General features: G+C 66.4%; 93 protein-coding genes (1 of these 93 only partly in view). 59 read left to right on the top strand and 34 right to left on the bottom strand.

Going from position 1 to position 115,343, the window contains the following annotated elements; all coding sequences use genetic code 11:
• The 3 genes in view from fabG1 to H7J73_RS12535 are tightly spaced (at most 30 nt apart) and all read left to right on the top strand, a layout consistent with a single transcriptional unit that may run on beyond the window.
• On the top strand, positions 1 to 94 hold the final stretch of the coding sequence (gene fabG1, locus H7J73_RS12545) for a 3-oxoacyl-ACP reductase FabG1 (RefSeq protein WP_264067702.1). 671 nt of this gene lie to the left of the window's left edge; 94 of the gene's 765 nt are visible here — the last part of the coding sequence; its start codon lies beyond the left edge, outside the window; it ends in the stop codon at positions 92 to 94.
• A 30-nt stretch (positions 95 to 124) separates the two neighbouring features.
• A complete protein-coding gene (gene inhA / locus H7J73_RS12540) occupies positions 125 to 934 on the top strand; it encodes an NADH-dependent enoyl-ACP reductase InhA (RefSeq protein ID WP_264067701.1) in 810 nt (269 codons plus the stop codon).
• A complete protein-coding gene (locus tag H7J73_RS12535; RefSeq protein WP_264067700.1) occupies positions 934 to 2,001 on the top strand; it encodes a ferrochelatase in 1,068 nt (355 codons plus the stop codon). Before inhA ends, H7J73_RS12535 begins: the two co-directional genes overlap by 1 nt.
• Here H7J73_RS12535 and H7J73_RS12530 read toward each other — a convergent pair.
• Positions 1,967 to 2,830 carry an Rv1486c family protein gene (locus H7J73_RS12530; RefSeq protein ID WP_264067699.1) on the bottom strand — a complete coding sequence of 288 codons (864 nt, stop codon included), beginning with the start codon at positions 2,828 to 2,830 and terminating at the stop codon, positions 1,967 to 1,969. The genes H7J73_RS12535 and H7J73_RS12530 overlap by 35 nt on opposite strands.
• A 73-nt stretch (positions 2,831 to 2,903) precedes the next feature.
• On the opposite strand from H7J73_RS12530, the gene H7J73_RS12525 reads away from it, so the two are divergent.
• Together H7J73_RS12525 and H7J73_RS12520 are read left to right on the top strand one after the other, a co-directional pair.
• Complete coding sequence (locus H7J73_RS12525; protein ID WP_264067698.1) at positions 2,904 to 3,338, top strand: NfeD family protein; 435 nt, start codon at positions 2,904 to 2,906, stop codon at positions 3,336 to 3,338.
• A gap of 18 nt (positions 3,339 to 3,356) precedes the next feature.
• Positions 3,357 to 4,565: an SPFH domain-containing protein gene (locus H7J73_RS12520; RefSeq protein ID WP_264067697.1), complete on the top strand. Its 1,209-nt coding sequence runs from the start codon at positions 3,357 to 3,359 to the stop codon at positions 4,563 to 4,565.
• A gap of 18 nt (positions 4,566 to 4,583) precedes the next feature.
• On the opposite strand, the gene H7J73_RS12515 is transcribed toward H7J73_RS12520, so the two are convergent.
• On the bottom strand, positions 4,584 to 5,318 hold the full coding sequence (locus H7J73_RS12515; protein WP_264067696.1) for a TVP38/TMEM64 family protein: 735 nt from the start codon (positions 5,316 to 5,318) through the stop codon (positions 4,584 to 4,586).
• A 160-nt stretch (positions 5,319 to 5,478) separates the two neighbouring features.
• Between H7J73_RS12515 and mutA the strand changes: the two genes are divergently transcribed.
• From mutA to H7J73_RS12470, 9 genes are all read left to right on the top strand, one after another.
• Positions 5,479 to 7,380 (top strand): methylmalonyl-CoA mutase small subunit, encoded by a 1,902-nt coding sequence (gene mutA / locus H7J73_RS12510; RefSeq protein ID WP_435405475.1) that lies wholly within the window; start codon positions 5,479 to 5,481, stop codon positions 7,378 to 7,380.
• Between the two features lie 5 nt (positions 7,381 to 7,385).
• Positions 7,386 to 9,665, top strand: a complete 2,280-nt coding sequence (gene scpA / locus H7J73_RS12505) for a methylmalonyl-CoA mutase (protein WP_264067693.1) — start codon at positions 7,386 to 7,388, stop codon at positions 9,663 to 9,665.
• On the top strand, positions 9,665 to 10,675 hold the full coding sequence (meaB, locus tag H7J73_RS12500) for a methylmalonyl Co-A mutase-associated GTPase MeaB (RefSeq protein ID WP_264067692.1): 1,011 nt from the start codon (positions 9,665 to 9,667) through the stop codon (positions 10,673 to 10,675). Before scpA ends, meaB begins: the two co-directional genes overlap by 1 nt.
• Positions 10,676 to 10,738: 63 nt before the next feature.
• Positions 10,739 to 12,055, top strand: coding sequence for an esterase/beta-lactamase LipL (gene lipL / locus H7J73_RS12495; protein ID WP_435405474.1), 1,317 nt, complete (start codon positions 10,739 to 10,741; stop codon positions 12,053 to 12,055).
• 500 nt (positions 12,056 to 12,555) lie between these two features.
• A complete protein-coding gene (gene pks2, locus H7J73_RS12490) occupies positions 12,556 to 18,840 on the top strand; it encodes a sulfolipid-1 biosynthesis phthioceranic/hydroxyphthioceranic acid synthase (RefSeq protein ID WP_276031164.1) in 6,285 nt (2,094 codons plus the stop codon).
• 23 nt (positions 18,841 to 18,863) lie between these two features.
• Positions 18,864 to 20,306, top strand: coding sequence for a condensation domain-containing protein (locus tag H7J73_RS12485; protein WP_264067691.1), 1,443 nt, complete (start codon positions 18,864 to 18,866; stop codon positions 20,304 to 20,306).
• 12 nt (positions 20,307 to 20,318) lie between these two features.
• A complete protein-coding gene (locus H7J73_RS12480) occupies positions 20,319 to 21,725 on the top strand; it encodes a hypothetical protein (protein WP_264067690.1) in 1,407 nt (468 codons plus the stop codon).
• A 2-nt stretch (positions 21,726 to 21,727) separates the two neighbouring features.
• Positions 21,728 to 23,101: a condensation domain-containing protein gene (locus H7J73_RS12475; RefSeq protein ID WP_264067689.1), complete on the top strand. Its 1,374-nt coding sequence runs from the start codon at positions 21,728 to 21,730 to the stop codon at positions 23,099 to 23,101.
• Positions 23,102 to 23,141: 40 nt separating this feature from the next.
• Positions 23,142 to 24,455: a hypothetical protein gene (locus H7J73_RS12470; protein ID WP_264067688.1), complete on the top strand. Its 1,314-nt coding sequence runs from the start codon at positions 23,142 to 23,144 to the stop codon at positions 24,453 to 24,455.
• Positions 24,456 to 24,460: 5 nt separating this feature from the next.
• On the opposite strand, the gene H7J73_RS12465 is transcribed toward H7J73_RS12470, so the two are convergent.
• Together H7J73_RS12465 and H7J73_RS12460 are read right to left on the bottom strand one after the other, a co-directional pair.
• Positions 24,461 to 25,186: a GAP family protein gene (locus H7J73_RS12465; protein WP_264067687.1), complete on the bottom strand. Its 726-nt coding sequence runs from the start codon at positions 25,184 to 25,186 to the stop codon at positions 24,461 to 24,463.
• 44 nt (positions 25,187 to 25,230) lie between these two features.
• A complete protein-coding gene (locus H7J73_RS12460; RefSeq protein ID WP_264067686.1) occupies positions 25,231 to 26,478 on the bottom strand; it encodes a glycosyltransferase in 1,248 nt (415 codons plus the stop codon).
• Between the two features lie 451 nt (positions 26,479 to 26,929).
• Here H7J73_RS12460 and H7J73_RS12455 point away from each other — a divergent pair, with 451 nt between their 5' ends.
• The gene (locus tag H7J73_RS12455; protein WP_264067918.1) at positions 26,930 to 29,941 is read left to right on the top strand and encodes an MMPL/RND family transporter; all 3,012 of its coding nucleotides are present in this window, start codon (positions 26,930 to 26,932) and stop codon (positions 29,939 to 29,941) included.
• 32 nt (positions 29,942 to 29,973) lie between these two features.
• On the opposite strand, the gene H7J73_RS12450 is transcribed toward H7J73_RS12455, so the two are convergent.
• Both H7J73_RS12450 and H7J73_RS12445 read right to left on the bottom strand, forming a co-directional pair.
• Positions 29,974 to 30,708 carry a hypothetical protein gene (locus H7J73_RS12450; protein WP_264067684.1) on the bottom strand — a complete coding sequence of 245 codons (735 nt, stop codon included), beginning with the start codon at positions 30,706 to 30,708 and terminating at the stop codon, positions 29,974 to 29,976.
• Between the two features lie 45 nt (positions 30,709 to 30,753).
• On the bottom strand, positions 30,754 to 31,119 hold the full coding sequence (locus tag H7J73_RS12445) for an XRE family transcriptional regulator (protein WP_264067683.1): 366 nt from the start codon (positions 31,117 to 31,119) through the stop codon (positions 30,754 to 30,756).
• A 136-nt stretch (positions 31,120 to 31,255) separates the two neighbouring features.
• On the opposite strand from H7J73_RS12445, the gene H7J73_RS12440 reads away from it, so the two are divergent.
• The gene (locus H7J73_RS12440) at positions 31,256 to 31,888 is read left to right on the top strand and encodes a hypothetical protein (RefSeq protein ID WP_264067682.1); all 633 of its coding nucleotides are present in this window, start codon (positions 31,256 to 31,258) and stop codon (positions 31,886 to 31,888) included.
• A 259-nt stretch (positions 31,889 to 32,147) separates the two neighbouring features.
• A complete protein-coding gene (ileS, locus tag H7J73_RS12435; RefSeq protein WP_264067681.1) occupies positions 32,148 to 35,315 on the top strand; it encodes an isoleucine--tRNA ligase in 3,168 nt (1,055 codons plus the stop codon).
• 77 nt (positions 35,316 to 35,392) lie between these two features.
• On the opposite strand, the gene H7J73_RS12430 is transcribed toward ileS, so the two are convergent.
• On the bottom strand, positions 35,393 to 35,611 hold the full coding sequence (locus tag H7J73_RS12430; RefSeq protein ID WP_264067679.1) for an RNA-binding S4 domain-containing protein: 219 nt from the start codon (positions 35,609 to 35,611) through the stop codon (positions 35,393 to 35,395).
• A gap of 108 nt (positions 35,612 to 35,719) precedes the next feature.
• Between H7J73_RS12430 and H7J73_RS12425 the strand changes: the two genes are divergently transcribed.
• A complete protein-coding gene (locus H7J73_RS12425; RefSeq protein WP_435405488.1) occupies positions 35,720 to 37,066 on the top strand; it encodes a DNA polymerase IV in 1,347 nt (448 codons plus the stop codon).
• Here H7J73_RS12425 and H7J73_RS12420 read toward each other — a convergent pair.
• Positions 37,031 to 37,975: an asparaginase gene (locus H7J73_RS12420; protein ID WP_264067676.1), complete on the bottom strand. Its 945-nt coding sequence runs from the start codon at positions 37,973 to 37,975 to the stop codon at positions 37,031 to 37,033. The genes H7J73_RS12425 and H7J73_RS12420 overlap by 36 nt on opposite strands.
• Before the next feature lie 42 nt (positions 37,976 to 38,017).
• Here H7J73_RS12420 and lspA point away from each other — a divergent pair, with 42 nt between their 5' ends.
• The 3 genes from lspA to rarD are packed head-to-tail and all read left to right on the top strand — an operon-like array spanning position 38,018 to position 40,481.
• On the top strand, positions 38,018 to 38,650 hold the full coding sequence (gene lspA / locus H7J73_RS12415) for a signal peptidase II (protein ID WP_264067675.1): 633 nt from the start codon (positions 38,018 to 38,020) through the stop codon (positions 38,648 to 38,650).
• Entirely contained in the window at positions 38,650 to 39,576 is a 927-nt protein-coding gene (locus H7J73_RS12410; RefSeq protein ID WP_264067674.1) for an RluA family pseudouridine synthase, read from the top strand. The genes lspA and H7J73_RS12410 overlap by 1 nt, the downstream gene beginning before the upstream one ends.
• A complete protein-coding gene (gene rarD, locus H7J73_RS12405; RefSeq protein ID WP_435405473.1) occupies positions 39,573 to 40,481 on the top strand; it encodes an EamA family transporter RarD in 909 nt (302 codons plus the stop codon). Before H7J73_RS12410 ends, rarD begins: the two co-directional genes overlap by 4 nt.
• Here rarD and H7J73_RS12400 read toward each other — a convergent pair.
• Positions 40,478 to 41,155 carry an MliC family protein gene (locus H7J73_RS12400; protein WP_264067673.1) on the bottom strand — a complete coding sequence of 226 codons (678 nt, stop codon included), beginning with the start codon at positions 41,153 to 41,155 and terminating at the stop codon, positions 40,478 to 40,480. The genes rarD and H7J73_RS12400 overlap by 4 nt on opposite strands.
• A 127-nt stretch (positions 41,156 to 41,282) precedes the next feature.
• Between H7J73_RS12400 and dnaE the strand changes: the two genes are divergently transcribed.
• Entirely contained in the window at positions 41,283 to 44,840 is a 3,558-nt protein-coding gene (dnaE, locus tag H7J73_RS12395; protein ID WP_264067672.1) for a DNA polymerase III subunit alpha, read from the top strand.
• A 4-nt stretch (positions 44,841 to 44,844) separates the two neighbouring features.
• Here dnaE and H7J73_RS12390 read toward each other — a convergent pair whose 3' ends face one another.
• The 3 genes from H7J73_RS12390 to H7J73_RS12380 form a co-directional block, all read right to left on the bottom strand.
• Entirely contained in the window at positions 44,845 to 45,876 is a 1,032-nt protein-coding gene (locus H7J73_RS12390) for a GGDEF domain-containing protein (RefSeq protein ID WP_264067671.1), read from the bottom strand.
• A gap of 33 nt (positions 45,877 to 45,909) precedes the next feature.
• Positions 45,910 to 46,620 (bottom strand): hypothetical protein, encoded by a 711-nt coding sequence (locus H7J73_RS12385; RefSeq protein WP_264067916.1) that lies wholly within the window; start codon positions 46,618 to 46,620, stop codon positions 45,910 to 45,912.
• A gap of 210 nt (positions 46,621 to 46,830) precedes the next feature.
• The gene (locus tag H7J73_RS12380) at positions 46,831 to 47,064 is read right to left on the bottom strand and encodes a hypothetical protein (protein ID WP_264067670.1); all 234 of its coding nucleotides are present in this window, start codon (positions 47,062 to 47,064) and stop codon (positions 46,831 to 46,833) included.
• A 90-nt stretch (positions 47,065 to 47,154) separates the two neighbouring features.
• Here H7J73_RS12380 and H7J73_RS12375 point away from each other — a divergent pair, with 90 nt between their 5' ends.
• The gene (locus tag H7J73_RS12375; protein WP_264067668.1) at positions 47,155 to 47,592 is read left to right on the top strand and encodes a nitroreductase family deazaflavin-dependent oxidoreductase; all 438 of its coding nucleotides are present in this window, start codon (positions 47,155 to 47,157) and stop codon (positions 47,590 to 47,592) included.
• A gap of 54 nt (positions 47,593 to 47,646) precedes the next feature.
• Positions 47,647 to 48,930 (top strand): threonine ammonia-lyase IlvA, encoded by a 1,284-nt coding sequence (gene ilvA / locus H7J73_RS12370; RefSeq protein ID WP_264067667.1) that lies wholly within the window; start codon positions 47,647 to 47,649, stop codon positions 48,928 to 48,930.
• Positions 48,931 to 48,988: 58 nt separating this feature from the next.
• Here ilvA and H7J73_RS12365 read toward each other — a convergent pair whose 3' ends face one another.
• The 7 genes from H7J73_RS12365 to sucT form a co-directional block, all read right to left on the bottom strand.
• Complete coding sequence (locus tag H7J73_RS12365; RefSeq protein WP_264067665.1) at positions 48,989 to 50,272, bottom strand: Dyp-type peroxidase; 1,284 nt, start codon at positions 50,270 to 50,272, stop codon at positions 48,989 to 48,991.
• On the bottom strand, positions 50,272 to 51,531 hold the full coding sequence (gene efeO, locus H7J73_RS12360) for an iron uptake system protein EfeO (protein ID WP_264067664.1): 1,260 nt from the start codon (positions 51,529 to 51,531) through the stop codon (positions 50,272 to 50,274). The genes H7J73_RS12365 and efeO overlap by 1 nt, the downstream gene beginning before the upstream one ends.
• The gene (efeU, locus tag H7J73_RS12355; RefSeq protein ID WP_264067663.1) at positions 51,485 to 53,122 is read right to left on the bottom strand and encodes an iron uptake transporter permease EfeU; all 1,638 of its coding nucleotides are present in this window, start codon (positions 53,120 to 53,122) and stop codon (positions 51,485 to 51,487) included. Before efeU ends, efeO begins: the two co-directional genes overlap by 47 nt.
• Before the next feature lie 128 nt (positions 53,123 to 53,250).
• On the bottom strand, positions 53,251 to 54,978 hold the full coding sequence (gene treZ, locus H7J73_RS12350) for a malto-oligosyltrehalose trehalohydrolase (protein WP_264067662.1): 1,728 nt from the start codon (positions 54,976 to 54,978) through the stop codon (positions 53,251 to 53,253).
• Positions 54,971 to 57,271 carry a malto-oligosyltrehalose synthase gene (gene treY / locus H7J73_RS12345; protein WP_264067661.1) on the bottom strand — a complete coding sequence of 767 codons (2,301 nt, stop codon included), beginning with the start codon at positions 57,269 to 57,271 and terminating at the stop codon, positions 54,971 to 54,973. The genes treZ and treY overlap by 8 nt, the downstream gene beginning before the upstream one ends.
• Before the next feature lie 5 nt (positions 57,272 to 57,276).
• Positions 57,277 to 59,478, bottom strand: a complete 2,202-nt coding sequence (glgX, locus tag H7J73_RS12340) for a glycogen debranching protein GlgX (protein ID WP_264067660.1) — start codon at positions 59,476 to 59,478, stop codon at positions 57,277 to 57,279.
• 63 nt (positions 59,479 to 59,541) lie between these two features.
• Complete coding sequence (gene sucT / locus H7J73_RS12335; RefSeq protein ID WP_264067659.1) at positions 59,542 to 61,713, bottom strand: acetyltransferase SucT; 2,172 nt, start codon at positions 61,711 to 61,713, stop codon at positions 59,542 to 59,544.
• Between the two features lie 88 nt (positions 61,714 to 61,801).
• Between sucT and H7J73_RS12330 the strand changes: the two genes are divergently transcribed.
• Genes H7J73_RS12330 through H7J73_RS12315 form a run of 4 tightly spaced genes read left to right on the top strand, consistent with a single transcriptional unit; the run spans position 61,802 to position 65,554 of the window.
• A complete protein-coding gene (locus tag H7J73_RS12330; protein WP_264067658.1) occupies positions 61,802 to 63,151 on the top strand; it encodes an adenosylmethionine--8-amino-7-oxononanoate transaminase in 1,350 nt (449 codons plus the stop codon).
• A 54-nt stretch (positions 63,152 to 63,205) separates the two neighbouring features.
• The gene (locus H7J73_RS12325; RefSeq protein ID WP_264067657.1) at positions 63,206 to 64,354 is read left to right on the top strand and encodes an 8-amino-7-oxononanoate synthase; all 1,149 of its coding nucleotides are present in this window, start codon (positions 63,206 to 63,208) and stop codon (positions 64,352 to 64,354) included.
• Entirely contained in the window at positions 64,351 to 65,031 is a 681-nt protein-coding gene (bioD, locus tag H7J73_RS12320; protein WP_264067656.1) for a dethiobiotin synthase, read from the top strand. The genes H7J73_RS12325 and bioD overlap by 4 nt, the downstream gene beginning before the upstream one ends.
• A gap of 1 nt (position 65,032) precedes the next feature.
• Positions 65,033 to 65,554: a 2'-5' RNA ligase family protein gene (locus H7J73_RS12315; RefSeq protein WP_264067655.1), complete on the top strand. Its 522-nt coding sequence runs from the start codon at positions 65,033 to 65,035 to the stop codon at positions 65,552 to 65,554.
• Here the strand turns inward: H7J73_RS12315 and H7J73_RS12310 are convergent.
• Positions 65,547 to 66,167, bottom strand: a complete 621-nt coding sequence (locus H7J73_RS12310) for a TetR/AcrR family transcriptional regulator C-terminal domain-containing protein (RefSeq protein WP_308207409.1) — start codon at positions 66,165 to 66,167, stop codon at positions 65,547 to 65,549. The two genes, H7J73_RS12315 and H7J73_RS12310, sit on opposite strands and share 8 nt — an antisense overlap.
• Positions 66,168 to 66,250: 83 nt before the next feature.
• Between H7J73_RS12310 and bioB the strand changes: the two genes are divergently transcribed.
• From bioB to H7J73_RS12295, 3 genes are read left to right on the top strand one after another with little or no spacing between them, the layout of a single operon-like run.
• Entirely contained in the window at positions 66,251 to 67,252 is a 1,002-nt protein-coding gene (gene bioB, locus H7J73_RS12305) for a biotin synthase BioB (RefSeq protein ID WP_264067914.1), read from the top strand.
• A gap of 22 nt (positions 67,253 to 67,274) precedes the next feature.
• Positions 67,275 to 67,502, top strand: a complete 228-nt coding sequence (bsaP, locus tag H7J73_RS12300) for a biotin synthase auxiliary protein BsaP (protein ID WP_264067654.1) — start codon at positions 67,275 to 67,277, stop codon at positions 67,500 to 67,502.
• Positions 67,499 to 68,161: a DUF2567 domain-containing protein gene (locus H7J73_RS12295; protein WP_264067653.1), complete on the top strand. Its 663-nt coding sequence runs from the start codon at positions 67,499 to 67,501 to the stop codon at positions 68,159 to 68,161. The genes bsaP and H7J73_RS12295 overlap by 4 nt, the downstream gene beginning before the upstream one ends.
• Before the next feature lie 14 nt (positions 68,162 to 68,175).
• Here H7J73_RS12295 and H7J73_RS12290 read toward each other — a convergent pair whose 3' ends face one another.
• Positions 68,176 to 69,528 carry a lipase family protein gene (locus H7J73_RS12290; RefSeq protein WP_264067913.1) on the bottom strand — a complete coding sequence of 451 codons (1,353 nt, stop codon included), beginning with the start codon at positions 69,526 to 69,528 and terminating at the stop codon, positions 68,176 to 68,178.
• 61 nt (positions 69,529 to 69,589) lie between these two features.
• Complete coding sequence (locus H7J73_RS12285; RefSeq protein WP_264067652.1) at positions 69,590 to 70,282, bottom strand: NUDIX hydrolase; 693 nt, start codon at positions 70,280 to 70,282, stop codon at positions 69,590 to 69,592.
• Positions 70,283 to 70,351: 69 nt separating this feature from the next.
• Between H7J73_RS12285 and nadA the strand changes: the two genes are divergently transcribed.
• From nadA to H7J73_RS12265, 4 genes are all read left to right on the top strand, one after another.
• Positions 70,352 to 71,374 (top strand): quinolinate synthase NadA, encoded by a 1,023-nt coding sequence (gene nadA / locus H7J73_RS12280; protein WP_264067912.1) that lies wholly within the window; start codon positions 70,352 to 70,354, stop codon positions 71,372 to 71,374.
• Positions 71,371 to 72,957 (top strand): L-aspartate oxidase, encoded by a 1,587-nt coding sequence (locus tag H7J73_RS12275; protein WP_264067651.1) that lies wholly within the window; start codon positions 71,371 to 71,373, stop codon positions 72,955 to 72,957. The genes nadA and H7J73_RS12275 overlap by 4 nt, the downstream gene beginning before the upstream one ends.
• The gene (gene nadC / locus H7J73_RS12270) at positions 72,957 to 73,814 is read left to right on the top strand and encodes a carboxylating nicotinate-nucleotide diphosphorylase (RefSeq protein WP_264067650.1); all 858 of its coding nucleotides are present in this window, start codon (positions 72,957 to 72,959) and stop codon (positions 73,812 to 73,814) included. Before H7J73_RS12275 ends, nadC begins: the two co-directional genes overlap by 1 nt.
• 194 nt (positions 73,815 to 74,008) lie before the next feature.
• On the top strand, positions 74,009 to 74,557 hold the full coding sequence (locus H7J73_RS12265) for a hypothetical protein (protein WP_264067649.1): 549 nt from the start codon (positions 74,009 to 74,011) through the stop codon (positions 74,555 to 74,557).
• 50 nt (positions 74,558 to 74,607) lie between these two features.
• Here H7J73_RS12265 and H7J73_RS12260 read toward each other — a convergent pair whose 3' ends face one another.
• From H7J73_RS12260 to H7J73_RS12250, 3 genes are all read right to left on the bottom strand, one after another.
• A complete protein-coding gene (locus H7J73_RS12260) occupies positions 74,608 to 75,699 on the bottom strand; it encodes a PrsW family intramembrane metalloprotease (protein ID WP_264067647.1) in 1,092 nt (363 codons plus the stop codon).
• Complete coding sequence (locus H7J73_RS12255) at positions 75,696 to 76,274, bottom strand: hypothetical protein (protein WP_264067646.1); 579 nt, start codon at positions 76,272 to 76,274, stop codon at positions 75,696 to 75,698. Before H7J73_RS12255 ends, H7J73_RS12260 begins: the two co-directional genes overlap by 4 nt.
• A gap of 93 nt (positions 76,275 to 76,367) precedes the next feature.
• The gene (locus tag H7J73_RS12250; RefSeq protein ID WP_264067645.1) at positions 76,368 to 77,000 is read right to left on the bottom strand and encodes a LysE family transporter; all 633 of its coding nucleotides are present in this window, start codon (positions 76,998 to 77,000) and stop codon (positions 76,368 to 76,370) included.
• Positions 77,001 to 77,078: 78 nt separating this feature from the next.
• Between H7J73_RS12250 and hisD the strand changes: the two genes are divergently transcribed.
• Genes hisD through H7J73_RS12200 form a run of 10 tightly spaced genes read left to right on the top strand, consistent with a single transcriptional unit; the run spans position 77,079 to position 86,134 of the window.
• Positions 77,079 to 78,407 carry a histidinol dehydrogenase gene (gene hisD / locus H7J73_RS12245; protein WP_264067644.1) on the top strand — a complete coding sequence of 443 codons (1,329 nt, stop codon included), beginning with the start codon at positions 77,079 to 77,081 and terminating at the stop codon, positions 78,405 to 78,407.
• The gene (locus tag H7J73_RS12240; RefSeq protein ID WP_264067643.1) at positions 78,404 to 79,534 is read left to right on the top strand and encodes a histidinol-phosphate transaminase; all 1,131 of its coding nucleotides are present in this window, start codon (positions 78,404 to 78,406) and stop codon (positions 79,532 to 79,534) included. The genes hisD and H7J73_RS12240 overlap by 4 nt, the downstream gene beginning before the upstream one ends.
• Positions 79,531 to 80,142, top strand: coding sequence for an imidazoleglycerol-phosphate dehydratase HisB (gene hisB, locus H7J73_RS12235; protein ID WP_264067642.1), 612 nt, complete (start codon positions 79,531 to 79,533; stop codon positions 80,140 to 80,142). The genes H7J73_RS12240 and hisB overlap by 4 nt, the downstream gene beginning before the upstream one ends.
• The gene (hisH, locus tag H7J73_RS12230) at positions 80,139 to 80,765 is read left to right on the top strand and encodes an imidazole glycerol phosphate synthase subunit HisH (protein ID WP_264067640.1); all 627 of its coding nucleotides are present in this window, start codon (positions 80,139 to 80,141) and stop codon (positions 80,763 to 80,765) included. Before hisB ends, hisH begins: the two co-directional genes overlap by 4 nt.
• Positions 80,766 to 80,767: 2 nt before the next feature.
• Positions 80,768 to 81,523 carry a bifunctional 1-(5-phosphoribosyl)-5-((5-phosphoribosylamino)methylideneamino)imidazole-4-carboxamide isomerase/phosphoribosylanthranilate isomerase PriA gene (gene priA, locus H7J73_RS12225; RefSeq protein WP_264067639.1) on the top strand — a complete coding sequence of 252 codons (756 nt, stop codon included), beginning with the start codon at positions 80,768 to 80,770 and terminating at the stop codon, positions 81,521 to 81,523.
• 7 nt (positions 81,524 to 81,530) lie between these two features.
• Positions 81,531 to 82,349 carry an inositol monophosphatase family protein gene (locus tag H7J73_RS12220; protein WP_264067638.1) on the top strand — a complete coding sequence of 273 codons (819 nt, stop codon included), beginning with the start codon at positions 81,531 to 81,533 and terminating at the stop codon, positions 82,347 to 82,349.
• Positions 82,346 to 83,134, top strand: a complete 789-nt coding sequence (hisF, locus tag H7J73_RS12215) for an imidazole glycerol phosphate synthase subunit HisF (protein WP_264067637.1) — start codon at positions 82,346 to 82,348, stop codon at positions 83,132 to 83,134. Before H7J73_RS12220 ends, hisF begins: the two co-directional genes overlap by 4 nt.
• Positions 83,131 to 83,478, top strand: coding sequence for a phosphoribosyl-AMP cyclohydrolase (gene hisI, locus H7J73_RS12210; protein ID WP_264067636.1), 348 nt, complete (start codon positions 83,131 to 83,133; stop codon positions 83,476 to 83,478). Before hisF ends, hisI begins: the two co-directional genes overlap by 4 nt.
• 54 nt (positions 83,479 to 83,532) lie before the next feature.
• Positions 83,533 to 85,149: an HsdM family class I SAM-dependent methyltransferase gene (locus H7J73_RS12205; RefSeq protein ID WP_264067635.1), complete on the top strand. Its 1,617-nt coding sequence runs from the start codon at positions 83,533 to 83,535 to the stop codon at positions 85,147 to 85,149.
• Positions 85,139 to 86,134 carry a hypothetical protein gene (locus tag H7J73_RS12200; protein WP_264067634.1) on the top strand — a complete coding sequence of 332 codons (996 nt, stop codon included), beginning with the start codon at positions 85,139 to 85,141 and terminating at the stop codon, positions 86,132 to 86,134. The genes H7J73_RS12205 and H7J73_RS12200 overlap by 11 nt, the downstream gene beginning before the upstream one ends.
• On the opposite strand, the gene H7J73_RS12195 is transcribed toward H7J73_RS12200, so the two are convergent.
• Positions 86,131 to 86,928, bottom strand: coding sequence for an ABC transporter ATP-binding protein (locus tag H7J73_RS12195; RefSeq protein ID WP_264067632.1), 798 nt, complete (start codon positions 86,926 to 86,928; stop codon positions 86,131 to 86,133). The two genes, H7J73_RS12200 and H7J73_RS12195, sit on opposite strands and share 4 nt — an antisense overlap.
• Positions 86,925 to 87,596 carry a FadR/GntR family transcriptional regulator gene (locus tag H7J73_RS12190; protein WP_264067631.1) on the bottom strand — a complete coding sequence of 224 codons (672 nt, stop codon included), beginning with the start codon at positions 87,594 to 87,596 and terminating at the stop codon, positions 86,925 to 86,927. Before H7J73_RS12190 ends, H7J73_RS12195 begins: the two co-directional genes overlap by 4 nt.
• A 189-nt stretch (positions 87,597 to 87,785) precedes the next feature.
• Between H7J73_RS12190 and H7J73_RS12185 the strand changes: the two genes are divergently transcribed.
• Positions 87,786 to 89,435, top strand: coding sequence for a 2-isopropylmalate synthase (locus tag H7J73_RS12185; RefSeq protein WP_435405487.1), 1,650 nt, complete (start codon positions 87,786 to 87,788; stop codon positions 89,433 to 89,435).
• On the opposite strand, the gene H7J73_RS12180 is transcribed toward H7J73_RS12185, so the two are convergent.
• Positions 89,422 to 89,877: a peroxiredoxin gene (locus H7J73_RS12180; RefSeq protein WP_264067629.1), complete on the bottom strand. Its 456-nt coding sequence runs from the start codon at positions 89,875 to 89,877 to the stop codon at positions 89,422 to 89,424. The genes H7J73_RS12185 and H7J73_RS12180 overlap by 14 nt on opposite strands.
• 51 nt (positions 89,878 to 89,928) lie before the next feature.
• On the opposite strand from H7J73_RS12180, the gene H7J73_RS12175 reads away from it, so the two are divergent.
• The 6 genes from H7J73_RS12175 (at position 89,929) to lgt (ending at position 97,059) form a co-directional block, all read left to right on the top strand.
• On the top strand, positions 89,929 to 91,473 hold the full coding sequence (locus H7J73_RS12175; protein ID WP_264067628.1) for an anthranilate synthase component I: 1,545 nt from the start codon (positions 89,929 to 89,931) through the stop codon (positions 91,471 to 91,473).
• Positions 91,474 to 91,501: 28 nt separating this feature from the next.
• Positions 91,502 to 92,155 carry a TIGR02234 family membrane protein gene (locus tag H7J73_RS12170; protein ID WP_264067911.1) on the top strand — a complete coding sequence of 218 codons (654 nt, stop codon included), beginning with the start codon at positions 91,502 to 91,504 and terminating at the stop codon, positions 92,153 to 92,155.
• A 121-nt stretch (positions 92,156 to 92,276) separates the two neighbouring features.
• On the top strand, positions 92,277 to 93,095 hold the full coding sequence (gene trpC, locus H7J73_RS12165) for an indole-3-glycerol phosphate synthase TrpC (protein WP_264067627.1): 819 nt from the start codon (positions 92,277 to 92,279) through the stop codon (positions 93,093 to 93,095).
• A 24-nt stretch (positions 93,096 to 93,119) separates the two neighbouring features.
• Entirely contained in the window at positions 93,120 to 94,388 is a 1,269-nt protein-coding gene (gene trpB, locus H7J73_RS12160; RefSeq protein WP_264067626.1) for a tryptophan synthase subunit beta, read from the top strand.
• Entirely contained in the window at positions 94,382 to 95,212 is an 831-nt protein-coding gene (gene trpA / locus H7J73_RS12155; RefSeq protein WP_435405486.1) for a tryptophan synthase subunit alpha, read from the top strand. The genes trpB and trpA overlap by 7 nt, the downstream gene beginning before the upstream one ends.
• Complete coding sequence (gene lgt / locus H7J73_RS12150) at positions 95,209 to 97,059, top strand: prolipoprotein diacylglyceryl transferase (protein WP_264067623.1); 1,851 nt, start codon at positions 95,209 to 95,211, stop codon at positions 97,057 to 97,059. Before trpA ends, lgt begins: the two co-directional genes overlap by 4 nt.
• A gap of 3 nt (positions 97,060 to 97,062) precedes the next feature.
• On the opposite strand, the gene H7J73_RS12145 is transcribed toward lgt, so the two are convergent.
• Positions 97,063 to 97,563 (bottom strand): DUF427 domain-containing protein, encoded by a 501-nt coding sequence (locus H7J73_RS12145; RefSeq protein ID WP_264067622.1) that lies wholly within the window; start codon positions 97,561 to 97,563, stop codon positions 97,063 to 97,065.
• 68 nt (positions 97,564 to 97,631) lie between these two features.
• Between H7J73_RS12145 and H7J73_RS12140 the strand changes: the two genes are divergently transcribed.
• The 7 genes from H7J73_RS12140 (at position 97,632) to H7J73_RS12110 (ending at position 108,737) form a co-directional block, all read left to right on the top strand.
• Positions 97,632 to 98,135: a TM2 domain-containing protein gene (locus tag H7J73_RS12140; protein WP_264067621.1), complete on the top strand. Its 504-nt coding sequence runs from the start codon at positions 97,632 to 97,634 to the stop codon at positions 98,133 to 98,135.
• The gene (locus H7J73_RS12135) at positions 98,125 to 98,541 is read left to right on the top strand and encodes a DUF2752 domain-containing protein (RefSeq protein WP_264067910.1); all 417 of its coding nucleotides are present in this window, start codon (positions 98,125 to 98,127) and stop codon (positions 98,539 to 98,541) included. Before H7J73_RS12140 ends, H7J73_RS12135 begins: the two co-directional genes overlap by 11 nt.
• A gap of 185 nt (positions 98,542 to 98,726) precedes the next feature.
• The gene (gltB, locus tag H7J73_RS12130) at positions 98,727 to 103,310 is read left to right on the top strand and encodes a glutamate synthase large subunit (protein WP_264067620.1); all 4,584 of its coding nucleotides are present in this window, start codon (positions 98,727 to 98,729) and stop codon (positions 103,308 to 103,310) included.
• Positions 103,303 to 104,805: a glutamate synthase subunit beta gene (locus H7J73_RS12125; RefSeq protein ID WP_264067618.1), complete on the top strand. Its 1,503-nt coding sequence runs from the start codon at positions 103,303 to 103,305 to the stop codon at positions 104,803 to 104,805. Before gltB ends, H7J73_RS12125 begins: the two co-directional genes overlap by 8 nt.
• Before the next feature lie 80 nt (positions 104,806 to 104,885).
• A complete protein-coding gene (gene pyk, locus H7J73_RS12120) occupies positions 104,886 to 106,304 on the top strand; it encodes a pyruvate kinase (RefSeq protein ID WP_264067617.1) in 1,419 nt (472 codons plus the stop codon).
• A gap of 40 nt (positions 106,305 to 106,344) precedes the next feature.
• Entirely contained in the window at positions 106,345 to 107,208 is an 864-nt protein-coding gene (locus H7J73_RS12115; protein WP_264067616.1) for an acyl-CoA thioesterase II, read from the top strand.
• Between the two features lie 131 nt (positions 107,209 to 107,339).
• Positions 107,340 to 108,737: an MprF family protein gene (locus H7J73_RS12110; RefSeq protein WP_264067615.1), complete on the top strand. Its 1,398-nt coding sequence runs from the start codon at positions 107,340 to 107,342 to the stop codon at positions 108,735 to 108,737.
• Positions 108,738 to 108,749: 12 nt separating this feature from the next.
• Here the strand turns inward: H7J73_RS12110 and H7J73_RS12105 are convergent, their stop codons facing one another.
• From H7J73_RS12105 to H7J73_RS12085, 5 genes are all read right to left on the bottom strand, one after another.
• The gene (locus H7J73_RS12105) at positions 108,750 to 109,358 is read right to left on the bottom strand and encodes a DUF4190 domain-containing protein (RefSeq protein WP_264067614.1); all 609 of its coding nucleotides are present in this window, start codon (positions 109,356 to 109,358) and stop codon (positions 108,750 to 108,752) included.
• Positions 109,355 to 111,055: a thiol reductant ABC exporter subunit CydC gene (gene cydC, locus H7J73_RS12100; RefSeq protein ID WP_264067613.1), complete on the bottom strand. Its 1,701-nt coding sequence runs from the start codon at positions 111,053 to 111,055 to the stop codon at positions 109,355 to 109,357. The genes H7J73_RS12105 and cydC overlap by 4 nt, the downstream gene beginning before the upstream one ends.
• Positions 111,042 to 112,616, bottom strand: a complete 1,575-nt coding sequence (gene cydD, locus H7J73_RS12095) for a thiol reductant ABC exporter subunit CydD (RefSeq protein ID WP_435405485.1) — start codon at positions 112,614 to 112,616, stop codon at positions 111,042 to 111,044. Before cydD ends, cydC begins: the two co-directional genes overlap by 14 nt.
• A 137-nt stretch (positions 112,617 to 112,753) precedes the next feature.
• Positions 112,754 to 113,806 (bottom strand): cytochrome d ubiquinol oxidase subunit II, encoded by a 1,053-nt coding sequence (gene cydB, locus H7J73_RS12090; protein WP_264067611.1) that lies wholly within the window; start codon positions 113,804 to 113,806, stop codon positions 112,754 to 112,756.
• Positions 113,807 to 113,827: 21 nt separating this feature from the next.
• A complete protein-coding gene (locus H7J73_RS12085; protein ID WP_264067610.1) occupies positions 113,828 to 115,288 on the bottom strand; it encodes a cytochrome ubiquinol oxidase subunit I in 1,461 nt (486 codons plus the stop codon).
• Positions 115,289 to 115,343 lie beyond the last annotated feature (55 nt).

Here is a 115,343-nt window from a genome sequence, read left to right as displayed (position 1 = left end):
CGCCGGGGCCGTCAGCTTCCTGGCGTCCGAGGATGCCAGCTATATCGCCGGTGCGGTGATCCCGGTCGACGGCGGCATGGGCATGGGCCACTAGAACTTTCTTTACAACGAGTTAAGGACTGATATGGCAGGGTTTCTCGAAGGCAAGCGCATCCTCGTCACGGGGATCATCACCGACTCCTCGATCGCGTTCCACATCGCGAAGGTTGCGCAGGAGGCGGGCGCCGAGCTGGTGCTGACTGGGTTCGACCGGATGAAGCTGATTCAGCGCATCGCCGACAGACTTCCGAATCCGGCTCCGTTGTTGGAGCTCGACGTGCAGAACTCCGAGCATCTCGACAGCCTGGCTGGTCGCGTCGCCGAGGTGATCGGTGAGGGCAACAGGCTCGACGGCGTGGTCCACTCGATCGGCTTCATGCCGCAGACCGGGATGGGCGTCAACCCCTTCTTCGACGCCCCGTACGAGGACGTCGCCAAGGGTATCCACATCTCGGCCTATTCGTATGCGTCCCTGGCCAAGGCCGTGCTGCCGATCATGAACCCCGGCGGCGGCATCGTGGGCATGGACTTCGATCCGACCCGCGCCATGCCTGCCTACAACTGGATGACGGTGGCCAAGAGCGCGCTGGAATCGGTCAACCGGTTCGTCGCGCGTGAGGCCGGCCAGGTCGGCGTTCGGTCGAATCTCGTTGCCGCAGGCCCGATCCGGACGTTGGCGATGAGCGCCATCGTGGGTGGCGCGCTCGGCGCCGAGGCCGGCGATCAGATGAAGCTGCTCGAAGATGGCTGGGATCAGCGGGCGCCGCTCGGCTGGAACATGAAGGACCCAACCCCGGTGGCAAAGACGGTGTGTGCCTTGATGTCCGATTGGCTACCCGCCACCACCGGCACGATCATCTACGCCGACGGTGGCGCCAGCACCCAGCTGCTCTGATGGACTTCGATGCAGTCCTGCTCCTGTCCTTCGGTGGTCCGGAAGGGCCCGAGCAGGTGCGGCCGTTTTTGGAGAATGTCACCCGCGGGCGCAATATCCCGCCGGAGCGGCTCGACGAAGTGGCCCAGCACTACCTGCATTTCGGTGGGGTGTCACCGATCAACGGGATCAACCGCGCACTGATCGAACAGATCGGCGTGGAGATGGCTGCGCGCGGCACGGTTCTTCCGGTGTACTTCGGCAACCGCAACTGGGACCCCTACGTCGAGGACACAGTCGCGCAGATGCGCGCCGACGGTATCCGCCGGGCCGCGGTGTTCTCGACATCAGCCTGGGGCGGCTACTCGGGATGCGCGCAGTACCAGGAGGACATCACCCGGGCCCGTCGTTCGGTCATCGAAAAGCATGGTGCTGCACCGGAGTTGGTTAAGCTGCGGCAGTACTTCGATCACCCGCTGCTGGTCTCGATGTTCGCTGATGCGATCGCCGACGCGGCGCTTACTCTGCCCGAGGATCTGCGCGCGGGCGCCCGGTTGGTATTCACCGCGCATTCGATCCCGCTGCGGGCAGCGTCGCGGTGCGGTCCAGATCTGTACGAACGCCAGGTGGGCTACTCCTCGGCCCTGATCGCGGCGGCCGCGGGGTATCCCGACTACGACCAGGTATGGCAATCCCGATCGGGTCCTCCGCAGGTGCCGTGGTTGGAACCCGATGTGGCCGACCACCTCGCGTTGCTGACCGAGCGCGGCACCAAGGCCGTCATCGTGTGCCCGGTGGGATTCGTCGCCGACCACATCGAGGTGGTATGGGACCTCGATGACGAGCTGGCGGTGCAGGCGCAAGCCGCCGGTGTCGCCTTCGCGCGGGCGTCAACTCCGAATGCCCAACCGCGGTTCGCGCAACTGGTTCTCGACCTGATCGGCGAGCTGGCGGAAGGAAGTTCTCCGGCCAGAGTCATTGGAACCGAACCGGTTCCGGGCTACGGCAACAGCATCGACGGGGCATACTGCACTCCCGCGTGCACGCCGCCGGCTACCGCCGCCAGGCCGAGTGCAGGATCGCACTGACGGCAGCCAAGCGCGCCGAACGCACGACGCCCGACAGCGGCCTTAGCGCGTCACTGGCGATCTGCATCTCCGACGAGGACTGATGGCCGATCGGCATCAGTCCGGCGCTGACGGTGATGATGGCGTCCACATGCGCGGCGTTCTCCAGGACCCGAAGCGCTCGTTCCGGGGAATGCTCGGGGGCCTGGTGCAGTCGGGCGGATTCCAGCACCTGCTCCACCATTCCGCGCGGGTCGTCGACGTCGATACCCGAACCACCCGCCCGCAGCGCGGTCAGCGCGTCGGCCGCCGACCGGACCGCCGACCGCAGCGCGTATTCGGCTTCACCCAGATCGGCGTGCTCCGGGACTGGCGCGTGGGAGAGCGAGTAAGCGGTCCACGACAGCCCGAACAGCTCCGGCGACATATCGAAGTCCGGATCGTCGTCCTCACCGTCTTCGTACTGGAATTCGGGCACGATGCCGATCGGTGTGCCGCGCTCCGGAACGACGACCAGGGCTTCGCCGGCGGCGATGGCGTCGCGCTGGAACGCGGTACCCGCAGGCAACCCGCGCACGTCACCGGGGATCGGCAGCGCGATCCTGATGGTCGGTTCGGACATCGACCGGGAACCGGTTGCGGTGCGGAGCGTCTGGAGCAGCGACACGGCTCCGGCATCGGTCACATCAGGCCACGGCAGCCCCGTGCAATCGGCCGCGACCGAGTCATAAGCGGTCACCGAATGCCTTGGCGCCCATTGAGATAACGCGTCAAGGACGTCGTCGGGCGCGGCCTGACCAGCGAGCCAGGCGTTGGCCCACACCGACAGCGAAACACTTGGGCACCACATGATGTGAGGAAGTGTAATAGTTCGCGACCGATAGAGCGGGCCGCGCAGGCTGCGCGGCGCGATACCCTGGTTTATGCCCGCGGCTCTGATCTGGTTCATCGTCGCCGTTGGGCTGGCGGGTGCCGAGGCCCTGACCGGCGACATGTTTCTGCTCATGCTCGGTGGCGGTGCGCTGGCCGCGGCGGGCAGCAGCGCCATTTTCGACGGTCCGCTGTGGGTCGACGGCGCGGTCTTTCTCGTGGTGTCGCTACTTCTACTCGCGTTGGTCCGGCCATCGCTGCGCCGCCGGCTGACATCGGCCACAGCGCTCGAAACCGGCATCGAGGCACTCGAAGGCAAAAAAGCGCTGGTGCTCGACCAGGTCACCCAGCACCACGGCCAGGTGAAGCTCGAGGGCGAAGTCTGGACGGCGAGGCCGTTGAACGACCACGATGTCTACCAGCCCGGAGATCAGGTGACCGTCATGCACATCGACGGGGCGACCGCCGTCGTCTGGAAAGACGCATAACAGGGGAGGAAACCCGAGATGGATGGAGCAGTCGCCGGTTTAGTTCTACTGGCAGTGCTGGTGATTTTCGCCGTGATCGTGGTGGCCAAGTCGGTGGCGCTGATCCCGCAGGCCGAGGCCGCGGTCGTGGAGCGGCTCGGTCGCTACAGCAAGACGGTGTCGGGGCAGCTGACGCTGCTGATCCCGTTCATCGACAAGATCCGGGCCAGGGTGGACCTGCGCGAGCGGGTGGTGTCGTTTCCTCCGCAGCCGGTCATCACCGAGGACAACCTGACGCTCAACATCGACACCGTCGTGTATTTCCAGGTGACCAACCCCCAGGCCGCGGTGTATCAGATCAGCAACTACATCGTCGGCGTCGAGCAGCTGACCACCACCACTCTGCGCAACGTGGTCGGCGGCATGACCCTGGAGCAGACGTTGACCTCGCGTGACCAGATCAACGGCCAGTTGCGCGGTGTCCTCGACGAAGCCACCGGCCGGTGGGGTCTGCGGGTGGCGCGGGTCGAGCTGCGGTCGATCGATCCGCCGCCGTCGGTGCAGGAGTCGATGGAAAAGCAGATGAAGGCCGACCGTGAAAAGCGCGCGATGATCCTGACTGCCGAGGGTGTGCGCCAGTCGTCGATCACCCAGGCCGAGGGCCAGAAGCAGGCCCAGATCCTCGCCGCCGAGGGCGCCAAGCAGGCTGCGATCCTGGCCGCCGAGGCCGACCGGCAGTCTCGGATCTTGCGCGCCCGTGGCGAGCGGGCCTCGGCCTACCTGAACGCACAGGGCACCGCCAAGGCCATCGAGAAGACGTTCGCGGCGATCAAGGCGGGTCGGCCGACTCCGGAGCTGCTCGCCTACCAGTACCTGCAGACCTTGCCGTTGATGGCCAAGGGTGAGGCCAACAAGGTCTGGGTGGTCCCGAGCGATTTCGGTTCGGCTCTGCAGGGTTTCACGAAGATGCTGGGCGCCCCGGGTGAGGACGGCGTGTTCCGCTATACGCCGTCGCCGATCGACACCGACCTGCCCAAACCGGAGGATGACAGCGACGAGGTCGCCGAGTGGTTCTCGACGGCCACCGATCCGGAGATCGTCCAGGCCGTGGCCAAGGCCGAGGCGGACGCGCGGGAACCGGTACCGCCGCTGGCCGTCAATCCATCCCGCGAGTACCCGCCGTTGACTCAGCAGCAGGTGCCGCCCTCGGATTACCCGGAAGGCCCAGGGCGGCACAGCGGCTCGTGAATGTCGCCGGCCGTCGGGTCAGCTGGTGACAGCCGGTTCCGGAGCGGTGCTGGCCTGCTGGAGACGTCGGTGGGTGCGCACCTCGTAGAGGAGTCCCACGACGCCGACGCTGGCGGTGCACAGCGACACCAGGACCAGCATCGGGCTGACATTGCCGGTGAACGCGTCGCCGAGGATGACCACCGCCGCGGTGCCGGGCAGCAACCCGACCAGCGTCGAGGCGGTGTACGGCAGTACGCGCACCGACGAGGCGCCGGCTGCGTAATTGATCGCGGAGAACGGCACCGCCGGGATCAGCCGCATCGACACGATCGCCAGCCAGCCCCGCTGACGCAGCCGGGCGTCCAGGGAGTCGATCGCCGGGTGGTGCACCAGCTTGGACAACTGCCACCCGGCGGCGCGTACCAGCAGCAGGGCGGCGACGGCGCTCAGCGTGCTGGCAGTCACCGCGATCAGCACTCCGTTGACGCTGCCGAACAGCAGCCCGGCGGCCAGCGTGAACGCGGTCCGCGGGAAGGGGAACACGGTGACGACGACGTGAGCCGCCAGGAACGCCAGCGGGAACCACGGGCCCAGTGAGGTGGCCCAGTCGCGCAGTTGGACGGCGGTCGGCAACGGCACCAGAAGGGCCACTGCGACGAGGATCACAGTCGCGGTCGAAGCGACGATGATGCGCCATCGCGGTATCTGCCGCGCGCTTGCGGCAACGACAGCACCCGCCGTGCGCAGACTGCGGGTAAAAGTCCTAGCCACGGCCGATAACACTACGTGTTCACCGTGAACAACTCCGTGCACCGCCGCGTCCGGCCGCCGTGCCGCGCCGACGATGGGCGACGGTCGCCTCATCGCGGGTGATCCCCATCATTTAGCCTGATGGACGAGTGGGGGGCCACATCGCGAAGCGCGTCCCCGAATGCCGCGAAAACAGGAGCTGCCGGTGTCCCCAGAGGCCTCGATCGTGCCCGCTGATTCAGTCGATCTGCAGTCGGCGCTCGCCCGATGGCGCGAGGGTGTGGCCGGGGTGTTGGCCAAGAGCATGCGACGCGAGGTCTCCGAGCTGCCTGCCGAACCAGAGCGGCTGCTCGACACCGCCACCTATGAGGGTTTTCCGGTGCGTCCCCTCTACACGAGGCTGGATACCCGGCCCGAGGCACCGTTGCCCGGCACCTGGCCGTTCACCCGCGGTGGGGACGCGACCAGGGATGTGTTGGCGGGCTGGAAGGTGGCCGAGGCGTTCCCGTTGCCGGGTCAGGGGGCGGGCGAGGGTAACGCCAGCGTGCTCTCGGCACTCGCGGACGGGGTGAGCGCGCTGGTGTTGCGGGTCGGTAACCCGGAAGTCGAGGGCGGCGTGCCGGTCGGTGAGGTGGACCGCCTCCTCGAAGGCGTGTTCGTGGAGTTGGTCCCGGTGATCGTCGATGCGGGCGCGGATTTCGTCGCGGCCGCGGACGCTGTCACCGCGGTGATCGCCGGCCTGGACGGCGACCGACGGGCGACGTTGTCGATCGATCTCGGTGGCGACCCGCTGACCGCCGCGCTCAGCGGTGCGCCGGCGCCGTCGGTGGCGGATGTGCTCAGCGTGGCGGCTGGGCTCACGGAATACCAGGGCGGGATACGGGCGATCACGGTCGACGGTCCCGCGCTGCACAACCTCGGCGCCAACGCGTCGTGGGAGCTGGCCGGAGCTGTCGCGGCCGGCGTCGATTATGTGCGCACACTCGCCTCCGCCGGCATCGGAACAGCGGATAGCTTGCGGCAGATCAGTTTTCGTTTCGCCGTCGACGACGACCAGTTCATGACGATCGCGAAACTGCGGGCCGCGCGCCAACTGTGGGCGCGCGTCGCCGAGGTGCTCGGGGTACCCGAGGCCGGTGCGGCACCGGTGCACGCGGTCAGCTCGCTGGCGATGATGGCACAGCGCGATCCCTGGGTGAACATGCTGCGCTGCACGCTGGCGGCGTTCGGTGCCGGCGTCGGTGGCGCCGACACGGTGCTGGTCCATCCGTTCGACATCGCGATCCCCGGGGGTGCACCCGGTGTCGCGGCCACGTTCTCCCGCCGGATCGCCCGAAACACCCAGCTGCTGCTGCTGGAGGAATCCCACCTGGGCCGGGTTCGGGATCCGGGTGCCGGCTCGTGGTTCGTCGAAGACCTGACCGCGCAGCTCGCGGAGCAGGCGTGGGCGCATTTCCAGGAGATCGAGGGACGCGGCGGATTCTCGGCGGCCGGCGGTTTCGTCACCGACCGGATCGCCGATGTCGCCGGGGCGCGGCGCAGTGACATCGCGCATCGGCGCACCGCGGTCACTGGCGTCAACGAATATCCGAATCTCGCCGAAGCTCCACTGCCGCAGACTGATTCGTTGCCTGCAGTGGCCCGCTACGCGGCCGGTTTCGAGGAGCTTCGTAATCGTTCGGATGCTTTTCTGGCGCTGACCGGCGCTCGGCCCCGGGTGCTGCTGTTGCCGTTGGGGCCGCTCGCCGAGCACAACATCCGCACCACGTTCGCCGCCAACCTGATGGCCTCCGGTGGTATCGAGACCGTCAACCCCGGCCCGCTGGACGCCGACGGTGTCGCCGCCGCCGTCACGGACGCAGGCTCGCCGTCTGTCGCGGTGATCTGCGGCACCGACGCTCGCTACGGGACCGAAGCCTCGGCCGTCGTGGAGGCTGCGCATATCGCGATGGTGGAGCATGTGTACCTGGCCGGACCCGAGAAGGCGGTCACCGGGGCAGCTCATCGCCCAGACGATTTCCTGACCGCGAAAATCGATGCGGTCGAAGTCCTTTCGACCCTGCTCACCAGATTGGGGGCCTGAGCACAATGACGGTTCATGAGGTCACCGGCCAGTCGGCGGGGGAGATCGGCAGTTTCGCCGAGATCCCGTTGTACGGCGAGACGTCGCCCGCTCCGGCCACCGCCGAGGCGGTCGCGGCGCAGGTCGCCGAGGCGGCGTCGAAACACGGCTACGCAGCCGAGCAATTCGACTGGGCGACACCGGAAGGTATCGACGTCAAGCCCGTATACATCGCGGCTGACCGGGACGCCGCCGTCGCCGACGGCTACCCGCTGGACAGCTTCCCGGGTGAGCCTCCGTTCATCCGCGGGCCCTATCCGACGATGTACGTCAACCAGCCGTGGACCATCCGGCAGTACGCCGGGTTCTCCACCGCCGCGGAATCGAATGCGTTCTACCGCCGAAATCTGGCCGCCGGCCAGAAGGGCCTGTCGGTCGCCTTCGACCTGGCCACCCACCGCGGCTACGACTCGGATCACCCGCGGGTGGCCGGCGATGTCGGGATGGCCGGTGTCGCCATCGATTCCATCCTCGACATGCGGCAGCTGTTCGACGGTATCGACCTGTCGACGGTATCGGTGTCGATGACGATGAATGGCGCGGTGCTACCCGTGCTGGCGCTCTATGTGGTGGCGGCCGAGGAGCAGGGTGTGCCCCCGGAGAAGCTGATGGGGACCATCCAGAACGACATCCTCAAAGAGTTCATGGTCCGAAACACCTACATCTATCCACCGAAACCGTCGATGCGGATCATCTCGGACATCTTCGGTTACACCAGCACGAAGATGCCGAAGTTCAACTCCATCTCGATCTCCGGCTACCACATCCAGGAAGCCGGTGCGACAGCCGATCTGGAGCTCGCTTACACCTTGGCCGACGGTGTCGAGTACATCAAGGCCGGTCTGGCCGCCGGGCTGTCGATCGACAAATTCGCCCCGCGGTTGTCGTTCTTCTGGGGTATCGGCATGAATTTTTTCATGGAGGTCGCCAAGCTGCGGGCCGGCCGGTTGCTGTGGAGCGAACTGGTGGCGCAGTTCGATCCGAAGAGTTCGAAATCGTTGTCCTTGCGCACCCATTCGCAGACCTCCGGCTGGTCACTGACCGCGCAGGACCCGTTCAACAACGTCGCCCGCACCTGTATCGAGGCGATGGCAGCGACTCAAGGGCATACCCAGTCGTTGCACACCAACGCTCTGGACGAGGCTCTGGCGCTGCCCACCGATTTCTCCGCGCGCATCGCCCGCAACACCCAGCTGCTGTTGCAGCAGGAATCCGGCACCACGCGGCCGATCGACCCATGGGGTGGTTCGTATTACGTGGAGTGGCTCACCCACCAACTGGCCGCGCGGGCGCGGGCGCACATCACGGAGGTGGCCGAACACGGGGGAATGGCCCAGGCCATCGACGCGGGCATCCCGAAACTGCGCATCGAAGAAGCGGCGGCCCGCACCCAGGCCAGGATTGACTCCGGTGCCCAGCCGGTGATCGGCGTCAACAAGTACCAGGTCGCCGAGGACCACGAGATAGAGGTCCTCAAGGTCGAGAACAGTCGGGTGCGGTCCGAGCAGCTCGCCAAGCTGGCCCAGTTGAGAGCCGATCGCGACGAGTCCGCCGTCCAGGCTGCATTGGCCGAATTGTCCAGGGCCGCAGGTGAACACGGTGTGGCCGGCGACGACGGGCTGGCTAACAACCTGCTGGCTCTGGCGATCAACGCAGCCCGAGCCAGCGCCACCGTGGGCGAGATCTCGGATGCTCTTGAGCGGGTGTACGGACGTCACCAGGCCGAGATCCGGACCATCTCCGGCGTCTACCGAGACGAGGTGGGGGCGGGCAAAAACGTGGAGAAAATAGAAGCGGCAACGGAATTGGTCGAGAAGTTCGCGGAGGCCGACGGGCGCCGGCCCCGCATCCTGGTCGCCAAGATGGGCCAGGACGGGCACGATCGCGGCCAGAAGGTGATCGCCACGGCCTTCGCCGACATCGGGTTCGACGTCGATGTCGGTTCGCTGTTCTCGACGCCTGACGAGGTGGCTAGACAAGCCGCTGACAACGACGTGCACGTCGTCGGGGTGTCCTCGTTGGCGGCCGGACATCTGACATTGGTGCCGGCGCTGCGCGACGCGCTGGCCGAGGTGGGCCGGCCAGACATCATGGTGGTGGTCGGTGGCGTCATACCTCCGGGTGACTTCGACGAGCTCTACGCAGCGGGAGCGGCTGCGATCTTCCCGCCGGGAACCGTCATCGCCGACGCCGCGATCGGTCTGCTGAACGAGCTCGCCGCGCGGTTAGGGTACGACCTCGGCTGATGGCCGACCCGGGCAAAGACACACAGCGATCCGTCACCGAACTGGCCGCGGCCATCCGCCGCGGTGACCGTTCGGCGTTGGCCCGCGCCATCACGCTGGTCGAGTCGACCCGGGCCGACCATCGGGAGAAGGCCCAGGAGCTGCTGCTCGAGTTGATGTCCCAGTCCGATTCCAAGGTGGGCAGCGCCATGCACGTCGGTATCACCGGGGTGCCGGGGGTGGGTAAGTCGACCTCGATCGAGGCACTCGGGATGCACCTGATCGAGCAGGGGCACCGGGTGGCGGTCGTCGCGGTGGATCCGTCCTCGACCCGCACCGGCGGATCGATACTGGGGGACAAGACGCGGATGGCCCGACTGGCGGTCCACCCGGACGCCTACATCCGTCCGGCGCCGACGTCAGGCACCCTCGGAGGGGTGGCGCGGGCGACGCGCGAGACGATGGTGCTGCTCGAGGCCGCCGGCTTCGATGTGATCCTCGTCGAGACAGTCGGTGTCGGGCAGTCCGAGGTGACCGTGGCCAACATGGTGGACACATTCGTGTTCCTCACCTTGGCCAGGACCGGCGATCAGTTACAGGGCATAAAGAAGGGCGTCCTGGAGCTGGCGGATGTCATCGTCGTCAACAAGGCCGACGGCGCGCATACGACCGAGGCCGCGAAAGCCGCACGTGAACTGTCCGGGGCGATTCGGTTGATCTATCCGCGCGAAGTGCTGTGGCGGCCGCCTGTACTCACCATGAGCGCGCTTGAGGGCGTCGGTGTGACGGAGGTATGGGACACCGTGCTGGAGCACCGGCGCGTGTTGACCGAGGCCGGCGAGTTCGTCGCCCGTCGGCGCGCGCAGCAGGTGGACTGGACGTGGTCGATGGTCCGTGACAGCGTCCTCGATCGGGTGTTGACACACCCCGACGTGAAAAAAATTCGTAGCGATGTCGAACGCCGGGTCCGCGACGGCGAACTGACCCCGGCGCTCGCAGCTCAGCAAATACTCGATGCGGCCTCTCACTAGGTCTCTTAACAAATCGGTAACAGTTGCTGTGTTTGCGGCTGGACGCGGTAGGTTCAAATATTTGTGACCCAAGCAACTGCTCAGCAACCCGTGGCGGAGGCCGTGGACAGTGGCTCGGACCGCCTGCACGGGGATTTCGATCCTGCATTCGCGTGTGCGGTTCGCAGTTTCGCCGCCCTGTTCCCGCATCGCCGCCTCGGCGGTGGGGCGCTGGCCGTCTACCTGCACGGTGAGCCCGTCGTCGACGTCTGGACCGGCTGGGCCGACCGCCGGGGCGCGGTGCCCTGGACGGCGGATACGGGCGCGATGGTGTTCTCCGCGACCAAGGGGATGGCCTCGACGGTGATCCACCGCTTGGCCGATCGAGGTCTGATCGACTACGACGCACCGATCGCGGAGTACTGGCCGGAGTTCGGCGCCAACGGCAAGGCCGATATCACTGTGCGGGAGATGATGCGGCACCGTGCCGGGTTGTCCCAGCTCAACGGCATCAAGCGGGCGGAGCTGATGGACCATCGGTTGATGGAAGAACGGATGGCGGCCGCGCCGGCGTCACGGTTGCGCGGGAAGCCGGCCTACCATGCGCTGACCTACGGGTGGTTGGTGTCGGGCCTGGCCAGAGCGGTCACCGGCAAGGGAATGCGGGATCTGATCAGGGAGGAGCTGGCCGACCCGCTCGACACGGACGGGTTGTATCTCGGCCGGCCACCGGTGGGCGCGCCCACCCAGCCGGCGCAGATCATCTCTCCGCAGCTGAACATCCCGAATCCGTTCTTCGACCTCGCGGCACCGAGACTGGCGGCGCTGCCCCTGTCGGCGATTTTCGGCGCCATGTACTTCCGGGGTATGAAATCCATGGTCCAGGGCACAACGCCGCTGTTGGACGGGGAGCTCCCGGCCGCCAACGGGGTGGCGACCGCACGCGGCCTGGCGCGGATGTACGGCGCTATCGCCAATGGCGGTGAGGTCGACGGTCGGCGTTTTCTGTCACGTGACCTAACGGCCGGTTTGGTCGGCCGGCCGAGTCTGCGCCTCGACCGCAGCATGGTCATGCCGATGTCCTTTCACCTGGGGTATCACGCCTTGCCGCTGCCCGGAGTGCTGCCCGGGTTCGGGCATGTCGGACTCGGCGGCTCGTTGGGCTGGGCGATCCCTGAAACGGGCCTGGCCATTGGTTTTGTACACAATCGGCTGCTTACCCCGCTACTGGTGGGGGATCAGGCCGGTTTCGTCGCGACCGCCGCCCTGGTTCGGCGTGGTGCGGCGGTTGCGGATAGCCGCGGGTATCGCACTGTCACCGAGGCCGGGGCCCATTTTGCGGGTGCCGGAGGTTCGCTGACGGCCACCGTCGGCTATCCGGAAAGGACGGTCGGTATTTAGGCCCCGGCGCGTCGGTCCGCGAACTATCGGCCGCTCCAAAAAATTGAATACGGGCGTAGTCAAAATGAAACCTTAATTTTTCCTGAGTTTGCGGCGTTGCTGATCTTCCAGGTTTTGATCTTTGACGCTTCCACTGGCCGGATTGTGGCAACAACACTGTGAAGGGGGAGCCGGCGACCTCGGCTCAGGGTTCGCGAACTCCTGGTCGGCCTTCGCTCAGTTTGCGAGAGCAACAAGACCGGTTTGCACGGTGTAATCTCTCGGAGGGTCACTGAGCTGCAACGATGCAACCAGGCGCTTTATCGGATAAAAGTTGAGCCGCGCGGGGTTTTTTTACCTCGCCGTTAGCGGGCAGCCGCTACGCTACCGGTTCACATTGGTAACAATTGTTCGATGCAGGGCATGTCTTAAGATGACGAAACCGTGCGGGGATGATTTGCCTGCATCTGAGATCGTCCGGGAACTACCGTGTATCGCGTGCGCAGAAGAGGTGAGCAGACTTGGGGAATGCACCGGTCACCCCCGTTGCAGTCATCGGGATGGCGTGCCGTCTTCCGGGTGGAATTAATTCCCCCCAGCAGCTGTGGGATGCGTTGCTGCAGGGCAGAGATCTGGTTACCGAAGTGCCGTCGGACCGCTGGGATGCGGACGACTACTACGACCCCGAGCCCGGAGTGCCGGGGCGGTCCGTCAGCAAGTGGGGCGCTTTCCTCGACGACGTAGCGGGTTTTGATCCTGAGTTCTTCGGGATCAACGAGCGCGAGGCCACCGCGATGGACCCGCAGCACCGGCTCCTGATGGAAACGTCGTGGGAGGCGGCCGAGCACGCGGGTCTGACCCCCGCGTCGCTGGCCGGCACTTCCACGGGAGTGTTCTTCGGCCTCTCGCACGACGACTACGCGGCAATCACCAGTGACGCCGGGATGTTCGACCAGGCCTACGCATTCACCGGGACACCGTTCTCCATGGCCTCCGGTCGGGTCTCGCATTCGATGGGTTTGCGTGGACCGGCGATGACGCTGGACACGGCGTGCTCCTCGAGTATGTTCGCGATCCACTCCGCGTGCCGCAGCCTGCACGAGGGGGAGAGTGATCTCGCGCTGGCCGGCGGCGTGATGTTGATGCTGGATCCACGGCTCTATGTGTCGTCCTCGGGCCAAGGGATGCTCTCACCGACCGGGCGGTGCCACTCGTTCGACGTGGCGGCCGACGGCTTCGTGCGGTCCGAGGGCTGTGGTGTCGTGCTGCTCAAGCGCCTGTCGGACGCGGAGCGCGACGGCGACCGGATCCTGGCGGTCGTGCGCGGGACGGCCTCCAACCAGGACGGCCGCACCGACAACATCCTGACGCCGTCCAAGGACGCGCAGATCGACGTGTTCCGGTCGGCGTTGGCCGTGTCCGGGGTCGAGCCGGGCACCGTGGGAATGGTCGAGGCGCACGGCACCGGCACCCCGGTGGGCGACGGCATCGAGTTCAGCAGCGTCTCCACTGTCTACGCCGCCGACGGACCCGTCGCGCTCACCTCGGCGAAGAGCAACTTCGGCCATGCTGAATCCGCCGCGGGTGTTCTCGGCCTGATGAAGGCTGTCCTGGCCGTCGAGCACGGTGTGATTCCGAAGAACCTGCATTTCCACCGTCTTCCCGATGAGATGGCCAAGATCAAGACCGGCCTGTTCATCCCGGAGGAGACCACCCCGTGGCCCGCCGAATACACCGGTCCGCGTCGCGCCGCCGTGTCCTCGTACGGGATGTCGGGCACAAACGTGCACGCCATCGTCGAGCAGGCGCCGGCGTCGACGTCTGTGCAGCACCCGGCAGCCGGCTCCGCCCCAGCAGAACCGCTCGTCTTCCCGGTGTCCTCGAGCTCGGCCGAGGAGCTGCGCCGGACAGCGCAACATCTGGCCGAGTGGGTCGAAACCGCCGGTGCCGACGTGGCGCTGCCCGATCTCGCCTACACCTTGGCCCGCCGTCGCGGACACCGGTCGGTCCGCACCGCGGTGATCGCCCAGAGCCCCGCGGAACTCGTCGAACGCCTGCATGAGGTCACCAACGGCGACGACCCCTTCCAGCCGGCGGTGGGCCGGGACGACCGGGGACCCGTCTGGGTCTTCTCCGGACAGGGCTCTCAGTGGGCGGAAATGGGCGCCGGTCTGCTGGCGACCGAGCCCGTGTTCGCGGCCACCATCGCCGAGATCGAACCGCTCATCGCCGCGGAATCGGACTTCTCTGTCACCGAGGCGCTGCTGGCTCCCGAGACCGTCACCGGCATCCACCGCGTGCAGCCGACCATCTTCGCGATGCAGGTCGCGATGGCGGCCACCATGAAGACCTACGGCGTGCGGCCAGGTGCCGTCATCGGTCATTCGCTCGGTGAAGTGGGTGCCGCCGTCGTCGCCGGCGCGCTGTCGCTCGAAGACGGTGTGAAAGTCATCTGCCGCCGATCGCGGTTGTGCCTGGAACTCGCCGGCGGCGGTGCGATGGCGTCGGTCGAAATGCCCGCGCAGCGTGTCCGTGAAGAGCTCGAGCAGCAGGGCATCGAGGACGTCGTGGTGGCCGTCGTCGCCTCACCGATGTCCACGGTCATCGGCGGCGCGACGCAGACCGTGCGCGACATCGTCGCGGCGTGGGAACTGCGCGAGGTGATGGCGCGCGAAGTGGCAGTCGACGTGGCGTCCCATTCGCCGCAGGTCGACCCCATCCTGGACCGGCTGGCCGAGGAGCTGGCCGACATCACCCCGCTGGCCCCGGAGGTCAAGTACTACTCGGCGACGTCGTTCGACCCCCGCGAAGAGCCGTACTGCGACGCCGACTACTGGGTCGACAACCTGCGCCACACCGTCCGGTTCTCGGCTGCAGTCCAGTCGGCTCTTGAGGATGGCTTCCGGGTCTTCGGTGAACTGTCGCCCCACCCGCTGCTGGTCCGCGCCGTCGACCAGACCTCGGCCGCCGCGGATATCGCGACGGCAGCTCTGCCCGCGATGCGGCGCGGCCAGGAGATGCCGAGCGGCCTGCGGGGATTCCTGGCCAACCTGTTCGCCGCAGGAGCCGAGATCGACTTCTCGGCCGTCTTTCCCGAAGGCAACCTGGTCGATGCGCCGCTGCCCACCTGGACTCAGCGGCATCTGCTGCTGGGCACCGATGGCGCGGACCATCAGGTGCGCGGCGCCCACCTGGTTGCTGCTCACCCGCTCCTGGGTGCGCACGTGCGACTACTCGAAGAACCGGCCAGGCATGTCTGGGCGGCCGAAGTCGGCACCGCGGCCTTGCCCTGGCTCGTCGATCACCAGGTCAACAACGTGGCGGCGCTCCCGGGCGCCGCCTACTGCGAGATGGCCCTTGCTGCTGCCCGGGCCACGTTCGGTGACGCCTCCGAGGTTCGGGACGTCAAGTTCGAGGCGATGCTCCTCCTCGAGGACGAGACCCCCGTCAGCGCGGATGCCTCGGTCGATGCCGCGGGCGCCTTCGAATTCGTGGTCGAGACCGACCGGGACGGTGAGCGCGAGCGCCGGGCCAGTGCGGTACTGCACGCGGCCGATCCCGACGAGACGAGCACCACCTACAACCTGGTCGAGCTGCTCGCCGCGCACCCGCTGCGGATGGCGGGCGAGGATGTCCGGCAGTGGTTCGACAGTCGGGGCGTCCAGTTCGGCCCCGCGTTCACCGGACTCGCCGCGGTCAACGCGAGCGACGGCGATGCCGACACGCTCGTGGCGGAGATCGGCCTGCCCATCTCGATTCGCAGCCAACAGACCGCCTTCGACGTGCACCCGGCCCTGCTCGACGCCTGCTTCCAATCTGTCGCGGCGCATCCCGGAGTCCAGACGACCGGTACCGGCGGCCTGTTGCTGCCGCTGGGCGTGCGGCGACTGCGGGTGCACGCACCGACCAGGAATGCGCGCTACTGCCTCACCACGGTCACCTCGCTGGACGGCAGCGGCGTGGAGGCCGACATCGTGCTGCTCGACGAGTTCGGGACGGCACTGCTCTCGGTCGACGGTCTGTCGATGGGCAGCGGCATGTCGGAGGGCAACGAGGGCGCGCGGGTGCTCAACGAGCGCCTGCTGGCCGTCGAGTGGCGCCAACAGGAGCTGCACGAGGTGACCCAGGCCAACCCCGGCACCTTCCTGATCGTCAGCACCTCGGACGGCGCGGATCTGCTGACTTCGCAGCTGGCCGACGCACTGAAGCTGCGCGACGCGGACGTGACCACCATGTCGTGGTCCGAGCACGCCGACCATGCGGGCCACGCCACCCGACTGGGTTCGTACTTCACCGCCAAGGCGTTCAGCGGCGTCGTGGTGGTCGCCACACCGCACAACAGCGTCCCGGAGGAACAGCTCGCTCGCCGCGGCGGAGAGCATGTCCGCCACCTGGTGCGGATTGCCCGTGAGCTGCCGGAGGCGCCTGGTCGCCCGCGCCTGTACGTGGTGACCAGAGGTGCTCAGGCGGTGCTCGGTGACGATCGGCCGAATCTGGAGCAGGCCGGCGTCCGCGGCCTCCTGCGCGTCATCGGTGCGGAACACCCGAGCCTGCGACCCACTCAAATCGACGTCGACGACACCTCCGATGCCAAATCGGTTGCCATGCAACTGTTGTCGGGGTCCGAGGAGGACGAGACCGCCTTCCGCCGTGGTCAGTGGTACACCGCACATCTGTACCCGAGTCCGTTGCGGCCCGACGAGCGTCACACCACGGTCGTCGACAACCAGCGCGACGGCATGCGGCTGGAGATCCGCACGCCCGGTGACATCGAGACCCTGGAGCTGGCGGCATTCGATCGGGTGCCGCCGGGGCCCGGACAGATCGAGGTGGCCGTCGCCGCATCCAGCCTGAACTTCGCCGATGTGCTGGTCGCGTTCGGTCGGTACCCGAGCTTCGACGGGCGCCGCCCCCAGCTGGGCCTGGATTTCGCCGGTCTGGTCACCGCGGTCGGCCCCGATGTCACGTCGCATCGGGTCGGCGACCACGTGGGCGGCATGTCGTCCAATGGCTGCTGGGGCACCTTCCTGACGTGTGACGCCAACGTCGCGGTGACACTGCCTCGCGGACTTCGGGCCGACCAGGCAGCCGCGATCACCACTGCGTCGGCCACCGCCTGGTACGGCCTGCACGACCTGGCCAGGATCAAGGCCGGCGACAAGGTGCTGATCCATTCCGCAACCGGCGGCGTCGGCAAGGCGGCCATCGCCATCGCCCGTGCCGCAGGTGCGGAGATCTTCGCCACGGCCGGCACTGAAGAGCGTCGGGAACTGTTGCGAGACATGGGTATTGCCCATTGCTACGACTCCCGTAGCGCAGCGTTCGCCGATCAGATCCGAGTCGACACCGATGGCTACGGCGTCGATATCGTGCTGAACTCGCTAACCGGCGCATCGCAGCGGGCCGGCGTGGAACTGCTGGCCTTCGGCGGCAGGTTCATCGAGATCGGCAAGAAGGACATCTACGACGACACCCGGATGGGACTGTTCCCCTTCCGTCGCAACCTGTCTTTCTACGGCGTGGATCTGGCTCTGATGTGTGCCACCCACCCTGAGCAGATCCGCGAGTTGCTCGACACTGTCTATCGGCTCACCGCCGAGGGTGTGTTGCCGCAACCGGAGACCACGCACTATCCGCTCGCGGAAGCCGCGACGGCGATCCGCGTGATGGGCGCGGCCGAGCACACCGGCAAGCTGCTGCTGTCGATGCCGCGGGTCGGGCACACCAGCGTCGTCGTGCCCCAGACCGAGGCGCACGTGTTCCGCGGAGACGGCTCCTACATCATCTCGGGTGGTCTCGGCGGTCTCGGTTTGTTCCTCGCGTCGAAGATGGCTGCGGCCGGTTGCGGCCGGATCGTGCTGAACTCGCGGTCACAGCCGAAGCCGGAGGCGCTGGAGGCGATCGAGCGGATGCGCGCCGGGGGTACCGACGTCGAAGTGGTGACGGGTGATATCGCCGAATCCGACACAGTGGACGCCCTCGTCGCGACGGCGACCGCGACCGGTCTCCCGGTTCGGGGTGTCCTGCATGCGGCGGCGGTGGTCGAGGACGCGATCCTCACCAACATCACCGACGATCTTGTCGAGCGGGATTGGGACCCCAAGGTCTACGGCGCGTGGCACCTGCACCGCGCCACCATTTCCGAGCCCCTGGACTGGTTCTGCTCGTTCTCGTCCGCAGCTGCTCTGCTCGGGTCACCCGGCCAGGGTGCCTATGCGGCCGCCAACAGCTGGTTGGACGGGTTCACGCACTGGCGCCGCGCACAGGGTCTGCCCGCCACGGCGATCGCCTGGGCGGCCTGGGACGAGATCGGCCGGGGCTCCCACCTGGCCGCCGACGGCGAGACCACGATGATCCGCCCGGAGGAAGGGGCGTACGCGTTCGAGGCCATGCTGCGGCACAACCGGGCCTACAGCGGATATGCGCCTGCCATCGGCACGCCGTGGCTGACCGATCTGGCCGAGCGCAGCTCGTTCGCCGAGGCTTTCCGCTCGAGCACCTCGGGTTCGGCCGGCGTCAGCGGCTTCCGTGCCGAGCTGCACGAGCTGCCGCGTGACGAGTGGCCGGCCCAGGTGCGACGGTTGGTGTCCGAGCAGGTCAGCCTGATCCTGCGCCGTTCCGTCGATCCCGATCGACCGGTGTCGGAGTATGGTCTGGACTCGCTGGGCAACCTTGAACTCCGTACCCGGATCGAGACGGTAACGGGAATCCGCGTCCGGTCGATTGACATCACGACGGTACGGGCGCTGTCCGAGAATCTGTGCGAGATGCTGACTGGCGTCGTGACGTCCGCCGAGTCTCGGTAGTGCGGTCAGGTTAGGGGAAACGAATGGTTCAGTTGACCGCGATCCAACACTGGGTGGATGCACCCGGGTCGGTTGTGTCGTGGGGTCCTTCGCCGGCGTCGGTGAAGAAGTTGAGCGCCGCCCCGGTGAGCGACGTACCCGCCAGCTACCAGCAGGATCAGCACATCCGCAGCTTCCGCGAGCACACCGCCAACGGACTCGAGATGGCCCGGCTGCTGATCCCGGCCTGGAATGTGCCCGGTCGGTGCGATATCCGCGCCATGACCTACGTCATCAACGCCTACCTGCGCCGCCACGACACCTACCGCAGCTGGTTCGAATTCGCCGACGACGACAGCATCGTCCGCCACACCGCCACCAACCCCGATGACATTCAGTTCGTCGCCACCAGGCACGGCGAGATGACGTCGGGGCAGTGGCGCGACCACATCCTGGCCACCCCGACTCCTCTGGAGTGGGACTGCTTCCGCTTCGGGGTCATCCAACGGGCCGACCACTTCACCCTGTACGTCAGTGTCGACCATCTACACGGTGATGCGATGCTGATGGTGCCCCTGTTCGTCGAACTGCACATGAACTACACCGCGCTGGTCGAAGGCGGGGCCCCGATCCGGTTGACGGAGACGGCCTCCTACCACGACTACTGCGTCCGCCAGCGGGAGTACACCTCCGGGCTGACCCTGCAGTCGCCCGAAGTGCGCGGGTGGATCGACTTCTTCGAGAACAATGCGGGCTCGCTGCCGAAGTTCCCGCTACCGCTGGGCGACCCGTCGGTGCACTGCCTGGGTGACCTACTCACGGTCGAGCTGATGGACGCCCACGAGACCGACAGGTTCGAGCTGGCCTGCACCGCGGTCGGTGCCCGGTTCATCGGCGGTGTGTTCGCCTGCGCTGCCATCGCCGAATGTGAACTCTCGGGAACCGCCGACTATCACGTGATCACGCCCACCACGACCCGCACGACGCAGGAAGAATTCGCGACGACGGGTTGGTACACCGGCCTGGTCCCGATTTCCGTTCCGGTCGTCGGGCGATCCTTCGGTGAGGTCGCGCGTGCCGCGCAGGCCTCCTTCGACAGCGGCATGGACATGTCCAACGTCCCGTTCGAGCGGGTCTTCGAGCTGGCCGAATCGCTGCCCCATATAAAGAAGCCCGGCTCGGGTGTGCCCATGCTGTCGTATCTGGACATCGGCCTGCCGCCGCTGAATCCGGTGGTGATGTCGTACTGGCAGCGGCTGAACGGCCGAATCTACTGCGACCTGGGGGCGGCCAAGCAGATCGGTATCTGGGTGAACCGGCGCGAAGCCGGCACCACCGTGACGGTGGCGTACCCGGACAACCCGATCGCGCGGGAATCCACCTCCCGGTTCGTCGACGCGATGAAGGCTGTGTTCCTGGAAATCGCCGACGGGCGCTACGCGCCGGCAGTCCTGGCCGGGGCCGGCGCGGCAGGCTACGGGCAGTAGGACGTCTCACCTGTGCCGACGCAGAACCGTCCCGCCCGTTCACCTTTCAGGGGACGGGCGCCCAAACATCCACCGCAGCAAGATAATCGGCTCACCTTCACCGATCAGGCGCTTTTCCTCGCGCTGCGTGCCACCGGCGAAGAGGCCGTCATGCAGTGCGCGTGGCTCTACGAGCATCCGGTGGACCTCGAGGGGTTGAGGCGCTTTCACCGGAATTTCGGTTATGGGCTGGCCGGCCGACGCATCGAGCCGTCGCCGCTGCCCTTCGGACGCCATCGATGGGTGTCGTCGCTCGGTCCGCCCGTAGGTATCGACTTCGTCGAACACCCCCGTCCGCGTGAGGAACTCAGCGATTGGCTCGACGAGCGGGCTCAGCTCCCGATCGATCCGCAGTGGGGCCCGGCGTGGCATCTGGGCGTGCTGCCGCTCACCGACGGTTCGACGGCGGTCACGATGGTGGGGTCGCACTGCATCGGTGATGGCGGCGGCGCGTTTCTCACCGTCTTCGAGGCTGTCAACGGAGTCAACCGCGATCTCGGCTACCCGCCGCCGTTGTCCCGCACCCGCTCGCGCGCCATCCTCACCGACGCCAGGGAGACGGTCCAAGGGCTACCGGAGGTGGCCCGCACGGTCGCCGAAGCGGTTCGGCAGGCCCGAAAGCGCAAGCGCGACAGTGCGAGTTCAGGTGCACCGGCACCCCGCGATGTCGCCGGTCGTCACGACGACGAGCTCGTGGTTGCGCCCGCCATCACGGTTTTCGTCGACGCCGCCGAGTGGGATGCCCGTGCCGCTGCCCTCGGTGGAAACAGCTATGCGCTGAGCGCCGGGTTCGCCGCGAAGCTGGCTCAGCGGATCGGGCGGGTGCGCGCAGTAGACGGCATGGTCACCCTCAACGTCCCGATCAATGATCGAACTCTGGAAGACACCAGGGCGAACGCGGTGACACTCGGCGATATCACCGTCGATCCGACGAATGTGACCTCGGATCTGACCGCCCTGCGCCTTGCCATCCGGGAGAGTCTGAAGGCCCGCAAGGATTCGCCCGACGAGGCGTTGAAACTCCTGCCGCTCATCCCGTTCCTGCCCAAGCGTGCCGTGCGCAAAACCGCCGATGCGATGTTCAACTTTGCGGACCTGCCCGTGTCGTGTTCCAACCTGGGGGAGTTGCCCGCAGATATCGGCCGCGCAGATGGCACCGACGCCGAGTTCGTCTACGTCCGCGGGGTCGACGGTGCCGTCACCAGAGGTTTCCTCGAAGCGCGTCGCGGCCTGCTCACCGTGATCTCGGCACGGGTGAACGGTCGGCTCAGCCTGGCCATCATCGCGTATCGCCCCGGCGCCGAGAACACCAAACCCGAATTGCGTGAGCTGGCGGCGAAGGTACTGGCCGAGTTCGAGCTGACCGGTATCATCGACTGAGCATGACGTTCTCAGTACCGGCCAGAAGTGTTGGGCCACAGGATAATCAACTGGAGCTGATCGACCAGGCCACTTTGCTGTCGATGCGTGCCACGGGCCGCGGGCAACTCATGCAGATGTCTTGGCTCTACGAGCATCCGGTTGACTTCGACGGGCTGAAGCGGTTCTACCACGACCTCGGGTACGGGCTCTACGGCCGGCGGATCGAGCGGTCGCCGCTGCCGTTCGGCAGGCACCGGTGGGTCTCCTCGTTGGGGCCGGCATCCGATATCGATTTCGCCCCGCATCCGCGTCCCCGCGCTGAACTCACCGACTGGATCGACGAGCGGGCGCAGCTGCCGATCGACCCGGAAACAGGTCCGGCCTGGCGCTTGTCCGTGCTTCCTCTGACGGACGGGTCGACGGCGATCTCGATTATCGGCTCGCACTGCATCTCCGACGGCGGCGGGGCGCTGTTCACCATGGCGTGCGCGGCCAACGGGGTGACCAGCGACTTCGGTTATCCGGCACCGGGTTCTCGGTCCCGGCTGCGTGGGCTGATCACCGATTTCGGGGAGATCGTGCGGGATCTGCCCAAGATCGCGAAGGCGGCCGTCGCTGTCACGAAACTCGTGTCGGCAAGTCGCAGGCAGAGCCGGGAATCCGCACCGGCGAAAGCCGAGGTTGCGCTGGGGCCGGAGTATGACGAGGAATTCATCGTGCCTGCCATCACGATCTTCGTCGATACCGCCGAGTGGGATGCCAGAGCGAACGCGCTTGGCGGAAACAGCTATTCGCTACTCGCCGGGTTGGCTGCGAAGTTCGCCGAGCGGATCGACCGCCGAGAGGCCGACGGTAGCGTCACGTTGCTGGCGGCAGTGAGTCAGCGGACGATGGAGGACACTCGAGCAAACGCGATGTCCTTGGCGAAGGCCAGCGTCGACCCCGAGCCGGTGACGACAGATCTCTCCGCTGCCCGGGCTGCCCTCAAGACGGCCGTCACCGCGGTCCGCGAGTCGAACGACGACCTGGGGCTGCTGCTGCCGCTGATACCGCTGATCCCGAAACGGCTGATGAAGCGTGCGGCCGGCGCGTTGTTCGGCTTCGGCAATCTTCCGGTGGCGTGTTCCAACATGGGCGATCTCGACGCGTCGATCGGCCGTCCCGACGGCACCCAGGCCGAATACGTCTATCTGCGGGGTGTGGATCGCCAGATGACCCGACGTGAGCACGAACGGGCCAACGGGGAGCTCGTCCTGGTGTCGGGACGGATCGCCGGGAAGGTGTCCATCGGCGTCATCGCCTACCGGCCCGGCGGCGAGAATTCGAAGGCCGCCCTGCGTGAGCTGGCGGCTAAAACCCTGGCGGAGTTCGAGCTCACCGGTGTCATCGATTAGCCATCCATCGGCAGACAAGCCCGACAACACACTGGCCCTGATGGACCAGGCATCGTTTCACTGGGTGCGCGCCAGCGGGCATGTTCACTGTGTACAAGCCACCTGGGTGTATGCGCGCGAGATCGACGTCGACGGGCTCAACCGGATGGTCGACAACCTCGCGCACGGACTGATCGGCCGGCGGATCGAACGGTCCCCGCTGCCGTTCGGCCGCGATCGCTGGATCAGGTGGGAGCCGTCGACCCCCATTGATGTTGCGGCACCGATCCGATCGCAGTCCGATGTCGCCGTCTGGGCCGACCAACGTGCGGCGGTGCCCATCGATCCCGAGGCGGGGCCGTCCTGGCATGTCGGCATCGTCCCGATCGAAAACTACGGAACCGCCGTCAGCATTGTCGCCTCGCACACCGTCATCGATGGCCTGGGCTTCGCCATCGTGCTGGCCGACGCCGCCAAGGGCATCACCCGTGATCTCGGATATCCGCCGCCGCGGGCCCGTCGGCGCCTTGCCGCCGTCGCTGACGATGCCCGCGGGGCGGCGCTGGGTGTGCCGGACATGGTTCGCGCGGTCGCTGCGGCGCCGAAGCTCGCCAAGAAGGCCAGCCGCGGTAAGGCGAGCCCGAACCCGAGCCGTACACGCTCCACGCAGATCTCGGATGCCGATCGGCGGATCGAGCTGCCGACGGCCACCGCCTACGTCGATATCGCCGACTGGGATGCTCGCGCCAAAGCCCTTGGTGGCACCAGCAATTCGCTTTTCGCCGGCTTCGCCGCGAAGCTTGCGGAACGGACCGGCCGGGTGCGCGACGACGGGCTGGTGACGCTGGCCTACCCGGTCAGCGACCGCACCGAGGGCGACACCCGCGCGAATGCGCTCAAATCGGTGGAGCTGACGGCCGACCCGGCACCTGTCACCGGCGAGCTTCGCACCCTGCGCGCAGGCATCAAGCAGGCATTGACCGATGGGCTGGGAGATTTCGCCGATCAGGAGGCTTTGCTGCCGCTGATCCCGTTCATTCCGCTCGCGGTGGCCAGAAACGTGCCGCCGGAAGCTGGGGGTTTTGCGGATCTTCCGGTGGGATGTTCGTACCTGGGTGATCTCGATCCGGCGGTGGCACTCGCGGACGGGACCGCGGCCGATTACTTCTCCATCAGACTGGTCGAGCAGAACCTCACCACCCACAGTCATGAGCTCAGTTACGGCGAACTGCACATCACGTCGGGGCGTAGCTGCGGCAAAGTGTTCATGGCGGCAAGGGCGTATCAACCCTGGACGCCGAACTCGCGCGAGCATCTGCGCGGACTGCTGGCGGCCGTCCTGGCGGATTTCGATCTGAGCGGCACGATCAACTAGCGCGGCTACAGCCCGTGGAAACCGACCGCGATCATGATGCCGCCGATCACGGCCAGGACGATCGCCAGATCGCGACGGGTCCGCGCCCGAATCCAGTTGCGCAGCGTGACCAGGACGGCACGGGTCCGGTCGGGCGCGACCAGACAGCACAGCAGGGGAATCCCCACCACGACGTCGCCGATGACGACGAAGGTCAGCAGCGCGCCGAGCTGCACCAGGGGGGCGCTGTCCGATGTGGCGATGAGGACCAGCAGCGCCATGTAGTCCACCGACGGCACCGCGACTCCGAGGCCCATCACGCCGGACAGCCACGGTGAGTCGCGTTGCACGAGCCCGCGGGCATGTGTCGTCAGCCTGGCCAGGGCGCGCGGCGGAACCGGTTCGAACGGGGCCTCCGCTGCGGTATCGCGGGGGATCGTCGCAGCGGAGGGGGATCTACGTGAAAAGCGGGCACCGAGGACGCTGACGGCCAGCCCCGCTGCGGCCACCAGGGCGATCACGCCCATACCGATCTGGACCTTGGCTCCGCTGATGTCGAGGTCGAGGAAGAAGCCGTGGTGGAACACGAACAGGACGAGCACGCCGACGCCGATCGTCACCGCGGCGGTGGTGCACAGGAAGGCCAACAAATGCAGGATCGGCCGGGACTTGCTGAGCATCAGCGTGATCAACCCGATGCGGGTCGGCTCGAAGTTCACCGCGATGGCCAACACCAACACGGTCGTCCACATGGGTGATGACCTTACCTACGACGCGGTGCCCGGACCGTGCGCGGTCAGCGAGCTCCGCCGTTGCTGGCTGCGGTTTCGCAGATATCGGCTGCCTTGGCCGCGCTGACGGCGGGCGGTGTCATCTCCTTGGCGATCTCGCGGGTGCGGGCCAGCACCTCCGGGGCGAGGATCACCCGGAGAGCGGCGAGCAGCTTGTCCTGCGTGATACTCGAAAATCGCCGGGACGCACCGATTTTCAGCCGTTTGATTTGTTGGCCCCAGACCGGCTGGTCTGCGACCGACCACAACACCAGCGTGGGAACGCCGGCCCGCACCCCGGCCGCGGTCGTGCCCGCGCCTCCGTGGTGCACCACCGCGCGGCAGTGCGGGAACATGGCCACGTAGTTCACTGCGCTGACGAGCTTGACGTGCTCGGCGCGGGGGACGCCGGACAGATCCCACGACCCGGTACTGATCAGCGCCCGTTCGCCCAGCTGTGCGCACACCGCGGTGATCATCGCGATGACATCGGCGGGCGACTCGATCGGTGTGCTGCCGAAGCCGAAGTAGATCGGTGGCGTCCCGGCGGCGATCCACGCGGCCACCTCGTCGTCTGTCGCGGTCACCAACTCCCGCGTTATCGACCCGACGAACGGCCGTTTGCCGCCCCACTCTTCGTTCAGTCCGGGAAACAGCCGCGCGTCGTAGGCCTGGATCTCGATCGCCCCGCTGTCGACGATGCGGCGCACCGAGTTGACCTTGGCTTCGGGTAGACCCAGCTCCCGTCGCTGCGCGTCCTCGGCGTTCTTCTGCAGCCGCCACAGGGCCCACTCGGCCACGCCGAACGCGCGGGGGATCACCGGCTGCGGAAGCGGGACCGGGAAGAGATGGCTGTTGGGCCGGGCGGGGAAATAGTGCAGTGCGGCCAGCGGGATCTGATAGTGCTCGGCGACGTTCGCGCCGATCTCCTGATAGGTCGTGCCCGTCAAGATCAGGTCGGCGCCGTCGGCAAGCTCGACCAGGGTGGCACTCATCTCGGCCCAGCCCCTGGTCATGTACTCGCGGCCCTCGCGGAACGTGGTCATGGGGTTCTGGAATTTCCACCAGTTCTGGAACGCGTCGGACTCCATTTGTTCTGCGGAGTCCACCCCGTAGGGGACCGCGGGGATAAGGCCGTTGGCCTCGGTGAACCCGACGAGGTTGGGTGGGCACGCGATGCGGACGTCGTGGCCGCGTTCGAGGAGGTCCAAACCGACGGCCAGGCAGGGCTCGACGTCGCCGCGGGAGCCGTGGACCGCGATGGCGAATTTCACTCGGTGCCCAATCGGGGTCCGGCGGGTCGCACAGTACGGCGGCGGGCCGAAAAATCGACCGCGGTGGGCAAACCGGTCCTGTGCGATGAATGAGCCGTCCTGCCGAACACGCACCCATTACAGCACAGCGTGCAGGGCTCGCGAGATGTCGTCGACGCGCGGTTCGGGGTGCGCCCTTGCCGGTCCAGGACTGGCTGGCGCAGTTGTCCACTCACGTCGGGAGGGGGCGGGAAGATCAGCTGCGCCCGCTGCTGAAGAAGACGCTGCTTGTTCGCTGAGAAGCTGTGTCGAGCCGGCGTGCAACGGCGTCAAGACACCAATTCCGCGATCACATAAGTGATTATCGCCACCGTGTAGCGTGGTAGAGGTGTTTAAGCGGCTGACAGCGCGGGCTGCGGCAGCGGGAATTGGCTTTACGGGCCTGGGCCGGCTGATTGTTCGCCACCCGCTCATGGTCGTCGGCGCCTGGGTCCTGCTTGCCGCTGTCTTGTTGCTGGCGCTGCCGCCGTTGGCGGTCGTGGCCGAGAAGCATCCGCCGCCGTTGTTGCCGGAGAACTCGGCGGTCCTGAAGTCGAACGCCGCCATGAAGGACGCATTCCACGAAGGTGACTCCGCGAATCTTGCCGTCGTGGTGTTGAGCAACGAGAACGGGCTGAACGCGGAGAACGAGGTCACCTACCGGGCTCTGGTCGACAAATTGTTGGCCGATCCCAAAGATGTCGCCGACGTACAGGATTTCGTGCGTATTCCCGAACTGCGTTCGGTGATGACCAGTAAAGACCACAAGGCCTGGAATCTGCCGGTCAACCTGACCGGCACGATGGGTACCCCAGAGGGCCAGACGGCGTATCAGAATGCAGCCAAAGTCGTCCGCGAGACCACGGCCGACACCGGCCTGACTGCGAACATCGTCGGCGCTGCGGCGACGTTCGACGATGTCACCACGCTGGGAGCGGAAGACCAGCACCTCATCGAAATAGCGACGATCGTCACCGTCCTCACGATTCTGATCATCGTGTACCGCAACCTGGTGGCGATGGTCATCCCGTTGATCACCATCGGCGCATCATTGGTGGTCGCTCAGCAGGTCGTGGCCGGGCTCGGCATGGTCGGCCTCGGGCTCGGGCCGCAGACGCTCGTGCTGATGACCGGGATGATGATCGGAGCAGGCACCGACTACGCGGTGTTCCTCTTCAGCCGGTATCAAGAGTGCGTCCGGCACGGGGAGAGTCCGGACGACGCCATCGTCAGTGCGCTCGGCTCGATCGGCGGGGTGATCGCGGGGTCGGCGGGAACCGTGGCGATCACCTTCTTCGGCCTCGGATTCGCCACGCTCGGTGTGTTCGCGACGGTCGGTCCCGCGCTGGCGATCACCATCGCCATCGGCTTCCTCGCGTCGATCACGCTGCTGCCGGCGCTGATCGTGATGGCGGGCCGGCGTGGCTGGGTGAAGCCGCGCCGCGATCTGACCGGAAAGTTCTGGCGGCGCTCGGGCATCCACATCGTGCGCAGGCCGCGGATTCATCTCGTGACAAGTCTGGTCATCCTCGTCGCGCTGGCCTTCTGCGCGACGTTGACCAAATACAACTACGACGACCGCAAGAACCTGCCAGAAGACTCTCCGAGCAACCTCGGATATGCGGCCATGGACAAGCACTTCCCGATCAGCAGCACGCTGCAGCAATTCATCCTGATCCAGTCTCCGGGGGACCTGCGCACCCCCAAGGCGCTCGCCGACATGGAAATGATGGCGGCCCGGGTGGCCCAGCTGCCCAATATCGAGATGGTGCGCGGTATCACCCGGCCGTCGGGGGAGATGCTCGAGCAGGCCAAGGCCACGTATCAGGCGGGTGAAGTCGGCAGCAAACTGGGCGACGCTTCGCAGCTCATTTCGGCCAACGATGCGAACCTCACCGCACTCAGCAGCGGGGCCAACCAGATGGCGGATGCCCTCAATCAGGTCCGTAACACGGTCGTCGGCGGGCTGGGCAGCATCCGTGGTGTCGCGGCGGCACTGGAGGAGATGCAACGTAAGTTCGGCGGTACCAAGACGCTCGACGAGATTGACAAGTCGGCCAGCCTGGTCACAAATATGCGCGAGCTGGGTGATTCGTTGGGGGTCAACGTCGCCCGGATCAGCGATATCTCCGCGTGGGCGACGCCACTGGTCAACGCACTCAATACCAGCCCCCAATGCGACAGCGATCCGGGTTGCGTCGACTCCCGTGCCGACCTGCAGCGGTTGGTCGCGGCCGGTAATGACCCGGCGATGCAGAGCATCGCCGAACTCGGGCGCCAACTCCAGACCGCTCAGGGCAGCGAGACACTCGACGACACGGTGGGCTGGCTCAACAAGACCATCACCACCGCGACGGCTGCGGCGCGAAAGTTGGGGATCGGGGATGCGAGCGGGCTCCAGACAAAACTCAACACCTTGCTGCAGGGAGCCAACACGCTCGCCGATTCGAGTCGGCAATTGGCCTTGGGTGTTCAGACGCTGGTCGATCAGACCAGGGTGATGGGCAATGGCATGGACCAGGCGTCGGCGTTTCTGCTCGCCATGAAACGCGGCGCCGCCGACCCGCCGATGTCCGGCTTCTATATTCCGCCGGAGATCCTCACCCAGGCTGAATTCAAAAAGGCCGCTGCGCTATTCGTGTCGGAGGATGGGCACACCGCGCGATATCTGGTTCAGACATCGCTGGATCCGTTCAGCACGGCCGCCATGGATCAGGTTGGCGAGATCATCAAGACCGCGGAGAGCGCCAGGCCCAACACCACGTTGGCCGACGCGCACATATCGATGGTCGGCTTCTCCGCCGTCAACAATGATGTCCGAAACTATTACAACAGCGATGTTCGTTTTATCGTCATTTTCACGCTGATCGTCGTCTTCTTTATTCTGATGATCTTGCTGCGCGCGATCGTCGCGCCGATCTACCTGGTGCTGTCGGTCATTCTCTCGTATATGTCGGCATTGGGAATCGGTGTCGTATTTTTTCAATTCGTGCTGCACCAAGATATGGCCTGGAGTGTGCCCGGGCTGGCCTTCCTGGTCCTGGTCGCAGTCGGTGCGGACTACAACCTGCTGCTGATATCTCGTATTCGCGACGAGTCCCGCCTCGGAGTTCGATCCGGGGTCATCCGCACCGTGGGTGCGACGGGCGGCGTCATCACCTCGGCGGGCCTGATCTTCGCGGCATCGATGCTGGGCATGGCAGCCAGCAGCATCAAGGGCATCGTGCAGATGGGCGTCATCATCGCCGTGGGCCTGCTGCTGGACACCTTCTTGGTTCGGACCATCACCGTGCCGGCGATTGCCGTCCTGCTCGGTAAGGCGAACTGGTGGCCGTCGAATCTGGCCAAGGAGTTTGCCAAGGCAGACAAGGAAAAGCGGGCCGAAGAATCCGCGGCGGCTGAACTCGCTTCCGCGGACTCGGCGCCAGGGTCGGCTGCCGACTAGGGCGCATTCAGAAGCGAAACGTCAGCGCTCGGTCACCGGTCGGCCTTGGTGAACCATTTCGTCTTGACCCGCCAGGAGTGCGCGGCCGCGAGGGCGAACACCGCGCCGCAGATGCAGGCGAAGAACCAGACGAGCTTTCCGCCTTCGAGTGCCTGAATAGGGTGTACGAAGGCGGTGGTGATCCGGACGGCACAGGCCATGATTCCGCTGGCCGACGCGACGAGATAGACATTGGCGATCAGCCGCGAGCGTGGATCGCGGCGCAGGATGAGCAGGGCGCGGAAGCTGTAGCCCAGAAGGTAGATGAGCGTCCCGCAGAGGATCAGCCAGTAGATGCTCAGCCACATGTCGGTGGGGACAGTGAAGAAGTCGTCGCGGTAGATGCTCGACGCGTGACTCAGGGAGAACGCGATCAGCAGCAGCGGGATACAGATGGTGGCCGGCCGCTCCACGTATTGCTTGAACGTCGCGTGCAGCGCGTTGTCGTCTTGCAGTCGGCCGAGCGCGTTGTAGACGATCGCGGAGGCGGCGACGATGTAGCAGTCGTGGCCGAGGTAGTCCTCGAGGTTCCACATGCCGGTCAGGGAATGTAGCCAGTGCCCGAGCGTTTGGGAGGCGAAGGGCGACATCAGCAGCAACGCGGCGCCCTGGAGAGCGATGTTGAGGGTGGCAGCAACTTCCCATCGGCACGTCCACGTGACGCGGCGGATCCACAGACTCCAGGCGATACACCCGACGGTGATCGCGATGAGCGTTGCTATAGCCACAGAGAGTGCCTTCGGGCCTGAATACGGGTCGCCAAATTCTATAACTTAAAGCGGCGGTGCGTCTTGGCGTGGCGATAATTCGGAAAGTTTGGTCGGACGGCGTGTGGCTGTTTTATTTACGGTCTCGTTAATTGTCGCCACGGTTACCGGAGCGGACTCGATGTAGCTCCACACTTCTTGGCGACTCATGAGTCCGAATCGGATCTGCAGGTCCGGATAGCTCAGATCGAACCGGTCCGCGACGCGACGCAATTCCTCGGCGTTGGGGTAGTCCTGTTCTTTGATCCGGCGGTAATAAGTGCTGCTTGACGTGCCGAGGGAGTCGTAGATCTCCTTGGCCTCAAGGTCTCCGTCAAGGAGGTAGTCCAGCAGCGCCTTGAGCTGCCGACCATTTTCATCTGTCCGGGGCACCACTACACCTTAACTGGGCACCCCGCTTTTGGGCACGTCTAACCGCAAACTTGACATCACCTGTTGTATTGACACTGCCGTCACGGTTTTGGCAGTGGTCTCCCATTTTTGGGACATGGTGTGTAGCTTGATCTGCATGGCTGCTCCTTATGTCGCTCAATCGGACTCGACGCCGCTACGGATAACCGACTACGACATTGCCGGGCGTCCCAGTCCTGGAGACCTGGCGAAGTTCTCCGCGCCCCTTTCGGAGGTGCTGACCGACGAGCTCGACGAGGCGCAGCGAATCCTCGGCATCCCCACCGAGGAGATCGTTCTGGCCGCACTCGGCCGCACCATTGCCCGCACCATCGGTGAGGGCTACGTCGCGGTCGATTTCACCGGCGGTGAGCACAGCGCCTCCGCCCTGGCCCTGCACTGCGCCGCACCGGAGCGCGCCAGCGCCAGCGAGATGCTGGTGAGCGTGCATCGTGAACTCAGCGCCGCGCCGCGCCGCGCCCACGAGCAGCCGGCGGAAGTCCTGATCTCCTACCGCGGCTCGGCTCCGGAGCTGGCGTGCTTCGACCACGCCCTGGAGATTCGGTTCTACCGCGACGGCGGACTGATGTATCTGGACTGGCAGTACGACAGCCGGCAGTTCGCCTCCTACACGGTGGAAGAGCTCACCGAGCAGTTCCCCTTCGCTCTGATCGAGCTGACCTCGGAGGCCACCCCGGCGCTGCTGGGCAAGACCGACGTCGCCATCGCTGTCGGCGCCTTCGGTCGCTAGCGCCGGGTCGGATTTGCGCCGCTCGGTAGAATTTCAGCCGAACGGCACAGATCCGGCCATCACCGGGGAGCCTTCGGAAGAACAGCCTGATCAGCTCAGCTGATTAGGCCCAGTAGAACCGAACGGGACGGCCCGTCACAGCCTGCAGTTGAGCGGCCACGCGTGTGCGTGTGCAAGCGGGGTGGTACCGCGGCGCTCGCGCACCAGCGCGTCGTCGTCCCCGTGCCATGACGTTGGGCACAGGAGACGACGGACCGCAGTGACTGAGAACGCTTACCCCAAGCTGGCCGCAGGCTCACCGGATTTTCCGGCGCTCGAAACCGATGTCCTGGCCTATTGGGCTGCCGACGACACGTTCCGCGCCAGCATCGACCAGCGCGACGGCGCGCCGGAGTACGTGTTCTACGACGGGCCGCCGTTCGCCAACGGCTTGCCGCACTACGGTCACCTTCTGACCGGCTACGTCAAAGACATCGTTCCCCGCTACCGGACCATGCGCGGTTACAAGGTGGAGCGGCGCTTCGGCTGGGACACCCATGGTTTACCCGCCGAGCTCGAAGTGCAGCGTCAGCTCGCGATCACCGACAAGTCGCAGATCGAAGAGATGGGCATCGAGAAGTTCAACGATGCCTGCCGCGCGTCGGTGATGAAGTACTCCGACGAATGGCAGGCGTACGTCACCCGGCAGGCGCGCTGGGTGGACTTCGACAACGACTACAAGACGATGGACCCGTCGTTCATGGAGTCCGTGATCTGGGCGTTCAAGCAGCTCTGGGACAAGGGCCTGGCCTACGAAGGCAACCGGGTGCTGCCGTACTGCTGGAACGACGAGACCCCTCTGTCCAGCCACGAACTGCGGATGGACGACGACGTCTACCAGAGCAGGCAGGACCCGGCGATCACCGTCGGTTTCCGAATCGAGGCGGGACCGCTGGCCGGCTCCCATTTCCTGGTGTGGACGACGACGCCGTGGACCCTGCCGTCGAACCAGGGTGTCGCCGTCAATCCCGATGTCAGCTACGTCGACGTCCGAGGTTCAGACGGACAGCGGTATGTGCTGGCCGAAGCCAGGCTGGCCGCCTACGCCAGGGAACTCGGCGAAGAACCCGAGATCCTCGGCACCTACGCTGGTGAGCAACTTCTCGGCATGCGTTACCTGCCGCCGTTCCCGTACTTCACCGACCGCGCCGAGTCCGGACCGGATTTCCAGGTGTTGCGTGGCGAGTTCGTCACTACCGAGGACGGCACCGGCATCGTGCACATGGCGCCCGCCTACGGTGAGGACGACAAGGCCACCACCGACACGGTCGGCGTCGTGGTGGTGACACCGGTGGACTCCAAGGGTCGCTTCGACTCGACGGTGCCCGACTACGCGGGGCAGCATGTCTTCGACGCCAACCCGCAGATCATCCGCGACCTGAAGAACCGCACCGGGCCCGCTGCGGCCAACGGTGCGATCCTGCTGCGCCACGAGACCTATGAGCACTCATACCCGCATTGCTGGCGCTGCCGTAACCCGCTGATCTACCGCGCGGTGTCGTCGTGGTTCATCAAGGTGACCGAATTCCGGGACCGGATGGTCGAGCTCAACCAGGAAATCACCTGGTATCCCGAACACGTCAAGGATGGCCAGTTCGGCAAGTGGCTGCAAGGGGCGCGGGACTGGTCGATCTCCCGAAACCGCTACTGGGGCAGTCCGATCCCGGTCTGGAAGTCCGACGATCCCGCGTACCCGCGCATCGACGTGTACGGCAGCCTCGATGAGCTCGAGCGTGATTTCGGGGTGCGCCCGGACAATCTGCACCGGCCCTACATCGATGAGTTGACCAGGCCCAACCCGGACGACCCGAGCGGCAACTCGACGATGCGCCGCATCGAGGACGTGTTCGATGTCTGGTTCGATTCGGGATCCATGCCGTATGCCCAGGTGCACTACCCATTCGAGAACAAGGACTGGTTCGAAGGGGCCGCGGGTGGGGCGGCGGGAGCCGCTACGGCCGAAGAAGCGCACTTCCCCGGCGATTTCATTGTCGAGTACATCGGCCAGACCCGCGGCTGGTTCTACACGATGCACATCCTGGCCACCGCGCTGTTCGACAAGCCGGCGTTCAAAACCTGTGTGGCGCATGGCATCGTGCTGGGCAATGACGGTGCGAAGATGAGCAAGTCGCTGCGCAACTATCCCGACGTCAGCGAAGTGTTCGATCGCGACGGTTCCGATGCCATGCGTTGGTTCCTGATGGCCTCGCCGATCCTGCGGGGCGGCAACCTGGTGGTCACCGAACAGGGCATTCGCGAGGGTGTCCGTCAGGTGCTGCTGCCGTTCTGGAATGCCTACAGTTTCCTGTCGCTCTATGCGCCGAAAGTCGGTGTCTGGCGTACTGATTCGGCACACGTACTGGACCGCTACATCTTGGCCAAGCTCGCCGTGCTGCGCGACGATCTGACCGCCGCATTGGATATCTGCGATATCTCCGGTGCCTGCGACCAGCTGCGCCAGTTCACGGAGGCCCTGACCAACTGGTATGTCCGCCGCTCGCGCAGCAGATTCTGGGACGAAGATCCCGATGCCATCGACACGCTGCACACGGTGCTCGAGGTGACGGCGCGGTTGGCGGCGCCGCTGCTGCCGTTGGCCACCGAGGTGATCTGGCGCGGGATCACCGGCGGCCGATCGGTGCACCTGACCGACTGGCCCGCTGCCGACCTGCCGTACGACGCCGAGCTGGTGGCGGCCATGGACCAGATCCGCGAGGTCTGCTCGGTCGGTTCCTCGCTACGCAAGGCGAAGAAGCTGCGGGTGCGCCTGCCGCTGCCCAAACTCACGGTGGCGGTCACCGAGCCGCAATTGCTGCAACCCTTCACAGATCTGATCGCCGATGAGCTCAATGTGAAATCCATTGAGCTGACCGATGACATCGCCGCCTACGGCCGCTTCGAGTTGGCGGTCAACGCCCGGGTGGCCGGCCCGAGGATCGGTAAAGACGTGCAGGCCGCGATCAAGGCGGTCAAATCCGGTGCGGGCGTCGTCAACGCCGATGGCACCCTGACCGCCGGCCCGGCCACGCTGCTGCCGTCGGAGTACAGCTCGAAACTGGTTGCGGCGGAACCGGAGTACACCGCGGCGCTGCCCGACGGTGCCGGACTGGTGGTGCTCGACGCCGATGTCACTCCGGAGTTGGAGGCCGAGGGCTGGGCCAAGGACCGGATCCGTGAACTGCAGGATCTGCGAAAGTCGACCGGGCTGGAGGTGTCCGACCGGATCGCGGTGCGGATGGCGGTACCCGCAGGCAAGGCGGAGTGGGCCCGGACGCATCGCGATTTGATCGCGGGCGAGATCCTGGCGACCAGCTTCGATTTCGTCGACGCCTTACCCGACGGATCGGATATCGGTGACGGCGTGACGGTGGCGATCGCCAGGGCGTGACTTGTGTTCACCGCCGCGTGACCGTGTTCGGTTCGAAAGTGGTCTGGCGACAACCTGATACGTGAAGTCGGATGGATTCAGCCCGCGGTGACGCGCGCGGTGTCCGCCCCGATCGACACGGTGTCCCCTGGCCGCAGCTGACGACCGCGCCGGGTCTCGACGTCACCGTTCACCTCGACCAGCCCGTCGGCGATGGCCGCCTTGGCGTCCGATCCGCTGTCGATCAGATCGGCGAGCTTGAGGAACTGGCCGAGTCGAATGGATTCGTCTCGGATCGGCACGTCGCGGGCGGGCATGGCAGTGAGATTAACGTGAGAGGTGGCCATAGCATCGAAACTGTGGACGCCGCCGATTCTGTCGCCGACGCGCCTGCGCAGGCGGGACGGTGGGTCCTGCATCTCGATATGGACGCCTTCTTCGCCTCCGTCGAGCAGCTGACCCGGCCGACACTGCGTGGCCGGCCGGTGCTGGTGGGTGGTCTCGGCGGTCGCGGTGTGGTGGCCGGTGCGAGCTACGAGGCACGCCCGTTCGGCGCGCGCTCGGCGATGCCGATGCATCAGGCGCGCCGGATGGTCGGCGCCCCGGCGGTCGTGCTGCCGCCGCGCGGTGTCGTGTACGGCGTGGCCAGCCGGCGGGTCTTCGACACCATCCGCGCCATCGTCCCGGTGCTGGAACAGCTGTCGTTCGACGAGGCCTTCGGGGAACCCGCCGAACTCGTCGGCGCCAGCGCAGAGCAGGTCCACGAATTCTGCGAGCACCTGCGGGGCCGGGTCCGCGAGGAGACCGGACTGACCGCTTCGGTGGGCGCCGGTGCCGGTAAACAGATCGCCAAGATCGCGTCCGGGCTGGCCAAACCAGACGGTGTCCGGGTGGTTCGGCGAGCCGAGGAGCGACTGCTGCTCGAGGGGTTGCCGGTCCGTCGGCTGTGGGGGATCGGCCCGGTGGCGGAGGAGAAGCTCAACCGACTCGGTATCGAGACCGTCGGTCAGTTCGCCGCATTGGCCGATTCCGAGGCGGCCAGCATTCTTGGCGCGACCATCGGACCGGCGCTGCACCGGCTCGCGAGGGGCATCGACGATCGGCCGGTTGCCGAGCGGGCCGAGGCCAAACAGATCAGTGCGGAATCCACGTTCGCCACCGATCTGACGACGCTGGCTCAGTTGCACGACGCCGCCGGGCCGATCGCCGAGCACGCGCATCAGCGCCTCGAGCGGGACGGCCGCGGTGCCAGGACAGTGACGGTCAAATTGAAGAAGACCGATATGACGACGTTGACCCGCTCGGCAACCCTGCCCTACGCGACCGCCGAGGCCGCGACGCTGATCGCCACCGCCCGCCGGCTGCTGCTGGACCCGGTGCAGGTGGGGCCGATCCGGCTACTGGGGGTGGGTTTCTCCGGGCTGTCGGATGTGCGTCAGGAATCGCTGTTCCCCGACCTGGATCAGGGTCAGGTCGAGCTCGGTGAGACCCGGGCGCCGGTCGCGGCGCCCGCGCTCGAAGCCGGTGGCTGGCGCATCGGTGACGACGTATCCCATCCCGATCTCGGCCACGGCTGGGTGCAGGGCGCCGGGCACGGGGTGATGACGGTCCGCTTCGAGACCCGCAGTTCGGGTCCGGGTCCGACCCGCACGTTCTCGGTCGAGGAACCAGCCGTGACCCGCGCGAACCCGGTGGACAGCCTGGACTGGCCTGATTTTGTCGCCGATATCGAGCGGTCAGCCGAAGAGAGCGAGGACATCACCGGCCGGTAGACCCGCTGCCAGTGCGGCCATCAGCAGCACCCGCGCCTGTGGTGGTCGCAGCTGCGGTACCACGATCGCGCCGGCATCCACCATCGCCCGTCCCGGCCCGTAGGTCGCGCCGGCCTGACCGCCGGGCACCCGCGTCGACACGGCGACGACGATGCCGGCCGCGCAGTGCTTGACCACACCGTCGATGACAGCCCTGCCCGCATTCCCGGAGCCGAGCGCTTCCAGCACCAGCGCCGCGGCGCCGGCAGCCACGCAGGCGTCCATCGCCACCGCGTCACTGCCGGCGTAGACGGCGACGATATCGACGCGCGGCGCCTGCGCGGCCGACAGTGCGCCCAGCGCCGGCCTTTGCTTGTCCCCGGCCGCGAGGAAACGGCCACCGGAAATTGTGCCCACCGAGGTGCCGGCGAAGCCGCTGAGGTCCTCGGTGGCCACCTTCTGCAGGCCCAGTGGCTGCAGTACGCGGCCCGCAAAGCACACCAGGACGCCAAGACCACGCGCCGCCGGATCGGCTGCCAGGATCAGAGCGTCCCGCAGGTTCGCCGGTCCGTCGGCATCGGGGGCGTCCGCGCTGCGCTGGGCGCCGGTGACGACAACGGGCGCGATGCCGCTGTAGGTGAGGTCGAGCCACAGCGCGGTCTCTTCCATCGTGTCGGTGCCGTGGGTGACGACGATGCCGGCGACGTCCGGGGAAGCCGCGGCATGCGCAACCGCGGCCCTGATCCGGTCCCAGTCGGCCGGCATCAGGTGCGAGCTGTCGACGGCCATCAGCTCGACCACGTCGATGTCGACGCCGGCATCGACACCGGACACCAGCTGTGCACCACTTCGGCTGGGGCGCTTCACCCCGTCGGCGTCCGAGCGCGTGGCGATGGTTCCGCCGGTGGCGATCACGACGACGCGGCTCATGCGCCTGATCATGCCTGACCATCGGTAGGGGATGATGGGGAGGTGACTGACGAAACATCCGGTTCCGCCGAGCCGGTGACCGAGGCCACAGCAGCCCCGGAAGCCTCGACCACCGAGGTGGCGGCAACCCCTGAGGCGCCGGTGGACAAGCCAAGGATCCGGCTCCGGCTCCTGTTGTCGGTCGCCGCCGTGGTGCTGGCGCTCGACGTGGTCACCAAGGTCCTCGCGGTGCGCTGGCTGACGCCCGGGCAACCGGTGTCGATCATCGGCGACACGGTGACCTGGACCTTGGTCCGTAACTCCGGAGCGGCCTTCTCGATGGCGACCGGTTACACCTGGGTGCTCACCCTCGTCGCCACCGGGGTGGTGATCGGCATCATCTGGATGGGCCGGCGCCTGGTGTCGCCATGGTGGGCGCTCGGTCTCGGGATGATCCTCGGCGGCGCGCTGGGGAACCTGATGGACCGCTTCTTCCGGTCGCCGGGCCCGCTGCGCGGGCACGTCGTCGATTTCTTCTCCGTCGGTTGGTGGCCGGTGTTCAACGTGGCCGACCCCGCGGTCGTCGGCGGGGCGATTCTGCTGGTCGCGCTGTCCCTGTTCGGATTCGATTTCGACACCGTCGGCCGGCGCGGCCACGACGTGCCGGACCCTGATCCCGCCACCGAGTCCGCCTGATGACCGAACGGTCGATGCCGGTCCCGGAGGGGTTGGCAGGAATGCGCGTGGATGCAGGTCTGGCTCGGCTACTGGGACTGTCCAGGACTGCGGCCGCCGCCCTGGCCGAAGACGGTGGCGTCGACCTGGACGGCGTGCCCGCCGGGAAATCCGATCGGTTGCCCGCCGGTGCGTGGCTGGAAGTCCGGTTGCCCGAGGCGCCAAAGCCGATCGAGAACACCCCCGAGTTGATCGAGGGGATGAACATCCTCTACGCCGACGACGACATCGTCGCCGTGGACAAACCCGCCGGGGTGGCTGCCCACGCGTCGGTGGGCTGGACCGGCCCGACGGTGCTGGGCGGGCTGGCCGCCGCCGGCTTCCGGATCACCACCTCCGGTGTGCACGAGCGGCAGGGCATCGTGCAGCGTCTCGACGTGGGCACATCGGGGGTGATGGTGGTCGCGATCTCCGAGCGCGCCTACACATTGCTCAAGCGCGCCTTCAAGGAACGCACCGTCGACAAGCGCTACCACGCGCTGGTGCAGGGACACCCAGATCCGTCCAGCGGCACCATCGACGCACCGATCGGCCGCCACCGCAGCAACGACTGGAAGTTCGCGGTGTCCGAGGGCGGCCGGGCCAGCGTGACGCATTACGACACGGTCGAGGCGTTCACCGCGGCCAGCTTGCTCGACGTACACCTGGAAACCGGCCGGACCCATCAGATCCGTGTGCATTTCTCGGCCACCCACCATCCTTGCTGTGGCGACCTCACCTACGGCGCCGATCCGACGCTGGCGAAAAAGCTTGGGCTGGAACGGCAATGGCTGCACGCGCGGTACCTGTCGTTCACGCATCCCGGTGACGGGCGCAAGATCGAGCTCACCAGCCCATATCCGGCCGATCTGCAACATGCTCTTGACGTGCTTCGCAAGCACGAGTGAGCAGGACGCCGGCTGAGCAATCCCGCCGTTCGGGCGTGCTGTTCGGTATCGGCGCGTTCGGCTGGTGGGGTCTGTCTCCGGGGTTCTTCCCGCTGCTACTGCCCGCCGGGTCCATGGAGGTCCTGGCTCACCGCATCGTGTGGAGCGCTCTGAGCCTGACCCTCGTGCTGCTGGTGGGCCGACGGTTCGGCGATCTGCGTCGGCTGTCCGCCCGGACCTGGCTGCTGCTACTGGCCGCATCGGCACTGATCTCTGCCAACTGGGGTGTCTACATCTACGCCGCGACGCACGGGCACGTCGTCGACGCGGCTCTGGGGTACTTCGTCAATCCACTGCTCACGGTGGCACTCGGGGTGGTGATCTTCCGGGAACGCATCGGCCGTTGGCAGCTGTTCGCGCTGGCGCTCGCCGTTGTCGCGGTGGTGGTGCTCACCGTTGAGGTGGGTACGCCGCCGTATATCGCCATCGCGCTCGCCGCTTCTTTCGCGGCGTACGGGTTGGTCAAGAAAGTGGTGGTGGCCGATCCGAGGGTCAGCGTGGCGGTGGAAACGTTCTTGGCGTTCCCACTGGCGGCCGGCTACCTGATCACGCTGCAGGTGGTCGGGCAGGGACACTTCGTCGACTTCGGGACCGGGCACAGCATTCTGCTGATCCTCGCCGGACCCGTCACAGCGATCCCGTTACTGCTGTTCGCCGCCGGCGCACAACGATTGCCGATGGTCACGATGGGTTTGTTGTTCTATCTCAACCCGGCTTTGCAGATGGCCTGGGGAGTGTTCGTCGGGCACGAGCCGATGCCGCCCGGCCGGTGGGTCGGGTTCGGGTTGATCTGGGTTGCGCTGGCGGTGTTCAGTGCGGACGCGTGGCGGTCGCGCTCGGGCTCCGCGGCAGCGGCCGGCTCCTAGGGGGTACTGCAGACGAACTTGTTCCCCCGGAAATCCACGGTGACCTCGCCCTGGTGTTCCCAGTACTCCACGCCCTCGCTGCCGTAGCGCGCACCGCTGCCGGTTTGCTCGGCGAAGACGATCGCCGATTCCGAACCCCAGGTCAGCACAGCGGCCGGCGGATCGAACTGGTTGTAGAAGCGGGCTGTGAAAGGTTTGGCCGGATCAGGGCAGCGATAATCGATCGTTTCCGGGCGCGCGGTATCGGGATCGTCGATTTTCAGTTGGACCAGCCGGGTCCGGTAGGCGTCGAGCACGCACTGGTGCGCGTCGTCCGCCTTCCAGCAGTCGTCGCGGCTGGTCTTCCAGTTCTCCTGAGCTGATTGCAGTGCGGCCCGGGTCGCTGCCGGTTCGTCCCGTGCTTCGTCGACGGCATGCTGAAACTCCGATGCCAGCTGCTGGTCGAGGCTGACCAGTTCGGGGTTCTTGCAGATCAGCGTCTCGACATCCCCGTCGGCCTTCGCGCAGTTCACCGCTGGCGCCGCCGTCGGGACAGCGGTCGTGGTGACGGCCACCGTGGCGGTGGTCTGCTCAGCGGCCGGATCACTGCCGCAGGCCGACAGGGCCAGGACGCCGCCGAGCAGCGCAACAGCCAGCCCGGTCCGGCCCCGAAGGGAGTTGGTGGTCCGGTTCATCGCCCGACTCAACCACGGCATTCGACGGCGCCCCAAAGACACGCCGGGGCGCCACGCCGAGACACGGCCGAATCACCCCCGCCGGTAGCTCGGCGCTGTCGGTCGGCAGTCCTAGACTGACGGGCCTATGGGTAACAGCAGCCCCTCGTCGGGATCCTTCGTGCACCTGCACAACCACACCGAGTACTCGATGCTCGACGGTGCCGCGAAGATCGCGCCCATGCTTGCTGAGGCCCAGCGCCTGGAGATGCCCGCGATCGGTATGACCGACCACGGAAACATGTTCGGCGCCAGCGAGTTCTACACCAAGGCCACTGATGCCGGCATCAAGCCGATCATCGGAGTCGAGGCTTACATAGCTCCCGGATCGCGGTTCGATACCAAGCGCATCCTGTGGGGCGATCCGGGCCAGAAAGGCGACGACGTCTCGGGCAGCGGCTCGTACACCCACATGACGATGGTCGCCGAGAATGCCACCGGCCTGCGGAACCTGTTCAAGCTGTCCTCGCTCGCCTCATTCGAAGGTCAGCTGGGTAAATGGTCGCGGATGGACGCCGAGATCATCGCCGAGCACGCGAAAGGGATCATCGCGACCACCGGTTGCCCCTCCGGTGAGGTGCAGACTCGGCTGCGGCTCGGCCACGAGCGTGAGGCATTGGAATCGGCCGCGAAATGGCGGGAGATCTTCGGGCCGGAGAACTACTTCCTGGAGTTGATGGACCACGGTCTGTCGATCGAACGGCGGGTTCGTGAGGGCCTGCTGGAGGTCGGCAAGAAACTCGGTATCCCGCCGCTGGCCACCAACGACTGCCACTACGTCACCCAGGACGCATCCCTCAACCACGAGGCGCTGCTGTGCATCCAGACCGGCAAGACGCTGTCCGACCCGAACCGGTTCAAATTCGACGGTGACGGCTACTACCTGAAGTCGGCCGCGGATATGCGCCACCTGTGGGCCGAGATCCCGCAGGCGTGTGACAGCACACTGCTGATCGGCGAGCGGGTGCAGTCCTACGCCGAGGTCTGGACACCGCAGGATCGGATGCCGATCTTCCCGGTGCCCGACGGCCACGACCAGGCGTCGTGGCTGACACACGAGGTCGACGCGGGTCTGCGCCGACGCTTCCCCGGCGGCGTTCCGCAGGACTACGTCGATCGCGGTCAGTACGAGATTCAGGTGATCTGCGACAAGGGCTATCCGTCGTACTTCCTCATCGTCGCCGACCTGATCAACTACGCACGCTCGGTCGACATCCGCGTCGGCCCGGGCCGCGGTTCCGCCGCCGGGTCGCTGGTCGCCTACGCCATGGGGATCACCAATATCGACCCCATCAAGTACGGGCTGCTTTTCGAACGGTTCCTCAACCCCGAGCGCGCATCGATGCCCGATATCGACATCGACTTCGACGACCGCCGTCGCGGCGAGATGTTGCGCTATGCGGCCAACAAGTGGGGAAGCGACCGCGTCGCCCAGGTCATCACCTTCGGCACCATTAAAACGAAAGCCGCACTGAAGGATTCAGCGCGCGTGCACTACGGTCAGCCGGGCTACGCGATCGCCGACCGGATCACCAAGGCGTTGCCGCCGCCGATCATGGCCAAGGACATCCCGCTCTCGGGGATCACCGATCCGGCTCACGATCGGTACAAGGAGGCCGCCGAGGTCCGCAGTCTGATCGACACCGACCCCGATGTCCGCACCATCTATCAGACGGCGCGCGGCCTTGAGGGTCTGGTCCGCAACGCCGGTGTGCATGCCTGCGCGGTCATCATGAGTTCTGAACCGCTGATCGACGCCATCCCGCTGTGGCGCCGCCCTCAGGACGGCGCGGTCATCACCGGCTGGGACTACCCGTCGTGTGAGGCCATCGGTCTGTTGAAGATGGACTTCCTCGGCCTGCGAAACCTGACGATCATCGGTGACGCGATCGACAACATCAAGTCCAACCGGGGGATCGACCTCGACCTCGACGACATCCCGCTCGACGACCAGGCCACCTTCGAATTGCTCGGCCGCGGTGACACTTTGGGCGTGTTCCAGCTCGACGGCGGTCCGATGCGTGACCTGCTGCGCAAGATGCAGCCCACCGGTTTCGAGGATGTCGTCGCCGTCATCGCGCTGTACCGGCCGGGCCCGATGGGGGTCAACGCCCACAACGACTACGCCGACCGCAAGAACAACCGCCAGGCGATCAAGCCGATCCACGCGGAGCTCGAAGAGCCGCTGCAGGAGATCCTGGCCGAAACCTACGGCCTGATCGTCTACCAAGAGCAGATCATGCGCATCGCGCAGAAGGTGGCCGGCTACTCGCTCGCCCGAGCAGACATTCTCCGAAAAGCCATGGGCAAGAAGAAGCGTGAAGTCCTTGACAAGGAGTACGAGGGCTTCTCCGAGGGTATGAAGGGCAACGGGTTCTCCGCCGCCGCGGTCAAGGCGCTCTGGGATACGGTCCTGCCGTTCGCCGACTACGCGTTCAACAAGTCCCATGCCGCCGGCTATGGGTTGGTGTCCTATTGGACCGCCTACCTCAAGGCCAACTTTCCCGCCGAGTACATGGCCGGTCTGCTGACCTCGGTCGGTGACGACAAAGACAAGGCGGCGGTCTACCTCGCCGATTGCCGTCGCCTCGGTATCACGGTACTGCCGCCGGATGTCAACGAGTCCGAACTCAACTTCGCTTCGGTCGGTTCCGATATCCGCTACGGGCTTGGCGCAGTGCGTAACGTCGGCGCGAATGTCGTTGCCTCGCTGATCAATTCGCGCACCGAGAAGGGCAAGTACACCGACTTCTCCGACTATCTGAACAAGATCGACATCGCGGCCTGCAACAAGAAGGTCACCGAGTCGCTGATCAAATCGGGCGCTTTCGATTCGCTCAACCATCCCCGCAAGGGCCTGTTCCTGGTGCACACCGACGCCGTCGACTCGGTGCTGGGCACCAAGAAGGCCGAAGCGATAGGCCAGTTCGACCTCTTCGGCGGCGGCGACAGCGGGGCCGACTCCGGGGTGGACTCCGTCTTCACCATCAAGGTGCCCGAGGACGAGTGGGATGACAAGCACAAGCTCGCCCTGGAGCGGGAGATGCTGGGGCTCTATGTCTCCGGGCATCCACTCAACGGTGTCGCGCACCTGCTGAGCGCCCAGGTCGACACTCAGATCCCCGCCATCCTGCAGGGGGACGTCGCCAATGACACCCAGGTCAAGGTCGGCGGCATTCTGGCGTCGGTGAACCGGCGGGTCAACAAGAACGGGATGCCCTGGGCTTCCGCGCAGATCGAAGACCTCACCGGTGGTATCGAGGTGCTGTTCTTCCCACAGACCTACTCATTGCACGGCGCGGAGATCGCCGACGACGTCGTCGTGCTGGTCAGCGCCAAGGTGGCGATCCGCGATGACCGCATCTCGTTGATCGCCAATGATCTTGTGGTGCCGGACTTCTCGAATGCCCAGGTCGACCGCCCGCTGGCGGTGAGTCTGCCCACCCGGCAGTGCACCGTGGACAAGGTCAGTGCCCTCAAGCAGGTGCTGGCCCGGCATCCCGGCACCTCGCAGGTGCATCTGCGCTTGATCAGCGGGGATCGCATCACCACGCTGGAACTCGACCAGTCCCTGCGGGTGACGACGTCGTCCGCGCTGATGGGTGACCTCAAGGCGCTTCTCGGGCCCGGCTGCCTCGGAGGTTAGCGCCTCAATCCGGCTCGGCGGCTGAGTCTTTCTTGCGTTCCCGCTTGCGTCGGTAGAGATCGTCATCTGCCGAGGCGAACAACTCGGCCAGCGCCGCGTCGCTATCCGGACGCCCGACGGCCAGCCCGAATGTGGTGCGTACCGGGTGATCGGTCGTGAGCTGAAGACCGAGATTGCGTGCAGCGCCTTCGTCGTACCCGCTGACGACGGCCACGAATTCGTCACCGCCGACCCGGCCGATCACGGCCTCCTCGGGCAACCTGGTCACCCAGTGCCGCGTGAGATCGACCAGGACCTGGTCGCCCGCGGCGTGTCCGTTGCGATCGTTGATGGTCTTGAAGTCGTCGATATCCAGGGCGAAGACCGCGACCTGCTCGCCTCGCTTGTGGGCCCGCGCGAGCACCTGGTGCGCATGCCGATCCACGCCGGCCCGATTCCACGTCGACGTCAGGGGATCCCGCAAGGCGGCGTCGAGCAGCGCCGAGTTCATCACCCCCAGGATCTCCGACGCCGCGAGTATGCAGATGGCGTAGAGCAGCAGCCACAGCGGCTGCACCGACGCGGGCGCCACCAGCAGCGCCAGCACCGCGGTCACCGCGATGGCGATAGCGCAGAGTCGGGCTACGCGGGGCCCATGCCAGGTGCGGATGTACATCACCACGAACATGATGGGGATGAGCGACCACACTTGAGCGACGTCGTGCCGGTGGAACAGCAGAGCCGCCACTGGCGCCGCGGCCACGCACAGCAAGGCCGCCGCGTACCGCTTTCCGTGGAGTGGCCTGCGGAAGGCCAGCGCCACGCCGATCAAACACAGTAGGACGGCGGCGATTTCACCACGGGGGTCCGATTGCGTCGGATCCAGAGCTACCGCCGACACGATGGCCAGCGAGTACACCGCGAGCAGGATCGCCAAGTAGGCGATCAGGGTCCGCCACCGCAGGGTCGCGCTCAGATCCGGCCCGCCGGACCGGCGGATCTTCTTCAGCGGCATCCCGAGCACGTGCGTCCCCGAACCTCTCGCGACAAATTGCATTCAACTGACGTGTACCAAAGTAGTGGCAGCCGGTCACGCCAGGACGTTGACCGCCCGCGCGAAGACCAACCCCAGGGTCGACAGCGCAACCAGTGACTGCACGGTCATCATCAACTTGGCCCAGCGAGACAACGGCATGGTATCGGTGGGGGAGAAGGCCACCACATTGGTGAAGCTGACGTAGAGATAGTCGACGAAGGTGGGGCGCCAGCCGGGTTTGGCATTGGTGGGGTCAGACATCTGGGGAAACAGGAAGTCCGGATAGGGCCTTTCACCGTCGATGCGCGCGAACGGCCCGCCGCGGTCGAGTTCCCAGTACCAGATCCCGAACGCGATCACGTTGGTGATGAAGATCGCTGCGCCACTGCCCAGTAACGTCTTGGGGTCGTTGCTCACCTGTCCGGCCAGGATGCGGTAGTCCAGGATGATCGCAGAGGCGGTGTTGTCGATGGTGATCGCCGCGGTCAGCGCGAAACTGGCCCATTTGCCGACGGTGGTGCGTCGGGACAGTCGCACCGGATTGATCACCAGCAGGACGATCAGCAGTAGTAACTCGAGGATGACCAGCGGCCACCGCGGGACCACGGTGTAGGCCGTGGGGATGGCGCGCTGCAGGACGATGGCCGCGACGATCGCGAGCAGCACCGGCAGCCGGCTCTCCGGCGTGCCCGGCTTGAGCCACGAGGGGACGAGGCGCTCGCCGTCTGCGCCGAGATGGGAGGTGATGCGTTCGGCACGACGCATGAATTGCTCGACCGGTGTCCGGGGTTCAGGCGTAGCTGTCATCGGCTCAGTGTGTGCGCGACGACAGCTGCGATGAGCGACGACACGACTGGGAGTTTCCCGAAGGAGTCCTGCCTCCGCCGCTTGCGGGGCGTTCGAGATGGTGCCCGGCAGTAGCCCTGGCGTGGTCCGGCGAGTGGACCTGCAGACGCTGCGCGGACTGGTTGAGGGTTAGCGCTCCGCAGAGTCCGAGGAGAAGACGCTGAGCCCGAGCCAGACCACGGTGGCCGTCGCGGCGCCGGCGAGGACCGCAGGGGCCGCGCTGGCGGTGGCCGCGCCGACGATGACCAGCACCAACAGTCCGATTCCGAGGGCCACGACTTTGTAGGCCGGCCACGGGACACCGGCAATGTGGATCTGCGCGCTGGGCCTGACTGCTGACCGGAACTGCTGGACTGTGGTCATGATTAAACGATAACGCGGAAACAGAGTTTCGGCTAGCCGAAACCTGGAATCAGGGGTAGCGGCTTTTGCTAGTCGATCTAAGCTGGGCACATGCCGCTTACTGGAGATTATGAACCCAGCACTTCCGACTGGGCCCGCGAGAATGCCGAGACCTACATTGCTTCCGGTGGCACCGAGGGCACCGAATTGAAGGGCCGCCCGGTCATCCTGCTGACCACGGTCGGCGCCAAAACAGGCAAGATCCGCAAGACACCTCTGATGCGGGTGGAGCATGACGGCGAGTACGCCGTGGTGGCCTCGCTGGGTGGCGCACCCAAGAATCCGGTCTGGTACTACAACATCAAGGCCCATCCTCAGGTCGAGTTGCAAGACGGCGAGACCACCAAGGACTACGACTCCCGAGAGGTTTTCGGCGATGAGAAGGCACTCTGGTGGGAGCGCGCCGTGGCGACCTGGCCGGACTATGCGGATTACCAGACCAAGACCGATCGGGAGATCCCGGTCTTCGTCCTCACCCCGGTGAGCTGAGGCAGAGCCGAGCCTTCTGAGCGGACCGCAGGCGGCAGGTGGCACCATTGACCGGTGTCCGCCGAACTGAGCAATAGGCCCGTGCCCGTGTCGCCGCTGTCCGCGGCCGACATCGACCTGGCGGCTGAGCGAATTTCCGGTGCCGTCAGCCGGAGTCCGTTGCAGTACAGCGACCGGTTGTCGCAGGCCGTCGGTGCGGAGGTGTATCTCAAGCGCGAGGATCTGCAAGTCGTCCGGTCCTACAAGCTGCGTGGCGCCTACAACCTGCTGATGCAGCTCAGCGCCGACGAGAAGGCGGCCGGAGTGGTCTGCTCGTCGGCGGGCAACCACGCGCAGGGTTTCGCGCTGGCCTGCCGCTCGATGGGGATCCATGGCCGGGTCTATGTGCCGGCCAAGACGCCGAAGCAGAAGCGGGACCGAATCCGCTATCACGGCGGCGAGTTCATTGAGCTGATCGTCGGCGGCGCCACCTATGACCTGGCGGCCGAAGCTGCGCGCGACGACGTCGCACGCACGGGTGCCACCCTGGTGCCGCCGTACGACGACCTGCGGACGATGGCCGGGCAGGGCACCATCGCCGTCGAGTTGCTCAGTCAGCTCGACCGCGAGCCCGATCTGGTGATCGTCCCGGTCGGCGGCGGCGGTTGCATCAGCGGCATCACCACTTACCTCGCGTCCAGGACCACCGGTACGGCCGTGCTCGGTGTCGAGCCGGCGGGCGCGGCCGCGATGGTGGCGGCGCTGGCCGAAGGCGAACCGGTGACGTTGACCGATGTCGACCAGTTCGTCGACGGCGCGGCCGTCGCACGTGCCGGCGCGCTGCCGTTCGCGGCGCTGGCCTCCGCCGGTGACATGGTCTCCATCACCACCGTCGATGAAGGCGCGGTCTGCACTGCGATGCTCGACCTCTATCAAAACGAGGGCATCATCGCTGAACCCGCGGGCGCGCTGTCGGTCGCCGGTCTGCTCGAGACCGATATCGCACCCGGCTCGACGGTGGTCTGCCTGATCTCCGGCGGCAACAACGATGTGTCCCGCTACGGCGAGGTGCTGGAGCGTTCGCTCGTGCACCTGGGTCTCAAGCATTACTTCCTCGTCGACTTCCCGCAGGAGCCGGGCGCTTTGCGGCGATTCCTCGACGAGGTCCTCGGGCCCAACGACGATGTCACGCTGTTCGAGTACGTCAAGCGCAACAATCGGGAGACCGGGGAGGCGTTGGTCGGCATCGAGCTCGGTTCCGCCGCCGACCTCGACGGTCTGCTGGCCCGGATGAACTCCTCGGATATGCATGTCGAAAACCTGGAGCCGGGCTCACCGGTCTACCGCTACCTGACCTGAGTTCCGCCCGGCGGTACGTGCGCGACGGGTGGTCCGGCCCGGCCAACCACTACCGGCGTTAGGCGAACAGCGGCTGCCCGAGGTAGTGGCCCTGCTCAGGCGCCGGCGGGACCACGAAGATCGCCGAACCGATATGCCGGATGTACTCGTTGAGCAGATCGTGTGCGCCCAAGCGGTTTTGGATGTCGATGAAATGGCGGGGGTCGTTCTGGTAGGAGACGAACAACAGGCCGGCATTGAGCTCGCCGTTGTCGTCGAGCCCGTCGGTGTAGTTGTAGGAGCGGCGGCGGATCATGATCCCGCCGTTGTTTTCGTGGGCGGCCAGTGCGACGTGGGATACCGGGTCGATCACCAGATCGTCGGCAGTGCGGGCGCTGAAATCCGGAGTATCGAATTCATGGTTACCGCTCAGCGGCGCCCCGTTCTCCTTGTGCCTGCCGATGATCTGCTGCTGGTTGCCGACGCGATCGGTGTCCCAGGTTTCCAGCAGCATGCGGATTTTCCGGACCACCTGATACGTCCCGCCCTCCAGCCAGGGCTGGTCGCCGTTCGTGATCCACACGAACCGCCGGTAGTCGTCGGCGGTGGCGATATTGCGGGTACCGTCCTTGAATCCCAACAGGTTTCGTGGTGTCTGCTGCCCGGGCCCGGCCGAAGCCCGACCGAAACCCAGCACCGCCCAATAGGGGTACACGATGCCGCGGCCGAGGCGGGCCAGGTTGCGCACTGCGTGATAACAGACCTGCGGGTCGTCTGCGCACGCCTGTACGGAAAGGTCGCCGCCGATGAGTTTGGGGTCGAGGTCATCGCCGTTCAGTACGGGCAGTTCGGTGAACAGTGCCGGGCGTTGCGCGCTCAGGCCGAACCGGGTACCGAATACCTTCGGCCCCAAGCCGACCGTCACGGTGAGGCCGGCCGGGCTCAATCCGAACGCCTCACCGGTGTCGGCGGGTGGCCGCACCGCGACCTCGGGCTGGACCGCGCCGATCGGGTTCCCTTGTTGCAGTACGGCGGCGGCGGCCGACCACCGGGCCAGCAGGGCCTGCAGGGCGCCGCGGTCCGCGGACTCGTCGAACCGGAACGACATGAAGACGCAATGGCGCTGCGGTTCGGTGGCGATCCCGCCTTGGTGCGTCTGCCCGTAGAACGGGTAGCTGACGGAGAGGTCGACCACGTCATCGGCGGCCGGCGGGCCCGGTGCCAGCGCCCAGGCCGCACCGCCGCCGGCAGCTGCGCCGACCGCCAGACCGCCGGCGCCGGCCAGCAGGGCGCCGGCGAGCATGCCGCGCCGGGACACACCCGTCGGGGCGGGTGCGTCTTGTGCAGCTGGTTCGTCGGGCATCAGTTGGCCGCCACAACTTTCTGCGCGACGGTGGCCAGGCTTTGGTGCAACGGCTGGATCACCGCGGTCAACTTGGCTGCGTCGCCGGCCCGCAGCTGTGGGGTCCATACCTGGTAACCGCCGGGCGCCGCGGGGTCCCGATAGCCGTCGAGTGCCGTCAGCACAGCCTGGAACTGCTGGTCGAGCTGCGTGACCAGGTTCGCGTCGATCTTCTGCAGTCCAGGGCGCAGGGCGGCGTAGGCCTGTTGCGCGCCTTCGACGTTGCCCGCGAAGTCGACGAGGTCGATATGGCTGAAGGCCTCTTCCTCGCCGGTGATCTTGGTGTTCTGCACTTCTTCGATCAGGTCGGCCGCACCGTTGGCCAGATCCTCCGGCTTGTACTGCAGCGGTCCGACCACTCCGACGAGCTTGCCGACGTTACCGACGAGCTCGGTACTGTAGGCCTTGGTGGTGGGGCTGATCGTGTTGCCCTGCCACAGATCTCGTTCGATGGCGTGAAATCCCTTCCAGCCGACCTTCGCATCCACCGGCGTCGACTCCCGCATATCGATCAGATAGTCGAGGTTGCCCGCGTTGTCATCCACCGCGAAACCGGGCAGCACGAAGCCGTCGACATTGGATTCGGAACGTTCGTAGAACGGGCGTGCCTTCGCGTACTCGACTTTGGCCTGCTCGACATTGCCCGACTGCACGGCGGCGTCGAGCGCCTTGACTCCCGCATTCAACTGGTTGACCTGATCGACGATGTAGGCGGAGTAACTCTTCGTGCCGTCGGACATGATGGTCTGCACCGAGCCGGCCGGCGTGGCGGCGGCCTGGCCGGTCACGGTGAGATCGGTGTACTCGTTGCCGGCGCCGGGGCAGTAGACCTTGTAGGGACCACCGTCGAGGGTCACCGTGAATGACACCGGATCCAGCCCGGGGGCCAGGTTCTCCTTCTCGCCGACGATGCGCTGGTCCTTGATCAGTTCCATCTCGGTGATGCCTGGTGCACTTGAGTTGGTGACCTTGAAGGTGACCGGCCCGGCCGCCACGCTGGGGGTGTCGAGCGTGCAGGTGTCCTTGCCGGCCTCGTTGGCCATCGTCACGTTCACGGTGTTCACGCCGCCGGTCGCCGCCGAGGTGGCGCTCTTGGCCGAAGAACTGTGCGCGCCGCAGCCGCTCAACGCCAATGCGGTGGCTGCGGCCACCGCGGGTGTGGTCAGCAGCAGGCTACGTCGTAAGTGGCGACGCGACACCGATCCCGTGTGCAGGTTCATTGTTATTGTCTTGCCTCTCTTCACTTGTGGGGGAATCGCGGCCGGTCCGTATCGCGAACACGGCCGACGCTGCGGCAGCAGCGCCGAGGAGAATAGGTAGCCAGATCCGCCACAATGTGCGTTCGGCGCGGTCTTTGGCGTTATCGCTGAGCAAGGCGGTTACCGCGGCGTCATCGCTGCTCAGCGTCGCCCAGTCGGAGCCGAGGCTGCCGAGGCTGACGGTTTTGGAGCCGGGGATGCCGCCTCCGCTGAGGGTGGCTACCCGGTTACTGCCGGACTGGGCGCTGATCAGCGAATCACCCAGGGTGACAACGCTATAGGAGTCAGTGGCCGACCAGGAGACCTGGAACGGACCGGGGGTCCTGGTGGGGCTGAGTCCGACTGGCAGCCGTCCGCCGGTCAGGTTGGCGAGGTCAGCCAAGCTGGCCGTCGTCGAGGTGATACCTGGATCGGTCGGTACCTGAGCCTGCCACAGCTGCGCTTGGATACCGTCCACGGATTGGGCACCGGCGGATCTGAGTGTGACGTCGATATCCGGGGAGTGGTCGATGGCCGCGACCGTCAGAGTCGCCGAGTCGCCCTCTGGAGCGAAGGTGATGATCAAGTCAGTGCCGTCGGCGTTGGTTGTCCTGCGCACGGGTCCCGGCTGTTCGGCGCCCTGCGCCGGTATCAGGAATGCCAGCACCAGCGCCGTCGCCGCCAGGCCGAATGCCGCAGCGGCCAGCAGATTCCGGCGCGCCGACGGTGTCGCCGCGAGGTTCTTGGGCCAGAGGAACACCACCAGTACCGGCACGGCGTAGAACAGCCAGCCGAGCACCTCGATCAGGCGTGGATCGCTGGGCACACCGAACATCCCGGTGACCAACGCACCCAGCACCGATTTCGCCGGCATCCAGGACGAGAAGTCGAACACCTGCTGCTGGCCGATGTTCACCCAACCGGCCTCATGGGCGGTACGCAGGGCGCCGGTGACCAGCCCCGCCGCGATGAAGATCAGGAAGACGCCGGTGACCCGGAAGAACCGGCCCAGGTTCACCTTGAGACCACCGTAGAAGATTCCGATTCCGATGCCGATGGATACGGCGATCCCGGCTATCCCGCCGAACAGCGCCGCCCAGCCACTGCCGTGCGTCGACTGTGCTGCGGCCAGCAGGAACACCGCGGTCTCGAAGCCCTCCTTGAGGACCGCCAGGAACGCCATGGTGACCATCGCTACCGAGCCGCCGGTATTGAGTGCTTGGGCTGCTTCGTGTTCCAGCTCGCCTTTGAGTTGGAAGGCGTTGCGGTTCATCCAGATGATCATCGTGGTCACGAAGATGACGGCCACCACGCCGATGACCGTTTCGAGCATCTCCTGCTGCGCCTGTGGTAACGAGGTGGACAGCGCATCGAGGCCGACGCCGACGGCGATACTCAATGTCACGGCCAAGGCGACGCCTGCCATCATCGGGCGCACTGATCTGCCGTTGCGTCTGAGGAACGCGCCGACGATGCTCACGATGAGGGTGGCTTCCAAACCCTCGCGCAGACCGATCAGGAACGTGCCTACGAAAATGCCTTGCAGGCCAGCTCCTTTCCGAAGACCCGGCACCCGGGCGACTACGGCAAGGCTAGGCTTACCAACCTAGTGCGATCCACTGTTGCGCCGGATGCACAGCAAACCCGCAGCGGGGTTCACAGCGTGCCGGCAGCCATGGTGGGCGGCTCGCTCGCAGTCCTCTAGGTGCGCACCACGGCGAAGGATTGACCCGCGAGCTCGGTATGCGTGTCGCCGGCGGTGGGAACGCCCCAGGCCAGCATCAGCTCTCCGGTGACCGGTACGGCCACGGCAGCGTCGCCGAGGTTGCAGATGATCGCCAGTGCGCCGCGGCGCAGGACGATCCACCGCTGTTCCTCGTCGAAATCGACCGTCATGTGGTCCAGCCAGAAATCGGCGAGATCGGGCTCGGCACGCCGCAACTCGAGCAGATCACGGTAGAGCCGGTGCAGCCTGGCATGCTCACCGATCTCCACCTCGGCCCAGTTCAGCTTGGAACGCTCGAACGTCGCGGGATCCTGCGGGTCAGGCACATCGTCGGCATTCCACCCATGCTGGGCGAATTCGGCTTTGCGTCCGTTGCGGGTGGCTTCGGCCAGTTCGGGTTCTGGGTGCGAACTGAAGAACTGAAACGGTGTGGATGCGGCCCATTCCTCACCCATGAAGAGCATTGCGGTGAACGGGGTCAGTAGCGCCAGCGCGGCGCTGACCGCCAACTGCCCGGGGCTCAGATACGCCGACGGACGGTCACCGATGGCGCGGTTCCCCACCTGGTCGTGGGTGGCGGTGTAGGCGAGAAGTCGGCACCCGGGAATCGACGAGGTGTCGAGCTGTCTGCCGTGGCGACGGCGCCGGAACGAGGAGTAGGTGCCGGCGTGGAAGTATCCGTTCTTCAGCGTGTGCGCCAGCGTTTCGATCGAACCGAAATCCGAGTAGTAGCCCTGGCGTTCGCCCGATATCGCTGTATGCAGAGCGTGGTGGATATCGTCGTCCCACTGGGCGGTCAGCCCATAGCCGCCCCGTTCACGCTCGGTGATCAGCCTGGGATCGTTGCGATCGGATTCGGCGATCAGCGCCAGGGGACGGCCCAGTTGTGTTGAGAGCGCATCGGTTTCGGTAGCGAGCTCGTCCAATAGGTGAAAAGCCGTGGTGTCGACCAGAGCGTGCACGGCATCCAAGCGCAGACCGTCGGCGTGGAAATCGCGCATCCAGCGCAGAGCGCAGTCGAGGATGTAACGGCGCACTTCGTCTGAATCGGCATCGGCGATATTGATGCCTTCACCCCACGGATTGCTGGCCGAAGACAGGTATGGACCGAACTTCGGCAGGTAGTTCCCCGACGGTCCCAGATGGTTGAACACGGCGTCGATCAGGACGCCCAGGCCACGGCGGTGACAGGCGTCGATGAACCGGACCAGCGCGTTCGGCCCGCCGTAGGGTTCGTGGACGGCGAACCACAGCACCCCGTCGTAGCCCCAGCCTCGGGTGCCCCCGAACGCGTTGACCGGCATGAGTTCGACGAAGTCGATGCCGAGTTCGACCAGATAGTCGAGCCGGTCGATGGCAGAGTCCAGCGTGCCGGTGGGGGTGAAGGTGCCGATGTGCAGTTCGTAGATAGCCGCGCCCGCAGCGGATTTGCCCGGCCAGTCGGCGTCGGTCCACGCCGCCGACGCGGGGGCCCACAGCTGCGAGCGTTCGTGGACACCGTCGGGCTGGCGCGGTGAACGTGGATCGGGCAGGACCTTCCTGTCGTCGTCGAGCACGAAGCCGTACCGCACCTCGGGTGCGACGTCGATACTCGTGCGCCACCAGCCGTCGTCACCGCGCGTCATCGGGTGCAGTACGCCATCGACGTCGAGACGGACCAATTCTGGTCGCGGTGCCCACACCGCGAAGTCGTGCTCAGGCATGTGTGCCCTCCGAAGCCCTCTCCAGCAGAGCGACGGGAAGGTCGCTCAACAGATCGCCGACTGCTACCGTCCCGAAGTGCTCGGCGCCGGTGAGTAGATCGGTCCACGTGCCCTCAGGCAGCGTGACCGTGGTGTCCCCCCAGCCGGTTTCGTCGATTCTGCTGGTCCAGCGACTGGTCGCCACCAGGACATCCTGGCCGCGCAGGAACGACACCAGATGCTCGGCAGCGACACCGTCGGCGAAGACCGGGGTGTACCCGCCGGCCAGGAAGCTGTCGGGCCGGCGCCGACGCAGGTGCAGCGCCGCCCGGACCACCCGGAGCTTGGGATGGGTCAGTTCCGCCAATGCGGCACGCCGGGCCGCATAGTCCACCGGGCGCCGGTTGTCTGGGTCGACCAGGCTGTCCTCCCACAGCTCGGTGCCCTGGTAGACATCAGGCACTCCCGGAACGGTGAGCGCCAGCAGCTTCTGGCCCAACGCATCGCCTTGTGCGGTCCGGTCGAGCCGGGCGACCAGGGCGGTCAGCTCGGTGGCCACCGGCCCGTCGATCACTGCGTCCAGCCAGGTGTGGATCGCGTCCTCGAAGTCACTGTCCGGGTCGTTCCACGAGGTGTGCAGATTGGCTTCCCGAATCGCCTTCTCGGCGTAGGCGTGTACCCGCCCACGCAAGGTTGCGTCGACGTTTCCGTCGGCGGGCCAGATCCCGAAGATGTTCTGCCACAGGAACAGTCCGGTGGCGGCGTCGACCGCAGGCAGTCGCCGCTCCCACGCGTTGACCAGCTCCGTCCACAACGACGGCACCTGGGAAAGCACGCCGATGCGGGCTCGGACGTCCTCGCCGCGTTTGGTGTCGTGGGTGGTCAGTGTCGTCATGGTGGTCGGCCACAGCCGGGCACGGACCTCGGCTCGGCGATGGAACTCGGCGACGCTCACGCCGAAGTGTTCGGGTTCACCGCCGACTTCGTTGAGCGACACCAGCCGCGCGTCCCGGTAGAACAGGCAGTCCTCGGTGGACTTGGCGGTGACGGCCCCGCAGAGCTGCTGGATACGGACGGCCGGCTCGCTGCCGCCGGCCAGCGCCGCCGACACGAGTTGCAGCGGCTCCGCCAATTCCGGTGCTTCGGCGATTGTTTCGGCGATAGCTGTGGACATCATCACCGACAGGCTCGGATAGTCACTGCGGTACACGTGCAGGTGGGTCAGCAATGCCGCCACCGCGGTCCCCAGCAGTGGGTGGTCGCGGCCGGTGGTGGCGGCGATGGCCCGTTGCAACCGGCGCAGCTCGCTGGACAACGTCACGGTGGCGGCCGTCGTCTTGAGTTCGGCCGACAGCGCTGGCACGGTGGCGTAACGGAAACCGGCTGATTCCACGAGTTCGGTGAGAGCCTGTTCGCCCGTTGGATCGACGAACACACCGCCGACCTCGCGCAGGACGTCATAGCCGGTAGTGCCGGCCACCGGCAGCGTCAGCTCCAAGGCCTCGTCGACGGCCAGGATCTTCTCGATGACGAGGTAGGCTTCCGCGCCGACGAGTGCGCGCAGCCACTCCAGATAGCCTGCCGGATCGGACAATCCGTCGGGGTGGTCGATCCGAAGGCCGTCGACCAGTCCGTCGGTGAACCACCGTTTCACCTCGGAGTGGCTGGCCGCAAAGACGTCGTGGTCCTCCTGCCGTAACCCCGCCAACGAGGTGATGGAAAAAAATCGCCGGTACCCACACAGTCCGGAACGCCAACCGATCAGCCGGTAGTGCTGACGGTCGTGCACGTCGGGCCCGCTTCCGTCACCGGTACCCGCCGCGATCGGGAAGGCCAGATCGCCGAGGCGCAGGACGTCGCCGTCGACCAGCAGGTTCGCGAGGTCCTCGTCAGAACCCAGCACGGGCAACACGATTCGGCCGTCGGGATCCAGCGTCCAGTCGATGTCGAAATACGAGGCGTACGCCGACTCCTGGCCGGACTTCAGCACGTCCCACCACCACGGATTCTGTTCGGGTGCGTCGACACCGACGTGGTTGGGCACGATGTCGACGATGAGGCCCATCTTCCGCTGGTGGGCAGCTGCCGCAAGTCGCGACAACCCTTCGGGCCCACCGAGTTCGGCCGATACCGAGGTCGGATCGGTGACATCGTAGCCATGGGTGGAACCCGCGGATGCCGTCAGGATCGGGGAGAGGTAGACGTGGGAGATGCCGAGTTCGTCGAGGTAGTCCAGCACGGCCTCGGCATCGTCGAAGCGGAACTCGTCGCCGCGCATCTGCAGTCGATACGTGGACAGCACGGGGAACGCCATCCGGATCAGGCCGTCTTCCGCAGAACCAGCAGCGAACGCGCTTGCAGTGACACCTTTTCGCCGGCCCGCACCACGAGATCGCTGACCCCGGTGGGCGCGGCGGTGTCGAGTGCGCTCGTCCACTCCTGCGCATAGTCCTCACCGTCAGGGGTGACGAAGTCGACGGGTTCGTCATGGGCGTTGAAGCACAACAGGAAGGAGTCGTCGATGACGCGCTCACCCCGGGAGTCCGGGGTCGCGATCGCGTCGCCGTTGAGGAACACCGCGACACACTTTCCGAACCCCGAACCCCAATCTTGCGGGGTCATCTCCGCGCCGGCCGGTGTCAGCCAGGCGATGTCCCTGGCCTGATCGCCGGTCCGGATGGGTTTGCCCTCGAAGAACCTGCGGCGGCGGAACACCGGGTGTTTGCGGCGCAGCTTGGTGGCCTTGCGGGCGAACGACAGCAGGTCGGAGTTGGTCTGGCACAACGACCAGTCCATCCAGGACAGCGGCGAATCCTGGCAGTAGACATTGTTGTTGCCCAACTGTGTGCGACCGATCTCGTCGCCGTGACTGATCATCGGGGTGCCCTGGCTGACCATCAGCGTGGCGATGACGTTGCGCATCTGCTTGGCGCGCAACGCGACAATCTCGGGGTCGTCGGTCGGCCCCTCCACCCCGCAGTTCCACGAGCGGTTGTGGCTTTCGCCGTCACGGTTGTCTTCACCGTTGGCCTCGTTGTGTTTCTCGTTGTACGAGACGAGGTCGTTGAGTGTGAAACCGTCGTGCGCAGTGACGAAGTTTATGCTGGCCGACGGTCGTCGACCGGTGGCTTCATAGAGGTCGGAGGAGCCCGTCAGCCGGGAAGCAAATTCACCAAGGGTTGCGGGCTCGCCCCGCCAGTAGTCACGCACAGTGTCGCGGTATTTCCCGTTCCACTCGGTCCACAAACCTGGGAAGTTGCCGACCTGGTAACCGCCTTCACCGACATCCCACGGTTCGGCGATCAACTTCACCTGGCTGATCACCGGATCCTGCTGAACGATGTCGAAGAAAGCGCTCAGTCGGTCGACGTCGTAGAACTCGCGCGCCAGCGTTGAGGCGAGGTCGAAGCGGAAGCCGTCGACGTGCATGTCCAGAACCCAGTACCGCAGCGAGTCCATGATCAACTGCAGCGTGTGCGGGTGCCGTGCGTTGAGGCTGTTGCCGGTGCCGGTGAAGTCTTTGTAGAACTTCTGATCGCCGTCGAGCAGACGGTAGTACGCCGCATTGTCGATACCGCGGAAATTGACCGTCGGACCGAGATGATTGCCTTCGGCGGTGTGGTTGTAGACCACGTCGAGGATCACTTCGATGTCCTCGTCGTGAAATGCCTTGACCATCGACTTGAATTCGGCGACTGCGCCACCGGCGTGCCGGCTGGCGGCGTACTGATAGTGCGGCGCGAAGAAGCCGAGCGTGTTGTATCCCCAGTAGTTGCGTAAGCCGAGATCGATCAGCCGGTGATCGTGCATGAACTGGTGCACCGGCATCAGTTCGATCGCCGTGACACTCAACGACTTCAGATGATCGATGATCGCCGGATGGCCCAGCCCGGCGTAGGTGCCGCGCAGCTCCTCGGGGACGCCGGGATGCGATTCGGTCATCCCCTTGACGTGTGCCTCGTAGATGATCGTCTCGTGGTAGGGCGTGCGCGGCGCGCGGTCGGAGGCCCAGTTGAAGAACGGGTTGATCACCACGCTGGTCATGGTGTGTCCGAGCGAATCGACCATCGGCGGGGTGCCGCCCGAGGCGAGATCCTCGGCTTCGAGGTCGTAGGAGTACAGCGCCTGGGTGAAATCGAAATCACCGTGGAACGATTTCCCGTAGGGGTCGAGCAGCAGCTTGCTGGGATCGCAACGATGTCCGGCCTGCGGGTCCCACGGCCCGTACACCCGGAACCCGTACCGCTGGCCAGGGGTGATGGTCGGTAGGTAGGCGTGCCAGACGTAACCGTCGACCTCGTCGAGATTGATCCTGGTCTCGCTGCCGTCCTTGGCGATCAGGCACAACTCGACCTTGTCGGCGACCTCGGAGAAGAGCGAGAAGTTGGTGCCGGCGCCGTCGTAGGTCGCGCCCAGGGGATAAGCGGTCCCCGGCCAGACGGTGGTGACCGGGGGACCGGCGGTTCCTTGGGTTAACGGGGCTGGCTCACTCGACGACGACCTAGAGGACCAAGAGGACATTGTCTGACCTTATCGGCGCCCGGCATGGGCCGCTCGAGTCGCTGGGCCCAGGTCGGCGCTGTGTTACCACCAGCCGGTAGCCGCACCGATCTGACGGCCAAGTTCATTGGTCATCGTGCGCATGTAGGTCGCAGAGAAATGGTGAGAATCGTGATATAGCAACACATTTCCCTCGATCACCCGGCAGTAGTCCGGCCGGCACACGGCGTCGGTCATATCGAGCGGCTTGAGGTTCGGGAACTGCGCGATGAAGTCGAGCGTGGGGTTACGGTCTTGGAGCACATCGGAGCGCTTCATGCCGCAGGACACCGCGCTGCCGCCATCGGCCAGGCAATCCGCGGCTTCGCTGGGCCTACCGTCTTTGACCAGCCACGGGGTATCGCGCATCGCCAACACCGGGATGTTGTTGTCGGCGAATTTCTGCCAGATCCCGATATAGCTGCCGGGCATCACGTCCCCGGGTTTGATGTTCCACGGCCGCGTCGATGTGGTGAACACATAGTCGGGACGGTCGGCGACGAGCTTGTCCATCGTCTGGTTCACCCACTCGTGGCACTGCGGGTAGGCGGCGTTGTTCCCCATGATCAGCGGTACTTCTTCGGTGGACAGCGGGCAGCCCATCTTCAGATAGGTCACCACCTTGAAATGCTTCATTCGCCCGAGGAGATCCAGCGCGGTGATCCAGTGTTCGGCGTGCGAGCCGCCGGCCAGCGCGATGGTCCGGACCGCGTCCTTGTCCCCGTAGGTGCAGTTGATCAGCGAGCCGTTGTTGAAGTCGCTGATACAGCCGTCTTCGGTGGTTTCGGGCAGGTCGTTCTTCGCTTCGAGCACGGTCGGCCGCATCGGCAGCTTGGGCACCCGCGCCTGGTTGATCAGGGCGCGCGCGCCTGGGTAGTCGCGTGAGCTCAGCCCGGACAGCTCCTTGCCGCTGGCCCGTTGCACGGTGACGTGTTCCCGCCAGGTGAACGAGGTGGCGGTCAGCGCGACACCGAGCAGGGCAACCACCGATCCCAGGGCGATCGTCGGGCGGCGCAGCCGGGTCCGCCAGGGCAGGCGCACCACGGGGGCCGTGGCTTGGGCGGGGCCCCGGTAGCGCAGCGGCTCCTCGACGAACCGCATCGTCAGATACGCCAGCAGCCCGGACACCGCGAGGATGCCTGCCCCGTCGAGGAACGTCGCGTGCGGGTGGCCGGAGAACGAGAGCCAGAAAATCAGGAGTGGCCAATGCCACAGATACAGGGAGTAGGCCATCGCGCCGAGTGTCACGAACGGGCCGATCGCCAGGATCCGGTTGGGCAGCGGCATCTTGTCCCGGGTGCGCGGGTCGCCCTGGCGGTTAGCTGCGGCGAGGATCATCAGAACCGTCGCGCCGACGGGTACCAGTGCCCACGGTCCGGGGAACTCGGCGACACCGTCGATGAGTGCGCCGCAGGACAGAATCGCCGCCAGTGCGACGGTGGCGACGACGGTGCGCAGCCACATCGGCCACCGGACGTAGGGCACCAGCGCGCCGACCAGCGCGCCGAGCAGCAACTCCCAGGCTCGCGCGAACGTGTTGTAGTACGCGGTTGCCTGATTGGCCTGGTGGGCGAAAATGGCAAAGACGAAAGACGCGATGGTCAACGCGGTCAGCACGGTGATGTACAGAACCCGCAGTCGTTTGCCGAGGGGTTTGCGTAGCCCGGCCGCGAGCAGGGCGACCAGCAGCAGCAGGCCGATATAGAACTGCCCCTGTACCGACATCGACCAGATGTGTTGCAGCGGGCTGACAGCCTCACCGGCCCGCAGATAGTTCGACGCGGTGTCGGCGAGTTCCCAGTTCTGGTAGTAGCCGAGGCTAGCCAGGCTCTGGTCGGCAAACGTTTCCCAGCGAGTTTCAGGCTGCACGAGAATGGTCAGGACGGCCGACGCGGCAAGCACCACGACGAGCGCGGGCAGCAGCCGGCGAACCAGCCGCACGACTTCACGACCCGGCGACAGCGACATCGCGGGGTTGAGCGCATTTCGTAGTAGCCGGCCGCCGAAAAAGAATCCGGACAGCACGAGGAAAACGTCGACACCACCGGAAACGCGGCCGAACCAGATGTGGAAGACAGCGACCAGTGCGATCGCGACGCCGCGCAGGCCGTCGAGATCGTGGCGGTAGAAGCCCGCTTTTCTGGTACCCATCGTGGGGGCACTCACAGGAACCGAAACGGTTGCTGGGGCCGCTCGGGGAGGGGTCAAGAACATCATGGTCGAAGGACAATCTACCTAATCAGGCTGGGTCGATCGCGTCGAGCAAAGGCGGCGCGTCCCCGGTATCGCGTTAGGCTCTGACTCCGTGTCGGCGCAGTCCGGGTTGTCCCCGTCCCTAACACCCCTGCAAATCAGCGCCATCGATGCCGCGCATATCTGGCACCCCTACAGCACGATCGGAGCCCCGGGGACGCCCCCGCCGGTCGTGACGGTGGCCGCCGAGGGCGCCTGGTTGACGGTGATCCGCGACGGTCGCGAGGTTCGCGTCCTCGACGCGATGAGCTCGTGGTGGACGGCGGTACACGGGCACGGCCATCCGGTCCTCGACGCAGCGGTCACCCGGCAACTCGCCAAGCTCAATCACGTGATGTTCGGCGGGTTGACGCACGAACCGGCGGCCCGGCTGGCCCAGCTGCTCGTCGAGATCACCCCGGCCGGCCTGGAGACGGTGTTCTTCAGCGATTCGGGTTCGGTCTCGATCGAGGTCGCGGTGAAAATGGCGTTGCAGTACCAGCTCAGCCACGGCCGGTCTGGTAAGCACCGGCTGATGACGTGGCGGGGCGGCTACCACGGCGACACGTTCACCCCGATGAGCGTGTGTGACCCCGAGGGCGGCATGCACGAACTCTGGTCGGGGGAGAACTCGGTCCTGGCCGCGCAGATATTCGCTCCGCAGGTGCCGACGGGCTACGACCCGGCCTACAGCGCCGAGTTCGAGGAGATCCTCGCCGACCATGCCGGCGAAGTGGCCGCGGTCGTGGTGGAACCGGTCGTCCAGGGTGCGGGTGGGATGCGGTTCCACGATCCGCGCTACCTGGCGGACCTGCGAGCTATCTGCGACCGCCACGACGTGCTGCTGATCTTCGACGAGATCGCCACCGGCTTCGGTCGTACCGGGGAGCTGTTCGCCGCCGACCACGCCGGCGTCAGCCCCGACATCATGTGTGTGGGCAAGGCGTTGACCGGCGGCTACCTCACCCTGGCGGCGACACTGTGCACCGCCGAGATCGCCCGGGTGATCAGCAACTCCGAGGCGGGCGCGTTGATGCACGGCCCGACGTTCATGGCCAATGCGCTGGCGTGTGCGGTATCGGTGGCCAGCGTCGAGGTGCTGTTGGCGCAGGACTGGCGGGCGCGCGTCGCCGAGATCAGCGCCGGACTGCGGGCCGGCCTGGAGCCGGCGCGGTCGCTGTCGAATGTGGCCGATGTCCGCGTGTGCGGTGCGATCGGTGTCATCGAGACCGTCGAGCCGGTCGACCTCGCGGTGGCCACGCCTGTCGCGCTGGACAACGGCGTCTGGTTGCGTCCATTCCGCAACCTGATCTACGCGATGCCGCCGTACATCTGCCCGCCCGCAGAGATCGAGCAGATCACCTCGGCAATGGTGGCGGTTGCTGCCCAGTTGTCAGATCATCGGCCTGAGGCGTTAACCTGAACACTGTTCAAGTGGATCCGTGATTCACATTCCGTGATCGATGGGGAGTAGCCGGTGACCCGCGCCGTTGTATCGCCGCTGATGTGGTTGGAGGACGTCGCGCAGCAGCGGCGGCTGGCTGGGCTGCGGCGATCGCTGAATCCGCGTCGGGCCGGGGCCGTCGAGGTGGACCTGGCGTCGAACGACTATCTGGGTCTAGGGCAGCACCCGGCGGTCATCGACGGTGCGGTCGACGCGCTGCGGACCTGGGGTGCCGGTTCCACCGGTTCGCGACTGGTCACCGGCGACACCGAACTGCACCAACAGTTCGAGGTCGAGTTGGCCGAATTCATGGGAGCGTCAACAGCTTTGGTGTTCGCCTCCGGGTATGCCGCCAATATCGGTGCGGTCGTCGCACTGTCCGGTCCTGGCTCGCTGGTGGTGTCTGACGCCTTCTCGCATGCCTCATTGGTCGACGGCTGCCGGCTCTCGCGCGCCCGCGTCGTGGTGACTCCGCACGCCGATGTCGACGCCGTCGAGGCAGCGCTGGCCGATCGCGACGAAGAACGCGCACTGGTCGTCACCGATTCGGTGTTCTCCGCCGAGGGCACGCTGGCCCCGCTGCGGCGGCTGCACGACGTGTGCCGTCGGTACGGCGCGGTGCTGCTGGTCGATGAGGCCCACGGCCTGGGTGTGCGGGGCAGTGGTGGCCGCGGTCTGTCGCAGGAAGTCGGCCTGGCCGGTGCCCCAGACGTGGTGGTGACCACTACGTTGTCCAAGGCGCTGGGCAGCCAGGGCGGCGCGGTGCTCGGCTCGGCGGCGGTCCGCGACCATCTCATCGATGCGGCGCGGACATTCATCTTCGACACCGGTCTCGCGCCGGCCGCGGTCGGCGCCGCCATGGCGGCGCTACGGGTCCTCGCCGCCGAGCCCTGGCGGGCCGCCGCGGTGCTGAGCCGTGCCAGGGAGCTCGCGCAGATGTGTGACGTCCCAGAACAGCCGGAATCGTCGGTGGTCTCGGTGATTCTCGGGGCCCCCGAGGTGGCGCTGGCCGCCGCAACCGCGTGTCTGGACCACGGGGTGCGGGTGGGCTGCTTCCGGCCCCCGACGGTGCCCGCGGGCACCTCACGGCTGCGTCTGACGGCCCGCGCCTCCCTCAGCGACGAGGAAATGCAACTGTCGCGTCAGGTCTTCGCCGAGGTCCTCGGAAGGGCACGCTCATGAGCATTCTGATGGTCACCGGCACCGGTACCGGCGTCGGCAAGACCGTCGCCACCGCCGCGCTGGCCTGCCACGCCAGGCTCGGGGGCCTGGACGTCGCGGTCTGCAAACCGGTCCAGACCGGCACCGTGGACGGTGACGACGATCTCGCTGAAATCGGTCGGCTCTCCGGGGTCACCGCGCTGACCGGCTCCGCTCGCTATCCCGAACCCCTGGCGCCGGTCGCCGCGGCCGAGGCGGCCGGCCTTCCGCTGCCGACGCGGGCAGAACTGCTCAGCACCATCCGCGACGCGGATGCGCCGGACCGGCTCACGCTGGTCGAGGGCGCCGGCGGCCTGGTCGTCGAACTCGGTGCGGACGGTGTCACGCTGCGCGATCTTGCAGTCGAGTTGTCGGCACCGGTCCTGGTCGTGGTCGCACCGGCTCTGGGCACCTTGAACTACACCGTGCTGACGCTGGAAGCGCTTGCCGCCAAAGGACTGACGTGCGCGGGACTGATCATCGGCAGCTGGCCTGCCCAGCCCGGGGCGGCCGAAATCTCCAACCGTGGTGCGCTGGCCGAGCTGGCGCCGGTGCGGGCCGCGTTGCCTGCCGGGGCGGGGTCGTTGTCGGCCAAAGATTTCGCGACGCTGAGCGTTCCGGCCTTCGATCCGGGGTGGGTCACCGGCCTGGTCGGCTGAGATGGCGCACTCGGTCGAGGTGCTCTTCGACGCCGAGACCGACGCTGCGCTGCGCCGCGCGTGGCACGCGTTGACCGCGGCCGGGTTGCCCAGCCAGGCCGGTCACACCGGGGCGAGCAATCGGCCCCACGTAACGCTCGCGGTGGCCGACGCTATCGCCGCCGAGGTCGACGCCGGCCTGATCGGTTTGGCTGACCTGCTCCCGCTGGACTGTGTCATCGGAGCACCACTGCTGTTCGGGGCGGGACGATTCACGCTGGCGCGGCTGATCGTGCCGTCAGCCGCGCTCCTGGGCTTGCAGGCCATGGTGCACCAGGTCTGTGTACCCCACATGACGGCCGGCCCGGCGCCACACACCACGCCGGGGCGGTGGACGCCGCACGTGACGTTGGCGCGTCGACTGAGCGCCGCACAGCTTGAGGCGGCCGTCGGCGTCGTGCAGGGGGCCGATCTGGTCGGGCGTTGTGTGGGGCTGCGCCGCTGGGATGGTGATCAGCGTGTCGAACACATCCTGGTCAGCTGAAGTTTCCTGCCCGTACCGCCAGGCCGTCGATCAATACCGACAACCCGAACTCGAAGGCTCGGCCGGTGTGGTTCAGCGCTTCCCGTGGATCCAGCAGTGAACGCTCGGGTTCGAGTGCACCCGCGGCGTCCCATTGCAGTCTGGACTGTTCGTCGACGGTGAAGCCGAGGACGTAGTAGATGATCGTGCGTCCTGCCAGCTCGGCATTCTCGGGTGCGACGCCCGCGTCGACGGTCGCGTCGGCCAGCGCCGCCAGGATCTGGCGCATGCGCGCAGACTGCCCGGCGGCGAAACTGGCCGAGACCAGCTCGGCACCGTCGGTGTGGGACAGCAGCGCATCGCGTAACCGCTGCGACGCCTCGGTGATCCGGTGCTGCCAGTCCGTGGCCTCGGCCGTGTCGCACGCCGGGCGTAGCACCTCGTCGGCGACCGCCCCGAGCAGCTGTTGCTTGTCGGCGAAGTGCCAGTACAGGGATCCCGCGGTGACGTCGAGTTCACGGGCCAGCCTGCGCATCGTCAGGTCGGCGATCCCGTAGTTGTCGAGGATCTCGGTGGCCTTGGCGATGATTCGACTGGCGATCTCGCCGCTGGGGTCGCGTTTGTGCTGTGGCACGCCGCTACCATAGCCTGAACACCGTTCAAGTAAGGATTCGCACGCACGTGCAGATTGGAGTGCGCCCGGTGACGCAGTCGGCGATCAGCAGTACCGACGTTTTGGGACTGGCACGTGAGCAGGTGCTCGAGCGTGGCGAAGGCCTGACCCAGGACCAGATCCTCGAGGTGCTGCAGCTGCCGGACGACCGGCTCGAGGAACTGCTGGCGCTCGCGCACGAGGTGCGGATGAGGCACTGCGGACCCGAGGTCGAGGTCGAGGGCATCATCAGCCTGAAAACCGGCGGCTGCCCCGAGGACTGCCACTTCTGTTCGCAGTCAGGACTTTTCGCGTCTCCGGTGCGCAGCGCGTGGCTGGACATCCCGAGCCTGGTCGAGGCCGCGAAGCAAACCGCGAAGTCCGGTGCCACCGAGTTCTGCATCGTTGCCGCGGTCCGCGGTCCCGACGAGCGGCTGCTGTCGCAGGTGGCCGCCGGCATCGAGGCGATCCGCAACGAGGTCGAGATTCAGATCGCCTGCTCGTTGGGCATGCTGAACCAGGAGCAGGTCGACCGGCTCGTGGGGATGGGCGTGCATCGCTACAACCACAACCTGGAAACCGCGCGCTCGTACTTCACCAATGTGGTGACCACCCACACCTGGGAAGAGCGCTGGGAGACGCTGTCGATGGTCCGCGAGGCGGGGATGGAGGTCTGCTGCGGCGGCATCCTCGGCATGGGCGAAACGTTGGAGCAGCGTGCCGAGTTCGCCGCGAACCTGGCGGAGCTGAACCCGCACGAGGTGCCGCTGAACTTCCTCAACCCCCGGCCCGGCACGCCGTTCGGTGATCTGGAGGTGCTGCCGGCCTCCGAGGCGCTCAAGGCCGTCGCCGCCTTCCGGCTGGCGCTGCCCCGCACGATGCTGCGGTTCGCCGGTGGGCGCGAGATCACCTTGGGTGACCTTGGCGCGAAGCAGGGCATCCTCGGCGGTATCAACGCCGTCATCGTCGGCAACTATCTGACCACGCTCGGCCGTCCGGCCGAGGCGGACCTGGAGTTGCTCGACGATCTGCAAATGCCGATCAAGGCCCTCAACGCGAGCCTCTGAGAAGGGCGAGCACTCCCAGGTGATGGTTCAACAGCTGCCCACTCCCGTCGGAGCCGGTATTTTCAATGTCTACACCGGTGCGCCCGCGGGTGGGGTGGTGCCGGCGGCGGCGCAGCTGGGCCTGGAACCGCCACGCTTCTGCGCCGACTGCGGACGTCGGATGATCGTGCAGGTACGGCCGGACGGCTGGTGGGCGAAATGCTCCCGGCATGGTCTGGTCGATTCGAAAGATCTGGAGACGCAGAGATGATCCAGCTGACGCCGCCCGTGGATGATGCCCCGGCGCCGTCGCGGGTCTCGCGAGGGCGGGTCGTGCTCGTCGTCATCGCTGGCCTGGCCGTGGCGGGCGCCGCGGTCGGCGCGGTCTGGGCGTGGATCGCGCCGCCGGTGCACGGCGTGATTGCCCTGGCCAAAAGCGGTAATCGGGTGCACGCCTACCTCGGTAATGAGGCGGACCACTTCTTCGTCGCCGCGTTCATGATGCTCGGCCTGCTCTGGGTGGTGGCGGTCGTCGCCCCGGTCCTGGTCTGGCAGTGGCGTGCCCACCGCGGCCCGTTGATGGTGGCGGCGCTGTCGATCGGTGCGGTGATCTCGGCGGCCGTTGCCACCGCCGTCGGTACCGTCCTGGTGCGGTTGCGCTACGACGTCGTCAACGTCGACACCGCGCCGGTCACGCCCGAGCACAAGCTGGTTTACTTCACCGAGGCGCCGTCGGTGTTCTTCGGGCACACGCCATTACAGATGGCCACCACACTGCTGGTGCCCGCTGCGACGGCCGCCCTGATCTACGCACTGTTCGCGGTGTCGACCGCCCGCGACGATCTCGGCGGCTACCCACCCGTGGACGTCACGGTGCCGAGGGTGCCGGCGTTCGTGCCACCCGAGGAATCACCGGCCGCGCCCCAGTAACGCGTTTCGGTCGCTTACCGGTCGAAGGTGGACAGCGGTTTCCGTTCGATCCGTCGACCACTGAGCACCTTGGCGCTGATCAGTGCGAGCCGCGCCATCCCGCGATACGTGGACGGATTGAGCAGCGTGGGCCAGGTGGTCCGAACCAGGTGATCCTGCAGCGGGCGGCCGGCGAACCGGTCCCGCAACCAGCGCAGTGTCATGGGTGCCGACATCGGGTGCAACAGCATGTGTTCGCTGAACAGGTCGCGGTGGTAGGTGACGTCGGAGCCGCCGTCGATGTAGATGTCGGCCAGTTCGTCGATGTCCGCGACGGACACGATCTGGTCGTGCTTTGCCTGCACGATCAGCACGGGCGGTGTGGGTGCTGCGGTGCCGAGCTTGATATCGGCGAAGACGTGCTGCACCTCGGGGCTGTCGAGGATCTCCTCGAGCGGCCGGTCGACCAGGGAGCTCATGTCCCTGCGGATCATCTTGATCACCGCGGCCATGGTGGTCAGTTTCTCGACGCGGTCCAGCATCGCCTGACCCTCGACCGTGACATGTTCCTTGATCACCCGGTCCAGGTCGGGATAGATGTGGGACAGCGCTGCGACGACCATCGCGGGCAGGCCCGAATAAAAGCTGCCGTTGAGTCGGCGGAAAGTGTGCCCGAGATCGCCGACGGGCGAGCCGAGGACGGCGCCTACGACGTCGAGCTCGGGCGCATAGGTTCCGGTGACCTCGGCGGCCCACGCGGTGGCCAGCCCGCCTCCGGAGTACCCCCACAGTCCCACTGGGGCGTCTGCGGCCAGGTTGAGTCGCTCGGAACCCAGCGCCGCGCGGATGCCGTCGAGCACTCGGTATCCCGGCTCGTGCGGTGCGCCCCACGTGCCGTTCGGCCCTTCGTGGTCGGGCACCGAGACGGCCCAACCCTCGGCCAGGGCCGCGGCGATCAGCAGGAACTCGAACTGCGCCAGCGCGCCGACGGCTTTGGCGCCGCGGCGCAGGGCATAGGACGGAAAGCAGCGACCGGCGACGGCGTCGATGGCGCACTGATAGGACACGATCGGGCACGGTGTTTCGGGGGTTCGCTCGGCAGGCACGAGCACAGTCGTCACGGTCGCTTCCGGATTGCCGTGCATATCGGTGGTGCGATACAGCAGCTGGGTGGCCGCGAGGCGCTGGGGAATCAGCCCGAGGAACGCCATCTCCACGTCACGCGAGCGCAGCACCGTGCCGGGTTCGGCATGCTCGAAACCTGGTGGCGGCTGGTAGAAGGGGTCATCTGCCGGGAGTGCCGGCTGGACCCTGCGCTGCAACTCCGTGTGCGCCGGGCGGCCGATCCATTCGGCGCCGGTCGACTTGGCTGCGCTGCCGATGTCCATGCTGACTCCCTCTGACATGAGCCGCCATTGTCTCTTAAAGATCCCTTAAAAACCAATCTTTTCAGCTTGGCGGACGCAAGGCGGCAAACTCGTCAGTGACACGCAACTGGGAGTCGGCAAAGCGGAACACGGCGGCCGGCCGGCCGCCACTGCGACCCGATTGCGCAGTGGTGCCGGTGCGGGTGATGACGCCGCGGCGCTGAAGGACACGTTGCAGGTTGGTCGCGTCCACCTGGTAGTCCAACGCCGCACTGTAGATGTCGCGTAGCGTCGAAAGAACGAATTCCTTTGGGGCCAAGGCAAATCCGATGTTGGTGTAAGACAGCTTGGCAACCAGTCGGGCGTGGGCGTGGGTCACCATCGGGCCGTGGTCAAAGGCCATCGGGGGCAGTGCGCTGACCGGATGCCAGCGGGTGTCCGGCGGCAGTTCGGGGGTGGCGGGGGAGGGCACCAGGCCCAGGAAGGTCGAGGCGATGGTGCGGGTTGCGGGAACGCGATCGGGATCGGAGAACACCGCCAACTGCTCCAGGTGGGCGATCTCGCGGAGGTCCACCTTCTCGGCGAGTTGACGCCGAACTGAACTCGTCATGTCTTCGTCGTGCCGCAGGCTGCCGCCGGGTAAGGACCACGCGCCACGTTGCGGTTCCTGTGCACGCTGCCATAACAGGACGCTGAGCTGCGGTTTCGGTGTGCCGAGGCGCCGTACCTGAAACACGACGGCGAGCACCTCATGGGCGGTGCTAATATGAACCATGTTTTCGATTATAAGTCGAAAACCTCTACGGCGAAAGGAGCGGCCGTGACCGTGCTGGACCGCTTTGCAATGGAATCCACTCTGGCCGCGCAGATCACCGACGGCCCCGGCGGGTATTCGGGCGTGCCCGGCGACGAGCAGTGGGCGGCGGAAATCAGGCGTCTGGCAACGCTGCGCGGGGCCACCCTGTTGGCGCACAACTACCAGTTACCGGCTATTCAGGACGTCGCCGATCACGTCGGCGACTCGTTGGCGCTGTCGCGGATCGCAGCTGAGGCCACCGAGGACACCATCGTGTTCTGCGGTGTGCACTTCATGGCCGAGACCGCGAAGATCCTCAGCCCGGAGAAGACCGTCCTGATCCCGGATCAGCGGGCGGGCTGCTCACTGGCCGACTCGATCACGGCCGCGGAACTGCAGGCCTGGAAAGACGAATATCCCGAGGCGGTGGTGGTGTCGTATGTGAACACCACCGCTGCCGTGAAGGCGCTGACGGACATCTGCTGCACCTCGTCGAACGCCGTCGAGGTGGTGGCGTCCATCGATCCCGACCGCGATGTGCTGTTCTGCCCGGACCAGTTCCTCGGCGCGCACGTCCGTCGGATGACTGGCCGCACCAATCTGCACATCTGGGCCGGCGAGTGCCACGTGCACGCCGCTATCAACGGAGACGAGCTCGCCGATCAGGCCAGGAGTCATCCGGACGCCGAGCTCTTCGTCCACCCCGAATGCGGTTGCGCGACGTCGGCGCTCTATCTGGCCGGCGAGGGCGCCTTCCCGGAGGACCGGGTCAAGATCCTGTCCACCGGCGGCATGCTCGACCAGGCCCGCAAGACGAATGCCCGTCAGGTACTGGTTGCCACCGAGATCGGGATGTTGCACCAGTTGCGTCGGGCCGCACCGGATATCGATTTCCAGGCAGTCAACGATCGCGCGTCCTGCACATACATGAAGATGATCACCCCGGCAGCGATGCTGCGCTGCCTCGTCGAGGGTGCCGACGAGGTTCACGTCGACCTCGAGACAGCGCGGCTGGCCCGCCGCAGTGTGCAACGGATGATCGAGATCGGGCAGCCCGGCGGCGGAGAATGACCGCCATTGCGTGCGGCGGCGGTACCCACTGGCAACAGCGCGCCGACGTGGTGGTGATCGGGACGGGCGTCGCGGGCCTGGCTGCGGCACTGGCGGCGCATCGGCAGGGCAAGCGTGTCGTCGTGCTCAGCAAAGCGCCACAACAAGAAGGGGCGACTGCCACCTTCTACGCCCAGGGCGGTATCGCGGTGGTACTGCCGCGCACCGAGGATTCGATCGATGCCCACGTCGCGGACACCGTCGGAGCCGGTGGCGGGCTCTGCGATCCTGAGGTGGTGTACTCGATCGTCGCCGACGGGTACCGCGCGGTGACGGAATTGGTCGCCGCCGGAGCGCATTTCGACGAATCCGAACCGGGACAGTGGGCGTTGACCCGCGAAGGTGGGCATTCCCGGCGCCGCATCATCCACGCCGGGGGTGATGCGACCGGGGCGGAAGTGCAGCGCGCCCTCGACCGGGCAGCGGAGCTGCTGGACATCCGGCGTAACCATGTCGCGCTACGGGTGCTGCGCGACGATGCCGGCGTCACCGGGGTGGAGGTGCTCGGCGAGGATGGCCTTGGCATCGTGCATGCACCCGCCGTCGTCGTGGCGACCGGCGGTCTCGGGCATCTGTTCGGCGCCACCACCAATCCCGACGGGTCGACCGGCGACGGTATTGCGCTGGCGTTGTGGGCGGGAGTCCCGGTCAGTGATATCGAGTTCATTCAGTTCCATCCGACCATGCTGTTCGACGGCCACACCGGCGGTCGCCGGCCGCTGATCACCGAGGCGATCCGCGGCGAAGGCGCGACTTTGGTTGACAATCAAGGACATTCGGTGACAGCGGGGATGCATCCGATGGGTGACCTTGCGCCCCGGGATGTCGTGGCGGCGGCGATCGACGCACGGCTGACCGAGACGGGAGATCCTTGTGTTTACCTCGACGCCACCGGCATCGCAGGATTCGAAGAACGCTTCCCGACGGTGACCGCGGCCTGCCGCGCCGCAGGGATCGATCCGACCAGTGAACGAATCCCGGTGGTTCCCGGTGCGCACTACAGCTGCGGTGGTGTTCTGACCGACGCCTACGGACGCACGGAGCTACCTGGGCTGTATGCCGCCGGCGAGGTCGCCCGGACAGGCATGCACGGGGCGAACCGGCTGGCCTCCAACAGCTTGCTCGAAGGTTTGGTGGTCGGTGGACGGGCCGGGCGGGAAGCGGCCTCGCACGCCGCGTCGACCGGACCGACGCGCGGCGAATTGACCGATCGGCCGGACTATCACGCCCTGGGCCGCGCGGAACTCCAGCAGGGAATGTCACGCCATGCCTCCGTCGTGCGCGATGCCGCCGGACTGCGCAGGCTCGACGATCTGCTCGGCACCACGCGCCGCCGTAACCCGGCCACACGCGCTGGGTTCGAGGACATCGCCCTGACGGTGACTGCGCAGGCCGTCGCGTCAGCGGCATTGGCGCGCAACGAGAGTCGTGGTTGCCACCACCGCGGTGACCATCCCGAATCCGTCGACACCGAGGCCCGCAGCACAGTGGTCCGGCTCGTCGGGGGCAGCGCAGTGGTCGAAGCGCCCGCGGCGGTGGCGTGATGATGCTCAGCGACCTCGAACTCGCCGAGGCGCGCGCGACCATCGTTCGTGGTCTCGACGAAGACCTGCGGTTCGGGCCTGACATCACCACGTTGTCGACGGTTCCCGCCGACGCGATGGCGACCGCCGCGATGATCACCCGCGAGGACGGTGTGGTGGCGGGGATCGACATCGCGCTGATGGTTCTCGACGAGGTGCTCGGCGCGGACGGCTACCGTGTGCTCGGCCGCGCCGACGACGGTGACCGTCTCAACCCAGGTGACGCGCTGCTGACACTGGAGGCCGAAACCCGCGGCCTGCTCACCGCGGAACGGACGATGCTGAATGTGGTCTGCCACCTGTCGGGCATTGCCACGGCGACTGCTGCCTGGGTCGCCGAAGTCGAGGGCACCAGGGCCAAGATCAGGGATACCAGAAAGACCTTGCCCGGCCTGCGGGCGCTGCAGAAATACGCGGTCCGCGTCGGTGGCGGGGTGAACCACCGGATGGGACTCGGCGATGCCGCGCTGATCAAGGACAACCATGTGGCCGCCGCGGGCTCGGTGGTCGCCGCGTTGCGCGCCGTCCGAGAGGCCGCACCGGATCTGCCGTGCGAAGTCGAAGTGGACTCATTGGATCAGCTGGACGCGATTTTGGACGAGGACGTCCAATTGGTGCTGCTGGACAACTTCGCGGTCTGGGAAACGCAGATCGCCGTGCAGCGTAGGGACACTCGGGCGCCAGGTGTACAGCTGGAATCCTCGGGTGGGTTGTCGCTCGACTCGGCAGCGGCGTATGCCAGCACCGGCGTCGACTACCTGGCCGTCGGAGCGCTGACCCACTCCGTACGGATCCTCGACATCGGGCTGGACATGTAGTTTCCGGACGTGGTGCACCGCCGATCACCTGACAAGTCGCAGGTGACGGTTAGCTGTCGGATTAAATCCGAGAGCACGCCAATGAAGTGACGGCTGGTGCCGCACGCGGTCGGCGCGCACGAACGTCACCAGCGATACCCGCCGAAGAGCTGCTTATGGGCCGGGAGGTCGCCGCCGGCAGCTACCATCGCGACATGTCGGAACCCACAGACGCTGATTCGTCCACCCGCCGCGCCCACCGCCCCACGCCGTCGAACGATCGGAGTCGGCTCGCCCTCATTGTCGTTGCAGTCATTGCTGTGGTCGCTGTCGGCCTGGCTGCGTGGGCCCTCGTCCGGCCGGCGAAGACGTCCTCATCAGCCGACTCGGCCACCCCTACCTACACCGATGCGCAACGGGCTGACAGCAAAGCGAAAATATGTACCGCGTTCAACACGGTCCGGACCGGTGTCTCCCAGAACACCAATCTCGTGCCGCCCGGTGGCCCCGACGATGTGACCGGCGCGCTCGCCGTTGCTGCCAACGCCCGGCTGTCGCTCTACGACGGTGGCCAGTACCTTCTCGCGCGACTGGACCCCAGTACCGCACCGGAGTTGGCAGACGCGGTGCGTGCCTTCGGAAACACCTTGATGGACATCGGTGCGGCGTCCACCGCGGGAGCTCAGAACAGCGACCCGCAGCAGGCCGGGCGGCTGCGTGACGCCGACGCGGCGAACACCACCATCACCAATCTGTGTAAGTAGCCGCCGGTCGAAGCCGCCGGGACGCACCTCGAACCCGGCGGCGGACCGGCCTAGCCAGCCTGGATCGCGTCGAGCGCGCGGTTTTGCTGGTATCCGATCGCCTTCTTGGCCTGGCGGCCGCCGTCGCGGCGGTACTGCCGCTGCAACTGCCTGCGGGTTCGGCGAGTCGGCAACGAATCCAGCACTGCCGCATCGAATTCCCGTAGGCGCCCGGCCCGTTCGGCATCGATCCGCTCGGTCACCCAACGGCGCTCTGCGCGCAACAACAGCACCACGGGGATCAGGAAGATCGCGAAATTGGCCGCGAACTTGATCATCAGCGTCGGCAGACCGCCGCTGTCCCAGCCGGGGGTCGGGGAGTCCCAGATGAAATGCATCAGCGAGGCGCAGAACATCAGCGTGCCGGCCACCAGGATGCGTCGCGGCCACGGCCACTGCGCGCGCCCGGCGAACGACGGCAGCAACAGCAGGGCACCGACAGTCGCCAGCGACGTGTACGCCCAGTGCGCGGGCACCGCGGTGAGAATCCGCAGTACCAGGTTCGAACCGGCGCCGGACAGGTCGGAGTCGAGGCTGGAGATGGCCTCGTTGGCGGCGTAGGTGAGGTCTTCCATGACGTCGAACCCGAATCCGACGAACATGCCGAGCAGGAGTGCGTGCGAGATCCGGGTGAGCACCCGTGCGGCCAGCACCAGGATCACCACTGCGCACAACACCTTGGAGGCTTCCTCGATGAACGGCGCGGTCAGCGCGGCCGACCATTGCGTCACGGTATCGGGTGCCAGTACCCGCGACCACACGGCGGACAGTGCGTCGTTGCCATTCATGGCCATCACGACCGCGGTGGTGCCACCCAGCGCCGCGCCGGCGACCAGGACCTGGGCATAGGCGCGCACGCTGCGGAACGGGTCGAACTTGAGCATCAGCCAGATCATGAAGACGATGAAGCCCACCCAGATCGGACTGAGAGCGATCTGCGCGTCCAGGGTTTCGTGGACGGCGACGGCGCTGCTCTCCAGGAGCTCGAGGATGCCGATCACCAGGGCGGCGAGAAAGACCCAGAAGACGGCCGATTCCGGGCGGTAGACAACGGGGGTTCGGGCTACGGTGGTCGGCTCGGCGGCCACGTCTGCGGCGGTCACTGCTTGTCCCTCTTCATCATCGGGCCCACCACATCGACGATGGGTGGTGCGGGTTGGCCGGGCCGGGCCAGCGAGATCACCGAGACCACGACATCGTCGTCCATCAGGTAGGCACAGGTGCCGGTCATGTCGGTGGTGACCACCAAGCAGGTTTGGCCGGTCAACGTGCCATCGACGGAGGCGATCGTGCCGCCGTCGAGGGCCGAACTGATGCCCTGGATGCGGTTGGCCCGCATGAGTCGCTGGGCTACGGACTCCGGATCGCGTCCCGACCTTTCGTAGACCTGCACGGCCACGATCGATCCGTCCGCTCGCAGCAGTGCGCTGTCGCCGTTGTCCTGGGCTTCCCAGCCGTCGGGAGCGGTGACCACCACGCCGTGTCCTTCGGCGGTGTACACATCGACCTGCTGGGTGGCTTCGGCGCTTTCCCAGGCCGGTTCGGGGAGTAGTTCATTGGCCAGCATCGGCAGTCCGGGGACGGCGATCAGGCCCGCTGCGAGAGCTACCGCAGCGGGCCGTTGGGTCAGCCGGCGTCTTCGGGGCGGCCGATCTAAGACGACGGACGGTTCTGCCATGCCCCACTCACCCCTATGGAATTGACGATGCTGTCAGGATTCGGTGGAAACAATAGGTGATCAGCAACCTCTTTGCTAGCGCAAGACCACGCTTCAGGCGGTCGTGCGTCGCACCAACGACAACCCCACTGCAGCCGTGGCGAAGAGGCCGGAGAACGTCCGGTTCACTGCGATCTGTTGCCGAGGCGTGCTCAGCCAGCGCAGCACACGCGCCGCCAGGGCCGCATAACCGCCCATCACCACCAGGTCGACCGCCACCATCGTCGTGCCGATGATCAGGTACTGCGGCAGCAGCGGCGCCGACGGCACGACGAACTGCGGCAGCACCGCCAGCAGGAACACCAATCCCTTGGGGTTGGTGACGTTGACCAGGCAACCCCGCAGCATCATCGGTGCCGCTCTGCCGTCGGTGGACTGGCCCAGCTGCGCGCCGAGGTCGAACGTCGCGGTCCGCCACTGCCGAACCGCCAGGTAGATCAGGTAGAGCACGCCGAGCCACTTGATGATGGTGAACGCCAGCACCGAGTTGGCCAGCGCGGCACCCAGCCCGATGGCGACCAGCGCAAGCTGTGTCATCAGGCCGATCTGCAGGCCGAAGATCGACCAGTAGGTGCGCCGCACCCCCTGTGCCAATCCGGTCGCCATCGACAGGATTGCGCCCGCGCCCGGTGACAGACTGATCGCCACAGCCGCGCCCAGAAACGCCAACCACAGTTGCCATTGCATGGCTGCAGTGTGGCAGTGGGCGACATTGCAGCTCAATCGATTTTTATTCAGCTGGACCGATCAGGGACAATTGGCCCGATGGCCAGCTTCGAGATGTCCCGGATCGACCTGCGCAACCGCCGCATGTCCACTGCGCAGTTGCGCGCCACCCTGCCCCGCGGCGGTGTCGACGTCGATGCGGTGGTGCCGACGGTGCGTCCCATCGTCGACGAGGTGGCCGCCCGCGGCGCGGTCGCGGCCTTGGAATACGGCGCCAGGTTCGACGGGGTCCGACCCGATGCGGTGCGCGTTCCCGCCGCGGTCCTGGCCAAGGCGCTGGCCGATCTGGACCCCGACATCCGCGCCGCGCTCGAAGTCGCGATCGAGCGCACCCGCGCCGTGCACGCCGATCAGCGCCGCACCGACACCACCACCGAACTCGCTCCGGGGGCCACGGTCACCGAACGGTGGGTGCCCGTCGAGCGGGTCGGGCTCTACGTCCCCGGCGGCAATGCCGTCTACCCGTCGAGTGTCGTGATGAACGTCGTGCCCGCGCAGACCGCGGGTGTCGATTCTCTGGTGGTGGCCAGCCCGCCGCAGGCACAGTTTGGCGGCTTGCCGCACCCGACGATCCTGGCCGCCGCCGCGCTCCTCGGTGTCGACGAGGTCTGGGCCGTCGGCGGCGCCCAGTCGATCGCCCTGCTGGCCTACGGGGGAACCGACACCGACGGCACCGAACTGGCCCCGGTCGACATGATCACCGGGCCGGGCAACATCTACGTCACTGCGGCCAAACGGATCTGCCGCTCGCAGGTGGGAATCGACGCGGAGGCCGGCCCGACGGAGATTGCGATCCTCGCCGACCACACCGCCGACCCGGTCCACGTCGCCGCCGACCTGATCAGCCAGGCCGAGCACGACGAGATGGCGGCCAGTGTGCTCGTCACGCCGAGCAGCGACCTCGGTGTGGCGGTGGACGCCGAGTTGGCCGTGCAGTTGCAGTCCACCGTGCACCGCGAGCGCGTCACCGCCGCGTTGCTGGGCCGTCAGTCGGCGACGGTGCTGGTCGACGATCTCGATGCCGGTATCCGGGTGGTCAATGCCTACGCGGCCGAACACCTCGAGATCCAGACGGTCGACGCTGCGGCCGTGGCGCACCGGATCCGTTCGGCCGGTGCGATTTTCGTCGGAGCGTGGTCGCCGGTGAGCCTGGGGGACTACTGTGCCGGCTCCAATCACGTGCTGCCGACCGCCGGCTGCGCGCGCCATTCCAGCGGGCTGTCGGTGCAGACGTTCCTGCGGGGCATCCATGTCGTCGACTACTCGGAGGCGGCGCTCAAAGACGTGTCCGGATATGTGATCACGCTGGCGCAGGCCGAGAACCTGCCGGCCCACGGTGAAGCGGTACGACGGAGGTTCGAAGCGTGACCGGTGAGCGCATCACCTTGTCCGATCTGCCGCTGCGAGACGATCTGCGTGGCAAATCGCCTTATGGCGCACCGCAACTGGTCGTTCCGGTCCGGCTCAACACGAATGAGAATCCGCACCCGCCCACGCCGGCGCTCGTCGAGGACGTCACCGCGTCGGTACGCGAGGCGGCCGCCGAGTTGCACCGCTATCCCGACCGCGACGCCGTCGCCCTGCGCACCGATCTGGCTGCCTACCTCAGTGCCCAGACCGGCGTTCCGTTGACGGTTGACAACCTCTGGGCGGCAAACGGTTCCAATGAGATTCTGCAGGAGCTGCTGCAGGCGTTCGGCGGTCCGGGCCGTAGTGCGATCGGTTTCGTCCCGTCGTATTCGATGCACCCGATCATCTCCGACGGCACCCAGACCGAATGGCTCGAAGCGGCCAGGGGAGACGATTTCGGCCTGGACATCGACGTTGCCGTCGCCGCAGTCAAGGGACGCCACCCTGATGTGGTGTTCCTGGCCAGCCCGAACAATCCGTCGGGGCAGAGCGTTCCGCTGGCCGATCTGCGCAGGCTCCTCGATGCCATGCTCGGCGGCGTCCTGATCGTCGACGAGGCCTACGGCGAGTTCTCCTCGCAGCCCAGCGCGGTGGCCTTGCTTGCCGACTACCCGGCGAAGTTGATCGTCACCCGCACCATGAGCAAGGCGTTCGCGTTCGCCGGCGGCCGGTTGGGTTACCTGATCGCCGCTCCGGCCGTGATCGACGCCATGTTGCTGGTGCGCCTGCCCTATCACCTCTCGGTCGTCACCCAGGCCGCGGCCAGGGCGGCGCTTCGGCACGCCGATGACACCCTCGGCAGCGTCGCCACCCTGATAGCCGAGCGTGATCGGGTGTCAGAGGCGTTGTCCGGCATGGGGTTCCGGGTCATCCCCAGTGACGCCAATTTCATCCTGTTCGGCGAATTCGCCGACGCGGCCGCCACGTGGCAGCGCTACCTGGACGCCGGAATCCTGATCCGCGATGTCGGCATCCCGGGATATCTGCGTGCCACCACCGGACTGGCCGACGAGAACGACGCGCTGCTGGCTGCGAGCGCACGTCTTGTCGACACCGAACTGGCCCCAACAGTAGGAGCACCGTGACCGACCGCATCGCCAGAGTCGAGCGCAAGACCAAGGAATCCGACATCGTCGTCGAGATCAACCTCGACGGCACCGGCGCTGTCCACATCGACACCGGTGTGCCGTTTTTCGATCACATGCTGACCGCCCTGGGCACCCACGCCAGCTTCGACCTGACGGTGCGCGCCGCCGGTGACATCGAGATCGAGGGCCACCACACCATCGAGGACACCGCGATCGTGCTGGGCCAGGCGCTGGGGCAGGCGCTCGGCGACAAGCGCGGAATCCGCCGGTTCGGAGATGCCTTCATCCCGATGGACGAGACCCTGGCGCACGCCAGCGTCGACGTCTCGGGGCGCCCCTACTTCGTGCACACCGGTGAGCCGGAGTTCATGGTGCACTTCACGATTGCCGGCTCCGCGGTGCCCTATCACACTGTCATCAACCGGCACGTCTTCGAGTCGCTCGCCTATAACGCGCGCATCGCCCTGCACGTGCGCACCCTCTACGGCCGCGACCCGCACCACATCACCGAAGCCGAGTACAAGGCGGTCGCCCGTGCCCTGCGCGAGGCCGTCGAGCCCGACCCCCGGGTCTCCGGTGTGCCGTCCACCAAAGGCACTCTGTGAGCCGCCCTCCCAAGAAGCTCGTCGTGCTCGACTACGGCTCGGGCAATCTGCGGTCGGCACAGCGCGCCCTGGAACGAGTGGGTGCCGAGGTCGAGGTGACCGCCGACTCCGCACTGGCCGCCGAGGCCGACGGTCTGGTGGTCCCCGGTGTCGGTGCCTACGAGGCGTGCATGGTCGGTCTGCGCGCGATCGGCGGCGAGAAGATCATCGCCGAGCGGCTCGCCCGCAACCGCCCGGTGCTCGGGGTGTGTGTGGGCATGCAGATCCTGTTCGCCCGCGGAGTCGAGTTCGGGGTGGAGTCGGTCGGGTGCGGTCAATGGCCCGGCACCGTCACCCGCCTCGATGCGCCGGTGATTCCGCACATGGGCTGGAATGTCGTCGATGCCGCACCGGACAGCCAGTTGTTCAACGGACTCGGTCCCGACACCCGGTTCTACTTCGTGCACTCCTACGCCGCGCAGACGTGGGAGGGCGACGCCGCCGCCAAGCTCACCTGGGCGACACACCACGTGCCGTTCCTGGCCGCCGTCGAGGACGGGCCGCTGGCGGCCACACAATTTCATCCGGAAAAGAGCGGTGACGCTGGTGCGACACTTCTCGCGAATTGGGTTGAGGGACTGTAGTTTTGAATACTTCGAAGCCGAGCGTACCGCTCATCCTGCTGCCTGCCGTCGACGTCGTCGAAGGCAAGGCGGTGCGCCTGGTACAGGGCAAAGCCGGAAGCGAAACCGACTACGGCTCGGCACTGGAGGCCGCCGAGGTCTGGCAGCGCGACGGCGCCGAGTGGATCCACCTGGTCGACCTCGACGCCGCGTTCGGGCGCGGCTCGAATGCCGAACTGCTGGCCGAACTCGTCGGCAAGCTCGACGTCGCGGTGGAACTCTCGGGCGGCATCCGCGACGATGCGTCGTTGCAGGCCGCCCTGGCCACCGGCTGCGCACGGGTCAACATCGGGACGGCCGCCCTGGAGAACCCGCAGTGGTGTGCCGCGGCGATCGCTGAGTACGGCGACCGGGTCGCGGTCGGGTTGGACGTCCTCATCGGCGAGTCCGGGTACCGGTTGCGCGGTCGCGGCTGGGAGACCGACGGCGGCGACCTGTGGGAGGTGCTGGAGCGGCTCGACCGCGAAGGCTGCTCGCGTTTCGTCGTCACCGATGTGACCAAGGACGGCACCTTGACCGGGCCGAACCTGGAACTTCTGGCGGCAGTGGCGGAGCGTACCGACGCCCCGGTGATCGCCTCCGGCGGTGTCTCCAGTCTCGACGATCTGGTCGCGATCTCCACCCTCACCGACGCCGGCGTCGAAGGTGCCATCGTCGGAAAAGCGCTCTACGCGGGGCGTTTCACGTTGCCGCAGGCGCTCGCTGCGGTCAGCGGTTAACGCCACGATGGCACCGGGCACCACCGACCTGACCGCACTTGTCGCCACCGCGGCGACGATTCTCGACGCTGCGGCGATACCGTTCGTCGCGGGTCGTGGTGCGGAGTCCGCCGTCCGGAAAAAGGGCAACGATTTCGCCACCGAGGTGGATCTGGCCATCGAACGCCACGTCGTCGAGGCCTTGACCACCGCCACCGGCATCGGGGTGCACGGTGAAGAATTCGGCGGCGCGCCCATCGATTCGCCACTGGTGTGGGTGCTCGACCCCATCGACGGCACCTTCAACTACGCGGCCGGTTCCTCGATGGCCGCCATCCTGCTGGGTCTGCTGCGCGATGGCGAACCCGTCGCCGGTCTGACCTGGCTACCGTTCACCGGCGACCGCTACACCGCCATCGTCGGTGGTCCGCTCTATGCCAACGGTGTCGCGCAGGAGCCGCTCGGTACCCCAGTGCTGGCCGATTCGCTGGTCGGGATGGGCACCTTCAACGTCGACTGGCGTGGGCGCTTTCCGGGCCGCTACCGGCTCGCGGTCCTGGAGAATCTGAGCCGCCAGTGTTCCCGACCGCGAATGCACGGCGCGACCGGAGTGGATCTGGCCTACGTGGCCGACGGAATACTCAGTGGGGCAATCACCTTCGGTGATCACGTGTGGGATTACGCCGCCGGCGTCGCGCTGGTGCGGGCAGCCGGGGGAATTGTGACCGACCTCGACGGCAAACCGTGGACGCCGGCCTCGCTCTCGGCCGTGGCCGGCGCGCCGGGGGTGCACGAACAGCTCATCGACATTGTGAAATCTGCTGGCGAACCGGAGGATTACCGATGACCACCGTCCGCCGTGATGTAGCGACCCGGGTGATCCCGTGTCTGGACGTGGACAACGGCCGGGTGGTCAAAGGGGTCAACTTCGCCAACCTGCGCGATGCGGGTGATCCGGTGGAGCTGGCTGCCACCTACGACGCCGAAGGTGCCGACGAGCTGACGTTCCTCGACGTCACCGCGTCATCGTCGGGCCGGTCGACCATGCTCGATGTCGTGCGGCGCACCGCCGAGCAGGTCTTCATCCCGCTGACGGTCGGTGGCGGGGTGCGCTCGGTCGAGGATGTCGATGTGCTGCTGCGGGCCGGTGCTGACAAGGTGTCGGTCAACACCGCCGCGATCGCCCGCCCGGAGCTGCTGGCTGAGCTGTCACGGCAGTTCGGCTCACAGTGCATCGTGCTCTCCGTCGACGCGCGCACCGTCCCCGAGGGGGAGGCACCGACCCCGTCGGGCTGGGAGGTCACCACCCACGGCGGTCGCCGCGGCACCGGTATCGACGCCATCGAATGGGCGGTCCGCGGAGCCGAACTCGGGGTGGGGGAGATCCTGCTCAATTCGATGGACGCGGACGGTACCAAGGCCGGATTCGATCTGGCCATGCTGCGTGCCGTCCGGGCCGCGGTGACGGTCCCGGTGATCGCCAGCGGCGGAGCCGGCGCGGTGGAACATTTCCCGCCCGCCGTTGTTGCCGGAGCCGACGCTGTCCTGGCGGCGACGGTCTTCCATTTCCGGGAGCTGACCATCGCCCAGGTCAAGGCGGCGATGGCAGCGGAAGGGATAGTGGTGAGGTGACGCTCAACCCAGATATCGCGTCCCGCCTCAAGCGCAATGCCGAGGGCCTGTTCACCGCCGTCGTGCAGGAGCGTGGCAGCGGTGACGTCCTGATGGTCGCGTGGATGGACGACGACGCGCTGGCGCGCACGCTGGCTACCCGGGAGGCCACTTACTTTTCCCGGTCCCGCGGCGAGCAGTGGGTCAAGGGACTGACCTCGGGGCACACGCAACGCGTGCACTCGGTTCGGTTGGACTGCGACGGCGACACCGTCCTGCTCGAGGTGGACCAGGTCGGCGGCGCCTGCCACACCGGCGATCACACCTGCTTCGACGCCGGCCTGCTCCTTGCTGCCGAAGACTAGGTGCATCGCGTTTCGCTGCACGGGGTTGTCGGTGCCCTGCATCAGAATCTCCCCATGACCGATACCGCCGCTGCCCGTAAAGCGCGCGGTGCGTTTTTCACCCCGCCGGAGATCACCCGGTACCTGGCGCAGTGGGCGGTGCGCTCCGCCGATGACCGGGTATTCGAACCCTCGGCCGGTGACGCGGCTTTCCTCGTTGCCGCCATCCGCCGATTGCAGGAACTGGGTGCCGTCCGCCCCGAACTGCAGGGTGTGGAAATCGACCCCGCCAGCGTCACCACGGCTCGGCGCCGAGTGGCCGAGGCGGGCGGCACTGTGCACCTGCGCACTGCGGACTTCTTCGACGTCGCGCCGGATCCCGCCTACGCCGCAGTCCTGGGCAACCCGCCCTACATCCGGTATCAGGATTTCCACGGCAGCCAACGCGCCCAATCACGGCGTACCGCATTGCAGGCCGGGGTCACGCTGTCGGGTCTGGCGTCGAGTTGGGCCGCGTTCACCGTGCACGCCGCGATGTTCCTGCAGCCCGGCGGACGGATGGCTCTGGTGCTGCCTGCCGAGCTGCTCAGCGTGAACTATGCCGCGGCGGTGCGCAAATTCCTCTTCGACCGCTTCGCCAGTGTGGAGTTGGTGATGTTCGACGAGCAGGTGTTCCCGGGCGCCGAGGCCGATGTGGTGTTGCTACTGGCCGACGGGTTCGGTCGGGGGCCGTCGAGTCATGCCGTCATCCATCGGGCCCGGAACGCACAGTCGCTGACATCCACACTGGTGCAACGTCATTGGTCGCCTCCGGACCCTGCTGACAAATGGGTGAGCGGTCTGATCGGTGATGGTCCCGTCGAGACATTGCACCGGCTGCACACCGGCGGGCGATTCATCTCGCTTGAACACTGGGGCGACACCACGCTCGGCATGGTGACGGGCAACAACGGATTCTTCGCGTTGTCCTCCGAGCGGGTGCGGGAACTGGGCCTACGCAATGCCGACCTGCTGCCGTTGTCTCCGCCGGGGAGTGCACACCTGCGCGGGTTGACCCTGTCTGCTCGGCAACTCGAGCAGCTGGGGGAGCAGGGCAAGTCCATTCACCTGTTCCGGCCCGCCGCCAGCCCGACGGCGGCAGCTCGGCGTTATGTCGAAGCCGGTCACGCTGCGGGGGTCCACCTGGCCTACAAATGCCGGGTGCGCACACCGTGGTATCGGGTGCCGTTGCTTGCACCCGCCCATCTTCTGTTGACCTGCATGAACGCCGACACGCCACGGTTGGTGAGCAACCGGGCCGGGGCACATCACCTCAATTCCGTGCACGGTGTCTATCTGCATCAGGACCTGGTAACGCTGGGCACCGACCTCCTGCCGCTGGCCGCGCTGAACTCGGCTACCGTGCTGAACGCCGAAATGGTGGGACGGGCCTACGGTGGCGGCATCCTGAAAATCGAGCCGCGCGAAGCGGATCGGTGGCTGGTGCCGGCTCCGCAGTTCGTTGCCGACCGCGCCGACCGACTCCGTGCCGTTCGGCGAAAGGTGGCTGCGCTGCTGGCCCGCGGTGAGCTGATGGCTGCCGTACACGAGGTCGACGACGCTCTTGACCTGGATGTCGATGTGGAATCGATTCGGGCAGCGCGTCATTCGCTGGCCTCCAGAAGGGCGGTAAGGTCGCGGCGTGCCCGCTGAACCGTCGACGAAAGCCACTGCGTGGGCCATCTTCGACCGGATCGTCGCCGATGCGGCACCCGCGGGTGTGCACAGCAACCCGTGGCTGCGCTCGGGCGAGACGCTGTCATACCGTCCGGACTTCAGGGTGCTGCGCAAGCTACTCGGGGTGCCGTTGTATCTTGACGCGCCGTCCACCACCGGAGTTCCTGCGCTGGCACTGGATGTTTGGCTGTCCTACGAATTGCGCCGTGCCGGGTTTCATCCGGACGGGGTCTGGCCCCGCCCCACCGACCCGCGGATCATGCCGGGTGCCATCGCCAACCTGCTCGACGGGCTACCGCAGAAGGAACGCCAACTCATCGAGCACCGGCTACGGCGGTCGATGAAGGGTGTGGCGGGTTCCAGCGCCAGCATTCTCGGCAAGCACTACATGAAACAGGTCGACGTGGTGATGTCGGACTGGGACACCGGGCCCGAGCTGTTGATCAGCACCAAGAGGATGGACTCCAGTTTCGGTAAGAACGCCGCGAACCGTGTCGAGGAAAGCTACGGCGACGCCAAGAATCTGCGGCTGCGCCATCCGCTGGCTGCGCTGGGATTCGTCTACGGCCTGCGCTCGACGATTCTCACCTCCGAACCCGACAAGGCGGAGTGGCTCATCGATCTGCTCGCCAAGCTGGGCACCGAGGACGACGCCTATCACGCCGTCGCGCTGGTGATGATCGACTATGAGGCAGAAGCCGCCGAGTCGCCGGACAAAGAAGTGGACAGCGTCGAAAGCGCAGAAACTGACGCGCTTTTCGAGATCGTTGATGTTGAGACCGCGGCGGTGGACGAGGCGCTGGCTGCGCTGCCCGACATCGCCATCCGGCATGACACGGTGCCGCCGGCGCTGCAGCCGGCACGATTCCTCGCCACGATGGCCAATCGTGTCATCGACATCTCGCCGGTCACCCGCCACCGAGAGGCGCGTCGGCGCCGCGCTTGCGCCGCCGAGGATTAGGCGATACGCGAGCTCGCGCTGGCCCGTGCCGTCCAGCGACCGTCCTGGAAGCCGACCGTCACGGGGTGTTCGAACGCCTCGGTCACGTTCTCGGTGTTCACCACCTCGAGAGCTGGTCCACTGGCGACGGTTCGGCCCTGCGCGATCAGCAGGGCATGGGTGGTGGTCGTCGGCAGTTCCTCCAGATGGTGCGTCACCAGGATCGACGCCATCTCCGGATGCGAATCATCGAGTGCATCAAGGGTTTCCAGGAGTTGCTCGCGTGCTGCCACGTCCAGGCCGGTGGTGGGCTCGTCGAGCAGGAGCAGTTCGGGTTCGCCGATGAGAGCGCGCGCGATCAGCGTGCGGCCGCGTTCGCCCTGGGACAGGGTCGGCCACACCGCTTCGACGCGGGCGGAGAGGCCCACCGTATCGATCAATTCCTCGGCCCGGCGCACCTGCTCAGGGGTCGGTGTCCAGCGCGCCGCCGTGTCGATGGTGGCGGTGATGCCGGTGAGCACCACATCGCGCACGGTCAGTGGATACTGCAGCCGGTGGCGTGGATTGACATGCCCGATCGACCGACGCAGCACCGCCAGATCCGTGCGGCCCATCTGGCCGCCCAATACCCGCACTGATCCTGTCGTGGGAAACGTCATGGCCGAACAGAAACCCAACAGGGTGCTCTTGCCTGCGCCGTTGGGGCCCAGCAGGGCCCAGTGTTCGCCCGCCTGCACGGTCAGTGAGATGCCATCGATGATCTGTTTGCCGTCGCGGCGAAACGTGACGTCGGTGATCTCCAGGACTGGGGTCATTCGAATGATTCCTTCAATCCGCTCAAATGGGTTCTGCTCGTAGCGGCCGCAGCTGTCGCGTTGCGCGCGGCGATGGCTTCGACCAGTTTTTCATGCGCGTCGTGGTCGGCGGTTTCGGACGGTACCGGCCGGATCTTGAGCATGTCGATCATGGCCGGTCGCAGCCGCGGCAGGAACGCGTCGAAGAGCTGCGTCAGCACGTCATTGTGCGCGGCGACGATCACCGCACGGTGAAATGCCATGTCGGCGTCGACATGATCGGGTATCGACTGGCCCTCGCCACCGCGGGCAGCCAGGGTACGACGTAGGACGCGCAGATCTGCGGGGGTACGTCGGACGGCGGCCAGCGCGGCCGCCTCGGTTTCGATGGCCAGACGAGCCTCGATGACCGAGGCCACGGTTGCGCGGCGCAGGACGCTGTCCCAGTCTTCGCCGGCATCGAGTGCGGTGACGAACACTCCAGCGCCTTGACGACTGTCGAGCACGCCCTTGCCGGCCAGCTCGCGGATCGCCTCGCGCAGGGTGGAGCGGCCGATGCCCAGTTGCGCCGCGAGTGTGGTCTCGCCGGGCAGGCGGTGCCCGAGTGGCCACTCGCCGCCGCGGATCCGCGCCAAGAGCAGCTCGGCGGTCTGGGCTGCCAGCGGATGGCGCTGAACTTGGGAGATCATCGTCTACCTCTCTACTTGTCTGAGGAGTTGTGTATAGTCTAACCATCATGACGCGCCTTCTCCTGCTTAGTCGCCACGGCAGGGCCTGACTCGACTGGCCCCCTGCCGTGGGGTGGCGTGATGCCGGTCGGATCTTCCGTCCGCCGAATAGGAACCTTCATGATCTGGAATCGTCAAACCCCATCTCCGATGCCGTGGCATCGTTACGCCAATATCTATGACCGGGTGGAAGTCCCACTCGACCAACGGGATTGGCCGAACGCAAGGATCACCGCTGCACCTCTATGGGTGCCCGTGGACCTGCGTGACGGCAACCAGGCGCTGGCCGAGCCGATGGACCCGGAGCGCAAGCGCGAGTTCTTCGAACTGCTCGTCGCCATGGGCTACAAGGAAATCGAAGTCGGGTATCCCTCGGCGTCGCAGACCGATTTCGACTTCGTCCGGTTGATCGCCGAAACCGATATCGCACCACCGGACGTCACTATCGTGGTCTTCACCCCGGCCCGGCGTGACCTGATCGAGCGCACGGCCGAATCCATCCGCGATATCCGCAACGACGTGGTCATCCATATGTACACCGCGACCGCCCCGGCCTGGCGAAACACTGTGCTGGACAAGAGCCGTCACGAGTTGCGCGAGCTGATCCTGGCCGGCGGCCGCGATGTGCTCGAGTTCGCCGGTGACCGGCCCAACACGCGATTCGAATTCTCTCCGGAGGTGTTCAACCTCACCGAGCCGGACTTCGTGCTCGAGGTCTGCGACGGTATGACCGAACTGTGGCAGGCGACCCCCCAGCGCCCGGTGATCCTGAATCTGCCTGCCACTGTGGAGGTCGCCACCCCCAACGTGTACGCCGACCAGATCGAGTACATGCACCGCAACCTCTCCCGCCGCGACAGCGTCGTCCTCTCGGTGCACCCGCACAACGATCGAGGAACGGGGGTGGCCTGCGCCGAACTGGCCGTGCTGGCCGGTGCGCAACGCGTCGAGGGTTGCGTCTTCGGCAACGGTGAACGCACCGGCAACGTCGACATCGCGACGCTGGCGCTCAATCTGCTGGCCCAGGGGGTCGATCCGATGATCGACTTCTCCGATATCGACGAGATCGCCCGTACGGTCGCCCACTGCACGCGGATGTCCATTCACGAACGCCACCCGTATGTGGGCGACCTGGTGCACACCGCGTTCTCGGGCACCCATCAGGACGCCATCAAGAAAGGCTTCGCCGAGCACCGGGCCCGCGCCGAGGCGACAAGCCGTCCCGAATGCGAAATCGATTGGCGGGTACCGTATCTGCCGATCGACCCGGCGGATGTCGGCCGAACCTACGACGCGGTGATCCGGGTCAACTCACAGTCGGGCAAGGGCGGTATCGCCTACTTGCTGCTGACCGAGTACGGGCTGGATCTGCCGCGGCGGCTGCAAATCGACTTCGCCCGTCACGTGCAGGGCCACACCGACGAGACCGGTTCCGAGGTGACCGCAGCCGAGTTGTACGACCTGTTCGAATCGGTCTACCTGGCTCGGCAAGGACCGGTTGAACTCAAGGACTGGAACACCAGCAGCGACGGGTCGACGGCGATCACCCTCGTTGTCGACGGCCGCGACCACCTCAGCATGCACCGCGACATCGGTCCGGTCGAGGCACTGACCCGCGCGCTGGCCGGGATCGGTCGGCCGGTCGAGATACTGGGCCTGACACAGCAGTCGATCGGCGCCAGCGCCGTCACCTATCTGGAGTATCGGCGCGGCGACGTGACCGGGTGGGCCGGTGGCCGCAGCGATTCCGTGCTGGCCGCATCGATGGCCGCGGTGCTGGTGGCCGTCAACGCGCCCTGAGTGCCTCGAGCGCCTTGTCGGCATGCGTGTCCATGCTGACCTCGCTGGCGATCACGTCCAGGATCTTGCCGCTGGGGTCGATGACGAACGTGGTGCGCTTGACGGGCATCAGTTTGCCCAGCAGGCCGCGTTTCACGCCGAAGCTGGTGGCGACGGTGCCGTCGGCATCGGAGAGCAGCGGGTAGTCGAACTTCTGCTTGTCGGCGAACTGCGCCTGCTTGTCGACGCTGTCGGTGCTGATCCCGACGCGCTGCGCGCCCGCCGCGGTGAACTCGGCAGCCAGATCCCGGAAGTGGCAGGCTTCCTTGGTGCAGCCCGGCGTCATGGCTGCGGGGTAGAAGAACAGCACCACCGGTCCCTGCGCCAGGAAGTCGCTGAATCTCCGATCGGTGCCCGTCTGGTCAGGCAGAACAAAGTCCTCGACAACGTCGCCCCGTTTCATGGCTACCTACGCTACGCCCGGACTTCACCGCCGGTCTGGGAGGATGGGACCGTGCAAGCCAACGCTCAGGCCGTCACCACCGCGCGGGAGGACTTCCGCGTGCTCGCGGCCGAACACCGCGTGGTCCCGGTGACCCGCAAGGTCCTCGCCGATAGCGAAACGCCGCTGTCGGCCTATCGCAAGCTGGCTGCCAACCGGGCGGGCACCTTCTTGCTCGAGTCGGCAGAAAACGGCCGCTCCTGGTCGCGATGGTCGTTCATCGGGGCCGGCGCGCCGTCCGCGTTGACCGTGCGCGATGGGGAAGCGGTCTGGCTGGGCAGCATCCCGCAGGACGCGCCCAGCGGTGGTGACCCCTTGACCGCACTGCGTGCGACGCTGGACCTGCTGTCCACGGCCTCACTGCCGGGGCTGCCGCCGTTGTCGTCCGGCATGGTCGGCTTTTTCGCCTACGACTTGGTCCGCCGTCTGGAGAAGCTGCCGTCGCTGACCGTCGACGACCTTCAGTTGCCCGACATGCTGATGCTGCTGGCCACCGATATCGCTGCTGTCGACCACCACGAAGGCACGATCACGCTGATCGCCAATGCGGTGAATTGGAACGGCACCGATGAGCGCGTCGACGAGGCCTATGACGACGCGCTCGCGCGATTGGACGTGATGACCGAGGCGCTGGGCCAGCCGCTGCCCTCGACGGTGGCGACCTTCGACAGACCCGAGCCCCGTCACCGCGGCCAGCGCACCGTCGCCGAGTACGAGGCCATCGTCGAAAAGCTGGTCGGCGATATCGAAGCCGGTGAGGCCTTTCAGGTCGTTCCGTCGCAGCGGTTCGAGATGGACACCGCCGTCGACCCGATCGATGTCTACCGGATGCTGCGGGTGTCCAACCCCAGCCCGTACATGTATCTGCTGCACGTGCCGGATGACCAAGGCGGAACGGCGTTTTCGATCGTCGGATCCAGCCCGGAGGCGCTGGTCACCGTGCAGGACGGCTGGGCGACGACGCACCCCATCGCCGGGACCCGTTGGCGCGGGGCAACCGAGGAAGAAGACCAGCTGCTGGCCAAGGAACTCCTCGAGGACGAGAAGGAACGCGCGGAGCACCTCATGCTGGTCGATCTCGGCCGCAACGATCTGGGCCGGGTCTGCGTGCCGGGCACCGTGCGGGTCGAGGATTACAGCCATATCGAGCGGTACAGCCACGTCATGCACCTGGTGTCCACCGTCACCGGGCTGCTGGCCGAGGGCCGCTCCGCGCTGGACGCGATCATTGCCTGCTTCCCGGCGGGAACCCTGTCCGGTGCGCCGAAGGTGCGTGCGATGCAACTCATCGAAGAGGTCGAGAAGACCCGCCGCGGTCTGTACGGCGGCGTACTGGGCTACCTGGATTTCGCCGGAAACGCCGACTTCGCCATCGCGATCCGTACCGCGCTGATGAAAGACGGCACGGCCTATGTACAGGCCGGTGGGGGTGTGGTGGCCGATTCCAACGGGCTCTACGAGTACAACGAGTCCGCCAACAAGGCCAAAGCGGTGCTCAACGCGATCGCCGCCGCCGAGACCCTGGTTCCAGCGTCCCGTTCCGTCGGCGATGGCTGACACCGATCGCGAGCAACGGGGCAGACGGATGATCCGTGTCGCCCAAGCGCTGCTGGTGGTGGCCAGCCTGGCCCTATGGGTGGGCGCGCGGCTGCCGTGGGTGGTGGTGAGCTCGTTCGACGGGCTCGGCCAACCCAAGTCGGTGACGCTGTCTGGTGGCGCCTGGTCGACAGCCCTGCTGCCACTGGCCCTTCTCCTGCTGGCGGCCACAGTCGCGGCGCTCGCCGTCCGCGGTTGGCCGTTGCGGCTGCTGGCGGTGCTGGTTGCCCTGGTCAGTGCCGCAACGGCCTATCTGGCGATCAGCCAGTGGGTGATCCCCGACGTCGCGATCCGCGCGGCCGACCTGGCTCAGATCTCGGTGGCGTCGCTCGTCGGCGTCGAGCGACGCTATCTCGGTGCCGCCCTCACGCTAGCCGGCGCACTGTGCACGCTGGTGGCGGCGTTTTTGCTGATGCGTTCAGCGGCGACCGGGCGGGCCGCGACGGCCAAGTACGTCGCCCCTGCGGCGCGTCGGTCGGCGGCGCGCTCGGAGATTGCAGAGACCCCCGCGGCCTCGTCGGCTGACCTGTCTTCTGATCCGTCTTCGAAGCCCGCGATGTCGGAGAGAATGATCTGGGACGCGCTTGACGAGGGCAACGATCCGACGGACCGGCAACCCGGGTCTGACGTGGGTTCTGTCTGACAGGGGCGGTTATCGGCGATGCGCCTGCGGCGGCTACCCTTCAGAGGCGTCATCGGGATGCCGGTGGGGGAACCGCGGGAGTTTTTGCGACGCGGGGAGTACAGGGAAGGGAACGACAGGCATGAGTTCGGCAACAGTGCTCGACTCCATTCTTGAAGGAGTCCGCGCTGACGTTGCCGCTCGTGAGGCCGCCGTCAGCATGACCGAGATCAAGGCAGCGGCCAACGCAGCCCGGCCGCCGCTGGATGTGATGGCGGCATTGCGTGAGCCGGGCATCGGCGTGATCGCGGAAGTCAAGCGAGCGAGCCCGTCCCGCGGCCAGTTGGCCACCATTTCCGACCCGGCCGATCTGGCCTGCGCCTATCAGAGCGGCGGTGCGCGGATCATCAGCGTGCTGACCGAAGAACGTCGCTTCCATGGTTCGCTCGCCGATCTGGACGCGGTACGCGCGGCGGTCTCGATTCCTGTCCTGAGGAAAGACTTTGTGGTGCGGCCATACCAGATTCACGAGGCGCGGGCGCACGGCGCCGACATGCTGCTGCTCATCGTCGCCGCACTTGAGCAGCCTGCGCTGGTCTCGATGTTGGACCGTACCGAATCATTGGGAATGACCGCTCTCGTCGAGGTGCACACCGAGCAGGAGGCCGACCGTGCCCTACAGGCGGGCGCCCGGGTGATCGGGGTCAATGCCCGCGACCTGAAAACACTCGAGGTCGATCGTGACTGCTTTGCCCGGATCGCACCCGGCTTGCCCAGCGACATCATCAGGATCGCGGAATCGGGTGTCCGCGGCACCGCCGACCTGCTCGCCTACGCCGGGGCCGGCGCCGATGCGGTCCTGGTCGGCGAGGGTCTCGTGACCAGTGGGGATCCACGTAGCGCAGTCGCCGACCTGGTGACGGCCGGGACTCACCCGTCCTGCCCAAAGCCGGCCCGCTGAACTCCTGACGCTTAGGCACGAATGATGTCTGATTTCACAACTCCTGAACTTCCACGCTCAAGCGCGGCCATCGCCGAACCCACGGTGCACGATCCCGATGCCCGCGGTCATTGGGGTGTCTACGGCGGACGGCTGGTGCCCGAAGCGTTGATGGCGGTCATCGAAGAGGTGACCGCCGCCTATGAGAAGGCGCGCTCCGACCAGACGTTCCTCGACGAACTGGACCGGTTGCAGAAGCACTACACCGGTCGGCCGTCACCCTTGTATGAGGCCACCCGGCTCGCCGAACATGCCGGTGGAGCGCGGCTCTTCCTGAAGCGGGAAGACCTCAACCACACCGGATCTCACAAGATCAACAACGTGTTGGGGCAGGCGCTGCTAGCCAAGCGAATGGGTAAGACCCGAGTGATCGCCGAGACCGGCGCCGGTCAGCACGGTGTGGCCACCGCCACGGCGTGCGCGCTGCTCGGCCTGGAGTGCGTGATCTACATGGGCGCGTTCGACACCGCCCGTCAGGCGCTCAACGTGGCACGGATGCGTCTACTCGGTGCCGAGGTGGTTTCCGTAGAGTCGGGTTCGAAGACTCTCAAAGACGCGATCAACGAGACGTTCCGCGACTGGGTTGCCGACGCTGACAACACTTACTACTGCTTCGGGACCGCGGCCGGCCCGCACCCGTTCCCCACCATGGTGCGCGATTTCCAGCGGGTCATCGGGCTGGAGGCGCGGGCACAGATCCTGGACCAGGCCGGTCGGCTGCCTGACGCGGTCACTGCGTGCATCGGTGGCGGTTCCAACGCCATCGGCATCTTCCACGCCTTCATCGACGATCCCGACGTCAAGCTGGTCGGCTACGAGGCGGCCGGTGATGGCGTCGAAACCGGAAGGCATGCAGCGACATTCGCCGGAGGCTCCCTCGGCGCCTTCCAAGGTTCGTTCTCCTACCTGTTGCAGGATGACGACGGGCAGACCGTCGAATCGCATTCCATCTCGGCAGGCCTGGACTATCCCGGTGTCGGCCCCGAGCATGCCCACCTCAAGGACCGCGGCCGCGCCGACTATCGGCCGATCACCGACAGCGAGGCGATGGACGCGTTTGGGCTGTTGTGCCGGACCGAAGGCATCATCCCGGCGATCGAATCCGCGCACGCGGTGGCCGGTGCGCTGAAGCTGGGTCGCGAGCTGGGGCTGGGTGCGATCATCGTGATCAACCTGTCCGGCCGCGGCGACAAAGATGTGGAAACGGCCGCCCAGTGGTTCGGTCTGATGGACGGGGGAGCCGCGGGATCATGACCGTTCAGCAGAGTGACCTCCATGAGACTCGCGGTTTGGCAGCGACATTCGCACGCTGCAGACAGGACAACCGTGCCGCGCTGATCGGCTACCTGCCCACCGGCTATCCGGATGTGGACACCTCGATCGAGGCGATGACCACGCTCGTCGACGCCGGTTGCGACATCATCGAAGTCGGGGTGGCGTACTCCGACCCCGGAATGGACGGGCCGACCATCGCCGCGGCCACCGAGGCGGCGCTGCGCGGCGGTGTACGCGTGCGCGATGCACTGCGGGCAGTGGAGGCCATCAGCGCTGCCGGCGGCCGCGCCGTGGTGATGACCTACTGGAACCCGGTGCTCAAATACGGGGTCGACGCGTTCGCCCGTGATCTCGCCGCCGCGGGTGGGCTTGGGCTGATCACCCCTGACCTGATCCCCGAAGAGTCGCAGGAATGGTTCGCCGCGTCCGACAAATACGGACTCGATCGCATCTTCCTGGTGGCGCCGTCGTCCACCCCGGAACGCCTGGCCAAGACCGCAGAAGCGTCGCGCGGGTTCGTGTACGCGGCTTCGACGATGGGTGTCACCGGTGCCCGCGACGCGGTATCGAACAGCGCACCGGAACTGGTGGCGCGGGTCAAAGCGATCTCCGACATTCCGGTCGGAGTCGGACTCGGAGTGCGCTCGCGCGAGCAGGCCGCTGAAATCGGTTCGTACGCAGACGGTGTGATCGTCGGTTCGGCGCTGGTGTCGGCACTGACCGAGGGCCTTCCCGCGGTGCGGGCACTGACCGAAGAACTGGCGGCCGGAGTCCGGCAGAGAGTCTCTGGGGTTTCTGGGTGATAACCACCACGTTGGCTTACTTTCCCAGCCCCGCACAAGGTGTCTGGCATCTCGGCCCCATCCCGATTCGGGCGTACGCGCTGTTCATCATCGCCGGCATCATCGCCGCGCTGGTGATCGGTGACCGCCGCTGGGCGGCCCGCGGCGGCGAGCGCGGCGTCATCTACGACATCGCCCTGTGGGCAGTGCCGTTCGGCCTCATCGGTGGCCGGCTCTATCACGTGATCACCGATTGGAAGACCTACTTCGGCCCCGAAGGTGCGGGACCTGTTGCGGCGTTGAAGATCTGGGACGGCGGACTCGGGATCTGGGGGGCGGTGGCGCTCGGCGCCGTCGGTGCTTGGATCGGCTGCCGGAGCCGCGGTATCCCGCTGCCCGCCTTCGGCGACGCGATCGCTCCCGGCATCGTGCTGGCGCAGGCGATCGGCCGGCTCGGCAACTACTTCAATCAGGAGCTCTACGGCCGCGAAACCACCGTCCCGTGGGGGATGGAGATCTTCTACCGGCAGGACCCGTCGGGCATCCTTGACGTGCACTCGTTGGCCGGTGTCTCGACCGGCAAGGTCGCGGGGATCGTGCATCCGACGTTCCTGTACGAGTTGCTCTGGAATCTGCTGGTTTTCGCGCTCCTGATCTACTTCGATCGCCGTTTCAGGATCGGGCACGGCAGGCTCTTCGCGATGTACGTGGCCGGCTATTGCGTGGGCCGGTTCTGGGTCGAGCTGATGCGTGATGACGTCGCCACCCAGATCGCCGGGATCAGGGTGAATTCGTTCACCTCGACATTCGTGTTCATCGGCGCCGTGGTGTACATCATCTTGGCGCCGAAGGGTCGCGAAGATCCGGAATCCCTGCGCGGACACGCCGAGGACGGCGAGTCGGTCGTCGAGGAACTGAGCAAGGAGTTCGTCGCAGTGGCGGCCACCACCGGAGTCGTTGCCGCCGCGACTGCCGCCGGCCGCGAGGACGAACCCGATCCGGAGCCCGCCGAGGATACGCCGGAACCGGTGGTCGATACCGACGCTGCTGATGATGAGACGACTGCCATCGCGGTGGTGGAACCGGAGTCGGTTCCCACTGATGCCGACGATGTTGAGTCCGATCCCGAGGACGAGGCGCTCGTCGAGGCCGAGGCCGCTGCGCCCGGGGTCGAAGCGGAGACCGCCGCGGTCGCCGAGGATGCCGATCTCCTCGACGAAGACCATGACCCGGTCGACGAAGAGGACCTCGAAGGTCTCACCGGTGATGCGCCCGTGACTGGTGCACCGCTTTCCGAGCAGGCAGAAGAGCTCGACGAGTCCGAAGACGACGAGTCCGAAGACGACGACGAACCCGAGTTGGTAGCCGCCGCCGAGGTTGCGTCGGATTCTGAGGACGACGAGACGCCCGCCACCGCCGAACCTGAGGTTGATGACGAGGACGAGGACGGGGCGCTCGTCGAGGCCGAGGCTGCTGCGCCCGACGTCGAGACCGAAACGGCCGCAGTCGCCGAAGACGAGGATCTAGCCGACGAGGATCACGACGCGGTCGACGAGGAAGACCTCGAAGAAACCGCTGTCGCCACGGGCGCGGGCGAGCCGGTATCGGAGCAGCAGGAAGAGCTCGACGACACCGAAGACGACGACACCGAAGACGACGATCCGGAGCCGGAAGCCGCGTCCGACCCTGAATCGGATGCTGCGGAGACCAGCGACTCGGAGGCGTCATCATCTGATGACGCCGGTGCAGAAGAGGCTTCTGGGGAGGCGGTTGAACCGGAGCCCGAGAAGCCGGTAACCCCGGCTGTTACGGCGACTCCGGCAGACAGCGGCAAGCAGTCGCGGTGGGCGCGCTTTCGTCGACGCTGAGTATCACCAGCCGTTCGACCCCGGTATGCCCTTGAACGGGCCGACCACCCAGCTGGTGATCCAGCCGCCGTAGAAACCGCCCGGCTGCGGAACAACGGTCTCGCCGTTGACTGTGCAGCGGTCAACCGCGGCCGCCATCACCGCCACGGCACCGGCCAGCGCCTCGAAGCCCGAGGTCGGGCTGAGATACGTCCAGGCCGCACGCGGAGCAACCGCAGTCGCGGACACCAGATCGAAGTAGCTGGCCGCGCCCTTCCACTCACACCATGACGAGCCCGCCGCTGGGCGCAGCACGCCATCGGAGAACGCCTCCGCCGGCAGGTAGTACGTCGGCGGGTGGCTGGTCTCCAGCACCCGGAACCCGGTCCGGGTCGATGCGATCACCTCTCCGCCCAGTTCGACGGTGATCGAGCCCGCGAAGGTCTCCAGGCGCGGCGGCCGCGGGTAATCCCACACCGACTCCTGTCCTGGACGGGGTGGTTCGGGTGTTGGTCGGCGCGTCATAATTCCAGCGTACGAACCACCTCGAGAGCATCGGCTCATGGAGCCCCGCTTCTGGCATGCTGTGACCTATGACCGACCCGCAGTCCGGTGCCAACTCCAACGAGGGCTACCCGCTTCCGCCGTACACCGGCGGCGACTACCCGCCGCCCGCAGGGCACTACCCGCCGCCAGGTCAGTACCCACCCCCAGGTCAGTACCCAACCCCGGGTCAGTACCCACCCCCGGGTCAGTACCTGCCGCCGGGTCAGTACCCGCCGCCAGGCGCTTACTACGACCCGGCTGCTCCTTTTGGACGTGACCCGCTCTCCGGCGAGCCGCTGTCAAACAAGTCCAAGGTCATCGCCGGTCTCCTCCAACTGATCGGGCTGTTCGGCATCCTGGGTATCGGTCGCATCTATGTGGGGCAGACCACTTTCGGTGTCGCTCAGCTGGTCGGTTGTTTGATTCTTTCAGTCGCCACCTGCGGGGTTGGTGTTCTTGTCCCCATCGTCTGGGCCATCGTCGACGCCGTCCTGATTTTCGCCGGCAACACCCGTGACTCGCAGGGCCGGCCGCTGCGTGATGGAACCTAACGGCTCTCCGTCGTCACTCCGGATCGGGCGCCTCACGGCGCTCGGATCCGGAGTCATCTTCGCGGGAGCCTTGACCTACGTAGGTTTGGTCGACCCGCACCGGCCAGGGTCCCTATTTCCGGTGTGCCCATTCAAGATGCTCACCGGTTGGAACTGCCCGGCCTGCGGCGGACTCCGGATGACACACGACCTGTTGCATGGCGATATCGCGGCTGCGGTGGTCGACAACGTCTTCCTGCTCGTCGGTCTGCCCGCGTTGCTGGCCTGGGTCCTGCTGCGCTGGCGCCAGGGCAAGCGGGTGATGACCACCCCCGCGCTGGTCGTCGTCGCCGTGTTGGCCGTGGCGTGGACCGTGGCGCGCAATCTGCCCGGTTTTCCGCTGGTCCCGACGGTTCTCGGCGGGTAGTCCCGCCATCTCGCTGTTACACTCGACCTTCGGCGGTCCACTGCGTTCATGAAACGCGTATCGCCGTTGTCGGGCCGGTGCAGTCCCGGATATCACACGTAGGACTGCGGCCGATCAGCGAGCTGAGCGCCCCTGGCGCACACCAATTCTGACGCCGCAGGACAGACTGCGGAGGTGCGTTGAAGATGCTGTTCTCGGCGGTGCCGGAGGCACAGGGGTTGTACGACCCCAATCAGGAGCACGATTCCTGCGGTGTCGCGATGGTCACCGATATCAAGGGCCGTCGCTCGCACTCCATCGTCGCCGACGGTTTGATCGCACTCGAGCACCTCGAACACCGCGGTGCTGCCGGCGCCGAGCCGAACAGCGGTGACGGCGCAGGCATCTTGCTTCAGCTTCCCGTCGAGTTGCTGCGCGAGGTGGTGGATTTCGCCTTGCCCGGACCGGCTGTCGACGGCGCTAACACGTTCGCCGCTGGTATCTGCTTCCTGCCGCAGGATCTCGTCGCACGGGCCGCCGCCCAAACCCGGATCGAGGAGATCGCTGCCGATGAAGGCGTCGAGGTCCTGGGCTGGCGGCCGGTACCCGTGGACCCGGAGGGCGCCGATATCGGTGCCACCGCGTTGGGTTGTATGCCCTACATGGCCCAGCTCTTCGTCGCCGCCCCGGAGCAGAACGGCAGCCGACTGTCCGGGATCGCCCTGGACCGCAAGGTGTATCCGTTGCGCAAGCGCGCCGGGCATGCCACCCCCGAGAGTCTGGCCGCAGGCACCGGCATCTACTTCTCGTCCCTGTCGTCGCGCACCATCACCTACAAGGGGATGCTGACGACGATGCAGCTCCCCAAGTATTTCGAGGATCTGCGCGACGAGCGGTGCATGAGCGCTATCGCGATCGTGCACAGCCGGTTCTCCACCAACACGTTCCCGTCGTGGCCGCTGGCCCACCCGTTCCGGTTCGTCGCGCACAACGGCGAGATCAACACGGTCCGCGGCAACCGAAACCGGATGCATGCCCGCGAGGCCATGCTGGAGAGCGCCGTGATCGGCGGAGACCTGTCCCGGCTGTCACCGATCTGCACACCCGACGCGTCGGACTCGGCGTCGTTCGACCAGACGCTGGAACTGCTGCATCTCGGCGGCCGCAGCCTGCCGCACGCGGTGATGATGATGATTCCCGAGGCGTGGGAGAACAACTCCACACTGAGCCCGTCGCGGCGGGCGTTCTGCCAGTTCCACGCCTCGATCATGGAGCCATGGGACGGTCCGGCGTGCGTGACGTTCACCGACGGCACTGTGGTCGGGGCGGTGCTGGACCGCAACGGTCTGCGCCCGGGTCGGTGGTGGCGCACCATCGACGACCGGATCATCTTGGCCAGTGAAAGCGGAGTGCTCGACGTGCCCTCGGCGGAAGTGGTGGCCAAAGGTCGCCTGGAGCCGGGAAAGATGTTCCTGATCGACACCGCCGAGGGCCGGATCATCTCTGACGACGAAATCAAAGATCAACTGGCAGAAGAACATCCCTACGACGAATGGCTCCACGCCGGTCTGGTCGACCTGACGACGCTGGCTGACCGCAGCCGAGTTCAGCCCAACCATGAGTCGGTGGTCCGCCGCCAGATCTCCTTCGGATATACCGAGGAAGATCTGCGCATCATGCTGACGCCGATGGCGGCCTCCGGCGGTGAGCCGCTCGGATCGATGGGCACCGACACACCCACCGCGGTGCTCTCGCAGCGGTCGCGGCTGTTCTACGACTACTTCGTGGAACTCTTTGCCCAGGTGACCAACCCGCCCCTGGATGCGATCCGTGAGGAGATTGTCACTTCGATGGCCCGGGTGATGGGACCCGAGCAGAACCTGCTGGACCCGACGGCGGCGTCGTGTCGGCAGATCATGCTGCCCTGGCCGGTGCTCGACAACGACGAGCTCAACAAAATCGTCCATATCAACGACGACCACGAGCATCCCGGCTTGAAGACGACGGTGCTGCGCGCGCTCTACGACGTCGAACGCGGCGGCGACGGGTTGTTCGACGCCATCGAGGAGCTTCGGATCCGGGCGTCGGAAGCCATCGCGAAAGGCTATCGGACGCTGGTGATCTCGGATCGCGATTCCGATCACACCCGGGCGCCGATCCCGTCGCTGCTGGCGGTATCCGCCGTCCATCACCACCTGGTCCGCACCAAGGAACGCACCACGGTCGCGCTGGTGGTGGAAAGCGGTGACGCCCGAGAGGTCCACCACATCGCACTGCTCATCGGGTTCGGCGCCGCGGCGGTCAACCCGTATCTGGCGTTCGAGTCGATCGAGGACCTGATCCGCGAGGGTGAGCTGACTGGCATCGAAACCGCCACGGCAGTACGCAATTACCTCAAGGCTCTGGGCAAGGGTGTGATGAAGGTGATGAGCAAGATGGGCATCTCGACCGTCGGCTCCTATACGGCTGCACAGGCTTTCGAAGCGATTGGGCTGGACAAGGCCGTCGTCGACGAATATCTGACAGGAACAGTCAGCCAGCTCGGCGGTGTCGGCCTCGACGTCATCGCCGAGGAGGTCAAGCTGCGCCACCGGAGGGCGTATCCCGAGAACCCGACCGAGCGGGTGCACCGCCGGCTCGAGGTGGGCGGTGAGTACCAGTTCCGTCGCGAAGGCGAACTGCACCTGTTCACTCCGGAAACGGTTTTCCTGCTTCAGCATTCGACGCGGACCGGGCGGCACGACGTCTTCGCGAAGTATTCCGAGGAAGTCGATCGGCTGGCCCGTGAGGGCGGTGCGCTGCGCGGTCTGTTCGGTTTCAAGACCGGCCTGCGGCCTCCGGTGCCGCTGGAGGAAGTGGAATCCGCCGACGCCATCTGCACCCGGTTCAACACCGGCGCAATGAGCTACGGCTCGATCTCGGCGGAGGCCCACGAGACGATGGCGATCGCCATGAACAACCTCGGTGGCCGGTCCAACTCCGGTGAGGGTGGTGAGGATGTGGATCGGCTCTACGATCCGCGCCGGCGCAGCGCCGTCAAACAGGTGGCCTCGGGACGCTTCGGTGTCACGAGCGACTACCTGGTCAACGCCTCCGATATTCAGATCAAGATGGCCCAGGGCGCCAAACCGGGTGAGGGCGGTCAGTTGCCCGGGTACAAGGTGTATCCGAACATCGCCAAGACGCGGCATTCCACTCCGGGGGTCGGTCTGATCTCCCCGCCGCCGCACCACGACATCTATTCGATCGAGGATCTGGCCCAGCTGATCCACGACCTGAAGAACGCCAACTCGGCGGCCCGTATCCACGTCAAGCTGGTCAGCTCGGTGGGTGTCGGCACTGTCGCAGCCGGCGTTTCCAAGGCGCACGCCGATGTCGTACTGATCAGTGGCTACGATGGCGGCACCGGCGCCGCGCCGCTCACGAGCCTCAAGCACGCCGGTGCACCGTGGGAGATCGGGCTGGCCGATACCCAGCAAACACTGGTGCTCAACGGTCTGCGTGATCGCATCACCGTGCAGTGCGACGGCGGTATGCGCACCGCCCGCGACGTGATCGTGGCCGCCCTGCTCGGTGCCGAGGAGTTCGGCTTCGCCACCGCGCCGCTGATCGTGTCGGGCTGCATCATGATGCGGGTCTGTCACCTGGATACCTGCCCCGTCGGGGTCGCGACCCAGAATCCGGAGCTGCGAGCCAGGTTCAACGGCAAGCCGGAATTCGTCGAGAACTTCTTCCGGTTCATCGCCGAAGACGTCCGGAAGTATCTGGCCGAGTTGGGCTTCCGCAGTATCGACGAGGCGGTTGGGCATGCCGAGACGCTCGACACCGAAGCCGGCGTGGCGCACTGGAAGAGCAAGGGGCTGGATCTGAGCCCGATCTTCCGGGTTCCTACCGACTCTCACGGCGTGAAATTGCCCCAGCGCCACCGCGTCCGCGATCAGGAGCACGGCCTGGAGTTCGCGTTGGACCAGACCCTGGTTGCCCTGGCCGAGGGTGCGTTGGAGGACGCCCACAAGGTGGTGCTGGAGCTGCCGGTGCGCAACGTCAATCGCACCGTCGGAACACTGCTGGGCTCCGAGGTGACCCGTCGCTACGGGGCCCAGGGCCTGCCGTCGGACACCATCACGGTCAAGCTGACCGGATCGGCCGGCCAGTCCCTTGGTGCATTCCTGCCGCCCGGTATCACCATCGATCTGCTCGGCGACGCCAACGACTATGTGGGCAAGGGTCTTTCCGGTGGCCGGATCATCGTGCGGCCACCCGACGATGTGCTGTTCCTGCCGGAGGACAACGTGATCGCGGGCAACACGTTGATGTACGGCGCCACCTCGGGCGAGGTGTATCTGCGTGGCCGGGTGGGGGAGCGGTTCTGTGCCCGTAACTCCGGTGCGCTGGCAGTGACCGAGGGCGTCGGAGACCATGCCTGTGAATACATGACCGGCGGTCGGGTCGTCGTTCTGGGTGAGACCGGCCGCAACATGGCGGCCGGCATGTCCGGCGGTATCGCCTATGTCCTGGGCCTGGACCCGGCGAAGGTGAATCCCGCGATGGTGGAACTGCAGCGCCTCGAACCAGAGGACCTGACTTGGCTGCGCGAGGTGATCGCCAGGCATGCACAGTTCACCGGCAGCACTGTCGCCACCTCGGTGCTGGCCGACTGGCCACGGCGCAGTGCCCAATTCACCAAGGTCATGCCCACCGACTACCAGCGGGTGTTGCAAGCCACCCGGATGGCCAAAGCTGAAGGGCGCGATGTGGAAGCGGCGATCATGGAGGCGACACGTGGCTGACCCCCAGGGATTCCTGCAGGTTGCGAAGGTCGAGGCAGCCAAGCGACCCGTCGACGAGCGGGTCGGTGACTGGCGCGAGGTGTACGAACGCCAGGATCCGCACGAACGCGCCGGCGAGGTCAGTCAGCAGGCCCGGCGCTGTATGGACTGCGGAATACCGTTCTGCCACTCCGGAACTGCGGGCTGCCCACTGGGCAACCTGATTCCCGAGTGGAACGACCTGGTCCGTCGGGGCCGGTGGGACGCCGCGAGCGACCGCCTGCATGCAACCAATAACTTTCCCGAGTTCACCGGACGGTTGTGCCCCGCGCCGTGTGAGGCGGCCTGTGTGCTGTCCATCGGTGAGGAGCAGACCGGCGGCAGCGTCACCATCAAACGGATCGAACAGTCGATCGTCGACCAGGCCTGGATGGACGGCACCATCGAGCCGCAACCCGCGGCGATCTCGACAGGCAAGAGCGTCGCGGTCGTCGGCTCGGGTCCGGCCGGACTGGCTGCAGCCCAACAACTTACGCGCGCGGGCCACCATGTGACGGTGTACGAGCGCGATGACCGGCTGGGCGGACTAATGCGCTACGGCATCCCGGAGTACAAGCTGGAGAAGTCGACGCTCAATCAGCGGCTGGCCCAGATGCGGGCGGAGGGAACCAGGTTCGTCACGGACTGCGAGGTGGGCGTCGATCTGTCCGTCGACGAGCTGCGGGCCCGTTTCGATGCGGTGGTGCTGGCGGTCGGGGCTCTGCGCGGCCGCGACAACGAGGTTGAAGGCAGACACCTCAAGGGTGTGCACCTGGCGATGGAGCACCTCGTTCCGGCGAACAAGGAATGCGAGGGGGACGGGCCGTCGCACCTTTCCGCGGCGGGCAAACACGTGGTGATCATCGGTGGCGGCGACACCGGTGCGGACTGTCTCGGCACCGCGCATCGGCAGGGTGCGGCGTCGGTGACGCAGCTGGACTACAACCCGGAACCACCCGAACAACGCGACGCCGAACGGTCACCGTGGCCGGCGTGGCCGCTGGTCCTGCGTACCTCGCCCGCGCACGCCGAGGGCGGTATGCGCCGCTATGAGGTCGCGGTGCAGCGGTTCATCGGCGACGACGACGGCAACGTTCGGGCGATGGAGATCGCGGAGGTCCGGGTCACTCGCGACGCCGAGGGACGGCGCTCCATCGAACCCGTCGGCCAATCGCTGGAAGTTCCGTGTGACCTGGCGCTGCTTGCCATCGGCTTCGAGGGCGTGGAGCACATGGCGTTGCTCGACGGACTCGGGCTGGAACTCAACAGGCGCGGCGCCCTGGCGTGCGGGTCGGACTGGCAGACCACAGCGCCCGGTGTTTTCGTCTGCGGTGATGCCCACCGGGGTGCCTCACTGGTCGTCTGGGCGATCGCGGAAGGGCGCTCGGCCGCCCACGCGGTCGACACGTTCTTGATGGGCGAGTCGGACCTGCCGGAGCCCGTTCGGCCGTCGGCATTGCCGCTAGCAGTGGTCTGACATGGCGCGTGAGTGTAGAGATCGCCAACTCCATCTGTATCGGTCGAGAAGGATCGTCAGCGCGACTATGCTCGGGCGTCGTGAGTAGACGCGGGAAGATCGTTTGTACGCTCGGACCGGCCACTGGGTCGGATGAATCAGTCAGGGCTCTTGTCGAAGCCGGGTGCGATGTTGCCCGCCTGAACTTCAGCCACGGTGACTATGCCGACCATGAAGCGGCCTATAAGCGGGTACGGGCCGCCTCCGACGTGACGGGCCGTGCCGTCGGCATCATGGCGGACCTACAGGGGCCGAAGATTCGGCTGGGCCGGTTCGCCGACGGACCGACAGTTTGGGCCAACGGCGAGACCGTGCGGATCACCGTCGAGGACATCCTCGGAAACCACGACCGGGTGTCGACCACCTACAAGCGGCTGGCGCAGGATGCGGCACCCGGTGACCGGGTCCTGGTCGATGACGGCAACGTCGGTCTGGTGGTCGAGCACATCGATGGTGACGACGTGGTCTGCACGGTCACCGAAGGTGGCAAGGTCAGCAACAACAAGGGCATGTCGCTGCCCGGAATGAATGTGTCCGCCCCCCCGCTGTCCGAGAAAGACATCGACGACCTGGAGTTCGCGCTGCGCCTCGGTGTCGATCTGGTGGCTTTGTCGTTCGTGCGGTCGCCGGCTGATATCGAGCTGGTACACGAGGTGATGGATCGGGTCGGTCGCCGGGTCCCGGTGATCGCCAAGCTGGAAAAGCCGGAAGCCATCGACAACCTCGAGGCGATCGTGCTGGCGTTCGACGCGATCATGGTGGCCCGCGGCGATCTCGGTGTCGAGCTGCCGCTCGAAGAGGTGCCGCTGGTGCAGAAGCGCGCCATCCAGATCGCGCGTGAGAATGCCAAACCGGTCATCGTCGCCACCCAGATGCTGGAGTCGATGATCGAGAACTCCCGGCCCACCCGGGCGGAGGCATCCGACGTGGCCAACGCGGTGCTCGACGGTGCCGACGCGGTGATGCTGTCCGGCGAGACCTCGGTCGGTAAGTTCGCGCTCGAAGCGGTCCGCACGATGGCTCGTATCGTGTCCGCGGTCGAAGAGAACTCCACCGCAGCTCCTCCGCTGACCCACGTCCCGCGTACCAAGCGCGGCGTGATCTCGTATGCGGCCCGCGATATCGGCGAACGACTCGACGCCAAGGCACTGGTGGCATTCACCCAGTCCGGGGACACCGTCAAACGCCTGGCCAGGCTGCACACCCCGCTGCCGCTGCTGGCGTTCACCGCCCGTCCAGAGGTGCGCAGCCAGCTGGCGCTGACCTGGGGAACCGAGACGTTCATCGTCCCGCATATCGACACCACTGACGGCATGATCCGGCAGGTCGACAAGTCACTGCTGGATCTCGGCCGCTACAAGCGCGGCGATCTGGTGGTCATCGTCGCCGGCGCTCCACCGGGCACAGTAGGCTCGACCAACTTGATCCACGTGCACCGGATCGGGGAGGACGACCACTAACCGCCGAGTCGACCGACTAGTTTTGGGGGATCGGGCGCCAGTGAGCGACTTCGAGGAGCTGCTGGCAGTTCTCGACCTGCGGCGCACTGGGGACGACACCTTCGTTGGTAGTCATCCCAGCAAGAACCCGGTCCGGACGTTCGGTGGCCAGATGATGGCGCAGGCGCTGGTGGCGGGTAGTCGGACGCTCAAGCACGAGCAGCCGCCGAGTGCGCTGTCGGCGCATTTCATCGCCGGCGGCGACCCGGAGAAAGATCTCGATTTTCACGTGGTGCGGCTGCGCGACGAGCGTCGCTTCGCCAACCGCCGCGTCGACGTCATGCAGGACGGCGCGCTGCTGAGCAGCGTGATGATCTCCTTTATGTCCGCCGGACGTGGGCTCGTGCACGGGGTCACCGCACCGGAGGTGCCCGACCCGCAGGGGTTGCCGAAGATCGGCGAGCTGCTCGAGGGTTATGAAGAGATCGTCCCGTTGTTCGCCGGCGCGTTGCGGCCCATCGAGTGGCGCTACACCAACGATCCGGCGTGGGTGATGCGGGACAAGGGTGGCCGGCTCGAACACAATCGGGTCTGGATGAAGTCCGAGGGGCAGATGCCGGCCGACCCAGTGCTGCACAACGCCGCATTGGTTTATTCCTCGGACACCACGATCCTCGATTCCATCATCACCAGGCACGGGTTGTCCTGGGGCTGGGACCGGATCTTCGCCGTGACCATGGACCACACGGTGTGGTTCCATCGCCAGGTCCAGTTCGACGAGTGGGTGCTGTACTCGACGACATCGCCGGTGCTGAACGATTCACGGGGGCTGGGCACCGGCCATTTCTTCGACGCCGCGGGACAGATGATCGCGACTGTCGTCCAGGAGGGCATCGTGAAGCATTTCCCGGGCGCCAGCCAATAAACGTTCCGCAACGGGATCGTCAAATCCGGTAGATCCGCAGCTAAGCGTGATACATCAGCAGTTGGGGGCATAAGACGTTTCGGTGACGTTGTTTGCATAGGCAAACGAATGGGCTGATACGGGGAGGTCAGGTGAACGAGCTACCGGTAGGGGTGGCGCCGAAGTTGCGGGTGCGAGAGCGGGTGGTCTTTCACGCCGACACGGTGTCCGCCCGGTGGATCGGGGCATGCGCGCTGCTCAGCGCGGTGTGTTGGTTGGTTGGCCTCCTCGTCCACGAGCATCGGCATGCCAATTGGCATGCCGCCGGCGGTCTTGCGTGGTCGTTGACGGTATTCGCCGCGGTCGCGCTGATCGCCCGCGGCGTATTCCTCGGTCGGCCGGTCACCGCACTGCACGCCACCGCGGCGTTGGCCGCATTGCTGGCGGGCCTCGGTGCGCACCTGTTGTCCTTAGATGTGGCGGGCAACGTGCTGATCGCCGGCTCAGGGCTGGCGCTGATGTGGCCGACCAGTGCCCGTCCCGACCCCGGCCAACGGCAGCGGATCTGGTCGTTGATCACCATCAGCCGCAACGACCCGCTGGCACCGTTCGCCATGCAGGCGCTCAAGAGCTACCACTTCAGCGCCGACGGCAGGGCCGCGCTCGCCTTCCGAACCCGACTGGGCTACGCGGTGGTCAGCGGCGATCCCATCGGGGACGAGACGCGCTTCCCTGCGGTGATCGATGATTTTGCCGCGATGTGCCGCTCCCGCGGATGGCGGATCGCTGTATTGGGCTGCAGTCAACGCCGCCTCGGACTGTGGGCCGATCCCGCCACCCTGGGGCAGAGTCTGCGGGCAGTCCCGATCGGGCGTGACGTCATCGTCGACATCCCGCGGTTCACGATGGCCGGTCGAACTTTCCGGAACCTCCGCCAGGCGGTACAGCGCACGCACAACTGTGGGATTACCACGGAGATCGTCGCAGAACAGGAACTGGACGAGCGACTGCGGGCCGAACTGGTCGAAGTCCTGCTGGCCTCGTCCAAAGGCGCACATACCGAACGTGGTTTCTCGATGATCCTCGACGGCACCCTGGAAGGCTGTTACCCGGGGATCCAATTGATTGTGGCCAGGGATCGCGCCGGTCAGGTGCAGGCGTTTCACCGCTACGCAGTGGCCGGCGGAGGCTCCGATATCAGCCTCGATGTGCCGTGGCGGCGGCGCGGTGCGCCCAACGGAATCGACGAACGGCTTAGCGTCGACATGATCAATGCAGCAAAAGCACTTGGCGCCCAACGTTTGTCGCTCGCCTTCGCCGCATTCCCCGAGATCTTCGACGACGACCGTCGCGGCCGGGTGCAGAGCCTGTTCTACCGGGCGATCCACCTCGGTGATTCGCTGGTCGCCTTGGAGTCGTTGTACCGATATCTGCGGAAGTTCCACGCGCTGGGCGATCGGCGCTACGTCCTTTTGTCGATGACGCAGCTGCTGCCGCTGCTGATCGTGCTGTTGTCCTTCGAATTCATGCCGCGGCGGCGTCGGCTATAGCACTCGGAGCGGCTATGGCGTGGGGGTCAGCGTCACGCTGAACTGGTTCTCCAGGTTGCCGCGGAACTGGTCCTCGCACTGCGTCTGAGCTGATGTGTCATTTCCGGCCTTCTGCATGCAATCGACGTAGTCGCGTCCGCCGATCTTGAAGAAGCCCCAAACGCCGAACGCGATGACGCAGGCGCTCAGAATGATGCCGAGCACGCCGAGGGCGATGCCGGCGATCGCGACGCCACCGTTGGTCGCCTCACCGCGCTTGGCGCGGCTGTGTCCGATGAAGCCGAGGACGATCGCGACGATACCGAGTAGGAAACCGCCGAATACCGAGATGGCCGCGGGCAGCGACACGATGGCGGTGATCAGCGCGGCAATACCCAGGCCGTTTCTCGGGCTCGCAGGCGGCGGCGTGTAGCCCGCGTAAGGCTGCGGCGGGGGCGGCGGGTAACTCGCTCCCGGCGGGAGGTAATAGCCGCCCTGCGGTGGATACTGCGGCGGGTACTGCTGCGGATTGCCGGGTGCGTAACCACCGGGCGCGCCCGGATAGGGAGGCGGCGGAGGTGGGGTTTGTGGTGTTCCCGTTGGTGTCTCGGGGGAGCTGGAGGATTCGGGTGTTTCAGTCATTGCGTGCGCTCCAGATCAGGCTGTGGTGGACGAGACCCGCTGCCAGAGTACCTGCTCGCTTGTGTGTGAAGTCGCGGACACGTGATGTCACCGGGCAGGTGGTGTGTCGCCACCACCACCGTGCGGCCGGGTTCGAGTAGTCCGCCTTCTACGACGAGGAGTTGGCGCAAAAGTGCCTCGGCGTCGGCGGCGTCGAGGTGTTCAGTGGGTTCGTCGAGCAGGAGTACCGGTGCGCGGCACAGTAACGCCCGGGCCAGCAGCAGTCGGCGCCGCTGCCCGGCCGACACCGCCGACGCACCGCCGGTCAGCACCGTGGCCAAGCCATCGGGCAGCGCCTGCAGCCAGTCGCCGAGCCCGACGCGCGTCAGGGCTGTGGTCAGTTCGTCATCGCCGCAGTCGCCGCGGACCACCAATAGATTGTCGCGCACGGTCGTGGCGAAGATGTGGGCGTCCTCGGCGAAATACGCTACCCAGGAATGTAATTGGTGCTCATCGACCGTGCCGATTGGCACGCCGCCGATGGTGAGGTCGCCGGCGATCGGCGGCAGCAAGCCGGCGATCGTCATCAGCAGGGTCGATTTCCCCGACCCGCTCGGGCCGGTAACAGCCAGTCGGGCACCCGGTTTCAGATCGAGGCTGACGACGGAGCCTGGACTCGAGCCGGGATGACCCGCCCGCAACGCGGTGCCGCGCAGTGCGGAATCCCTCGGGGTCGCCGACGCGATCACGGTCGCGACGGCACCGGACCCGGTGAGAGCGAGCAACCGTCGGGCCGCAATCCGGGACCGGGTCAGCTGAATGGCAGCGCCGGGAAGTGCGGTGGTCGCCTCGAAGGAGGACAGTGGCAGCAGCATCAAGATCGCCAAGGTGGTCGGTGCGACGGTGCCGGAGATACCGATTCCGATGATGACGGCGCCGAGCACGCCGACGCCCATCGCCGCGGTCGGCACTGCCGCGCCGTATGCCCCGGGTGTCGCCGCCCGGTCAACGGCTTTGGCCCAGTCGCGTTGGCGTTGACCTGATTCGGCAATGATCGCGGGCAGCCGCCCACTGACGCGGAGTTCGGGGGCGTGTTCGAGGGCGAGCATCGCCGTGATGTCCCGGTCGCCATGGTGAATCCGTGCGAGCTCTTCCTGGGCGGTGGCCCCGCGGGCCGCCAGCCACGGCGCGACCACCCCCGCGATCAGCAGACAGGCAGCCAGCAGCGCGGCGGCAGGCAGGGAGATCACGGCGATCACGCCGACCGCGATCAGCGAGAGCACCGTGGCCACCGCGATCGGCAGCACCGCGCGCACGACGGCGTCGGCGAGTTCGTCGACATCGGAGCCGACGCGGCCGACGAGTTCCCCAGCGTGCAGGCGGGCGGTGACGTCGACGGGTCCGCGCGCGAGTCGGTGGTAGATACCGCGGCGGGCCGAACCGGCGGCCCGCAACGCGGTGTCGTGAGACGCCAGCCGCTCGCAGTAGTGCAGCACACCACGCGAGATACCGAACGCCCGGACGGCGACCACGGCCACCGACAGGTCGAGGACCGGTGGCATCTGCCAGGCCCTGGTGATCAGCCAGGCCGAGACTCCGGCCAAGGCGAGAGCGCTGGTCAGCGAGAGCACTCCGAGGGTGACGGCGAGTAGGAGCCGGCCCAGCCTGGGCCGCAGCAGCGGCAACGCCAGGATCAGTGGGTCGTCAGACAGTCGCACGGCTCGCCACCTCGACGATCTGGTCTGCGATCGCGAGCACCGGCGCGCGGTGCCCGACGACGACGACGGTCGTGCCCCCGCGGGCGCGGGCGGTGATCGCCTGCAACACCCTGCTCTCGGTCTCGGGATCGAGGTGAGCGGTGGGCTCGTCGAGCAGCAAAACCGGCGCGGGGGAGCCCAGCGTGCGGGCCAGGCCCAGCCGTTGGCGTTGCCCAAGGGACAGACCGACCCCGCCGCGGCCGAGTCTGGTCTGCAAACCTTCCGGCAGGTCTCCCAGCACTTCGTCGAAACCCGAAGCGGCACAGGCTGAATCGAGGTCGGCCAGCTCGCCGAACAAGGCCAGGTTCTCGGCGACGGTGCCGGGTATCAGCACCGGCCGCTGCGCCAGCCACGACAGTTGGTGCCACCATGGCTCGGGTTCCAGATCGGCGATATCGACGTCCCCCACGCTCACCCGGCCGGTTGTCGGTGTGGTCAGCCCGGCGATCACCTGCACCGTGGTCGACTTGCCCGCCCCATTGGCACCCACGAGCACGGTCACCTCGCCGGGCGCGAGGACGGCGCTCAGGCCGTTCGGCGCCGGTCCGTCACGGCCTTCGACACTGAGATTCTCCAGCCGGATGGGCCTGCCCGCGGCGCACACCGTGGCGGTGCCGGTCGTGATGCGGGACTCGCTGTCGATCAAGGCGAAAGCCTTGTCGGCGGCTGACTTCCCATCCTGGGCGGCATGGAATTCGACGCCGACCCGGCGCAGTGGCCAGAACACCTCCGGGGCGAGCAGCAGTACGGTCAGGCCGCTGTCCAGTGAGATCCCGCCGTACACCAATCGCAGCCCGACGGATACCGCCACCAACGCCACACCGAGCGTTGCCACCAGCTCGAGGACCAGGGTGGACAGGAATGCGACGCGTAGTGTCGCCATCGCCGAACGGCGATGTGCCGCGCTCAGTTCGCCGATCCGCTCGCCGGGCCCTTCGGCCCGTCCCAGCGCCCGCAGGGTGGGGAGTCCGGCGATGAGGTCGAGCAGCCGGGCCTGCAGGGTCGTCATCGCTTCCAGCGCCGCCGCCGACCGGTCCGCGGTGGCCAGTCCGATCAGCACCATGAACACCGGGATCAGCGGCAGCGCGACCAGTACGACAACCGCAGCCTGCAGGTCATACCAGGCGATCACCACGACCGCGGCGGGAGTGAGGATCGCGGCCAGGAACAATGCGGGCAGATAGGAGGTGAAGTACGGCCGCAGCCCGTCGAGACCACGCAGGACGACGAAGGCGGCGTCATCGCGGCGCCGTGCGAGAGTGCGCGGTTCGGCCGCGGTCACCGACCGCAACACCTGGCCGCCCAGATCGGCTATCGCCGCGCTGGCGCCGCGTTGACTGAGCCGCACCTGTAGCCATTGTGCGACCACCCGAATCATCCACAGCACCAACAGGATCAGCAGCCAGGTGCGCCAGTGTGGGAGTGTGCGCGTCGCCGGGTCGGTGATGACCCCGGCCACGACGTGGGCCAGTACCACCGCCGATCCGATTGCGGCGCCACTGATCACGACACCGCAGCACACCGTGGCGACCAGGAAGCGCCGGACGGCACCCGAGGCCCGCCACAACCTCGGGTCGATTGGTGCGTTCCTCCTCATCGCTCGTGCCTCGCTCTGCATCGGTCACGCGCCGGGGTCGAGTGGCGCCCGGCTGCTGTTATTCAGGACACCTGCCTCGACAAACCGATGGAATCGGGGATCCGGTCGGCCGAGATGCGCTGGCGGAATACCCAGTACGTCCACGCCTGGTAGATCATCACCAGCGGCGCGAAGATGACGGCCGCCCACGTCATGATCTTCAGCGTGTATGGACTCGACGACGCGTTGTGCACCGTCAGGCTCCAGTCCGGATTCAAGGTCGACGGCACCAGATTCGGGTACAGGTCACCGAATAGCAGCGTGATGACCGCGATCACCACGAGCGTCGTCGCCACGAACGCCCACCCGTCGCGCGTGCCGGCCCGCAGCAGGGCGACCGCCGCAAGCTGTGCGATCACCGCCACGCCCAGCACCAACCACGTCCACGGTTTTCCATGCGCCAGTTGGGTCCAGATACCGAATGCCGCGACCAATGTCGTCACCGGCAGCGACGCCCATCTGGCGATCCGCAGCGCGTCGTCGCGGACCTCGCCCGACGATTTCAGCGCCAGGAACGCAGCACCGTGCAGCAGGAACAGCCCACCGGTCGCGAGCCCGCCCAGCAGGGTGTACGGGTTGATCACATCGGTGAACGACAGGTCGACCTGTTTGTGGGCATCCACCGGTAGGCCGCGGACCAGGATGGCAAAGGCAACGCCCCACAGGATGGCGGGCAGCCAGGAACCGATGGCGATGCCGGTATCGGCGTAGGACCGCCACTTCGGATCGTTGATCTTGCCGCGCCATTCGATCGCCACGATGCGCAGGATCATCGCGAACAGGATGGCCAGCAGCGGCAGGTACAGCGTGGAGAAGACCGTCGCATACCAGTCGGGGAACGCCGCGAACATGGCGCCACCCGCGGTGATCAGCCAGACCTCGTTACCGTCCCAGACTGGGCCGATGGTGTTCAGCGCGGCCCGTCGGCGCCGCTCGATCGCTTCGGGTCCACCCGATTTGCCCAGGCGCCCGATCGGCTCCATCAGCATTCCCACCCCGAAGTCGAAACCCTCCAGGATGAAGAAGCCGAGAAACAGTACTGCCACGAGGATGAACCAGAACTCTTGTAACCCCATCGCGATCAACTCCTTGCGCGACTAGTAGGCGAACGACAGGGGTTTGACGTCGTCTTCGCCGGGCGGCGCAGGCGGCGCCGGTTCGGAATCGTGTTCCAGCGGTCCTTCGACGACATAGCGGCGCATCAGGTAAAACCACACGACAGCCAGGGCGGCATAGGTCAACGTGAAGGTGATCAGTGAGAACAGCACCAGGCCTGCCGAGTTGTGGGAAACGCCGTCCTGCACGGTAAGTCGGATCGCCTGGTCACCGGTCGGGTTGGGCACCACCACCCACGGTTGCCGGCCCATTTCGGTGAACACCCAGCCGGCGCTGTTGGCCAGGAACGGGGTGGGGATGGTCAGCAGAGCGAACCAGGCGAACCAGCGTTGGTCGGGGATCCGGCCACGGCGGGTCAGCCACAGTGCGACCATGGCGAACAGCACCGGGATCAGCAGGAAGCCGATCATCGCGCGGAAGGCCCAGTACGTCACGAAGAGATTGGGTCGGTAGTCGCCGGGCCCGAACTTCTGCTCGGCCTGGGCCTGCAGATCTTTGACACCCTCCAGGGTGACCCCGGTGAACTTGCCCTCTGCCAGGAAGGGCAGCACGTAGGGGATCTCGATGACGCGGGTGATGCTGTCGCAGTTGTTGTGCGTGCCGACGGTGAGGATCGAGAACTTGGGATCGGTTTCGGTGTGGCACAACGATTCCGCCGACGCCATTTTCATCGGTTGCTGCTGGAACATCAGCTTGCCTTGGACATCGCCGGTGAGGAACAGCGCCGCCGCTGCGATGAGTGCCACCCAGCAACCCAGGATAGTTCCGGGCCGGTAGATCGTGGCGGCGTCGCCGGATTGGCCGTCGGCTGTGCGGGAGCGCACCATCCACCACGCGCAGATGGCCGCCACGAAGGCGCCTGCGGTCAGGAACGCTCCGCCCACGGCATGTGAAAACGCGGCCAGCCCAGTGTTGTTGGTGAACAGCGCCATGATGCTGGTCAGCTCGGCGCGGCCGGTCTCCGGGTTGAACGTCGCGCCGACCGGGTGCTGCATGAAGGAGTTGGCGCTGATGATGAAGAACGCCGACGCGTTGACGGCGATCGCGACGACCCAGATGCAGGCCAGATGCACCAGCTTCGGTAGCCGTGTCCAGCCGAAGATCCACAAGCCGATGAACGTGGATTCGAAGAAGAAGGCGACCAGACCTTCCATCGCCAATGGCGCGCCGAAGATATCGCCGACGAACCGGGAGTACTCGCTCCAGTTCATCCCGAACTGGAACTCCTGGACGATGCCGGTCGCCACGCCGATGGCGAAGTTGATCAGGAACAGCTTGCCGAAGAACTTCGTCATCCGGTACCACGCGGTGTTGCCGGTGGCCACCCACACTGTCTGCATGATCGCGATGAGCGGCGCCAAGCCGATCGTCAGCGGCACGAAGATGAAGTGGTAGACCGTCGTGATGCCGAACTGCCAGCGCGATACGTCCAGCGCGTTCATCTACGTCATCTCCCCGGGGCTACGGGTCGAGTCGTTACGACTCCACTACGACAGA

The organism is Mycolicibacterium komossense, assembly GCF_025822605.1.
GTDB classification, from domain to species: Bacteria; Actinomycetota; Actinomycetes; order Mycobacteriales; family Mycobacteriaceae; genus Mycobacterium; species Mycobacterium komossense.
The sequence above is the reverse complement of the archived record's forward strand: the minus strand, read 5'-3'. Positions and strand labels throughout refer to the sequence as shown.

Excerpts from the sequence above, each read along its gene's own strand:
- inhA (WP_264067701.1), top strand. The coding sequence starts at position 125 with ATGGCAGGGTTTCTCGAAGGCAAGCGCATCCTCGTCACGGGGATCATC.
- H7J73_RS12535 (WP_264067700.1), top strand. The coding sequence starts at position 934 with ATGGACTTCGATGCAGTCCTGCTCCTGTCCTTCGGTGGTCCGGAAGGG.
- H7J73_RS12530 (WP_264067699.1), bottom strand. The coding sequence starts at position 2,830 with ATGTGGTGCCCAAGTGTTTCGCTGTCGGTGTGGGCCAACGCCTGGCTC.
- H7J73_RS12525 (WP_264067698.1), top strand. The coding sequence starts at position 2,904 with ATGCCCGCGGCTCTGATCTGGTTCATCGTCGCCGTTGGGCTGGCGGGT.
- H7J73_RS12520 (WP_264067697.1), top strand. The coding sequence starts at position 3,357 with ATGGATGGAGCAGTCGCCGGTTTAGTTCTACTGGCAGTGCTGGTGATT.
- mutA (WP_435405475.1), top strand. The coding sequence starts at position 5,479 with ATGCCGCGAAAACAGGAGCTGCCGGTGTCCCCAGAGGCCTCGATCGTG.
- scpA (WP_264067693.1), top strand. The coding sequence starts at position 7,386 with ATGACGGTTCATGAGGTCACCGGCCAGTCGGCGGGGGAGATCGGCAGT.
- meaB (WP_264067692.1), top strand. The coding sequence starts at position 9,665 with ATGGCCGACCCGGGCAAAGACACACAGCGATCCGTCACCGAACTGGCC.
- H7J73_RS12485 (WP_264067691.1), top strand. The coding sequence starts at position 18,864 with ATGGTTCAGTTGACCGCGATCCAACACTGGGTGGATGCACCCGGGTCG.
- H7J73_RS12475 (WP_264067689.1), top strand. The coding sequence starts at position 21,728 with ATGACGTTCTCAGTACCGGCCAGAAGTGTTGGGCCACAGGATAATCAA.
- H7J73_RS12470 (WP_264067688.1), top strand. The coding sequence starts at position 23,142 with ATGGACCAGGCATCGTTTCACTGGGTGCGCGCCAGCGGGCATGTTCAC.
- H7J73_RS12465 (WP_264067687.1), bottom strand. The coding sequence starts at position 25,186 with ATGTGGACGACCGTGTTGGTGTTGGCCATCGCGGTGAACTTCGAGCCG.
- H7J73_RS12455 (WP_264067918.1), top strand. The coding sequence starts at position 26,930 with ATGGTCGTCGGCGCCTGGGTCCTGCTTGCCGCTGTCTTGTTGCTGGCG.
- H7J73_RS12440 (WP_264067682.1), top strand. The coding sequence starts at position 31,256 with ATGGCTGCTCCTTATGTCGCTCAATCGGACTCGACGCCGCTACGGATA.
- H7J73_RS12430 (WP_264067679.1), bottom strand. The coding sequence starts at position 35,611 with ATGCCCGCCCGCGACGTGCCGATCCGAGACGAATCCATTCGACTCGGC.
- H7J73_RS12425 (WP_435405488.1), top strand. The coding sequence starts at position 35,720 with ATGGACGCCTTCTTCGCCTCCGTCGAGCAGCTGACCCGGCCGACACTG.
- H7J73_RS12420 (WP_264067676.1), bottom strand. The coding sequence starts at position 37,975 with ATGAGCCGCGTCGTCGTGATCGCCACCGGCGGAACCATCGCCACGCGC.
- H7J73_RS12410 (WP_264067674.1), top strand. The coding sequence starts at position 38,650 with ATGACCGAACGGTCGATGCCGGTCCCGGAGGGGTTGGCAGGAATGCGC.
- H7J73_RS12400 (WP_264067673.1), bottom strand. The coding sequence starts at position 41,155 with ATGAACCGGACCACCAACTCCCTTCGGGGCCGGACCGGGCTGGCTGTT.
- dnaE (WP_264067672.1), top strand. The coding sequence starts at position 41,283 with ATGGGTAACAGCAGCCCCTCGTCGGGATCCTTCGTGCACCTGCACAAC.
- H7J73_RS12390 (WP_264067671.1), bottom strand. The coding sequence starts at position 45,876 with ATGCAATTTGTCGCGAGAGGTTCGGGGACGCACGTGCTCGGGATGCCG.
- H7J73_RS12385 (WP_264067916.1), bottom strand. The coding sequence starts at position 46,620 with ATGCGTCGTGCCGAACGCATCACCTCCCATCTCGGCGCAGACGGCGAG.
- H7J73_RS12380 (WP_264067670.1), bottom strand. The coding sequence starts at position 47,064 with ATGACCACAGTCCAGCAGTTCCGGTCAGCAGTCAGGCCCAGCGCGCAG.
- H7J73_RS12375 (WP_264067668.1), top strand. The coding sequence starts at position 47,155 with ATGCCGCTTACTGGAGATTATGAACCCAGCACTTCCGACTGGGCCCGC.
- H7J73_RS12365 (WP_264067665.1), bottom strand. The coding sequence starts at position 50,272 with ATGCCCGACGAACCAGCTGCACAAGACGCACCCGCCCCGACGGGTGTG.
- efeO (WP_264067664.1), bottom strand. The coding sequence starts at position 51,531 with ATGAACCTGCACACGGGATCGGTGTCGCGTCGCCACTTACGACGTAGC.
- treZ (WP_264067662.1), bottom strand. The coding sequence starts at position 54,978 with ATGCCTGAGCACGACTTCGCGGTGTGGGCACCGCGACCAGAATTGGTC.
- treY (WP_264067661.1), bottom strand. The coding sequence starts at position 57,271 with ATGGCGTTCCCCGTGCTGTCCACGTATCGACTGCAGATGCGCGGCGAC.
- glgX (WP_264067660.1), bottom strand. The coding sequence starts at position 59,478 with ATGTCCTCTTGGTCCTCTAGGTCGTCGTCGAGTGAGCCAGCCCCGTTA.
- sucT (WP_264067659.1), bottom strand. The coding sequence starts at position 61,713 with ATGATGTTCTTGACCCCTCCCCGAGCGGCCCCAGCAACCGTTTCGGTT.
- bioD (WP_264067656.1), top strand. The coding sequence starts at position 64,351 with ATGAGCATTCTGATGGTCACCGGCACCGGTACCGGCGTCGGCAAGACC.
- H7J73_RS12315 (WP_264067655.1), top strand. The coding sequence starts at position 65,033 with ATGGCGCACTCGGTCGAGGTGCTCTTCGACGCCGAGACCGACGCTGCG.
- bsaP (WP_264067654.1), top strand. The coding sequence starts at position 67,275 with ATGGTTCAACAGCTGCCCACTCCCGTCGGAGCCGGTATTTTCAATGTC.
- H7J73_RS12295 (WP_264067653.1), top strand. The coding sequence starts at position 67,499 with ATGATCCAGCTGACGCCGCCCGTGGATGATGCCCCGGCGCCGTCGCGG.
- H7J73_RS12290 (WP_264067913.1), bottom strand. The coding sequence starts at position 69,528 with ATGGACATCGGCAGCGCAGCCAAGTCGACCGGCGCCGAATGGATCGGC.
- H7J73_RS12285 (WP_264067652.1), bottom strand. The coding sequence starts at position 70,282 with ATGGTTCATATTAGCACCGCCCATGAGGTGCTCGCCGTCGTGTTTCAG.
- nadA (WP_264067912.1), top strand. The coding sequence starts at position 70,352 with ATGGAATCCACTCTGGCCGCGCAGATCACCGACGGCCCCGGCGGGTAT.
- H7J73_RS12275 (WP_264067651.1), top strand. The coding sequence starts at position 71,371 with ATGACCGCCATTGCGTGCGGCGGCGGTACCCACTGGCAACAGCGCGCC.
- nadC (WP_264067650.1), top strand. The coding sequence starts at position 72,957 with ATGATGCTCAGCGACCTCGAACTCGCCGAGGCGCGCGCGACCATCGTT.
- H7J73_RS12265 (WP_264067649.1), top strand. The coding sequence starts at position 74,009 with ATGTCGGAACCCACAGACGCTGATTCGTCCACCCGCCGCGCCCACCGC.
- H7J73_RS12255 (WP_264067646.1), bottom strand. The coding sequence starts at position 76,274 with ATGGCAGAACCGTCCGTCGTCTTAGATCGGCCGCCCCGAAGACGCCGG.
- H7J73_RS12250 (WP_264067645.1), bottom strand. The coding sequence starts at position 77,000 with ATGCAATGGCAACTGTGGTTGGCGTTTCTGGGCGCGGCTGTGGCGATC.
- hisD (WP_264067644.1), top strand. The coding sequence starts at position 77,079 with ATGGCCAGCTTCGAGATGTCCCGGATCGACCTGCGCAACCGCCGCATG.
- H7J73_RS12220 (WP_264067638.1), top strand. The coding sequence starts at position 81,531 with ATGGCACCGGGCACCACCGACCTGACCGCACTTGTCGCCACCGCGGCG.
- hisF (WP_264067637.1), top strand. The coding sequence starts at position 82,346 with ATGACCACCGTCCGCCGTGATGTAGCGACCCGGGTGATCCCGTGTCTG.
- H7J73_RS12205 (WP_264067635.1), top strand. The coding sequence starts at position 83,533 with ATGACCGATACCGCCGCTGCCCGTAAAGCGCGCGGTGCGTTTTTCACC.
- H7J73_RS12195 (WP_264067632.1), bottom strand. The coding sequence starts at position 86,928 with ATGACCCCAGTCCTGGAGATCACCGACGTCACGTTTCGCCGCGACGGC.
- H7J73_RS12190 (WP_264067631.1), bottom strand. The coding sequence starts at position 87,596 with ATGATCTCCCAAGTTCAGCGCCATCCGCTGGCAGCCCAGACCGCCGAG.
- H7J73_RS12185 (WP_435405487.1), top strand. The coding sequence starts at position 87,786 with ATGCCGTGGCATCGTTACGCCAATATCTATGACCGGGTGGAAGTCCCA.
- H7J73_RS12180 (WP_264067629.1), bottom strand. The coding sequence starts at position 89,877 with ATGAAACGGGGCGACGTTGTCGAGGACTTTGTTCTGCCTGACCAGACG.
- H7J73_RS12170 (WP_264067911.1), top strand. The coding sequence starts at position 91,502 with ATGATCCGTGTCGCCCAAGCGCTGCTGGTGGTGGCCAGCCTGGCCCTA.
- trpC (WP_264067627.1), top strand. The coding sequence starts at position 92,277 with ATGAGTTCGGCAACAGTGCTCGACTCCATTCTTGAAGGAGTCCGCGCT.
- trpB (WP_264067626.1), top strand. The coding sequence starts at position 93,120 with ATGTCTGATTTCACAACTCCTGAACTTCCACGCTCAAGCGCGGCCATC.
- H7J73_RS12145 (WP_264067622.1), bottom strand. The coding sequence starts at position 97,563 with ATGACGCGCCGACCAACACCCGAACCACCCCGTCCAGGACAGGAGTCG.
- H7J73_RS12140 (WP_264067621.1), top strand. The coding sequence starts at position 97,632 with ATGACCGACCCGCAGTCCGGTGCCAACTCCAACGAGGGCTACCCGCTT.
- H7J73_RS12135 (WP_264067910.1), top strand. The coding sequence starts at position 98,125 with ATGGAACCTAACGGCTCTCCGTCGTCACTCCGGATCGGGCGCCTCACG.
- gltB (WP_264067620.1), top strand. The coding sequence starts at position 98,727 with ATGCTGTTCTCGGCGGTGCCGGAGGCACAGGGGTTGTACGACCCCAAT.
- H7J73_RS12105 (WP_264067614.1), bottom strand. The coding sequence starts at position 109,358 with ATGACTGAAACACCCGAATCCTCCAGCTCCCCCGAGACACCAACGGGA.
- cydB (WP_264067611.1), bottom strand. The coding sequence starts at position 113,806 with ATGGGGTTACAAGAGTTCTGGTTCATCCTCGTGGCAGTACTGTTTCTC.
- H7J73_RS12085 (WP_264067610.1), bottom strand. The coding sequence starts at position 115,288 with ATGAACGCGCTGGACGTATCGCGCTGGCAGTTCGGCATCACGACGGTC.